102 protein-coding genes and 1 pseudogene (1 of these 103 running past the window's edge) are annotated in these 114,098 nt (G+C 64.3%); 46 read left to right on the plus strand and 57 right to left on the minus strand.

The features are described from left to right. Positions 1-253: 253 nt before the first annotated feature. The 10 genes from O7A05_RS08010 to O7A05_RS08055 form a co-directional block, all read right to left on the minus strand. Entirely contained in the window at positions 254-1,537 is a 1,284-nt protein-coding gene (locus tag O7A05_RS08010; RefSeq protein WP_337092459.1) for an O-antigen ligase family protein, read from the minus strand. A 28-nt stretch (positions 1,538-1,565) separates the two neighbouring features. Next, positions 1,566-2,657 carry an acyltransferase family protein gene (locus O7A05_RS08015; protein ID WP_337092460.1) on the minus strand — a complete coding sequence of 364 codons (1,092 nt, stop codon included), beginning with the start codon at positions 2,655-2,657 and terminating at the stop codon, positions 1,566-1,568. Between the two features lie 119 nt (positions 2,658-2,776). Continuing rightward, a complete protein-coding gene (locus O7A05_RS08020; protein WP_337092793.1) occupies positions 2,777-3,955 on the minus strand; it encodes a polysaccharide biosynthesis/export family protein in 1,179 nt (392 codons plus the stop codon). Positions 3,956-4,140: 185 nt separating this feature from the next. Continuing rightward, the gene (locus O7A05_RS08025) at positions 4,141-4,818 is read right to left on the minus strand and encodes a sugar transferase (RefSeq protein WP_224511615.1); all 678 of its coding nucleotides are present in this window, start codon (positions 4,816-4,818) and stop codon (positions 4,141-4,143) included. A gap of 741 nt (positions 4,819-5,559) precedes the next feature. Beyond that, on the minus strand, positions 5,560-7,566 hold the full coding sequence (locus tag O7A05_RS08030) for an ABC transporter ATP-binding protein (RefSeq protein ID WP_337092461.1): 2,007 nt from the start codon (positions 7,564-7,566) through the stop codon (positions 5,560-5,562). Between the two features lie 8 nt (positions 7,567-7,574). After that, positions 7,575-8,552 carry a serine kinase gene (locus O7A05_RS08035; protein ID WP_337092462.1) on the minus strand — a complete coding sequence of 326 codons (978 nt, stop codon included), beginning with the start codon at positions 8,550-8,552 and terminating at the stop codon, positions 7,575-7,577. After that, entirely contained in the window at positions 8,549-10,459 is a 1,911-nt protein-coding gene (locus O7A05_RS08040; RefSeq protein WP_337092464.1) for a lasso peptide isopeptide bond-forming cyclase, read from the minus strand. The genes O7A05_RS08035 and O7A05_RS08040 overlap by 4 nt, the downstream gene beginning before the upstream one ends. 3 nt (positions 10,460-10,462) lie before the next feature. Next, a complete protein-coding gene (locus tag O7A05_RS08045) occupies positions 10,463-10,879 on the minus strand; it encodes a lasso peptide biosynthesis B2 protein (protein ID WP_337092465.1) in 417 nt (138 codons plus the stop codon). After that, positions 10,863-11,162 carry a PqqD family protein gene (locus O7A05_RS08050; RefSeq protein ID WP_224584657.1) on the minus strand — a complete coding sequence of 100 codons (300 nt, stop codon included), beginning with the start codon at positions 11,160-11,162 and terminating at the stop codon, positions 10,863-10,865. The genes O7A05_RS08045 and O7A05_RS08050 overlap by 17 nt, the downstream gene beginning before the upstream one ends. A 157-nt stretch (positions 11,163-11,319) precedes the next feature. Further along, the gene (locus O7A05_RS08055; RefSeq protein ID WP_095769314.1) at positions 11,320-11,472 is read right to left on the minus strand and encodes a lasso RiPP family leader peptide-containing protein; all 153 of its coding nucleotides are present in this window, start codon (positions 11,470-11,472) and stop codon (positions 11,320-11,322) included. Between the two features lie 501 nt (positions 11,473-11,973). On the opposite strand from O7A05_RS08055, the gene O7A05_RS08060 reads away from it, so the two are divergent. From O7A05_RS08060 to O7A05_RS08100, 9 genes are all read left to right on the plus strand, one after another. Continuing rightward, on the plus strand, positions 11,974-13,221 hold the full coding sequence (locus O7A05_RS08060; protein ID WP_337092466.1) for a nucleotidyltransferase family protein: 1,248 nt from the start codon (positions 11,974-11,976) through the stop codon (positions 13,219-13,221). A gap of 4 nt (positions 13,222-13,225) precedes the next feature. Further along, complete coding sequence (locus tag O7A05_RS08065) at positions 13,226-14,254, plus strand: glycosyltransferase family 2 protein (protein ID WP_337092467.1); 1,029 nt, start codon at positions 13,226-13,228, stop codon at positions 14,252-14,254. 123 nt (positions 14,255-14,377) lie between these two features. After that, on the plus strand, positions 14,378-14,755 hold the full coding sequence (locus O7A05_RS08070; protein ID WP_337092468.1) for a hypothetical protein: 378 nt from the start codon (positions 14,378-14,380) through the stop codon (positions 14,753-14,755). 142 nt (positions 14,756-14,897) lie between these two features. Next, on the plus strand, positions 14,898-15,782 hold the full coding sequence (gene exoK, locus O7A05_RS08075) for an endo-1,3-1,4-beta-glycanase ExoK (RefSeq protein WP_337092469.1): 885 nt from the start codon (positions 14,898-14,900) through the stop codon (positions 15,780-15,782). A gap of 74 nt (positions 15,783-15,856) precedes the next feature. Further along, positions 15,857-17,188, plus strand: coding sequence for a UDP-glucose dehydrogenase family protein (locus O7A05_RS08080; RefSeq protein WP_224511596.1), 1,332 nt, complete (start codon positions 15,857-15,859; stop codon positions 17,186-17,188). Between the two features lie 93 nt (positions 17,189-17,281). Beyond that, complete coding sequence (locus O7A05_RS08085) at positions 17,282-18,730, plus strand: GMC family oxidoreductase (protein ID WP_337092470.1); 1,449 nt, start codon at positions 17,282-17,284, stop codon at positions 18,728-18,730. 11 nt (positions 18,731-18,741) lie between these two features. Then, on the plus strand, positions 18,742-19,185 hold the full coding sequence (locus O7A05_RS08090; protein WP_337092471.1) for a hypothetical protein: 444 nt from the start codon (positions 18,742-18,744) through the stop codon (positions 19,183-19,185). A 34-nt stretch (positions 19,186-19,219) separates the two neighbouring features. Then, positions 19,220-20,440: a glycosyltransferase family 2 protein gene (locus tag O7A05_RS08095; RefSeq protein ID WP_337092472.1), complete on the plus strand. Its 1,221-nt coding sequence runs from the start codon at positions 19,220-19,222 to the stop codon at positions 20,438-20,440. A 49-nt stretch (positions 20,441-20,489) separates the two neighbouring features. Beyond that, positions 20,490-21,569 carry a glycosyltransferase gene (locus O7A05_RS08100; protein ID WP_337092473.1) on the plus strand — a complete coding sequence of 360 codons (1,080 nt, stop codon included), beginning with the start codon at positions 20,490-20,492 and terminating at the stop codon, positions 21,567-21,569. A gap of 2 nt (positions 21,570-21,571) precedes the next feature. Here O7A05_RS08100 and O7A05_RS08105 read toward each other — a convergent pair whose 3' ends face one another. Next, positions 21,572-22,594 (minus strand): phosphoribosyltransferase, encoded by a 1,023-nt coding sequence (locus O7A05_RS08105; protein ID WP_337092474.1) that lies wholly within the window; start codon positions 22,592-22,594, stop codon positions 21,572-21,574. 39 nt (positions 22,595-22,633) lie between these two features. Continuing rightward, the gene (locus O7A05_RS08110; protein ID WP_337092475.1) at positions 22,634-24,130 is read right to left on the minus strand and encodes a lipopolysaccharide biosynthesis protein; all 1,497 of its coding nucleotides are present in this window, start codon (positions 24,128-24,130) and stop codon (positions 22,634-22,636) included. A gap of 196 nt (positions 24,131-24,326) precedes the next feature. On the opposite strand from O7A05_RS08110, the gene O7A05_RS08115 reads away from it, so the two are divergent. The 6 genes from O7A05_RS08115 to O7A05_RS08140 all read left to right on the plus strand — a co-directional run bounded on the left by O7A05_RS08115 (position 24,327) and on the right by O7A05_RS08140 (position 31,901). Further along, a complete protein-coding gene (locus O7A05_RS08115) occupies positions 24,327-25,499 on the plus strand; it encodes a glycosyltransferase (RefSeq protein WP_337092476.1) in 1,173 nt (390 codons plus the stop codon). A gap of 23 nt (positions 25,500-25,522) precedes the next feature. Further along, the gene (locus O7A05_RS08120; RefSeq protein ID WP_337092477.1) at positions 25,523-26,512 is read left to right on the plus strand and encodes a glycosyltransferase family 2 protein; all 990 of its coding nucleotides are present in this window, start codon (positions 25,523-25,525) and stop codon (positions 26,510-26,512) included. Continuing rightward, positions 26,512-27,450: a glycosyltransferase family 2 protein gene (locus tag O7A05_RS08125; RefSeq protein ID WP_337092478.1), complete on the plus strand. Its 939-nt coding sequence runs from the start codon at positions 26,512-26,514 to the stop codon at positions 27,448-27,450. The genes O7A05_RS08120 and O7A05_RS08125 overlap by 1 nt, the downstream gene beginning before the upstream one ends. Then, positions 27,440-28,423, plus strand: coding sequence for a glycosyltransferase family 2 protein (locus tag O7A05_RS08130; RefSeq protein ID WP_415926979.1), 984 nt, complete (start codon positions 27,440-27,442; stop codon positions 28,421-28,423). The genes O7A05_RS08125 and O7A05_RS08130 overlap by 11 nt, the downstream gene beginning before the upstream one ends. Before the next feature lie 32 nt (positions 28,424-28,455). Then, complete coding sequence (gene galU, locus O7A05_RS08135) at positions 28,456-29,352, plus strand: UTP--glucose-1-phosphate uridylyltransferase GalU (protein ID WP_337092479.1); 897 nt, start codon at positions 28,456-28,458, stop codon at positions 29,350-29,352. Positions 29,353-29,519: 167 nt separating this feature from the next. Beyond that, positions 29,520-31,901 (plus strand): polysaccharide biosynthesis tyrosine autokinase, encoded by a 2,382-nt coding sequence (locus tag O7A05_RS08140; RefSeq protein WP_337092480.1) that lies wholly within the window; start codon positions 29,520-29,522, stop codon positions 31,899-31,901. A gap of 11 nt (positions 31,902-31,912) precedes the next feature. Here O7A05_RS08140 and O7A05_RS08145 read toward each other — a convergent pair whose 3' ends face one another. The 3 genes from O7A05_RS08145 to O7A05_RS08155 form a co-directional block, all read right to left on the minus strand. Continuing rightward, positions 31,913-32,626: a metallophosphoesterase gene (locus tag O7A05_RS08145; RefSeq protein WP_337092481.1), complete on the minus strand. Its 714-nt coding sequence runs from the start codon at positions 32,624-32,626 to the stop codon at positions 31,913-31,915. Positions 32,627-32,776: 150 nt separating this feature from the next. Beyond that, the gene (locus tag O7A05_RS08150; RefSeq protein ID WP_337092482.1) at positions 32,777-33,856 is read right to left on the minus strand and encodes an acyltransferase family protein; all 1,080 of its coding nucleotides are present in this window, start codon (positions 33,854-33,856) and stop codon (positions 32,777-32,779) included. Between the two features lie 122 nt (positions 33,857-33,978). Continuing rightward, positions 33,979-35,886, minus strand: coding sequence for a propionyl-CoA synthetase (locus O7A05_RS08155; RefSeq protein WP_337092483.1), 1,908 nt, complete (start codon positions 35,884-35,886; stop codon positions 33,979-33,981). 588 nt (positions 35,887-36,474) lie between these two features. Between O7A05_RS08155 and O7A05_RS08160 the strand changes: the two genes are divergently transcribed. From O7A05_RS08160 to O7A05_RS08170, 3 genes are read left to right on the plus strand one after another with little or no spacing between them, the layout of a single operon-like run. Then, on the plus strand, positions 36,475-36,762 hold the full coding sequence (locus O7A05_RS08160) for a PqqD family protein (protein ID WP_337092484.1): 288 nt from the start codon (positions 36,475-36,477) through the stop codon (positions 36,760-36,762). Beyond that, on the plus strand, positions 36,762-37,193 hold the full coding sequence (locus tag O7A05_RS08165) for a lasso peptide biosynthesis B2 protein (RefSeq protein WP_337092485.1): 432 nt from the start codon (positions 36,762-36,764) through the stop codon (positions 37,191-37,193). Before O7A05_RS08160 ends, O7A05_RS08165 begins: the two co-directional genes overlap by 1 nt. Continuing rightward, on the plus strand, positions 37,190-38,170 hold the full coding sequence (locus O7A05_RS08170; protein ID WP_337092486.1) for a serine kinase: 981 nt from the start codon (positions 37,190-37,192) through the stop codon (positions 38,168-38,170). Before O7A05_RS08165 ends, O7A05_RS08170 begins: the two co-directional genes overlap by 4 nt. A gap of 14 nt (positions 38,171-38,184) precedes the next feature. On the opposite strand, the gene O7A05_RS08175 is transcribed toward O7A05_RS08170, so the two are convergent. From O7A05_RS08175 to O7A05_RS08245, 15 genes are all read right to left on the minus strand, one after another. Next, positions 38,185-39,210 carry a nucleotidyltransferase family protein gene (locus tag O7A05_RS08175; RefSeq protein ID WP_337092487.1) on the minus strand — a complete coding sequence of 342 codons (1,026 nt, stop codon included), beginning with the start codon at positions 39,208-39,210 and terminating at the stop codon, positions 38,185-38,187. A 267-nt stretch (positions 39,211-39,477) separates the two neighbouring features. Next, complete coding sequence (gene dhaK / locus O7A05_RS08180; protein ID WP_337092488.1) at positions 39,478-40,464, minus strand: dihydroxyacetone kinase subunit DhaK; 987 nt, start codon at positions 40,462-40,464, stop codon at positions 39,478-39,480. A 78-nt stretch (positions 40,465-40,542) separates the two neighbouring features. Further along, positions 40,543-40,974, minus strand: coding sequence for a hypothetical protein (locus O7A05_RS08185; RefSeq protein ID WP_224711629.1), 432 nt, complete (start codon positions 40,972-40,974; stop codon positions 40,543-40,545). Between the two features lie 7 nt (positions 40,975-40,981). After that, on the minus strand, positions 40,982-42,556 hold the full coding sequence (gene ptsP / locus O7A05_RS08190) for a phosphoenolpyruvate--protein phosphotransferase (RefSeq protein ID WP_337092489.1): 1,575 nt from the start codon (positions 42,554-42,556) through the stop codon (positions 40,982-40,984). Between the two features lie 41 nt (positions 42,557-42,597). Continuing rightward, positions 42,598-42,900, minus strand: a complete 303-nt coding sequence (locus O7A05_RS08195) for an HPr family phosphocarrier protein (RefSeq protein ID WP_337092490.1) — start codon at positions 42,898-42,900, stop codon at positions 42,598-42,600. A 19-nt stretch (positions 42,901-42,919) separates the two neighbouring features. After that, positions 42,920-43,309: a dihydroxyacetone kinase phosphoryl donor subunit DhaM gene (gene dhaM / locus O7A05_RS08200; protein ID WP_040988688.1), complete on the minus strand. Its 390-nt coding sequence runs from the start codon at positions 43,307-43,309 to the stop codon at positions 42,920-42,922. Next, positions 43,309-43,908, minus strand: coding sequence for a dihydroxyacetone kinase subunit DhaL (dhaL, locus tag O7A05_RS08205; RefSeq protein WP_337092491.1), 600 nt, complete (start codon positions 43,906-43,908; stop codon positions 43,309-43,311). Before dhaL ends, dhaM begins: the two co-directional genes overlap by 1 nt. A gap of 10 nt (positions 43,909-43,918) precedes the next feature. Then, positions 43,919-45,559, minus strand: a complete 1,641-nt coding sequence (locus tag O7A05_RS08210; protein ID WP_337092492.1) for a dihydroxyacetone kinase subunit DhaK — start codon at positions 45,557-45,559, stop codon at positions 43,919-43,921. 59 nt (positions 45,560-45,618) lie between these two features. Continuing rightward, positions 45,619-46,632, minus strand: coding sequence for an ABC transporter ATP-binding protein (locus O7A05_RS08215; protein ID WP_337092493.1), 1,014 nt, complete (start codon positions 46,630-46,632; stop codon positions 45,619-45,621). After that, entirely contained in the window at positions 46,625-47,731 is a 1,107-nt protein-coding gene (locus tag O7A05_RS08220) for an ABC transporter ATP-binding protein (protein ID WP_337092494.1), read from the minus strand. Before O7A05_RS08220 ends, O7A05_RS08215 begins: the two co-directional genes overlap by 8 nt. A 2-nt stretch (positions 47,732-47,733) precedes the next feature. Continuing rightward, a complete protein-coding gene (locus O7A05_RS08225) occupies positions 47,734-47,937 on the minus strand; it encodes a hypothetical protein (protein ID WP_337092495.1) in 204 nt (67 codons plus the stop codon). Positions 47,938-48,151: 214 nt separating this feature from the next. Continuing rightward, the gene (locus tag O7A05_RS08230) at positions 48,152-49,102 is read right to left on the minus strand and encodes a carbohydrate ABC transporter permease (protein ID WP_337092496.1); all 951 of its coding nucleotides are present in this window, start codon (positions 49,100-49,102) and stop codon (positions 48,152-48,154) included. Next, positions 49,099-50,046, minus strand: a complete 948-nt coding sequence (locus O7A05_RS08235) for a carbohydrate ABC transporter permease (RefSeq protein WP_140846721.1) — start codon at positions 50,044-50,046, stop codon at positions 49,099-49,101. The genes O7A05_RS08230 and O7A05_RS08235 overlap by 4 nt, the downstream gene beginning before the upstream one ends. A 123-nt stretch (positions 50,047-50,169) precedes the next feature. Then, positions 50,170-51,501 carry an ABC transporter substrate-binding protein gene (locus tag O7A05_RS08240; RefSeq protein ID WP_337092497.1) on the minus strand — a complete coding sequence of 444 codons (1,332 nt, stop codon included), beginning with the start codon at positions 51,499-51,501 and terminating at the stop codon, positions 50,170-50,172. A gap of 233 nt (positions 51,502-51,734) precedes the next feature. Then, entirely contained in the window at positions 51,735-52,433 is a 699-nt protein-coding gene (locus O7A05_RS08245; protein WP_337092499.1) for a PIG-L deacetylase family protein, read from the minus strand. A 23-nt stretch (positions 52,434-52,456) separates the two neighbouring features. Between O7A05_RS08245 and O7A05_RS08250 the strand changes: the two genes are divergently transcribed. The 5 genes from O7A05_RS08250 to nhaA all read left to right on the plus strand — a co-directional run bounded on the left by O7A05_RS08250 (position 52,457) and on the right by nhaA (position 59,568). Beyond that, positions 52,457-53,347 (plus strand): DMT family transporter, encoded by an 891-nt coding sequence (locus O7A05_RS08250; protein WP_337092500.1) that lies wholly within the window; start codon positions 52,457-52,459, stop codon positions 53,345-53,347. A gap of 55 nt (positions 53,348-53,402) precedes the next feature. After that, positions 53,403-55,865: an ATP-dependent helicase HrpB gene (gene hrpB / locus O7A05_RS08255; RefSeq protein ID WP_337092502.1), complete on the plus strand. Its 2,463-nt coding sequence runs from the start codon at positions 53,403-53,405 to the stop codon at positions 55,863-55,865. A gap of 43 nt (positions 55,866-55,908) precedes the next feature. Beyond that, entirely contained in the window at positions 55,909-57,234 is a 1,326-nt protein-coding gene (locus O7A05_RS08260; RefSeq protein WP_337092504.1) for an ActS/PrrB/RegB family redox-sensitive histidine kinase, read from the plus strand. 232 nt (positions 57,235-57,466) lie between these two features. Beyond that, positions 57,467-58,030, plus strand: a complete 564-nt coding sequence (locus O7A05_RS08265; protein ID WP_337092505.1) for an ActR/PrrA/RegA family redox response regulator transcription factor — start codon at positions 57,467-57,469, stop codon at positions 58,028-58,030. Positions 58,031-58,377: 347 nt separating this feature from the next. After that, complete coding sequence (gene nhaA, locus O7A05_RS08270; RefSeq protein ID WP_337092506.1) at positions 58,378-59,568, plus strand: Na+/H+ antiporter NhaA; 1,191 nt, start codon at positions 58,378-58,380, stop codon at positions 59,566-59,568. Between the two features lie 51 nt (positions 59,569-59,619). Here the strand turns inward: nhaA and O7A05_RS08275 are convergent, their stop codons facing one another. Then, the gene (locus O7A05_RS08275; RefSeq protein ID WP_337092507.1) at positions 59,620-60,120 is read right to left on the minus strand and encodes an MmcB family DNA repair protein; all 501 of its coding nucleotides are present in this window, start codon (positions 60,118-60,120) and stop codon (positions 59,620-59,622) included. A 128-nt stretch (positions 60,121-60,248) separates the two neighbouring features. Beyond that, the gene (locus O7A05_RS08280; RefSeq protein ID WP_224584736.1) at positions 60,249-60,464 is read right to left on the minus strand and encodes a hypothetical protein; all 216 of its coding nucleotides are present in this window, start codon (positions 60,462-60,464) and stop codon (positions 60,249-60,251) included. A 157-nt stretch (positions 60,465-60,621) separates the two neighbouring features. On the opposite strand from O7A05_RS08280, the gene O7A05_RS08285 reads away from it, so the two are divergent. Next, positions 60,622-61,092 (plus strand): nucleoside deaminase, encoded by a 471-nt coding sequence (locus O7A05_RS08285; RefSeq protein WP_337092508.1) that lies wholly within the window; start codon positions 60,622-60,624, stop codon positions 61,090-61,092. Positions 61,093-61,105: 13 nt separating this feature from the next. On the opposite strand, the gene cueR is transcribed toward O7A05_RS08285, so the two are convergent. Next, positions 61,106-61,495, minus strand: a complete 390-nt coding sequence (cueR, locus tag O7A05_RS08290) for a Cu(I)-responsive transcriptional regulator (RefSeq protein ID WP_337092509.1) — start codon at positions 61,493-61,495, stop codon at positions 61,106-61,108. Between the two features lie 226 nt (positions 61,496-61,721). Between cueR and O7A05_RS08295 the strand changes: the two genes are divergently transcribed. Continuing rightward, positions 61,722-62,339, plus strand: coding sequence for a L,D-transpeptidase (locus tag O7A05_RS08295; RefSeq protein ID WP_337092510.1), 618 nt, complete (start codon positions 61,722-61,724; stop codon positions 62,337-62,339). Positions 62,340-62,485: 146 nt separating this feature from the next. On the opposite strand, the gene O7A05_RS08300 is transcribed toward O7A05_RS08295, so the two are convergent. The 6 genes from O7A05_RS08300 to O7A05_RS08325 all read right to left on the minus strand — a co-directional run bounded on the left by O7A05_RS08300 (position 62,486) and on the right by O7A05_RS08325 (position 69,817). Further along, positions 62,486-63,055: a NifU family protein gene (locus tag O7A05_RS08300; protein WP_337092511.1), complete on the minus strand. Its 570-nt coding sequence runs from the start codon at positions 63,053-63,055 to the stop codon at positions 62,486-62,488. A gap of 68 nt (positions 63,056-63,123) precedes the next feature. Further along, positions 63,124-63,324 (minus strand): hypothetical protein, encoded by a 201-nt coding sequence (locus O7A05_RS08305; protein WP_337092512.1) that lies wholly within the window; start codon positions 63,322-63,324, stop codon positions 63,124-63,126. 212 nt (positions 63,325-63,536) lie between these two features. Beyond that, positions 63,537-64,028 (minus strand): universal stress protein, encoded by a 492-nt coding sequence (locus O7A05_RS08310; protein WP_040993731.1) that lies wholly within the window; start codon positions 64,026-64,028, stop codon positions 63,537-63,539. A 99-nt stretch (positions 64,029-64,127) separates the two neighbouring features. Continuing rightward, positions 64,128-65,195 carry a tryptophan--tRNA ligase gene (gene trpS, locus O7A05_RS08315; protein ID WP_278047262.1) on the minus strand — a complete coding sequence of 356 codons (1,068 nt, stop codon included), beginning with the start codon at positions 65,193-65,195 and terminating at the stop codon, positions 64,128-64,130. 172 nt (positions 65,196-65,367) lie between these two features. Continuing rightward, positions 65,368-66,975 carry a murein biosynthesis integral membrane protein MurJ gene (gene murJ, locus O7A05_RS08320; RefSeq protein ID WP_337092513.1) on the minus strand — a complete coding sequence of 536 codons (1,608 nt, stop codon included), beginning with the start codon at positions 66,973-66,975 and terminating at the stop codon, positions 65,368-65,370. 40 nt (positions 66,976-67,015) lie between these two features. Next, entirely contained in the window at positions 67,016-69,817 is a 2,802-nt protein-coding gene (locus tag O7A05_RS08325; RefSeq protein WP_337092514.1) for a [protein-PII] uridylyltransferase, read from the minus strand. Positions 69,818-70,001: 184 nt separating this feature from the next. On the opposite strand from O7A05_RS08325, the gene O7A05_RS08330 reads away from it, so the two are divergent. The 4 genes from O7A05_RS08330 (at position 70,002) to O7A05_RS08345 (ending at position 74,713) form a co-directional block, all read left to right on the plus strand. Then, complete coding sequence (locus O7A05_RS08330) at positions 70,002-72,506, plus strand: heavy metal translocating P-type ATPase (RefSeq protein WP_337092515.1); 2,505 nt, start codon at positions 70,002-70,004, stop codon at positions 72,504-72,506. 43 nt (positions 72,507-72,549) lie between these two features. Continuing rightward, positions 72,550-72,939, plus strand: a complete 390-nt coding sequence (copM, locus tag O7A05_RS08335) for a CopM family metallochaperone (RefSeq protein ID WP_337092516.1) — start codon at positions 72,550-72,552, stop codon at positions 72,937-72,939. A gap of 88 nt (positions 72,940-73,027) precedes the next feature. Further along, the gene (locus O7A05_RS08340) at positions 73,028-73,873 is read left to right on the plus strand and encodes an aldo/keto reductase (protein ID WP_337092517.1); all 846 of its coding nucleotides are present in this window, start codon (positions 73,028-73,030) and stop codon (positions 73,871-73,873) included. A gap of 30 nt (positions 73,874-73,903) precedes the next feature. Further along, positions 73,904-74,713: an MBL fold metallo-hydrolase gene (locus O7A05_RS08345; RefSeq protein ID WP_337092518.1), complete on the plus strand. Its 810-nt coding sequence runs from the start codon at positions 73,904-73,906 to the stop codon at positions 74,711-74,713. A 111-nt stretch (positions 74,714-74,824) separates the two neighbouring features. Here the strand turns inward: O7A05_RS08345 and O7A05_RS08350 are convergent. The 3 genes and pseudogenes from O7A05_RS08350 to mutS all read right to left on the minus strand — a co-directional run. Beyond that, a pseudogene (locus O7A05_RS08350) lies at positions 74,825-75,385 on the minus strand (TetR/AcrR family transcriptional regulator); the annotation flags it as partial. Positions 75,386-75,452: 67 nt separating this feature from the next. Beyond that, a complete protein-coding gene (locus O7A05_RS08355; RefSeq protein ID WP_337092519.1) occupies positions 75,453-75,917 on the minus strand; it encodes a nuclear transport factor 2 family protein in 465 nt (154 codons plus the stop codon). An 80-nt stretch (positions 75,918-75,997) separates the two neighbouring features. Beyond that, the gene (mutS, locus tag O7A05_RS08360; RefSeq protein WP_337092520.1) at positions 75,998-78,730 is read right to left on the minus strand and encodes a DNA mismatch repair protein MutS; all 2,733 of its coding nucleotides are present in this window, start codon (positions 78,728-78,730) and stop codon (positions 75,998-76,000) included. A 166-nt stretch (positions 78,731-78,896) separates the two neighbouring features. Here mutS and O7A05_RS08365 point away from each other — a divergent pair, with 166 nt between their 5' ends. Next, on the plus strand, positions 78,897-80,084 hold the full coding sequence (locus O7A05_RS08365; protein WP_337092521.1) for a glycosyltransferase: 1,188 nt from the start codon (positions 78,897-78,899) through the stop codon (positions 80,082-80,084). A gap of 136 nt (positions 80,085-80,220) precedes the next feature. Then, the gene (locus O7A05_RS08370; RefSeq protein ID WP_337092522.1) at positions 80,221-82,500 is read left to right on the plus strand and encodes an NADP-dependent malic enzyme; all 2,280 of its coding nucleotides are present in this window, start codon (positions 80,221-80,223) and stop codon (positions 82,498-82,500) included. 102 nt (positions 82,501-82,602) lie between these two features. On the opposite strand, the gene O7A05_RS08375 is transcribed toward O7A05_RS08370, so the two are convergent. The 3 genes from O7A05_RS08375 to O7A05_RS08385 all read right to left on the minus strand — a co-directional run bounded on the left by O7A05_RS08375 (position 82,603) and on the right by O7A05_RS08385 (position 86,103). Beyond that, entirely contained in the window at positions 82,603-83,766 is a 1,164-nt protein-coding gene (locus O7A05_RS08375; protein ID WP_337092523.1) for a porin, read from the minus strand. A 379-nt stretch (positions 83,767-84,145) separates the two neighbouring features. Beyond that, positions 84,146-84,856: an antitoxin Xre/MbcA/ParS-like domain-containing protein gene (locus O7A05_RS08380; protein WP_337092524.1), complete on the minus strand. Its 711-nt coding sequence runs from the start codon at positions 84,854-84,856 to the stop codon at positions 84,146-84,148. Between the two features lie 254 nt (positions 84,857-85,110). After that, on the minus strand, positions 85,111-86,103 hold the full coding sequence (locus tag O7A05_RS08385; protein ID WP_337092525.1) for an adenosine kinase: 993 nt from the start codon (positions 86,101-86,103) through the stop codon (positions 85,111-85,113). A 312-nt stretch (positions 86,104-86,415) separates the two neighbouring features. On the opposite strand from O7A05_RS08385, the gene O7A05_RS08390 reads away from it, so the two are divergent. After that, entirely contained in the window at positions 86,416-87,318 is a 903-nt protein-coding gene (locus tag O7A05_RS08390) for a DMT family transporter (protein ID WP_337092526.1), read from the plus strand. A 65-nt stretch (positions 87,319-87,383) separates the two neighbouring features. Beyond that, positions 87,384-88,079 carry a sulfate transporter family protein gene (locus tag O7A05_RS08395; RefSeq protein ID WP_337092527.1) on the plus strand — a complete coding sequence of 232 codons (696 nt, stop codon included), beginning with the start codon at positions 87,384-87,386 and terminating at the stop codon, positions 88,077-88,079. On the opposite strand, the gene O7A05_RS08400 is transcribed toward O7A05_RS08395, so the two are convergent. The 5 genes from O7A05_RS08400 to O7A05_RS08420 form a co-directional block, all read right to left on the minus strand. Continuing rightward, on the minus strand, positions 88,076-88,882 hold the full coding sequence (locus tag O7A05_RS08400; RefSeq protein WP_337092528.1) for an isocitrate lyase/PEP mutase family protein: 807 nt from the start codon (positions 88,880-88,882) through the stop codon (positions 88,076-88,078). The genes O7A05_RS08395 and O7A05_RS08400 overlap by 4 nt on opposite strands. 80 nt (positions 88,883-88,962) lie before the next feature. Further along, positions 88,963-89,793 (minus strand): hypothetical protein, encoded by an 831-nt coding sequence (locus O7A05_RS08405; protein WP_337092529.1) that lies wholly within the window; start codon positions 89,791-89,793, stop codon positions 88,963-88,965. An 88-nt stretch (positions 89,794-89,881) separates the two neighbouring features. Next, entirely contained in the window at positions 89,882-90,541 is a 660-nt protein-coding gene (locus O7A05_RS08410) for an HAD family hydrolase (RefSeq protein ID WP_337092530.1), read from the minus strand. Then, positions 90,542-91,027: a dUTP diphosphatase gene (gene dut / locus O7A05_RS08415; RefSeq protein WP_224584776.1), complete on the minus strand. Its 486-nt coding sequence runs from the start codon at positions 91,025-91,027 to the stop codon at positions 90,542-90,544. Positions 91,028-91,110: 83 nt separating this feature from the next. Next, a complete protein-coding gene (locus O7A05_RS08420) occupies positions 91,111-91,581 on the minus strand; it encodes an Lrp/AsnC family transcriptional regulator (protein ID WP_095766090.1) in 471 nt (156 codons plus the stop codon). 115 nt (positions 91,582-91,696) lie between these two features. Here O7A05_RS08420 and O7A05_RS08425 point away from each other — a divergent pair, with 115 nt between their 5' ends. The 4 genes from O7A05_RS08425 (at position 91,697) to O7A05_RS08440 (ending at position 95,218) form a co-directional block, all read left to right on the plus strand. After that, the gene (locus tag O7A05_RS08425; protein ID WP_040994452.1) at positions 91,697-91,951 is read left to right on the plus strand and encodes a DUF6356 family protein; all 255 of its coding nucleotides are present in this window, start codon (positions 91,697-91,699) and stop codon (positions 91,949-91,951) included. A gap of 16 nt (positions 91,952-91,967) precedes the next feature. After that, positions 91,968-92,768 carry a class II glutamine amidotransferase gene (locus O7A05_RS08430; protein WP_337092531.1) on the plus strand — a complete coding sequence of 267 codons (801 nt, stop codon included), beginning with the start codon at positions 91,968-91,970 and terminating at the stop codon, positions 92,766-92,768. Between the two features lie 148 nt (positions 92,769-92,916). Further along, positions 92,917-93,717, plus strand: a complete 801-nt coding sequence (locus O7A05_RS08435) for a class II glutamine amidotransferase (protein WP_337092532.1) — start codon at positions 92,917-92,919, stop codon at positions 93,715-93,717. Between the two features lie 127 nt (positions 93,718-93,844). Further along, complete coding sequence (locus O7A05_RS08440; protein ID WP_337092533.1) at positions 93,845-95,218, plus strand: amidase; 1,374 nt, start codon at positions 93,845-93,847, stop codon at positions 95,216-95,218. Here the strand turns inward: O7A05_RS08440 and O7A05_RS08445 are convergent. Continuing rightward, a complete protein-coding gene (locus O7A05_RS08445) occupies positions 95,212-96,285 on the minus strand; it encodes an NAD(P)/FAD-dependent oxidoreductase (protein ID WP_337092534.1) in 1,074 nt (357 codons plus the stop codon). The two genes, O7A05_RS08440 and O7A05_RS08445, sit on opposite strands and share 7 nt — an antisense overlap. A gap of 64 nt (positions 96,286-96,349) precedes the next feature. Further along, complete coding sequence (locus O7A05_RS08450; RefSeq protein WP_337092535.1) at positions 96,350-98,164, minus strand: winged helix-turn-helix domain-containing protein; 1,815 nt, start codon at positions 98,162-98,164, stop codon at positions 96,350-96,352. 203 nt (positions 98,165-98,367) lie between these two features. Here O7A05_RS08450 and O7A05_RS08455 point away from each other — a divergent pair, with 203 nt between their 5' ends. The 4 genes from O7A05_RS08455 (at position 98,368) to O7A05_RS08470 (ending at position 101,219) form a co-directional block, all read left to right on the plus strand. Continuing rightward, positions 98,368-98,649 (plus strand): DUF4242 domain-containing protein, encoded by a 282-nt coding sequence (locus O7A05_RS08455; RefSeq protein ID WP_337092536.1) that lies wholly within the window; start codon positions 98,368-98,370, stop codon positions 98,647-98,649. A 15-nt stretch (positions 98,650-98,664) separates the two neighbouring features. Beyond that, positions 98,665-99,180 carry a hypothetical protein gene (locus O7A05_RS08460; RefSeq protein WP_337092537.1) on the plus strand — a complete coding sequence of 172 codons (516 nt, stop codon included), beginning with the start codon at positions 98,665-98,667 and terminating at the stop codon, positions 99,178-99,180. A gap of 71 nt (positions 99,181-99,251) precedes the next feature. Beyond that, positions 99,252-99,503, plus strand: coding sequence for a DUF1127 domain-containing protein (locus tag O7A05_RS08465; RefSeq protein WP_337092538.1), 252 nt, complete (start codon positions 99,252-99,254; stop codon positions 99,501-99,503). Between the two features lie 123 nt (positions 99,504-99,626). After that, positions 99,627-101,219, plus strand: coding sequence for a peptide chain release factor 3 (locus O7A05_RS08470; protein ID WP_337092539.1), 1,593 nt, complete (start codon positions 99,627-99,629; stop codon positions 101,217-101,219). Positions 101,220-101,385: 166 nt separating this feature from the next. On the opposite strand, the gene O7A05_RS08475 is transcribed toward O7A05_RS08470, so the two are convergent. Then, entirely contained in the window at positions 101,386-101,853 is a 468-nt protein-coding gene (locus O7A05_RS08475; RefSeq protein WP_140750787.1) for a VOC family protein, read from the minus strand. A 269-nt stretch (positions 101,854-102,122) separates the two neighbouring features. Between O7A05_RS08475 and ilvD the strand changes: the two genes are divergently transcribed. After that, positions 102,123-103,967: a dihydroxy-acid dehydratase gene (ilvD, locus tag O7A05_RS08480; RefSeq protein WP_337092540.1), complete on the plus strand. Its 1,845-nt coding sequence runs from the start codon at positions 102,123-102,125 to the stop codon at positions 103,965-103,967. Positions 103,968-104,161: 194 nt separating this feature from the next. On the opposite strand, the gene O7A05_RS08485 is transcribed toward ilvD, so the two are convergent. Continuing rightward, a complete protein-coding gene (locus O7A05_RS08485) occupies positions 104,162-105,916 on the minus strand; it encodes an ABC transporter ATP-binding protein (RefSeq protein WP_337092541.1) in 1,755 nt (584 codons plus the stop codon). Between the two features lie 176 nt (positions 105,917-106,092). Here O7A05_RS08485 and O7A05_RS08490 point away from each other — a divergent pair, with 176 nt between their 5' ends. Together O7A05_RS08490 and O7A05_RS08495 are read left to right on the plus strand one after the other, a co-directional pair. Beyond that, the gene (locus O7A05_RS08490) at positions 106,093-107,373 is read left to right on the plus strand and encodes an amidohydrolase family protein (RefSeq protein WP_337092542.1); all 1,281 of its coding nucleotides are present in this window, start codon (positions 106,093-106,095) and stop codon (positions 107,371-107,373) included. An 81-nt stretch (positions 107,374-107,454) separates the two neighbouring features. Continuing rightward, on the plus strand, positions 107,455-108,375 hold the full coding sequence (locus O7A05_RS08495) for a DMT family transporter (RefSeq protein WP_337092543.1): 921 nt from the start codon (positions 107,455-107,457) through the stop codon (positions 108,373-108,375). A 15-nt stretch (positions 108,376-108,390) separates the two neighbouring features. Here O7A05_RS08495 and O7A05_RS08500 read toward each other — a convergent pair whose 3' ends face one another. Next, on the minus strand, positions 108,391-109,293 hold the full coding sequence (locus tag O7A05_RS08500; protein WP_337092544.1) for a phosphotransferase family protein: 903 nt from the start codon (positions 109,291-109,293) through the stop codon (positions 108,391-108,393). A gap of 96 nt (positions 109,294-109,389) precedes the next feature. On the opposite strand from O7A05_RS08500, the gene O7A05_RS08505 reads away from it, so the two are divergent. Then, positions 109,390-110,022, plus strand: coding sequence for a class I SAM-dependent DNA methyltransferase (locus O7A05_RS08505; RefSeq protein WP_337092545.1), 633 nt, complete (start codon positions 109,390-109,392; stop codon positions 110,020-110,022). Positions 110,023-110,037: 15 nt separating this feature from the next. On the opposite strand, the gene O7A05_RS08510 is transcribed toward O7A05_RS08505, so the two are convergent. Next, a complete protein-coding gene (locus O7A05_RS08510; protein ID WP_337092546.1) occupies positions 110,038-112,491 on the minus strand; it encodes a GcvT family protein in 2,454 nt (817 codons plus the stop codon). Further along, a complete protein-coding gene (locus O7A05_RS08515) occupies positions 112,488-113,372 on the minus strand; it encodes a phosphotransferase family protein (RefSeq protein ID WP_337092547.1) in 885 nt (294 codons plus the stop codon). Before O7A05_RS08515 ends, O7A05_RS08510 begins: the two co-directional genes overlap by 4 nt. 387 nt (positions 113,373-113,759) lie before the next feature. Here O7A05_RS08515 and O7A05_RS08520 point away from each other — a divergent pair, with 387 nt between their 5' ends. Next, positions 113,760-114,098, plus strand: the start of a protein-coding gene (locus O7A05_RS08520) for a DeoR/GlpR family DNA-binding transcription regulator (protein WP_337092548.1). The gene runs 426 nt beyond the window's last position; 339 of the gene's 765 nt are visible here — the first part of the coding sequence; it begins with the start codon at positions 113,760-113,762; the stop codon falls past the right edge of the window.

The raw sequence follows: 114,098 nt of genomic DNA on the forward strand, positions 1-114,098 counted from the left end.
AAACCGGACCTGGCCAGTACGACCGCCCTCCGCGATCGCAACCGCGTGCTTCTTCTTGGCTACATCAAACGCAACAAATGCTTCGCTATACTCTCCCATGGCTCGCCCTCCGTGCGTGAGGATCGGCCCGGCCCATCCGAGCAACCCTCGTCTTTTAATCGCACGAAAGGGCGGGCCACCAATCTCCGCCTCGGAACATGACGTCTAGAGCTTTTGTTTACGCCGCCGCCCACTTTTCCTGGAATTGCTCCAATCAGACCGGGGCCGGCATACGGCCATTGGCGGGACTCTCGTCCTCGGCTGGAAGGGCCGCCCCGCGGCGCCGGAAAGCCGGCAACGGCGTCAGCGTGAACAGGCCATAATAGACGATGAAGGACGCCATGAAATAGGGGCCGAGCATCTCGACCTCGAAGAAGGAGCGGATCAGCATCAGCCCGGTCGCGCCGGCAAGCACCACCGAGTCGGCGCTCCATTCGCCGAACACCACTTTCGACACATGACCGTAGAAAGAGCGCAGGATGACCAGCGCCAGCAGGGTCACGCCGATGAAGCCGATCTCGACCAGCGTCTCGACATAGGTGTTGTGGAAATGGAAGCCGGAGCGCGTCGAGATATAGAATTCCGCCCACAGCCGCTCCGGATCGGCAAAACCCTGCACCCAATAGGCGGCATAGCCATAACCGAGCAGCGGATGCTCCTGCGCTGCTTCCCAGCCCTGCTCCCAGAGATAGGTGCGGCCGGTAAGCGTCGAATCCTTGCCGAAGATGCCGAGCACGAAATCCAGCAGGCCGAGGTTGAGCGCTGCCGCGACGCCCGTCACCAATGCGCCGGCGCCGACGATGAACAGTACGCGGCGATAGCGCAGCGACAGCACCTTGGTCATGCTGAGCAGCATCACGATGCCGATCACCGCCGGCAGCGAAGCCACCGACGTCGCCGAATGGGCGATGGCCAGCATATAGACCGACAAGAGCATGATCGGTGCGGTCCAGACGAAGCCCAGCCAGTTGCGCCGGTAGAAGGTCAGGAACGCCAGGCAGAAGAAGATGCCCAGCGAAGAGAAGAAGCCGATCTGGTTCTTCGAGCCGAAGGCGCCGACGAAATTGACCGTGCCGTCGAGCGTGTCGAGCGCGTAACCGCCGACTCCAAGTGAATAGAGCAGAACGAAGAAGATGCCGATCAGCGAACCCACCACCAGCGTGCGCACGCTGATTGTGCGCGCCGCGACATAGGCGCAGACGATATGTGAGGAATATTGCACCGCCGCGCGCGCGCTGATGCCCGCCGCCTGGGACCAGAACACCGAGAAGCAGACATAGGCCGCAAGCAGGATGGGCAGCCAGGCGCTGGATAGCCTCCAGGTGAAGCGCCGGTAATCGACGAACAGCAGCGGCAGCCAGACCGCGTAGTAGGCGAGGATCAGGATCTGGCCGAAATTGGGCGAGTAGGCGAAAGCGACCATGGAAACCGCGACGGCGAAGGTGCCGTAGGTCTCGTTGCGATCGGGATCGATCAGAATGGATTTCGGAATCTTCATGCCGGATTTTGTCCGTTGAGCCCTTTTCCTACGCCACGGCCCGGGCGCGCTTCATCTGCCGCTGCAGGAAGCGCCGCACCGGCTCGTCATAGACGCGCGTCGCGATGTCGGCAATGACGACGACCGAGGCCGCCATCACGATGCCGAACCAGGGATGATGCGCGAAAGGATCGATCGAGAAGGCCTTGCCGGCCCCGGCGATGATCATCAGCATCGGCGTGTGGATGATGTAGATCGGATAGGAAGTCCGCCCGAGCCAGCCATAGAAGCCTGACAGAAGCGGCGCGGTCGGGGCCACCGCGCCGGTCATCACCATGATCGGGAAGGCGATGACGATTGCCGCGAGGTCGTAGACAACGCGCGCGCCGCCGGCCGGAGCGATGGCGAAGACGGCAAGCGTGAGCAGGATCGCGCCCTCGACCCACAAGCCGCGCCGCAGGAAGCCGAGGCTGCCCTGCCAGCGCGTCATCGACCGGCAGAGCAGCACGCCCAGGAAGAAGGAGAATGTCACCCGCGGCAGGCCGCTGAGGATGGTGTTGCCGGTCATGCCGAAATCCAGCGTGCCGGCCAGAATCGAAGCGACGCCGAGCAGCACGAGGCTGACGGCGACGATCCCCGTCAGCACGCGCCGCGACAAGAGCACGAAGACCGCGACATAGGCGATGTTGACGATGAGCTCGAAAAACAGCGACCACGACGCCGGATTGAGCGGGAAGATCGTGTGATAGGCATCGCTGACCAGCGGGATGAAGAACATGCCGGTCGTCAGCTGCATGCCGATCTCGGACAACGGCATGTATTCGGCCGGCATCAGCCTGTTCTTGACCAGCAGATAACAGAAGCCGAGCAGCGTGCCGGCGAGATAGAGCGGATAGAGCCGGATCAGGCGGATGGCCACGAACGTGCCGAAGCCCATGCCGTTCTCGATCTTGCGGTCATAGGCATGCGCGATAACGAAGCCGCTGAGCAGGAAGAACAGATCGACCGCGAGATAGCTCGACGGCAGCACCTTCCCGTTGGCCAGGAACGGCGAGAAGTGGTAGAGCATGACGCTGATCGCCGCCACGCCGCGGATGGCGTCGAGATTGAGATACACATGACGCGGGGCTGCGGGCTGCATGTTATGCCTTCAAGCGGGTCCAAACAGATCGCTCGCCCGCGCTGCGCGCGAACGAGCCTGGCTTGTCCCTCCCGCCTCCGGTTCCCAGCTTCGCCTTGTGCGATCCCGGGCCGGCAGCGCTACTGGCTGGCCGTCGGCGCCAGCTTGACCTTGATCACATCGCCCGGCAGGACGGGCGTGTCTTCCTTGGCCTCGACTTCGCTCGTCTTGCCGTCAGCAATCCGCACCAGCGAATAGAGCAGGGCCGGTTCCTGGTCGCCGGTGATGCTGGCTGCCGTCGCGGGGTCCGATGCCTGCGCGATCAGGCCCTTCTGCATGCCGGCCTTCAACGTCGCCTCGTTCAGGTCGGCCTCGGTCTGCTGACGGCTGGCGGTAAGGGCGGAGTTGAGCGAGTTTCTGGCGTCGATGGCATCCTGCTCAGCCTTGCTGATCGACTGCTTGGCGGTGAGGATGGCCGTCTCATAGTCGAGGATCTTGCCCTGCAGGTCGGTGACCGACTGTTGCGAGGAAAGCAGGCGCGCATTGGCTACCAGGCCCTTCTGCGCCAGCGGACCGATGCTCTCGGCCTGCTTCTCGGCCAGGTCGACCTGCTTCTGCTGGTTGGTGATCTTCTTCTGCAGCGATTCGATTTCCGCTTGCAGAACGCCTTTCAGGTCGTCGAGCGCATCGAGCTTCAGCTTCAGCGATTTCTGGTCGGAGACAAGGATCGCCATTTCGTCGGCGACGATGGTCGCCAGTCTCGGATCGCCCTCGATCTCCTTGGGCACCTCGAAACTCGTCTTACCGGCAAGATCGGCATCGATCCTGGCTCGCTTGACCAGCAGGCGGATACGCTGGTCGTCATAGATGTCGAAGCTGCCCTTGGCGGTGACCAAATCCTTGCCGAGTTGCGGACCATAGTCGGCGTTGCGCCTTATGCCGCCGGCAATGCTGATTGCCTTGAGCACGGTCAAATCGGGCACGAAGGGAAACTGGCCGGGGTTCTGGACTTCGCCCGAAATGTAGAACGGCCGGAACTGCGCCATCTCGACCGAGGCTTCCGGCTTGTCGGCTAGCGCCAGCTTACGCTGTAGCGCGAGCCCGATCGCCGAAGCGACCTCCGCCGTCGTCTTGCCGGCGGCCTGCAGGTTGCCGACGAACGGCACCGAGAGCGTTCCGCCCGGGCCGATCGAATACTCGCCATTGACGGCCGACCAGTCGCGGAACGTGCCGTCGACCGTCTGCCATTCGGCGACGCGGATGTTGAGCTTGTCCAAGGGGCCAAGCTGATAATCGCCGGCGGCGGCGAACTGCGGCATGGCCAGCGACGCCGCAAGCAAGACGCCCGCGAAGCGGGCTGGCGTCCTGGATATGAGACCGCAGGCGAAAGACAGTCCGAAGAGGTATTTTGTCAAATGAACGTTTCCGATCCGCTTTGGCCCCATCCGCCCGATGAGATCACTGCCGGATGCCTGCCCCGAGTTCGGCTGGCAGGCCCCGTCGGTCAATAGCTGCCGCGCGACATCCACACGGCAGGAACCGTCTTGAAGATGATGCGAATATCCTGAAACAACGACCAGTTCTCGACATAATGGCGATCGAAGGCGACGCGGGTGTCGTAGGATACGTCGTTGCGGCCGCTCACCTGCCACAGCCCGGTGAGACCCGGGCGCGACTTCAGGTAATAGACCGCGGCGCTGCCATAGATCTCCAATTCGTCGCGCACGACCGGGCGCGGGCCGACAAGGCTCATGTCGCCCTGCAGGATGTTGAGGATCTGCGGCAGCTCGTCGAGGCTGAGCTTGCGAAGCACCTGGCCGACGCGGGTGACGCGCGGGTCGTTCTTCAGCTTGCGCGTGGCGATCCATTCGGCGTTGGCTTCCGGATTGGCCGCCAAATACGCGGCGAGCACGCGCTCGCCGTCCGGAACCATGGTGCGAAATTTGAGGCAGGAGAAGATCCTGCCGCCGCGGCCAATCCGCTTATGGCCATAAAAGATCGGACCGTTGTCCGAAAGCTTGACCAGCAGAGCGATCATCAGGAAAAGCGGGCTGAGCAGGGCTAGCCCTGCCAAGGCACCGACGATATCGAAGCTGCGTTTGATCAGACCGCCGATGGGGGGTGGAAAATCAACGCCGACCTGCGCAAAACCCGCATTAGCCGACTTGGCGACGTCCCTCATGCAGAAGCTCCATACGTTGAACGGATGGTTTACGGCAAGATACCAAAAAAATGCTGCAGCGCAACACACAATTTCCCATCACCTTGAAATGTTCACGTCATGAATTGACTAAATAATAAACCTGCCCTGCCCAAATTTTCACCTTTGTGGCACGTTTATGACGGGTTGTGATCAAACCAGGAAAATGTAGTCCGCCATTCGGGCCATTTTTGGACAGTGCATTCTTTGCTGCAGAAGAAACGCGGTTGCAAGCCGCTGGAATCACTCGTCAGGGTAAGTTATTCAGGTAAAATACTAATCAAAATGGCGAGTTTTACTGAAGCGACAGACGGCTCATTGATTAGCTGCCGGAGCCACAGTGTGCGACGCAGCATGGCAGAGTCGATCTCGTAAAATCGTTGGAAACCATACCTGCACGGCCTTGCTACGACCGACCCGCCTTAATAGAGTCGCAAATTGTTCCTGTCATAGTCTGCATGGGTAAGGAAGGCCGGAAGCAACCGGCCGGATTGGGCAGCCATAAAGAGCTCTTTGGCGCAACGGGGAGTTACGCGGGTGGGTAAGTCGCAGCTTCTGCATGCTCGTCTCGGTTGAGGAACCGGCGAACATGTCTCTGCCAAAATTCATCATAGGAATGATGTTCGCGCTGGCGATCGTCATCGGCTGGTCCTATTTCGATGGCGCTTCGGCGGGCACCATCCTGCTTCGCGCGGTCGTCTGCGCCGCGATCATCCAGGCGGGCTATTTCCTCCTGGTCTTCGCCATGATCGGCAGAACCACGCCGACATCGGCCGACAAGGCCCGAGAGGCCGATCGCGGCATGATCCTGAACAAGGTCGCCGACGGCGAAAAGCTAGCGCCAGGCGCGGCCTCCACTGAAAGTTCGACCGGCGTCGGCACCAGTTCCGTCTCGACCGACGGCGCGCCGTCGCGCTCGGCCTGCTCGCCGGACAGCATCCTGGCAAGGCGACTTCCGGCTTTCGCCTTCAGCCGCCGATATTGTCCGACTTCGACGATGCGTCCGTTCTCCATAGCCACGACCCAGTCGGCAAAGGCGATCATCGACGGCCGGTGCGCGATTGTCAGGATCGTCATCCGGCCGCGCAGCGCCTCGATCGATTGCGCGATCAGCGACTGATTCTGCCAGTCGAGCGCGCTCGTCGCTTCGTCGAGAATGAGCAGCGACGGTTTGCGCAGCAGCGCTCGCGCCAAGGCGATGCGCTGCCGCTCGCCGCCGGAGAGCCTGACACCGCGGTCGCCGACCACCGTTTCGAGCCGCAATGCCAGCCGCTCCACGAAATCGGCCGCATGGGCGTTGCGCAGGGCCGCCCATAATTCTTCGTCGCCGGCTCCGGGCGCGGCAAGGCGCAGGTTGGCGGCGATCGTGTCGTGCAGCAGGAACACGTCCTGCGGCACATAGGCGACCTGATCGCGCCAGGCCCTGCGGTTCCGGGCGGTGATCTCCACCCCGTCGGCCAGGATTCGGCCGCTGGTTGGTTCGAGCAGCCCAAGCAGCATGTCGGCGATCGTGCTCTTGCCCGAGCCGGAAGGGCCGATCAGCGCCGTCACCTTGCCGGCCGGCAGGCCGAACGTGATATCGCTGACCACCGGTTTCCCGTCGCCTTCGCCATAGGCGAAGGAAACATCGCGGATGTTGAGGCCCGTCTCGAGCGCGAGTTTCGCGTCTTGTTCGGCCGCGCTCTCTTCCGTCTCCCGCTCGGCATCGAAACGGGCCTGAAGATTTTGCATCGAAGCATAGGCTGGCAGGTTGATCAGCACCTGCTGCGTCTGAAGCTGCATATCCATGAAGCGCGGCGCGACGCGCATGAAGACCAGGAGCAGCACGACGATCTCGGCCAGCGACAGGTGGAAGCCGACCAACGCAATATAGATGAACAGGCTGAGCCCGATCACGCTCGTAACCTGGAACAGCGCGGTGCCGAGCGAGCTGCTGCGCACAAAGGCGATGTTGTCGGCCTTCATCCTGTCCAACGTCGCGCGGAGCTCGGCAAAGTAGCTTGCCTCGACATTCAGGCTCTTGGCCACCTTGATGCCGCCGAGGAACTCGGAGACGGTGCGGTACTGGTCCTGGCGGTTGCCGGTCAGCATGCGGCCATAGGCGCTGGCGCGCGCCCTGAACGGTTGCAGGGCGACCAGCAGCACTAGCCCGACAAGGATGGCGAAGCACGTCATCACCGGCGAGATGAACAGGGAGACAACGAGATAGCCGGTGAGAAGCAGCGTCGCCTGGGTCAGCATCAGCAGCGAGAAGGCCGCCACCTGCACACGGTCGACGTCGCCGTTGAGCGCATGGTCGAGATCGGAGCTGCGGATGCGGGTGAAAACGCCCCAGCGCGCCCTGCCGACGCTCTCGAACAGGTTCATGCGCACGCGGTTGACGAAGTCATAGAGCAGCCGCGCCATGTAGACCGACTTGAAGCGATTGAAAATTGCTTGCAGCGCCACCAGCGCGACAAGCAGGCAGAGCACTGTGGCAAGCGACAGCGTTCCGCCGGGCACCAGCCGATGCAAGGCCTCCGGAACCCGCACCGCATAGTCCTGGTCGGGTTTGCCGATCAGGCGCAGCAGCGGAACGAGCAGCAGGATCGAGATGCCTTCGGTGAGACTCCCCAGGATCAGGAAGGCAAGCGCCGTCGTGGTGCGCCGCCCGCCGACATGCGTCATCATGGCGCCGAATCCGGCAACATCCCGGAAAAACGACAGGCGAAGCTTCGAGGACCAGCCCATGCCTTGGCTCACCTTGTCCCGGACGCCAGGTCGGTTTCGATCGCGGCGACCGCTTCGCCGATCCTGGCGAGTCCGGCCGGCACTTCGAGGCGGCTGACGCCGACCCGACCGGCGACCTGTGCGCATTGGCGCAGATGCGCGGCGGCAAAATCGCCGGGAAGCGCCTGCCGGCCGAACCGCGTGATGTAGGAGAATTTGATGATCGCCGGCAGCGCGGCGGCCCCGGTCAGCGGTGAGATCGCCGCCCGCCCGCCGCGCTCGAGCATGTAGATGCGCGATACCGGCACCGCGTCGGCGGCAAATCCGTCATGCAGACGGTGCTGCGCCTTGTCGATCTGCGGATGCACCTGCGGACGCACCTCCGCCTGCTCGAGGCGAATGGCGCTGGCCGCATCCGCAGCGAGCTTGAGCTGCGGAAATCCGGGCAGGATCATCGGCCGCTCCGGATGGGACAAGTCCAGCGCCACGACGTCGTCGGTGAGCAGCCGATGGCCGGCGCGGATCATCGCGCCCGCCATCGTCGACTTGCCGGCGCCCTTGTCGCCCATGAAGATCACGCTCCTGCCACCAACTGCAATGGCGCTGGCATGCAGCACGAGCAGCCCGCGTCGATGCAGGGCAAGCGCCATCACCGGCCCGAGCAGCGGAAAGGCAAGCAGCGGGTCATCTACTCCGGGCGCCGGATCGACCTCGATCCGCTTGCCGCTGATCATGAAGGTGCCGACCGCCTGCCAGGAAAGATATTGGCGCGTCGGCTCGAATCGGAACGCCGTGGCGCCCTGCGAGGCGCCGTCGGGAAAGTCGACCGGCCCGACCGCGATCTCCAGGTCCGGCGTCGCCGGTGCTGTCGGCTCCAGTTCCGGCAAGGCCACGTCCGAACTGACGATCAGCCCGTACGCCCTGTAGAAATGGCGGACGCGTCCGCCCGGCGCCGTGGTCGCGTTGGCGGGCTCGGATCGCGCGAGGGAAGCGATCGGGAGGTTCATGCGGGGCTTCCCTGGATTTGCCGCAGCCACAGCGACAGCGAAACCGAGCGCCAGACATGCTGGACGTCGGGCAGCGTCGCCTGCTCGGGCTGGCTGAGCAGGCGCTCATAGACCGCGTTCACTTCGGGCAGGTTGACATAGGGCGCGATCCGCTCGCTGTCCGATATCAGCAGCCTGTCCAGAAGCTTGCGGTGGTTGCCGAGCATGCCCTTGACCAGGTTGGCGGTGAAATCGATCTTGTCGCGCCGCCACTGCACGGCCGGCGGCAGCACGCCTTGCATGGCCCGGCGCAGCACGTGGCGGCCAAACCCGTCCTTGAGCTTTTCCTCGCCGGGCAGCGCCAGGCAGAACTCGACGAGCGGCTTGTCCCAGAACGGATAGCGCGGCTCGACGCCGAAATTGGCGGCGGCCTTGTCGAGCACTTCGAAGGCGTGCGGCACCAGTCCGGAGGACAGCAGCCAGCGATGCGTCAGCGCTTCGCTGGCGGTAACGGAGGCGGGCATGTAGCCGCTGCGATGGAAACGCTCGGCAAGGTCGGTGCGCTTGGCAAGCTCCGGGTTGACCAGGCCCGTCCAGGCGCGCGCGGCTTGCGCCGGCCTGCGCCTTACCTTGCCGACGACGCGTCTGGCCATCGACCGCATTCGCGCTATCCGCCAGGCCGGTCCGTAGATGGTCAGGAACTTGAAATAGAGGGAAAACATGCCCTCGCCATAGGTGTTGGCGGCGCTGTGCAATTCACGCCACAGCTCCAGCCACCTGCCGGCATTGGCGAGTTCGTGAAGGTGTCCATGGCCCTGCGAGACGACCTCGTCGCCGCCATGCCCGTCGAGAAGCACTTTGACGCCCTTGGCGCCTGCCGTGCGGTAAAGGTCGCGGGTCAGCGACAGGCCGGGCGCCAGGAACGTGCCTTCCTGCTCCTCCAGGATGCGCTCGAATTCGGCGAAGGGCGCGTAATTGCTCACCGCAATCAACGTGGCGTCGAGCGGATTGTCGTCGAGCACCGCATCGATGAACGGCTTCTCGTCCATGGACGAATCCTTGTCGAAGACTAGCGAGAAAGTCTTGAGCTTCGGGTTGCGCTCAGCCGCCGCGCGAAGACCGGCAACACAAGCGATCGAGGAGGAATCGAGCCCGCCGCTCAGCATGGCGCCGACGGCCGGCGTGCCGCGCATGCGGTTCTCCACTGATTGCGCGAAGAGATGCCGGAATTCCTCGGCCGCGTCCAGGCGTGGCGGCCGCTGCGACGGCTCGATCTGCCAGTAGCGCCGCAGCACCACCTGGCGGTCCGCCACCATCATGCTGTGCCGCGCCGGCAGGCGGAAGATCTCGGCATAGGACGTGGCCTGCGGATCGTCCGGCAAGCCGGCAAGGAAGCCGGAAATCTGGTGTTCGCTGAGCCGCCTGCCGACGCCGTCCAGCGCCAGGATCGGCCCGATCTCCGAGGCGAAGGCAAAGCGCCTGCCGGTCGAATGGTAGTAAAAAGGTTTGACGCCGAAATGATCGCGCGCACAAAACAGCGCCTCGCGCTCGCCATCCCATATCGCGAAGGCGAAATCGCCCTGCAGATAAGTTGGACAGGCCTCGCCCCATTTGAGGTAGGCGCGCATGATGAGCATCGCGTCGGCCATCCACCGCTCGCGCAGGCCGAGCCGCGCCAGAAGCTCGTCGCGATTGTCCAGCCGGCAGTCGGCGGTGATGGCGAGCTTGCCGCCGGCCATCGTCAGCGGGCCGGGCCCGTCCTCACCGGTCGTGTCGAGCCAGGCGTGGCCGAGCGCCACGCTGCCCTCGGTCCACCATGAGCTGCCGTCGCGGGCCCGGTGGCGCATGCGCGAAAGCATCTCTTGGATATTGCCGGCCCCGGCGGGCCGGCCATTGTCGCTGAACACGATTCCGGCGACGCCGCTCATCGCTCACGACCCATGGTCGACCAGATGGGCAAATCCATTGATCGAGCCGCCAAGCACGATGTGGTTGCCGCTCATCAGCCAGGCATGCGCCTTGAGCTCGCTGCCGGTTCCTTTCTCGACGCCGATGCTGATCTTCGAGGCGTTGCCCTGACGGGCGAGCAGATATTGCCCGGCTAGCGCCTGAGTGAGGCAAGTGGCGCCCGGCACGAGCTGCGCTGCGGCGGCAACGCCCCATGCGACACGCCGCAGGTCGGCGATCCCGGGGTCGCGCGTGGCGTCCAGCCGTGTCACGATGCTGCGGACACGATTGTAGGACGACAGCGACAGGGCCACCCGCACCGCGCTCACCACCATCAGGCAGCGCGCCAGAAACAGCATCTCCCGGCCGCTCAGCGAGCGGAGCCTAGACCAATTCCTCATGGTGGAGCCTCGCAAGTCCTGCTTCGGTCAGCCCCTTGAGCAAGCCCTCGACATCGGCCTTGCAGCGCTCGGCATCGACATTGTAGCGCGCAAGCACGGCGCTGCGGATATCGAGGATCGATCGCGGCTCCTGGATCTGCTCCCAGATGAAGGCACCGACGCTGTTCAGGCTGTAATAGACGTTGGATTTGAGGTGGAGCAGCGCCAGTCCGGCGCCGAATTCACATGCGACCGCCTCGCCGGTCGCGACCACGCGGTCATGGTCCGAGGGGTTCCAGTCCATCCTAAAACCTCGTTGCTGGCCACCGCGCCCTTGGGCCTTTCGCCGCGGATCGGTTGCCGGCGATCCTCGGCAGGAAGCCGGGGGAACAAAGGCCCCCCGGCTCACCTGTTGGAGAGCATCCGGAGCCCCAACTTAGACATCCGGATGCCTGTAAGCTTTAAGAGAAGGTCAGCTCGCCGACCGGCGTGTGCGCGGGAAAGCTCGCGTCAAGCGCCGTCGTGCCGGCACCGCCCTGCGTGATCGTTTCAATCGAACCGTGAACCGTCAGGCTGGGGGTCTCGTACTCATGCTTTTCAACATTCTGTTCCATTCTACTCTCCAATTAAGGACCTGGAAGCGGCTGCAGAATGCCGCCAGCATATGCTATGCTGCAATGCGATTGCTGCACGGCAACATCTATGAGTCAAGCCTGATTTACCAGGCATTAATCAATTCTTGGTTGCACCCGCATCCGTTGGTAATCAAGGCGTAGGCAGCGTCATCCTAAACCTCACCCATCCAGGAATTCAACCGTAGGTCCTTGCCGTGCGGGTAAGCACTTGATTTATCTACGATAATTCTCCAGGCGAAAAATACATCTCGCAATTGCGAAGAAATTGCCACCAAAAATCGTCATTTTCCGGCCTGCCGGAACGTCCCGGGGAGTTGTCTTCAAAAGTGATTGAACGTGTAGCGATTTTAAACGCTGGGGTTGCGGTCAAGAGGCGGCCTCAGCCGCTCTTGGGATGATCGCGTCAATTTTTCCGATGCTTTTCTTCGCAGTTGCGATATAAACCGTTCGGGCGGCATTTCGCGGAGAACGACATCGGGCATGGCGGTGCAGGATGGCTCCTATGAGAGGCTGCGCGCCGCCGGCTGCGCAGACGAAGTCGCCTATGTGCAGGCCTGCCTGAGGCTGTTTTTCGCGCCACGAGGCCCCATCACGGATGGTCGGACCGATGTGCCCGCGCCGACCGGCTCGGCCGCCTCGATCACGGCGGCCCCGATCTCGGCGGCCCCAATCTCGCCGGGCAAGATCGCTGACATCGCCAGGCTGAACAAAGTCGCCGTGTTCCTGCTCAAGGCGCTCAAGCGTGCGCCCGGCGGCGCTGCGCCTGCGGAATTGTCTGAATGGCTCGATGGCTACCGTCGGCGCACGATGTCGATGAACGCCGCCTGCATCGGCGACTCGATGGCCATCGATCGCGCGCTGCGCGACAGGCAGGTCGATTTCGTCTTCCTCAAAGGCCCGCTCCAGCAGCATCTGCTCTATGGCGACCATTTCATGAAGCCTTCCGGCGATGTCGACATACTGGTTTCGCCGGCGCGCTTTGGGCAAGCCCGCGAGGCGTTGCGGGCGATCGGCTACGAGGTTGCCGGCAAATCCCGTTCCGTCTGGTGGGTCCGCTTCCTCGGCGAGCAGCACATGGTTCGCGAAGATGGCGCAAGGGCCTCGACGGTCGACCTCCATCACCGGCTGCAGCAACCGGGCTCGCCGAGCCCGCGCGACATCGACGGCTTCCTGCGCCGCAAACGCGAAGTCGAGGTGGCCGGAGCCGTCATGCCGGTGATCTCGGCGGCCGACACGCTGCTTTTGTCATCGATCAGCGTCGCCAAGGCCTTTTTCAACCGCGAGCCCTGCGCCGGCTATGTCTGCGACGTCAGGGCCAGCGCCAGCCGCCTGAACGAAGCCGAGCAGCAGAGGGTGCTCGATCACGCCGCCGGACAGGGCTTGGCGGACACACTGCTCTTGGGGTTGCGCGCCGCCGACGTGTTGCTCGGCGCCACAGACACGCTGCTTTCGGATCGCGCCACCCGTATTCTGGCCCGCATCGGCAACGCCGACCTCTTCCACATGGTCATGGCACCCTGGCTCGCCTCCCTGCGCTGGCCGCAGCGCCGCCATGTGCTGTGGGAACTCTGCGGCCGCGAGCCGGTCCGCTACCTGGCGGAAGCCGGCTGGGCGGCCTCCGCCGACCTCAGCCGGCGCATTTTCGAGCGTCCGGCCGCGGTCGAGCCGGCGCGGAGCGAAATGATCAAAATCGTGGGCGGGGCGGCCAATCATGCAAGCGAAAGGTGAGCCCATGCCCGTGACGACGCCCATAACGACCTCCGGGGTCTGCGTCATCATCGCCGCGCGCAATGCGGCGCGCACCATTCCCGGCGCCATCGCTTCGGCGCTGCGCGAGGCCGAGGTGGCTGAAGTCATCGTGGTCGACGACGCCTCCACCGACGACACCAAGGATGCGGCTTTGGCCGCCGATGACGGCAGCGGCCGGCTTGCCGTTATCCGCTTCGACGTCAATCGCGGTCCTTCCGCCGCGCGCAACGCCGCTATCCAGGCCTCCAAATCGCCCTTCATCAGCATTCTCGACGCCGACGATTTCTTCCTCGAAGGCCGCTTTCGCCGGCTTTTCGCCAGCGCCGACTGGGATTTCGCCGCCGACAACATCATGCTGATCCGCGACGACGCCGCGACCGACCCCGCCAAGGTCGCAGCGCCGTCTTTCGCGGCCGAGCCGGAATTTCTCGATTTCGAGCGCTTCATCGACGGCAACATCTCGCGCCGCCGTGTGCGGCGCGGCGAACTGGGCTTCCTCAAGCCGGTGATCAGCCGGGCTTTCCTCGAGCGGCATGGGTTGAGCTATGACGAGAACCTCAGGCTTGGCGAGGATTACGAGCTCTACGCGCGCGCTGTCGCTTACGGGGCTCGGTTCAAGATCATCAAGTCCTGCGGCTATGGCGCGATCGTGCGCGCCGATTCGCTGAGCGGCCGCCACAGGACGCAGGATTTGAAGCGTCTTGCCGATGCCGATCTGGCGCTGCTCCAGATCGACAGCCTTCCGGAGCGCTCGAAGGCCGCGTTGTGGCGCCATGAGCGCCATGTCCGCGACAAATACCGGCTGCGCAACTTCCTTGACGTGAAAGCCGAGCGTGGGCTGGCATCGGCCGCGGCCTACGCCTTCGCAAGCCAGTCGAATCTGATCCCGATCGTGCGCGGCGTCGCCGCCGACAAGCTCGACGCGCTGTTCCGCCGCACCGGGATTGTTGCGCCGCAGCAAATGCCGCCGACGCGCTTCCTGATGGCGGCAACCAACGCCGCAAGCGGGTGATCCCGCATTGTCTTGGAAGCTGCCGCCCCTCAAAAAATCCGCATTCCGAAAACTATGATGTTGCCTAGTCGCTGCTGGAATGGCAGTCTTGTTGCAATGCAGCAATTTCGAAAGGCCGATAGGATGGCTTCGATTTTTGGCTTCAGATCCCGGGATCCGGCGCGCGACCGGCAGACCGATCTGCAGCGTTTCGACCGGCTGGCGAAGCTGTTCGACCAGATCGCGGCGGAGATCGAGGCGGAGAAAACCGGGCTGGAGAATCGTTACAAGTCGACGGCCGCCAACGCGGCCTTTCTTGTCGAGGCGATGGAGAACGGTTCGGCATCGGCCAGCAAGGGATCGGACGTCAGCGCGATGACCAACTCGATCCTGAACTGCGAGCGGCGCATTGCGGAGCTCGCTCGCCAGAAAGGTTTGATGAAGGAACTGCGTCATTCGCTCGACGCGATCGTCGAGAATGGTTCCGATCGGCCTGCTGCGCAGGCGACGGCAAGAGGCTGACGGCGCCTTCAGGCGCCGTCATCGGTACGAGACATCGGTAGAAGACGTTAGAGGAGTTCAAAGGGCGAAGGTTAAAAAGCGGCTCGCTCATGCGAACCGAGGATGACTTTGGGTTGGGCGGACAACACAAGGTGAGTTTGTTATGAACGCAGATCCGGACAACACCTCCAAAGAGGCGGCTTGCGCGATGGCGCATGCGCCAGGGAGCCGATTAACCAGCCTGCGGCTCGGCGTAGTCGGCGCGCTGTTTGCGGTCGTCGCAGCAACCCTTTCGAACCTGCATCCCGCGCAAGCGCAAGAGGCGCAGCAAGAGCTGCAAAGCGCGCCGTCCTTCGTCGACAATTTCTCGAATTTCAACCAGTCCCGCTGGTTCGTCTCGGACGGCTGGACCAATGGCGCCCATCAGAACTGCACCTGGTCGAAGGATCTTGTGCGGCTTTCCGACGGCGTGCTGTCGTTGGGCTTCGAAAAGCGCAAGCTGAAGGACCGCGAGTTCGCCTGCGCCGAAATCCAGACCAAGCAGCGCTACGGCTACGGCGTCTACGAGGCGCGCATGAAGACCGGCACCGGCTCCGGCCTCAACGCGGCCTTCTTCTCCTATATCGGCCCGCAGGACAAACAGCCGTGGGACGAGATCGACTTCGAGGTCCTCACTAAGGACCCCTCGAAAGTCCAGGTCAACAGCTACATCCAGGGCAAGCCGAAGAACGGCAAGCTGGTCGACGTCGAGGGCGGCGCCGACAAGGGCTTCAACGACTATGGCTTCGTCTGGGAGAAGGACCGGCTGCGTTGGTATGTCAACGGCAAGCTGGTCCATGAAGTGACCAACCCGGACGAGCTGCCGAAGCATTCGCAGAAAATCTTCTTCAGCCTCTGGGGCAGCGACAAGCTGACCAACTGGATGGGCGCCTTCACCGATCCCGGCAGCAAGGTGACCATGCAGGTCAAGCGCGTCGCTTTCACCGCTCTGGGCCAGCCATGCCAGTTTCCGGAATCGCTGGCATGCAGCATAAGTAATTCCAACTAGGCCGCTGGGCCTGGGGGACATCTGAACCGGCCGGACCGCTTTTGTGGCCCGGCCTTTGACAGGAATAGAACCAAATGAATTTGACGGTGTTTGGGATTGGCTATGTCGGTCTCGTCCAGGCCGCGGTGCTTGCCGAGGTCGGCCACGAGGTAGTGTGCGTCGATATCGACGAGAAGAAGGTGGAGCGGCTCAATCAGGGCCTGATCCCGATTTTCGAACCGGGCCTCGAGACCCTCGTCAAGGAAAATCACGCGGCTGGACGCATCCGCTTCACCACGGATGCGGCCGCGGCGGTTAGGCATGGCCAGATCCAGATGATCGCGGTCGGCACGCCGCCTGGCGAGGATGGCTCGGCCGATCTGAAATATGTGCTGGCCGTCGCCGAGACCATCGGTCGTGAGATGGACAGCGCCAAGATCGTCGTCGGCAAGTCGACCGTGCCGGTCGGCACTTGCGAAAAGGTGAAGGCCAGGATCGCCGAAACGCTGAAGAAGCGCGGCCGCGAGGATCTCGCCTTCGACGTCGCCTCCAACCCCGAATTCCTCAAGGAGGGTTCGGCGGTCGCCGATTGCATGAAGCCGGACCGCATCATCGTCGGCACCTCCAGCGAGGACACCGAGATGGTGATGCGCGAGCTCTACGCGCCGTTCAACCGCAACCACGAGAAGATGATCGTGATGGATGTGCGCAGCGCCGAGTTCACCAAATACGCGGCCAATTGCATGCTGGCGACCAAGATTAGCTTCATGAACGAGATGGCCAATCTCGCCGAGCAGCTGGGCGCCGACATCGAGGAGGTGCGCAAGGGCATCGGCTCGGATCCGCGCATCGGTTACCACTTCATCTATCCCGGCCTCGGCTATGGCGGCTCCTGCTTCCCAAAGGATGTGCGCGCGCTGATCAAGACCGCCGAGGGCGTCAAGTTCGACGCCAAATTGCTGCGCGCCGTCGAGGAGCGCAACAATGCGCAGAAGTCGGTCCTGTTCGATAAGGTCAACCACTATTTCAAGGGCGCGCTCAGGGGCAAGACCTTCGCCGTCTGGGGGCTGGCCTTCAAGCCCAACACCGACGACATGCGCGAGGCGCCGTCGCGCACGCTGATGGAAGCGCTGTGGGCGGCCGGCGCCAAGGTGCAAGCCTACGATCCCGAGGCGATGCAGGAGTGCCAGGCGATCTATGGCCTGCGTGAGGATCTGCTTTTGTGCGGCACCAAGGAGGCGGCGCTGCGCGGCGCTGACGCGCTTTTGATCTGCACCGAATGGAAGAGCTTCCGCGCGCCGTCCTTCGACGCTCTCAAGGATGCGCTGACGACGCCGGTCATCTTCGACGGCCGCAATCTCTACGATCCCAAGGTGATCGCGCGCTACGGCATCGAATATTTCTCGATCGGCAGGATGGCGGCATGATGACCATGGCCGCTTGCCTCAAGAAGAACTGCAGCCGCGAACGACAGCGGGGCCGACAATGACCATGCGCGTGAAGCAAGAGGGCTCGATCTGATGGTGCTCGACGTTCGGCCCGAACAAATCGCCAGCGAGCATTTCGACCTCGTCGTCATCGGATCCGGCTTCGGATCGTCCTTCTTCCTGCACGAGTTCCTGAAGCGGCGCAAAGCCCGTGTCCTGGTGCTGGAGTGGGGCCGCCACAACACGCATGAGTGGCAGCTCAGCCAGAACGCCAACACCGACATAGACGACGAAAGCACCTACAGGACCGACAACGCCGACAAGCCGTGGAACTACACGATCGGTCTTGGCGGCGGTACCAACTGCTGGTTCGCGCAGACGCCGCGTTTCCATCCCAACGACTTCAGGCTGAAGAGCACCTACGGCATCGGCAACGATTGGCCGATCAGCTATGACGAGCTCGAGCCGTTCTACGGCGACGCCGAGGAGATCATGTCGATCTCCGGCGATCCCGACATGGGGCGGATGCTGCCGCGCTCGCGGCCGTTTCCGCAGCCGCCGCATCGCATGTCGACGCCTGACCGCATGATGAAGGCCGCGCAGCCGGATCAGCACTTCGTCATGCCGACCGCCCGGGCGCGCGTGGCGACGTCGCAGCGCGGCTCGTGCTGCGCCAATCTCAGATGCTGGCTGTGTCCGGCGGATGCCAAGTTCACCGCCAACAACGGCCTGATGCATGTTTTCCAGCATCCGGACGTCTCCGTCTGCCTCGGAGCCGAGGTCCGCCGGTTCGACCATGCCGGCGGTGCGGTCCGCTCCGTCGCATTCGTCCGGGACGGCAAGGACTATTCGGTCAGCGGCGATCTCTTCATCCTCGGCGCCAATGCCATACAGAGCCCCGCGATCATGCTGCGCTCCGGACTTGGCGGTGAGTTCGTCGGCTTGGGTTTGCACGAATCCTATGGCTGGAACTACGAGGCCTATCTCGGCGGCGTCGACAATTTCGACGGCAGCACCATCACCACCGGCCTGAATTTCGGCCTCTATGACGGACCGCACCGGGCCGAGCACGCGGCGGCGCTCGTCTATTTCGAGAATCGCTGGCAGCACGGCATGCGCGCCGAAAAGGGCAGGCTGCGCCAGGTGCTTCCGCTGGTCGTCGTCACCGAGAACCTGCTCGATCCGGAAAACCGCGTCGTCCTCGACAAGGACGACAACGCTTTCGTGAGCTTCAAGGGCGCGTCGGACTACGCGATCAAGGGCATGGCGAAAGCCCTGGAGAGGCTGCCGGAACTGCTCAATCCGCTGCCGGTCGAGCAGATTTTCGATCGCGGCATAAGGCCGACCGAATCACATGTGCAGGGCACGTTGCGCATGGGCACCGGCTCGGCCGACTCCGTGGTCGACCGGGACATGATCCATCACCAACTCAGGAACCTTGTGGTCGTCGGCACCAGCACCTATCCGAGCTGTTCCTGCGCCAATCCAAGCCTGACGGCGGCTGCCCTGTCCTTGCGGGCCGCGGGCCGGCTGGCGGCATGAGGGAGGGATCGATGCAGATCACGCGCCGCACCGCACTGGCCATCGTCGCCGGCGGGATTGCCTCCACCGGCATCGCCGCCGCCGCCGTCTCGTCCTTCTCCGACGAGGACCTGGTTCGCGTCACGCTGGAAAAATATTTCGGCCCGCTAAACATGCGCATCGAGCACCTGCAGCAATTCGTGCTCGAATTCCAGAACCGCAACCCCTGGATATTCCCGAGCGCCAAGGTGGCGGACGTGGTGACGCTGGCGGAAACGGTGAAGCTCGGCAAGGCGCGCGAGCTGCTGCCTCAGGACAAACGGCGCGATCTGCGCCACTTCGACCCCTGGGTCATCGCCGAGTTCCATATGCTGACCGATTATGCCTGGCGCAGCTCGCCCGACGATCCGATCCGCTTCACCGGCTGGCATCCATGCACCAATCCGTTCGCCAATCTGGAATTGCAGAATGCGTAAGGCAGGCGCAACAGAAGATAGTATGAGGTCGCCAATGGCTGCACAGCGGAAACCGACGGTCACCGTCATCGTCCCTACCTTCAACCGCGAAAAATTCCTGCCCGAATCCATCGGCAGCCTGCTGCGGCAGACCGTGGCGCCGGATCAGATCCTGATCGTGGATGACGGCTCGACGGACAACACCGGCGCGGTGGCGGCCTCTTTCCCGGCCCCGGTCGAATATTACCGCAAGGAGAATGGCGGCAAATCGACGGCGCTGAACTTCGCCCTGAAGCACTGCACGGGGGATTTCGTCTGGATATTCGACGACGACGATGTCGCGCACCCGACAGCGCTGGAACGGTTTCTCGCCGCCTTCGAGCGGGAACCGGACGCCGATTTCGCTTTCGGCGAATATGCGCGTTTTCAGCGCTCGGCCCAGATCGAAGAGCAGGATTACGAGATCGTCGCCTTCGGCCATGTCAGCCAGGACAATTTTTTCCCGTCCCATCTCGAATATTGCCACGTCCACCAGCCGGGCCTGTTGGTGCGCCGCAAATGCTATGACGAAGTGGGAGGCTTCAACGAGACCCTGGTGCGGTCGCAGGACTATGAGATGATGCTGAGGCTGGCGCGCCGGTTCAAGGGCGTCAGGGTCGACGGCCTGATGTTCTTCCAGCGCCAGCACGACATGGTTCGCGGCAGCACCAAGGTCGTCATTTCCTATACCGACCGGATAAAGGCCTGGGGCTCGTACGACCGCGTGATCATGGAAGAGATCTACAAGTCGGTCGATCTGCACGAGTATCTCGATCGCTCGGAACAGGCCTTGCCGAAGACGGCCGATCTCGAGATGCAGGCGCTGCTGCAGCGTTCGAGCATCATGGCCAGGAAGGGGCTTTGGCACCACGCGGCCGCGGACATCCGCCGCTATGCCCAGCTTGCCGAGCGAGCCGGAAAGTCGTCGCTCAGCGACAAGGAACGCGCCATCGTGCGGCGCACCTTCGAAGCCTATGACACAGGCCTGGCGTCCGCGCCCGCCGACGCATTCGTCTCGGCGGTGAAGGCATGGAAGTCGGGGCCTCTCAAGGCCGACATCGTCAGGGAATACATGTATTCCTTCCCGCACTACCTGGCGCGGGACTTGAAGGCAGGAAAAGTGATCCCGGCATCGAAGCTGTTGCGGGAGTATTCGACGTTGTCGCTTTCCGCCTCGCTCGGCAGGCTGTGCCAGGCGATGACGTCGAAGCTTCCCTTGGCGCGCAGCGCAAGCTAATGGGCCGTGGCTTGCGGATACTCGCCCGGGCCGAATTAGGAGCAGAACGATGAAAGTGCTTTTTGCAAGCGGCAACGGGTACATTCCCGAGTTCACCGGCGGCGTGCAATCCAACACCCACCACCTGGTCGAACAGCTGATCGAGCACGGCCATCAGGCGTCGGTCCTCGCCTCGTTGTTCGGCGATGGCGTGTTCGGCTTCAAGGCGCGAGCCAAGATGAAGCTGTTGCGGCAGCCCGCGGTCGTCGACAATTTTCCCGGCTATCCGGTGATGCGCGCCTGGTTCCCCTGGGAGGCGGCCGGCTTCGCCGTCGAGAAGACCAGACCAGACGTCGCCGTCGTGCAGTGCCACAAGTCCGTCCTGCTCGGAAAGGCGCTTCTGGCCGAAGGTGTGCCGCTGGTCGTCTACCTCCACAATGTCGAATTCGACGAGCTCGCCGGCGATCCGCGCGAACTCAATTCGGCTTTGTACATCGCCAATTCGGAATTCACCGCGCGCACCTACAAGGAAAAGTTCGGCATCGAGTCCATCGTGCTTCCGCCGACCATCAACGACGCCCTCTACTGCACGCACACGACCGGCGAATTCGTCACCATGATCAATCCCTATGAGGAGAAGGGGTTCGATCTGGCGGTGAGGATTGCGGCCGCCTGCCCGGAGATTCCGTTCCTGTTCGTGGAGAGCTGGAAGCTGGACGACGAGCATCGCGCCCGCGTCGAAAAGACCATCGCGCCGCTCTCGAACGTCACGCTCGAGAACCGCACCGATGATATGAAGACGGTCTATGGCCGCACCAGAATCCTGCTTGCCCCGAGCAAATGGGAGGAAGCCTGGGGGCGCGTGGCGTCCGAGGCGCATTGCAGCGGCATCCCTGTCGTCGGCTCGCGGCGCGGGGGCCTGCCCGAAGCCATCGGTCCCGGCGGCGTGGTGCTCGACTATGACGCTCCGCTCACCGACTGGGCCGCGGCGGTGAGGCGCCTGTGGAACGATCGCGAGGAATACGAACGGCTTTCGGCCTCGGCCCTGGCCTTTTCCAAACGCCCGGAGCTCGATCCCGCGCGGCAGTTGGTTGTGTTTCTCGATCTTCTCGAAAGGGCGGCCCGGCAGGGCGTCCGGCGCGCCGCATAGCTCTACGCCGGGCGCTTTACCCGGTTCTTCAGCGCCTCATAGCCGCGCTCGCCGAGCAAGGCCCGCGCCGTCGCCTTGACGGCCTGCTTTCGCCCGTCGGGCGAATTGATCTGCCTGAGCCGCGCCGGCAGGTTGCGCGCCGCCTGCTGCAGCGCCGGCAGCGACATCGGGTCGGGCAGGCTCACGACATTGGTTTCGACGCACAGCACCGGCTTGCCCGAGAGTTTGGCGATCCTCTGCGCCTGCTCGTGCTCGCTCTCGATGAACAGGATGGCGTCCGATTTGCGGTAGAATTCGGCCTTGAAGCTGCCATGCGCGCCGAGCCGCTGCCGCTCGGCCTTGTTCGGCAGGTCGAGCATGATGAGATGATCGTATTTGATGTCGCGGCTGGCGAGCCATGCCTCGGTCAACTTGCGGTATTTTTCCAGGCGGCTCGTCACCAGCCAGCCGATCTTACGGGTCGGCCCGAGCAGCGGCCGCGCCTCGGCCAGGAATTTCTCGTAGGCCGGGCCGTCGTCGTTTTCCTCCTCGGTCGGATCGAGGCAGAGCACGCCGTCGATGTCGACGCAGCACTGTTCGAGGAACATATGGTGCATGAAATTCCACTGGAACATCCTGGGATGCGGCACGGCCTCGAAGACGATGTCGGTCTCCTCATGCTGCAGCGACAGCCCGAACACGGCGGCGAAGATGAAATCGCCTTCGATGCCGCTGGCCGCGACCTTTTCGCGCGCGTCGCGCATGGCGGTGCCGCCGATGATGCTGTCGTCGATCACCAGGATCTTGCGCATCTCGGACGCCTGCCGGTCGAGCCCCGCCCAGCGTTTCGTGATGCCCGACGTATAGATCCTGCCGGCAAGGAAACTGTCGAGATCGGTCATCGGGATGTTCGCCGTCAGGCTGACCAGCGTCGCGGCGAGGATGCCGCTCCTCGGCACGCCGACGACCAGGTCGATGTCGCGCGGCAACCGGTGCAGGTTGCGCACGATCGCGTCGTTCATGTCTGAAATCGATCGATAGTTCATGCGGTTATCCCTGTCCTGAGATCGGCCTGTCGCACGGGCTCATTTCACCCCGCTCGGGGCAGCGAGGAAGCCGCGCGCCGGGATTAGCCGCAAGGCTTCGCGAAGCGCTTCACGGCCGGCGCTAAATGCCAGCGCGACAACGATGGTGGCAGCATATGAGAGCGCCGCGGCGGCGGCTAGCGCGACAACGGGCGGAGCCTGCAGCATCGGCTTGACGAGCCAGACCGCGCCGAACGCCAGATGCGCGCCAAGCACGAAAGGCAATGCCGCATGAAGCACATGGCTGGCCTTGAGCGGTCCGTGTCTGCCGACATAGAGCCACAGGAAGGGCGTGCGCATATATTCGCTGATCGCGTAGGCGACGGCCACACCGAGCGCGCCGTAAGGAAGGCCGATGGCGAAGGCCAGCACCGAGGTTACGGCGGTGACGATACCCCAGCGCATGAAGTCGCCCGAACGGCCCTGGCTTACGAACAGCCATCCGGCAGGGTTGTTGAGCGGCTGCAGCAGTCCGGCAAAGCCCAGCGCCAGGAAGATCGGCGCGCTTCCCCGCCATTGCTCGCCGAGCACGAAGGGGATGAGCGTGTCGGCCATGGCGGCGGCGAAGGCGACACCCGGAAGCGCCACCAGCAGGATCAGCGGCATGACGCGCAGATAGGCGCTGCGGTAGCGGTCCGGCTCGTCCTTCAATCGCGACAACGCCGGCACCATCACCTTCGCCAGCGGGTTGGTGATCTGGCTGAGCGGAAAAAGCAGAAGCTTGTAGGCGCGGTCATAGAGGCCGAGCTGCGCCTCGCCCCAGTATTTGCCGATCAGCACATTGTCGAGGTTGCGGGCAAAGAAATTGGCGAAATTGAAGCCGGTGATGCCGGCGCCGAAATTGACCAGCGCGCCGATGCCGTCGACCTTGCGCGGCAGGCCCGGGCGCCAGCGCGAGAAATACCAGTAGCACAGCGTCGGCAGCACGGCGCTTGCCAGCGTGCCGGCGAAAAGCGCCCAGTAGGAGCGATCGATGAAGGTCCAGAGGATCGAGACGGCGACGCCGAGGACGGCGCTGGCGATATCTATGATGGCCAGCCGCGTGAACTCCATGCGGCGCGTCAACAGCGCCACATGCTGCGCTCCCAGACCATAGGCGATGATCTGCAGGCCGAAGGCGGCGACGAGGCCGGTCACGCGCGGCTCGCCATAGAAAGCGGCGACCAGCGGCGCCGAAGCCGCAAGCACACAGGCAAGCAGGGTGCTTACGGCCACGTTGATCCAGAACAGGTAATTGACCTCTTCGTGACGGATACCGGTCTTCTGGATCGTCGCCTGGGTCAGGCCGAAATCCTGGAACAGCGCGATGAAGGCAAGCACCGGCGCGCACATCGCCACGACACCGAAATCCTGCGGCGACAAAAGCCGCGACAGCACGATGACCGAGATGATCTGCGTCGCCACCCGCACGCCTTGCGCCATCGCGGTGACGGCCGCGCCGCGTCCGACCGATTTGCGCAGAGAGCCCTCAGGCGGATCGAATGCACTGGTTTCCAAATTCAGGATCCCTGATCTTGCGACCGGCCCGACATCGCCGTGACCGGCGCCCACCGCCATCTATAAGCTACCTTAAGACGTTTTTGCAGTGCAACAAAAAATGTGCGAGCGCTTGCTACGCCGCACCAAAATTGTTGCGATGCAGCAAAAGCTGTACTAGCATTCCCGATGGGTGGGCCAACAGCGGTCGAGTTACATGCTGCATGTCTTGTACCTTGTGCATGACGTATCCGACCCGGCGGTGCGCCGGAGGGTACAGATGCTCAAGGCAGGCGGCGCCAGGGTCACCCTGGCGGGCTTCCGCCGCACCACCAGCCCGGTCGCCGAGATCGAAGGCATCGAGCCTGTCGACTTAGGCGCGACGCGCGACGGCCGATTCGCGCAGCGCCTCAGTGCTGTCGCCAAGGCAGCCATGTCGATCGGCGCGAAGCTGGGCGCCGTGCCCAGGCCCGATCTGATCATCGCGCGCAACCTCGAAATGCTGGCGCTGGCCCGCCGCGCCAATGCCGCCCTCGGGACAAACGTGCCGATCGTCTACGAGTGCCTCGATATCCACCGTCTCGTGCTGCGCGACGATTTTGTCGGCAGGACGCTGCGCGGCGCCGAACGTCATCTCGCCCGCGACGTGAAGCTTCTGGTGACGAGCTCGCCGGCCTTCGTCGCCAATTATTTCGAGCCTTTCGGGCAGATCGTCGCACCCGTCGAGCTGATCGAGAACAAATATTTCGAGACGGCATCCGTCGTCGCCGCGCATTCTTCCGAGGACGACGGCCCAACGACCCCGCCCTGGCGCATCGGCTGGTTCGGCGCGCTGCGCTGCCGCCGCTCGCTGGAGCTGCTCGCCGACTTCACCCGCCGGCAGGCGGGACGTTTCGAGGTCGTGCTCAGGGGGCGTCCGGCGCTATCCGAATTTTCGGATTTTCATGGCTTCGTCGAGGCCGAGCCGTGGCTTTCGTTCGGCGGCTCTTACCGCAATCCGGAAGATATGGCGGCCATCTACGGACAGGTGCATTTCTCCTGGGCGATCGATTTCTTCGAAGCCGGCCAGAATTCCGAATGGCTGCTTCCCAACCGTCTCTATGAGGGCTGCCGCTTCGGCGCCGTGCCGATCTCGATGGCGGGCACCGAAACCGGCCGGTTCCTGAAGCAGCAAGACATCGGCGTGCTTCTGTCCGAAGCCACGCCCGAGGGCATCGAAGTGATGCTCGGCCAGATGGATCAGGATCGATATCGCGGCCTGAAGTCGCGGGTGCTGGCGCGCAATCCGCGGACCTGGAGCTACGACCGCAGCGACTGCGCGGCTTTCGTCGAAAAGCTTCGCGACCTCGCCGCCCTGCCTTCAACCTTTGTGACGGAGGCGGCGGCGTGATGGCAGAGGGCGCACAAGAACCGATGGCGCAGGCTACCCCCTCGATCCTGATCGTCATTCCCTGCCTCGACGAGGCTGCCCATATCGGCGGCCTGCTCGACCAATTGCGGCCGGCGGCGGCACGGCTGGGCGGCCGCATCGTCGTCGCCGACGGCGGCAGCACGGACGGCACGCAAGCCATCGTCGAAAACATCGTGGCGAAGGATCCCCGGGTCATCCTGCTCGCCAATCCGAAGCGCCTTCAAAGCGCTGCCATCAATCTCGCGGTGGCGAGTCTCGGCCAAGGCGTCGACTACCTCATCCGCATCGATGCGCATGGCGGCTATCCGGACGACTACTGCGACCGGCTGGTCGGGGAGGCGCTTGCCACCGGCGCCGATTCGGTCGTCGTTTCGATGCTGACTGCCGGCACCGGCGCCGTGCAAAAGGCTGTGGCGGCGGCGCAGAACTCCAAGCTCGGCACCGGCGGCTCGAAGCACCGGCACATGTCCGAGGGCGAATGGGTCGATCACGGCCACCACGCGCTGATGCGCATCGCCGCCTTCCGGCATGTCGGCGGCTATGACGAGAGCTTCAGCCACAATGAGGACGCCGAGCTCGACTACCGCCTGCGTCAGGCCGGCTACCGCATCTGGATGAGCGGCAGGACGCAGATGGTCTATTATCCGCGCTCGACGCTGAAGAGCCTCTATTTCCAGTATGTCGGCTATGGCCGCGGTCGCGCCAGGAACGTGCTGAAGCACCGCATGGTGCCGAAGGTCCGGCAGATGATCCCGTTGCTGGTCGCGCCCGTGGTGCTGCTCGCCCTGTTTTCCTTCGTCCATTGGCTGGCGACGGTGCCGTTCCTCATATGGGCGGCGGTGTGCCTCGGTTACGGCCTGGTGACGGCGATACGCCAGCGCAACGCCGGCATAGCGCTTGCCGGCGTCTCGGCGATGGTCATGCATTTCGGCTGGTCCGTCGGGTTCTGGCAGCAACTTTTGACGTCCCGCTCGCAGCGCAAGGTGGCGTGATGGCCGGGCGCTCGATCGACATCTGCATCTGCACTTTCCGTCGGCCGGAGCTGGCCGACACGCTGCGCTCCGTCGCCGCGCTAGAGAAGCCTGAGGGTTTGGAGATCGGAATCGTCATTGCCGACAATGACGACGAGCCCAGCGCGCAGAAACTGGTGAAGGCTTCGGCCGAGGAGCTGAAGCTGCCGATCCGCTATCGCCACGCGCCGGCGCGCAACATCTCGATCGCGCGCAACGCCTGCCTCGACGCCAGCGTTTCGGACTTCGTCGCCTTCATCGACGACGATGAGACGGCGTCGCCCTCCTGGCTGGTGGAATTGATGGCGGCGGCCGACGCCACAGGCGCCGCGGCGGTGCTCGGTCCGGTGCGGGCACATTACCGCCCCGACGCGCCGGACTGGATGCAAAAGGGCGACTTCCATTCCACCTTGCCGGTCTGGGTGCGCGGCGAGATTCGAACCGGCTACACCTGCAACGTCCTGCTTAGAATGACCGATGCGAGCCTGCGCGGCCGGCGCTTCAGCCTGGCACGCGGCCAGACCGGCGGCGAGGATACCGAGTTCTTCGACGCCATGGTCACGGCCGGCGGCCACATCGCGTTCGCTCCGCAAGCCTTCGTCGAAGAGGTCGTGCCGCGCGCCAGGGCCACGTTCGACTGGCTGCGCCGCCGCCGCTTCCGCTTTGGGCAGACGCATGGCCATCTGATCGGGCGCGGCGCCGGCGGGTTGCGCCGCGCCGGCCAGGTCGGGCTGGCTTCGGCCAAGGCCACTTACTGCTTCGGCATGGCGATTTTGACCGCGATCAGCCCGGTGCGGCGGAACCGCAGCGTGCTGCGCGGCATTATGCACGTTGGTGTCGTCAGCGGTTTGGTCGGCGTCCGTGAAATCCGCCAGTACGGCCTCACGTCGCCAGAACAAGGGAACAAGCGTGCAGCCTGACGTCAGCTTCGTCATCGCCGCCTATAACGCGGAAGCGACTCTCGACCGCGCCATCGCCGGCGCGATCGCGCAACTCGGCGTGACCGTCGAGGTCATCGTCGTCGACGACCAGTCGCGGGACGGCACGCTGGATGTGGCGCGCGCCTATCCGCAAGATATCGTCAAGGTGGTGGCGCTGCCCGCCAATCGTGGTCCGGGCGGCGCCCGTAATGCCGGACTCGACCTTGCCAAGGGCCGCTGGGTGGCGGTGCTCGATTCCGACGATGCGGTTCTTCCCGACCGGCTGGCCACGATGATCTCCCGCGCCGAAGCGGCAGGCGCCCAGATTGCGGTCGACAATGTGCAGGTCGTGCGCGAGGACGGTACGCCCGACGACATCATGTTCCCGACCAGCTATCTCGAAGACCTGCGCGAGATCTCGCTGGCCGACTACATCGCCGGCAATCTGGTCTTCGAATCGCGTTTCAATTTCGGCTATCTCAAGCCGATCTTCCAGCGTCGCTTCCTCGACGACAACAGGCTGCGCTACGACGAGAAGCTGCGCATCGGCGAGGACTACATTCTTCTGGCGAGCGCGCTGGCCAGCGGCGGCCGCTGCGTGGTCGAGCCGACCGTCGGCTATGTCTATCATATCCGCACCGGCTCGATCTCACGGGTGCTCGAATTGCATCACGTCGAGGCGATGACGCGCGCCGACGCTGCCTTCGCGGCGGCATTTCCCATGGACAGCAGCGCAGAGGCGGCCTTCGCCAGGCGTGGCCGCAGTCTGCGCAAGGCGTCGTCGTTCCTGTCCCTGGTTCAACACATCAAGGCGCGTGCGCCGCTCAAGGCGATCGGCGCGGCGCTCAGGGATCCGGGCGCGGTCAGGCATATGAGCATGCCTATCGCGGTCCGGCTCAGAAGGGTTGCGGCACAGCTTTGCCGTCGGGGCGGGGAGACGAAGCATGCGGGCGTTTTTATAGCCAGCGATTAGGTAGAAATCTTTTCTGTCAGAAGGAATATCAGATGCAGAAAGTCAGGAAGGCAGTCATTCCGGTGGCGGGGCTCGGAACGCGGTTCCTGCCGGCGACCAAGTCGTTGCCGAAGGAAATGCTGCCCGTCGTCGACAAGCCTGTCGTGCAATATGCCGTCGACGAAGCATTCGAGGCCGGCATCGAGCACATCGTCTTCGTCACCGGCCGCAACAAGGCGGTCATCGAGGACTATTTTGACCTGCATCCTGAACTGATCGGCACGCTGGAGCAGACCGGCAAGAAGGCGCAGCTCGAATCGCTGGAAAGCCTGTTGCCGGAGGCCGGCGCCACCTCTTTCATCCGCCAGCAGTCGCCGCAAGGCCTCGGCCACGCCGTATGGTGCGCGCGCGAGGTGATCGGCAACGAGCCCTTCGCGCTGCTGCTTCCCGACATGGTGTCCTTCGGCGCGCGCGGCTGCCTCGCCGAGACGGTCGATCTCTATCAGCGGACCGGCGGCAATGTGATCGCCGTCGAGCGCTGCGACCCGGCCGAAACCGGCAAATACGGCATTGTCGGCCGCGGCGACGAGGTTGGCTCCGGCTTCGAGATCACGGCGATGGTTGAGAAGCCCGCGCCAGCCAAGGCGCCGTCGAATTTCTACATCAACGGCCGCTACGTGCTGCAGCCGGAGATCTTCGCCCTGCTTGGCAACCAGCAGCGCGGCGCCGGCAACGAAATCCAGCTCACCGACGCCATGGTGCGCCTGGCTCAGAGCCAGCCTTTCTACGCCCAGCCGTTCGATGGCCGTATGTTCGACTGCGGCTCCAAGGAGGGCTTCATCGAGGCCACCATCGCCTTCGCCCTGGCGCGCGACGACATGAAGGGCCCTGTCTTCGAGATGCTGCAGCAATTTGTCCGGTCGCATGAGCGCCGGGAAGTAGCCGCATAATGCCCATCTTTCGGGTGCATATGAGGTTTCGCGATGGCGCGACAGCCACACCAGCGCCCGGGCCTTCCGGCCCGGCGCATCCTGGCAACAACGTTGCGCGGTCTTTTCTGGTCACGACGCCGATCTACCAAGGCCGATAGCGCCTGCAACCTGGAATTGGACCGACTATGAATTATGCCAACTTCCCTCTCGACAAGAGAACGCCGTTGCCCAGCACCGATTCGGAAAAGGGTGAAGACTTCATCGATGTCGAGCGTCTGCTTGGCATGGCCGCCCGACAGGCCAAGGTCGTGGCGGTCTGCGCCGCCATCGGCCTGTTTCTGGGCGTGATCTATCTGCAGACCACGCCCAAGCAATATATGTCCGTGGCGAGCGTCCTGATCGACGAGGGCCTGAACAAGGTCGTCGACGACATTTCGGCGGCGTCGCAAACCATGCAGACCGACGCTTCGCTGCTCAGCCAGATCGAAATCCTGACCTCCGCGCGCCTGGCGTCGGTGGTGGTCGACAAGCTGAAGCTCGACCAGAACGAAGCGTTCATGAACCCGCCCCAGTCGGCTCTGGCCAAGGGCGTCGGCTTCCTGCGCGGCGTGGTCGGATATTTCCGCAGCAGCTCGGCGAACGACATCCCGGGCATTGAGAATGTCGACGAGGCGACGCGCCAGGCCATGATCAAGACGGCACAGCACGACTATGCCGTGCTGAAGCTGCAGAGCGAGGTGCTGGCGCAGCGCAACGGCCGCAGCTACGTGATTTCGATCGGCTACCAGGCGCCGGATCCAGCTCTGGCCACGGCCATCACCAAGGCCTATGCCGATGCCTATCTGGCGGACCAGCTCAACGCCAGCTTCGACGCCACCGAGCGCGCGGCCTTGTGGCTGCAGGGCCGGCTCACCGAGTTGCGCGAAAGTTCCCAGCGAGCTGCAATGGCGGTCGAGAAGTTCAGGGCCGAACATGGGCTCTCCGCCAACAGCGACGGCCAGTTGCTGAGCGACAAGCAACTCGCCGATCTAAACGCCCAGCTCATCGTCGCCCAGGCCGATACCGCCAGAGCCAGCGCCCGCTACCAGCAATACAAGGCGATCGTCGACAGCGGCTCCGAAAGCGCCTTCAACGATTCGGCCATCGGTTCGGATCAGCCGAGCAGTTCGGTCATCATCGCGCTCAAGACCCGCTATCTGGCCGTCGCCAAGCGCCTGCAGGACGTCGAGACGAATTTCGGCAAGGATCACCCGCAGGCGGTCGCGCTGGCCAAGGAAAAGGCCGACGTCTCGGCGCAGATCTTCGGGCAGCTGAAGCAGCTCACCGAAAGCTACCGCAACGATTTCGAAGTGGCGCAGGCGCGCGAGAAGGCATTGCGCGACAAGATCTCCACCGCCGCCGGCAAGAGCTCGATCGACAACCAGTCGCAGGTGAAGCTGAAGGAGCTCGACCAGCAGGCGCAGGCGCTGACCACGCTCTACCAGACCTTCCTCAGCCGCTATGAGGAGGCCTCGCAGCAGCAGTCCTTCCCGGTCGGCAAGGTCCGTGTCATATCCGACGCGACGATGCCGCTCGCGGCTTCCAGCCCGCGCACCTTGCGCGTGCTGGCGCTGTCGCTGGTGCTCGGCCTGATGCTTGGCGCCGGCTTCGGTGGCCTCAACGAGTTCAACGAGCGTTTCTTCAGGACGGGCGAGGACATTCGTGACCGGGTCCGCCTGAAATTCCTCGGCTATCTGCCGACGATCGGAGGCGGCAAGGCCAAGGATTCCAAAGCCGACGACCTGCCGGCCGACGGCAAGGTGGCCAGCCTTTCCGCGGCTGAGAGGCGGGCGCGCATGCGCGTCAGCATCGACGCTCCGGCCTCGATGTTCGCCGAGACACTGCGCAACGCCAAGATCGCGTTCGATGTGGTGATGGAAGACCGCGGCAGCCGGGTGATCGGCGTCATTTCGGTGCTGCCCGGGGAGGGCAAGTCGACCGTGGCCGCGAATCTCGCCGGCCTGCTCGCCGCGAACGGGGCCAAGACCTTGCTCATCGACGGCGACCTGCGCAATCCGGGCTTGAGCCGCAGCCTCGGCATGGAGGCCGAGCAGGGCCTGATGGAAGCGGTGGTCAACGGCCAGACCTGGCAGTCGGTCGGCAAGGTCGACCGCCAGACCAAGCTGGCGATCATTCCCGCCGTGCTGCGCGGTCAGTTCTCGCACACCAGCGAGCTTCTGGGCTCGGCCGGCATGCGGCGCTTCATCGAGAATGCCAAGGAGACGTTCGAATACATCATCGTCGACCTGCCGCCGCTCGGCCCGGTCGTCGATGCCAAGGCCTTCGCGCCGCTGGTCGACAGTTTCGTCCTGGTCACCGAATGGGGCCGCACGCCCCGCAACATGGTGCGCTCGATGCTGGAATCCGAGCCCTATATCGCCAACAAGGTAATCGGCGCGGTGCTCAACAAGGTCAATCTGAAGAAGCTGGCCAAATACGGCTCGCTCGGCGGTTCGGAAAGGTTCTTCGACCGCTATTCGAGCTACTATCTGGAGAAGTCTGAGACGCGCGCGAAGCAAGCTGCTTGACGCGCTTGTCCCTAATCTCTTGAAGACAGCAGCCGTCCGTACTTGCCGATGATCCTGAGCGCGGTCAGCCGTCCCGTTTGAAAGGCGCCGGTGTCAATGTCGAGCCGGCGTCCATCGAGCGTCGGAGCGTCGACGATCGTGTGCCCGTGCACCACCCAGCGGTCGAGGCGATGCGCCGCCTGGAAGAACTCCTCGCGGATGTTGAGCAGGTCGCCCTCGTCCTGCACCTCGAGCGCGATGCCGGGTCGGATGCCGGCATGCACGAAGACGAATTGGTCGGAGCAGACCATCGCCGGCAGCGTGCGCAGGAAGTCGACATGGCTGGCTGGAATGGCCTCGCGTATGCGCGCATCCGCCTGCTCGCTCGAACCGTAGAGGCTTATCAGCCGGTCAGGGTCGACGCCGTAGGAGAACAGGGTTTCGCGGCCGCCATAGCCGAGCCAGGTTTCGCGCGAGAGGTGACCGTCCAGATAGAGGAGCAGCGCCACTTCATGGTTTCCCACGAGGCAGATGCGCTCGAAGCCCTTCGGCAGCGGCGCCATCAGATGGTCGATCACGCGCCGCGAATGTGGCCCGCGATCGATATAGTCGCCCAGCATGATGATGATCTTGCGGCCGCGGAACCGTTGCGCATCGATCTGGATCTTTTGCTCCAGCGCGCGCAGCTCGTCATAGCAGCCATGCACGTCGCCGATCGCGTAGACGACCGTGTCGCGCATGTCCATGACGAGGCGCTCGCGTGGCGCGGGTCGAGGGCGTCTCGATCGTTGGAAAAGATTCACGGATTGAGGCTCGGTTACTTGCACTGATCTGCGCCTCGATATCACGCCGAATACAAACAATTCCACACCGGCGCGCGATCGGCAGTCGCGTCGTCAGGCGGCCTTCAACCGATAGCGGAACAGCGTGTGGTCGAAGAGCAGGCGGATGCGCGGCTCGGCCTCCGCCGCAATCAGCCAGCTCACCGCGATCATGGCGGCACCGACGACGGGAATAGCGGCCAGATAGGGCACGCCGGCGCGCACCAAGGCGCCGAGCATCGCCGCGCCGACGACATCATGAATGAGATAGAGCGGATAGGTCATCAGCCCGATCCGTCGCCAACCGGGCCAGGAAAGGTCGAGGCGCAGCGACCACGCCATCAGCGCGACAGCCGTCAGGAAGATGATGATCGGCGCCGCGTAAGGCATGGCGGCTTCCACCTTGATGGCGTGCACGTCGACCGAGCTCGCGATCTGCAGCGCGCCCGCGAACAGGAACAAAGCCGTGAAGGCCAGACGCGGCAGGGTCGTCGCTTTGAAGCGCATCAGCCACAAAAGCACGCCGACGGCGAAGAATGCGCCGTGATGCACCAGCGCCAGCTGCAGCCAGCGCGTCTCGGCGAGATCGGTCCAGCCGAAGGCGAAATAGGCGCACCAGAACAATGTGCTGACGAGGCCGATGACGATGGCTACCCGCTCCATCAGGTCGAAACGGCCGAGCCGCAGCAGGACCCAGACGATGGCATAGAACGCGATCTCGATGCCGAGCGTCCAATAGACGCTGTCCACCCACGGCTCGAAGGGCACGAACAGCCCGGTGCGGACGAGGCGGATCAGGGCGTCCGTCGGCCAGGAGAGGCCGACCATCAGCAGGACGATCGCGGAGATCGGCGCGCAGATCCAGACCGCCGGCACCAGCCGCCTGAAGCGCGCCTCGAAGAATTTCAGCGGCGTCGCGTTCTCGGCGCTGAAGGCGATGACGAAACCGCTGATGACGAAGAACACCTGCACGCCGACCCAGCCGGAGCCGGCAAAACCCATTTCGGGATGGGGCGGGATGCCCCCGGTAGCGCGGGCCGAAATGCCGTCGGGAAAAGCCCAGACCCAGAACCCATAATGATAGAACATCACCATGACGGCAGCCAGGAATCGCAGGATGTCGACGCCGCCGAATGTCGTCTTGTGCTGAGCCATGCCGTGCCTTCGGTATGGCCCCCCATGCAAACTTTAAAGTCTGTTGCTGCGTTGCACAACAAGCGATTGCAGTGCGGGATAAATTCGTGAATTCTTCCTTAACGCGGCCGACTGCTTGGAGACTACGCTCCGATACCGCGTCCCTTCAGCGCCGCCGTAATCTCGTCGAGGATCGCGGGATCATCGATGGTCGCCGGCATTGTCCATTCCTCCTTGTCGGCGATCTTCTGCATTGTGCCGCGCAGGATCTTGCCGGAACGGGTTTTGGGCAGCCGCTTGATCGTCACCACGGTCTTGAAGGCGGCAACCGGGCCGATCCGCTCGCGCACCAGCCCCACCACCTCGCTTTCGATCGCTGCGGTATCGCGCGACACGCCGGCATTGAGCACGACGAAGCCGAGAGGCACCTGGCCCTTCATGGCATCGGCAATGCCGATAACCGCGCATTCGGCGACATCGGGATGGGCCGCCAGCACCTCTTCCATGGCGCCGGTCGAGAGCCGGTGGCCGGCGACGTTGATGATGTCGTCGGTGCGAGCCATCACATAGAGGTAGCCGTCCTCGTCCATCATGCCGGCGTCGGCCGTCTTGTAGTAGCCGGGGAACTCTTCGAGGTAGGCCTGGCGGAAACGGGCGTCGGCGTTCCACAGTGTCGGCAGGCAGCCGGCAGGCAGCGGCAGCTTGACCACGACATTGCCGAGCGTGCCGCGCGCCACCTCGTGGCCGGCATCGTCGAGGATGCGGATGTCGTAGCCCGGCATCGGCACGCCGGGCGAGCCGTACTTCACCGGCAACAGCCCGAGGCCGGCCGGATTGATCGTCATCGGCGAGCCGGTCTCGGTCTGCCACCAATGGTCGATGACGGGACGGTCGAGCTTCTGCTCCGCCCATTTAATGGTTTCGGGGTCGGCGCGCTCGCCTGCAAGGAACAGCGTGCGGAACTTCGACAGGTCGTATTTCGGCACGAACTCGCCCCTGGGATCCTGCCCCTTGATGGCGCGGAACGCGGTCGGCGCGGTGAACAGCGCCACCGCGCCGTGCTGCGAGATCACCCGCCAGTAGGTCCCGGCGTCCGGCGTGCCGACCGGCTTGCCTTCGAACAGCACGCTGGTGCAGCCATGCAAAAGCGGCCCGTAGACGATGTAGGAATGGCCGACCACCCAGCCGACATCGGAAGCCGCCCAGAACACTTCACCCGGCTTGACGCCGAACTCATTGTCCATGGTCCATTTCAGCGCGACCATGTGCCCGCCATTGTCGCGCACGATGCCCTTCGGCTGGCCGGTCGTGCCGGAGGTGTAGATGATGTAGAGCGGGTCGGTGGCCAATACCGGCACACAGTCGACATTGGCGCCGGCCGCCCGTTCGCGCGCCACCGCGTCCGCATAGTCGAAGTCGTAATTGTCCTTCATCTCGCAGCGCAGCTGCTCGCGCTGCAGGATCAGGCAGGCGTCGGGCTTGTGCTTCGACATCTCGATCGCCTTGTCGAGCAAGGGCTTGTAGGCGACCGTGCGTCCGGGCTCCAGGCCGCAGGAGGCAGTGATGATCAGCTTCGGCTTGGCGTCGTCGATGCGGGTGGCGAGCTCATGCGAGGCGAAGCCGCCGAACACCACCGAATGCACGGCGCCCAGCCTCGCTGAGGCGAGCATGGCGATGGCCGCTTCCGCCACCATCGGCATATAGATGATGACGCGGTCGCCCTTACCGATGCCGCGATGCCTCAGCACCGAGGCCAGCGCGACGACCTCGCGCTTCAATTCGGCATAGGTGAATTTTCGGATCGTGCCGGTGATCGCGCTGTCATGGATCAGCGCCAGCTGGTCGGCGCGGCCGCCCGCGACATGGCGGTCGAGGGCATTGTAGCAGGTGTTGCAGGTGGCGCCGGTGAACCAGCGGCCATAGACGCCTTCTGCCGGATCGAAGACCTTGTCGGCCGGCCTATACCAGTCGATCGCCTTGGCCGCCTCGGCCCAGAACCCTATGGGGTCGCGTTTCCAGCCCTCATAGACTTCATGGTAGCGTGAGGCCATAGACATTCCTCCCAGGACATTCTGCCGTCTGGGAATAGCCTAGAGCGAATTCCAGGAAAAAGTGTGAAACGGTTTTCCGTCCGGAATTGCGTAAAAACAAGGAGATGGAGCGGTCCGCCGTTCTGTGAAGGGCGAAACGCTCCAAGTCATTCTTGCCGGCAATGTCTTCCTACATTTTGGTCCACATCGCCGGCAAACGGCTCCGTCCGGCGCCTGGAGGCGTCGCCGTCACGGTCCGCGATATCAGCCGGCTTAAAGCGGCAGCGCCGCCAGCATCAGCCCGACGCCGCCCGCGATCAGGATGGCCGCCGCAAGCGCCTTCCGATGGCGCTCGAACGCCGTCGGAGCCCGTTCCCAATTGTAACGCATACAGATACTCCCCAAAGCCCGGCGGACTCATAGCTTACTTAGGGGAAGGAAGGCAACCCTGGCGGGCACCGGCCGGCTTGACAGTGGATGCGACTACCATGCTCATGGCGTGGTTTTTTTGCCGTAAGACGGCTGCCGCAACGGCGCAACTTCGGCGCGAGATGATGGACAGCGCGAGGTTGGCGCGCTATTTGCTCGCGGGCGAAGGGGAGCGGGCGCATGGCTGAGATTGGTTCTGAAACGGTGCTGCGGATGGCGGACGACGCCTCCCTGCAGCATGTCGGCGATGGCGCCGTCGTGCTTTTGGCGCGCAGCGGCCAGCTTTACACCTGCAACGACACGACCGAGGCTTTTCTCGACAAGGTGAACGGCGCACGCAACCTCAACCAGATCGTCGACCTGCTGTCGGACGAATTCGAGGTCGACAAGGCGACGCTCGGCCAGGACATGGCCGAATTGGCCGCCGAGCTGGTGGCCGAAGGCATCCTCGCCGACCCGGGCGCGTGATGGCCGACGGGCTGGTCCTGCGCGTCCTGTTTCGCGTCCATTTGTGGCTCAGCGCCCGCCTGATGCCGGTGCTGGTCGGCCGGCGCGATTTCGAAAGCGTGTTGAAACTGGCGCCGCTGCACTCGCCTGCGCCCTATCGCGACTTGCCCTGGACCTACATCGTCCATCGCGTCAAACGAACGGTACGGCACCCCTGGCTGATGCGTGACCGCAGATGCCTTCGGGAAGGTCTGCTCGGTTTTCGCTTTCTGCGCATGGCCGGTCTCGACCCGGAGCTGCGTTTCGGCGTCGATGCCAAGTCGATGCACGAGCCGCGCCTGTCGGCGCATTGCTGGGTGTGCCTGGATGGCAAGCCGGTGGTCAGCGACAGCCAGCCCGGCATGGTGGAGATCTACCGCCACCCGGCCAGGATGAAGGCGCCAGCCGCTTGAGCGACCAGACTTTCCGCTACAACCTCAATGGCCAGGTCATAGGCATCACCGCCGCGCGTGCCGATCTGTGGCCAACCTTCGACCTGATGCTCGGCACCCTGCGCGTGAACGAGCCTGTCCCGCCCGGTTTTCGCGTCGACATCGTCGAAACGCTTGAGTTGCAGGAGAACCCCGAAGGAAAGCTGGCTTTCGACGGCGACGTGCCGCTGGACGGCCATTGCCGCATGATCGACGCCGGAAGCGTCTTCCATCTCGTCTTTCCGGGTCAGCAGACGCTGTCGATCCGCGACGGCGCGCGCCGGGCCGAAATCCGTCTTCATCCAGACAGCAAGATCAAGTGGACGCTGCTGGTGATGGTGCTGGATGCGGCGCTCGATGCGGACGGCCAGCACATGCTGCACACCGCGGGTCTGACCTTGCCTGGAAAGGACGGCCTGGTTCTCATTCATGCGCCAAGCGGCACGGGCAAGTCGACGACGTCGCTCGCGCTTGCGTCGCGGGGCTTCGGCCTCTGCTCGGACGACGTCATGATCCTCAACGCAAGAGTGCAAGGCATAATGGCTTGGGGCATGCCGCGCAGGGTGAAGGTCCACCGCAACACGGCGGCAATGTTGCCCTTCGTCGCGCCTTGCCTGGGCGAAAACTGGGACGCCGAGGGCGAGCAATCCGTTTCGCTGGACCGCCTCGGCGAAATCATTCGTGTCGAAGATGTGCGCGCCAGGCCCGTTGCCGCGCTCCTGCACCTTGCACGCTCGGCAGACGCCGAGACCCGGCTGCTGCCGATGGCCAGGACAGACGCCATGGTGGCTTTGGCCACCGACAATGTAAGGACCGGCATGACCGGCCTGCTGTCGCTGCAGAAAAGGCGCATGGCGACGATCGCAGCCCTGGTCAAGGCGGTGCCGACCTTCACGCTGGAGGTCGGCGCAAGGCCGGTCGAGGCGGCGGCGCTGATCCGCGCCGCGGTGGATATTTAGCGAGGGTCCCGAGCTCAGGCTGGATACGGTCGCGGCCGCGCCAGCCTCTGCACCCAGCGGAAGGCATCGCGGCTGAGGCGCGAGCGCAGCTTTTCGCGGGAATTGACCCGAAGCAGCATGTTGCCGGTGATCAGCCATTTCGCCAACCGTATCGAGAGGTCCGGCTTGATGCGGTCGGCAAGCTCGATCGCGCGCGGCGCGCCGAACAGGCGTCCGGTGACGTTGAGAACCGTGGCCAGCTCGAGCTCGATGCCGGTCATACGAGCGGCATCGAGCAGCCGCGCATCCTCTCGAGGCGATTTCAGCGCCCGAACGCCTTGCAGCACGTCGACGCAGAGCTGCAAGCGGTGGAACTTGTGGCCGCCGGCGGCATGGACGATGGCGATGGTGAGCAGCGCGGCCGGCGTGTCGGTTTCGCCGCCGTCGATCGCCTGCAATTCGCGGAAGCCAAGCGACAGCCGTCTGCGCATGCCGGTGTCGTGCACCAGATTGCCATGCAATTCGATCAGCAGGCTGGAGTTCTCTTTCTCCAGCCATTTGAATTCCTGCAGTTCATGCGACTTGGCCTCGTCGCTGCCGAGCTCGAAGCCGCATTCGCGGATGGTCTTGTTGGCCTCCTCGATGCTGGCGGGGTCGACGAGAATGTCGATGTCGGTGAAGGGACGGTCCGCAACCTGGCTATAGAGCTTGCGCGCGAACACCGGCCCCTTGACGATCCGGGCCGGCACACCTTTTGCCGCCAGCGCCTTCATGATGCGGTCGCCGTGGTACTGCAACAACATCGATTGGCCGGTCGCCATCGTCGCCTCGTCGCGCAACTCCGACAATTTCCGCTGCAAGGCTGCGTCCTGCGGCAGTTGAGCGTCACCGATCTCCCGGAGTTTGCGCAGCATGATCGGCAGCACGCCGTGAAACTCGGCGTTGACGAGCAGCGCCAGCAGGGTTGCGGCCGCAACATCCCTGCCAACAGCAGGCGGCGCCTCGGGATCGGCGAAGGTCAGCAGCAGTTTTTCATCGGCAGGCGCAAGGGATGGCAGCATCAACCCGGACGGCGTTCGAACGATAGGAACAAGCCATGCTTACAGAAAAGCAAGCCGGAAACCAGTGCGCGGCGGCAGAGCCGGCTTGTGAGTTTGACTTTCTGCGCGGATCGTCCATTCTCTGGACTCGATCCGGAAGGTGGAATGACGAAAAAGAAAATATGAGGCGCCTTCGCTGCGCAAGGCTGGAAAACTGTCCAGCGTGGTGGCCGTCGCCGCGTCAAGGGCGCTTTGAGGCGTTCGGGCTTCGGTTTTGGCTGAAGCCGGCTACATCCCCCAGCGCAGCGCCGCCGTGTGCACCGGAGCATCCCATAGCGCTGTCATGTCGTCGTCGAGCAGGGTGAGCGTGATCGAGCATCCGGCCATGTCGAGCGAGGTCACATAGGACCCGACGAGCGAGCGGACCACCGTCACGCCCTTTTTCTCGAACATCCTGTGGGCACTGTTATACATCAGATAGAGTTCCATCGACGGCGTGCCGCCGAAGCCGTTGACGAACAGCAGCGCCGGCCCTTTGGCGCGGTCGCCAAGGTCGCCGGCGATCGCTGCGCAGACCTCCTCGGCGATGGCGTCGGCGCTCTTCAGCGCGTCGCGGCGCCGGCCGGACTCGCCATGGATGCCGACGCCGAATTCCATCTCGCCATCGCCGATCTCGAAAGTTGGCTTGCCGGCGGCTGGCACCGTGCCGCTGGTCAGCGCCACACCCATGGAGCGCGTCGCGGCATTGACGCGCTCGCCCAGCGCCTTGAGATCGGGCAAGGCCATACCTTGCTCGGCGGCGGCACCGACGATCTTTTCCACCACCAGCGTCCCGGCCACGCCGCGCCGCCCAGTCGTGTAGGACGAGTTCTCGACCGCGACGTCGTCATTGGTCACCACTTGCAGCACGCCGTCCGCCATCTCGGCCGCCATGTCGAAATTCATCACATCGCCTTCGTAGTTCTTGACGATGAACAGGCAGCCGGCGCCGGTGTCGACGGCCTCAACGGCCGCCAGCATCTGGTCGGGCGTCGGCGAGGTGAAGACCTGGCCGGGGCAGGCGGCGTCCAGCATGCCGTGGCCGACAAAACCGCCATGCAGCGGCTCGTGGCCGGAGCCGCCGCCCGAGATCAGCGCGACCTTGCCGGGTTTCAACGCCCTGCGGCGGATGAATTTGCGGTCGTCGCCAAGCACGAGGATGTCGGCATGAGCCGTCGCAAAGCCATCGAGGCTTTCGGCCAGGACCGTGTCCACCGAATTGATGAATTTTTTCATGGCAGTCCTCCCGACTGTCTTTAGTTTACGCAATCCCGAACGGAAAACCGCTACAGACTTTCCGGGAATTGCTTTGCTTTAGCCGCTGCCCTTGCCGGCGATGCTGGTTATCTTCTGGATGAATTCGTTGATCGCCCGGTCGAGCGCGGCGTTCTGCCTGTCGTCGCCGAAATCCGGCACGATGAGTGAGACATGGCGTGTCTTGCGCGGCCCGGAGGCCGCGGGCGCCTTGCCGGGATGCGCCTGGTGATAGGCGGCCATGAACTGGTCGCGCTCGGTCTGGCTGAAGTGGCAGACGGAAAAGATGGCCGGCAAATGCCTTGACGGGATCGGGATCGAATAGGTCGGGCTGGAGATCTGCGTGACGAAGCTGCGGTGCTTGCCGAGCGCGTCGGCAAGACGCTGGCGCATGCCCGACGGGCGCTGGTCGATCACCTGCGACAGGATCGTCTTATAGGCGCGGATCGCCTCTTCCGAGCCTGTTTCCGATATCTTCTCGGTCCTGGCCATGCCGCGTCTACACCCGAACGTCCGCGATGGCCGCCTTGGCCATGGCGAGTTGCGCAGGGGCGACCGATAGGTCGCGCAAGCCCGCCTCGAGCAGCGCCGGGATGGCTGCCGGATCGCCGCCCGCGTCGCCGCATAAGCTGACCGGAATACCTCTCTCCCGCCCGAAGGCCGCGATCGCAGCAATCAGCCGCAGCACCGCCGGGTGGCGCACGGTGTTGAGATGCGCCACGGCTGCGTTGTCCCGCGCGGCCGCCATCACATATTGCGTCAGGTCGTTGGAGCCGATCGAGAAGAAGGCGACATCGGCGAAATCTTCCGGCGCCAGCGCGACGGACGGCACCTCGACCATGATGCCGAGCGGCGGAAGCTCATGCGCCACGCCCTGCGCGGCAAGCGCGGCTTCTTCTTCGGCGAACAGCGCGGCGGCTTGGCTGTACTCCTCAGGCGTGGCGATCATCGGGAACATCACCTTCAGATTGCCGTGGATGGCGGCGCGCAGCAATGCCCGTATCTGCACGCGAAAAATATCGCGCCGCTTAAGCGAGAGCCGGATACCGCGCAGGCCGAGAAACGGGTTGGTCTCCTCGACGGTGAAACCCGGCACCGGCTTGTCGCCGCCGGCATCGACGGTGCGGATGGTCACCGGCTTGCCGCCGGCCCATTCCAGCACCTTGCGATAGGCACGGTATTGCGTCTCCTCGTCCGGCAGCGTCTTGCCGAACAGGAATTCGGTCCGCATCAGGCCGACGCCGTCGCAGCTTTCGATTTCGATGCCATCGACGTCGGAAGGATAGGCGATGTTGACCTGGACGCGCACGGCGGTGCCGGCCTTGGTCACCGCCGGCTCTGTCAGGAATGTCTTCGCCGCGCCTAGCCGGTCGGCAAAGGAGGAGGCGGATTGCCGGAAGGCCTCAATCTCCGCCGGCGATGGCGAGAAGACAATCGCGCCGCGTTCGGCATCGAGCAGCGCGACACCGGTGAGCGTTTCAGCCTCGTCGCCGAGACCGACGACCATGGGCACGCCGCGCGAGCGCGCCAGCATAGCGACATGACTGGCGGTGCTGCCGCGCATGAGCGCAATGCCGCCGCCCTCGCTCCAATCGGTTTCCAGGAAGCGCGTCGGCGCGATGTCCTCGCCGTAGAGGATCGCCCCCGGGGGTGCCGCGGCCTCGTTGTCCTCACTCAGCGCGCGCAGCACCTGGTCGCGGATGTCACGCAAATCCGCGGCGCGGGCGCGAAAATAGTCCTGGTCCGACGCTTCGTAGCCGGCGATCTCGCTGTCCAGCACCGCCCGCCATGCGGCGTCCGCCGGCTGCCCGGAGCCAATCGCCGCCAAGGCGGGACCGCTCAATGCGTCGTCCTCCAGCATGGCGATGTGGAATTCGAGGATGCCGGCGGCGTCGCCATCGGCGGTTTCGACCAGCGCCGCCAGCCGGCCGACGGCCTTGCCGATTGCGCTCACCAATGCGGTTTGTTCTTCCTCGGCGCTCGCCTTGGCCTTGTAGCTGGCCGGAGGCTGGTCGAGGTCGAACAGCGGGCCTTCGGCGTAACCGGGAGAGGCAGGGATACCCTCAACCCGCATGGCTCGCGTTCCTTGCGGGCTTGCCGTCATACAGATCGGTCTCAAGCGGACCGGGCATGATCCGCGTCCTCGTCGAAGTCACGCTGCACCAGATCGACCAGCGCTTTCACCGCCTGGGCCGCGCCCTCGCCCTTGGCGCGGATATGCAGCATGGTCCCTTTCGGCGCCTTCGCCGCCATCACCTTGACGATGCTCTTGGCGTCGAACCAGGGACCGTTGGCCGCCATCGCCACTTCCACCTCGGCCGCGAACGACTTGGCGAGCTTGGTGAACTTCACCGAAGGGCGCGCGTGCAGTCCCACCGCGTGGGTGATCAGGACCGTTGCTTCGGCGGATGCGGACATTCAGTCGGTTCCCCTTCGTTCACGACGGCGACAATTCATGCGCCGTCGCCACCACTTCCTTGAGTGAGGCGCCGCCGGAGGATTCGGTCGCCGCCATCACCGCGCCTTCGACGATCGGCGCGTTGCAGACGACTATTCTGTGGGAGCGGGGCTCGCCGATCATTTCGACCGCCATCTCCGAGTTGGTCTCGGCGCCGCCGAGATCGACCAGTATGGCGACGCCCGCGTCCGACCAGGCCTTGTCGATCGCTCCCATGATCGCCTCGACGCTGGTGCCGAGCCCGCCATGGCCGTTTCCGCCGCACCATGCAAGCGGCACTTCGTCGCCCACCATCTGGCGCACCATGTCGGCCGTGCCCTCGGCCACCAGGGGTGAATGCGACACGATGACGATACCGACATTGCTCATCAAATGTCCTCGACGGTTTCGGCGACTGCGCGCACCAGAAGCGCGGTCGAGCGCGCTCCCGCGTCCATATGCCCGATCGAGCGTTCTCCCAGGAAGGAGGCGCGCCCGCGCAAGGCCTTCATCGGCACCGTGGCTTCAGCCGCCTGATCGGCGGCGTCGGCGATTTCGCTTGCCGTCTTGCCTTGCGCCAGTGCCTCATACACCGGCTGCAGCACATCGAGCATGGTTTTTTGTCCCGGCTGCGATTTGCCGCGCGCCGCGACCGCCTCGATCGCCTTCCCCAGCGCCGCCGCCAGCCCGTTTCGATCCGGTGCCGCGGGCAGGTCCTTGCCGAGCGCCATGAACAACGTGCCGAACAACGGGCCGGAGGCACCGCCGACAGTCATCACCAGCTTGGTGCCGACCGCCTTCAACGCCTCGGGGAGCGGCTTCGCTACGAAAGTATCCGCCTCGGCACGCACGGCCTCGAAGCCGCGCTTCATGTTCAGCCCGTGGTCGCCGTCGCCGATCGCCTGGTCGAGCGCGGTCAATTCCTCGGCATGTGCCGCGATCGTATCGGCCGCCGCCGCGATCAGTCGGGAGAAATCGGCTGCGGCCATTGTCTGTCCTTCATGCCGGGGCGAACAGCGCCGCCACGGCAGCGAAAACTTCGGCGACCGCGAAGGCGCCTGGATCCGCTGTGTCAAGCTGCCTGCCGATATAGGCGGAGCGGCCGGCCTTCGCCTTCTGCATCGCCTCGGTTGCCTCGGCGCCTTGCCGCGCCGCTTCTGCCGCCGCTTCCAGCCCGCTTGCATCAAGCGCCCGCAGTGCCGGCTCCAGCGCATCGACCATGGTGCGGTCGCCGGCCTTGGCGCCGCCGTAGAAAGTCATGCGGTCTAGCCCGGCGAGCAACGCCTTGGGTAAAGTTGCGCCGAAACGCAAAGTCTGTGCGGCCGCCGTGAAGAAGATCGACAACAGCACGCCGCTGGAGCCGCCCATCGAGGTGCCCAACGTATCGCCGATTGCGGCAAATGTCGCGGCCTTGTCGGCGAGCGGCAGCGTGTCGATGCGCTCGAGAATGCTGCGCGCGCCCATCGCCACGGTCGAGCCGGTGTCGCCGTCGCCCGCCTTGGCGTCGAGCGCGTTGAGCGGCTCTTCGAGCGCGATCAGCTTCTGGCAGACGGCTTTGATCAGCCGCTCGGCGGCCGCATCGCGGCTGGCGGGCTTCATGGCTGCGCCGGTGGCGGGCTTGGCCATCGCGATAACGACCGGCTGACGAACCGGTTTTGCCGGCAGCCAGGCATGCGGGCCGACGGGCGCCAGCAGTGCCGCCTCGCGTCCCGCGTCCAGCTTGAGCAGCGACAGCGAGAAGCCGTTCATGTTGAGCGCCGTCATCAGATGCCCGGGGCCGATCGTCAGCGCCACGGCCTTCGCCAGCGGCGAGGACAAGACGGCGTTGGCGATCAAAGACATTTCGAGCGGCGGCACCGAGCCGAGATTGTTGATCAGCAAGGCATAATGGCTGCCGGGATCGAGCTGCGCGGCGAGGCGCTCGGCCATGACAGCGACGAACGCGCTGGCGCTCTGCAGCGCGATGCGCTCGACGCCCGGCTCGCCATGAATGCCGAGGCCGAGCTCGCCATCATTCGCGCCGAAGCGCTCCTCATGCGCCTGTCCGGGGATTGAGCAGGAGGAAAGCGAGATGCCGAGCGAAAAGATGTCCTTGGCCGCCGCCCGCGCCGCCGCGGCAACCGACGCCAGGTCGTGACCGGCTTCGGACAGATGACCGGCGATCTTGTGCACGAACAACGTGCCGGCGACGCCGCGCGGCTGGGCGATGTCGGGCAACGCGATGTCGTCGCCTACTATCACCATCTCGACCGCAAGGCCCTCGGCGCGCGCCTTTTCCGCGGCCAGTCCGAAATTGAGCCGGTCGCCGGTGTAGTTCTTGACGACCAGCAGGCAGCCGGCCGACCCCGTCGTGGCGCGGATCGCCGCCAGCACCGCCTCGACGCTGGGCGAAGCGAAGATCTCGCCGGAGACGGCCGCCGTCAGCATGCCGGCGCCGACGAAGCCGGCATGCGAGGGTTCATGCCCCGCGCCTCCGCCGGAAACGATCGCCACCTTCGTCTTGTCCCAGTCGGCGCGCAGCACGACCTTGATCTCGGGGTAGCCGTCAAGGCGAGCCAGCGCGCCCGATCCCGCCGTGGCGAGGAAACCGTCGAGCGCCTCGGTGACGATCGTGTCCTTGCGGTTGAAAAAGTGCTTCATGAATTTCGTCCAGTCCGTATCTGCAGTCGTCAATCGGTGTGCGATAAGCGCTTGGCCGGCTACATCAATCTCTGCCCGTCCGAGCCGAAATAGAGCGGCGCTGTATAGCGGATCGTCACTCTGTCCCCCTTTGCGAGCGGCGTGTCGGGATCGGTGAGCGTCACCAGCTTCTTCGGCCCGACCGTCACATGCAGGTGGTTCTGGTCGCCGAGATGCTCGACCCAGTCGACGACGCCGTCGGCATGACCGTTCAGCGCCTTCTCGATCGCGAGATGCTCGGTGCGCGCGCCGATCGTCATCGTTCCGGCCGGCGCGCCGCCGTCGGGCAGCAGTCCGGCAGGCAGAAGGTTGATCGCCGGCTGGCCGAGGCGGGCCGCGACATGCAGGTTCGCCGGCTCTGAATAGATCGCGCGCGGCGTGCCGATCTGCACCAGCACGCCGTCGGCGAGGATGCCGATCCGGTCGGCCATGGTCATCGCCTCGATCTGGTCATGCGTGACATAGAGCATGGTGGCGCCGAGTTCGGACTGGATGCGCTTGAGCTCGAGCCTGAGATCGGCGCGCAGCTTGGCGTCGAGCGAGGACAGCGGCTCGTCCATCAGGTAGATCGCGGGCTTGCGCACCAGGGCGCGGCCGATGGCGACGCGCTGCATCTCGCCGCCCGACAGTTTTGTCGAGCGGTTGTCGAGCTTGTGGTCGATGCGCACCATACGCGCCACCTCCTTGACGCGCAGGCGCACGGCCTCTTCCGGAAACCGCCGCGCCGGCGAGCGCAGCGGGAAGGCGAGATTGTCGAACACCGAAAGATGCGGATAGAGCGAATATTGCTGGAAGACGAAGGCGGTGTCGCGTTCTGCCGGCGACAGCGCCGTCGCGTCACGGCCGCCGATGTGGATCGTGCCGCTGTCCGGCCGTTCCAGCCCGGCGATCAGCCTCAGCGTCGTCGTCTTGCCGGCGCCGGTCGGCCCGAGCAGCACGACGAATTCGCCGTCCTTGATAACGAGGTCGAGATCGCTGATCGCAACGGTGTCGCCAAAACTCTTGGTCACGCCCTGGATACGGACATCAGCCATGGCGCGCCTCCGCTGCCTGATCATGCATGGCGGTCCGGACCGCTCGTCCGGAGCCTTTCTCGAATAGCGACAGCCGCGCGCCGTTCAGCGCCAGCCCGACCTGTTCACCGGGGCTGAGATGGATGCCCGCCGGCACCCTCGCCTTGATGATGCCGTCTGCCGTCTCGACAGCGACGATCTGCGTGGTGCCGAGATATTCGGTGCCGTAGATCGCGCCGCGCAGCTTCGAGCCGTCGTCGAAGCGGATATGCTCGGGCCGGATGCCGAGCGCCATGTCGGCAGGCGCTATATCCTCGCGCACCTCCGGCACCGCCACCCTGGCGCCCTGCACGACGATCTCCTTCGCGCCTTTGGCGAGCCCGCCGCCGAATTTCAGGAAATTCATCGGCGGCGAGCCGATGAAATCGGCGACGAACATGGTCGCCGGCCGGTCGTAAATTTCGCGCGGCGTGCCGAACTGTTCGATGACGCCGTGATTCATCACCGCAATCTTGTCGGCCATCGACATGGCTTCCATCTGGTCATGCGTGACATAGACGGTCGTTGCGTGGATGCGGTTGTGAAGCTCGCGCAGCTCATGCACCATCAGATCCCGGAATTCGGTATCCAGGGTGCCGAGCGGCTCGTCCATGAGAAAGCATTTCGGCCGCCGCACGATGGCGCGGCCGAGCGCGACGCGCTGGCGGTCGCCGCCGGCAAGGCCGGAGACGGACTTGTCGAGAAGATGATCAATGCGCAAGAGCTTCGCCGTCTCTTCGACACGGCTGCGGATTTCGGCCGACGGCATGCCCTGCGCCAAAAGCGGAAAGCCGATGTTCCGGCGCACATTCATATGCGGATAGAGCGCGAAGAGCTGGAAGACGAAGGCGATGTCGCGCTCGCGCGCCCGGCGCATGGTGACGTCCTCGCCGCCGAGCAGGATCTTGCCGCCGGTCGGCAATTCAAGGCCGGCGATCATGCGAAGCGTCGTCGTCTTGCCGCAGCCGGATGGCCCGAGCATGACGAAGAACTCGCCATCCTCGACGACGAAATTGGAATCCTGCACGGCGACGAATGCGCCGAAGGCCTTCCTCAGGTTCTGAACGCGGATCTCGGCCATATCTATTCCGGGAATTTCGAGACGACGATGAACATCACCGTGCCAGTGAGCATGGTGATGAACGAATAGGTGTAAAGCGACAGCGCGAAAGGCTGGAACAGCATCAGGAAGCCGATCGCGATGATCGCGGTCGCGATGTTTTCCATCAGGCCGCGCCTTGCCCAGCGGGGCCAAGAGGAGCGCTTGGAGGCAACAGAGCGGTTCATGCGTTCCTCCCTTCCTTCTCGTTCAAGGGGAGAGATGGTTGCCAAGGGGTTCCCCCACTCCGTCGCTGCTTCGCAGCGCCACCTCTCCCCCCTCCGGAGGGAGAGGAAGGGAGCCTGGCTGAATGAAGTTCGCGCCCCTCCTCTACCCCGTCGATCGGGGGAGAGGTGTCGAGCGAAGCTCGACGGAGTGGGGGTCGACTTATTCCCACACTAATCATTTGCGCACCGCGCCGAAGGTGATGCCGCGCAAGAGCTGCTTGCGGAGCAGGATGGTGAAGACGAGGATCGGCACCAGGAAGATGGTCGTGCCGGCGGCAACCGCCGGCCAGTCCTGGCCGCCCTCGCCGATGATGGTCGGGATGAAGGGCGGCGCGGTCTGCGCGCTGCCGGAAGTGAGCAGCGCTGCGAACGCATATTCGTTCCAGGCAAAGATCAGGCAGAAGATGGCGGTCGCGGCGATGCCGGTCGTTGCCTGCGGCAGCACCGTGCGCCAGAAGGCCTGCAGCCTGGTGTAGCCGTCGATCATCGCGGCCTCTTCATACTCGCGCGGGATCTCGTCGATGAAGCCCTTCAAGAGCCACACAGCCAGCGAGACATTGACCGCGGTGTAGAGCAGGATCATGCCGAGCGCGGTGTCGGAGAGGCCGAGCTCGCGGTACATCAGATAAATGGGAATGGCGACCGCGATCGGCGGCATGAAGCGCGTCGACAGGATAAAGAACAGAAGGTCGTCGGCCAAAGGCACCTTGAAGCGCGAGAAGCCATAGGCCGAGAGCGTGCCGAGGAACACCGCGCAGAAGGTCGAGCCGAAGGCGATGATCAGCGAGTTGACGAAGCGCGGCAGGAAGTTCGACGGGCCGGCAATGACCATGTTGCGCTTGCGCACGGTCTCGTCGCAGAAGCCGGTCGCCGGTCCGAGCGAATTGATATATTCCGGCGTCTGCCTTGTGCGTGTGGTGAAGAGGTTGCAATAGCCCTCGATGCTCGGCTGGAAGACGATCTTGGGCGGATAGGCGATCGAATCCGGCGGCGTCTTGAAGCTGGTGGCGAAGATCCAGAGCAGCGGCACGATCGAGATCAGCGCATAGGCTATGATGATCGTGCCGGCGACCAGCTTCGCCTTCGACGAGGGTGCTACGACGGAATGGGCGGTGGTCAGGCTCATCTCTGCTTCACCTTGTTGAGCGCCTTGACGTAGATGTTGGCCAGCCCGAACACGGCGACGAACAGGATGATGGCGAAGGCCGAGGAATAGCCGGTGCGCCAGCTCTCGAAAGCCTGCCGCTTCAGCGTGATCGAGGCGACCTCCGTGGTCGAGCCGGGTCCGCCGCCGGTGAGCAGGTTGACCATGTCGAACATCTTGAAATTCTCGATGCCGCGAAACAGCACCGCCAGCATGATGAAGGGCAGCGCCATCGGCAGCGTGATCGACCAGAATTGCCGCCAGTTGGAGGCGCGGTCGACCTCCGCCGCTTCATAGATGTATTCGGGAATGGAGCGCAGGCCGGCGAGGCAGATCAGCATGACGTAAGGCGTCCACATCCAGGTGTCGACGATGATGATCGCCCACGGCGCCAGCTCGACATTGGACAGCATCTGCACATTCGTCGGCGGAATGCCGGTGACGAAGGAGACGACGTAGGAAAACAGCCCGATCTGCGGCTCGTAGAGGAAGCGCCAGAAATTGCCGACCACCGCCGGCGACAGCATCATCGGCACCAGGATGATGGTGGTCCAGAAAGCGTGGCCGCGAAACTTGCGGTCGATCAGCCAGGCCAGCGTGAAGCCGATGACGGTCTGCAGGAGGATTGTCCAGAAGACAAAATGCGCCGTCGTCTGCATGGCGATCCAGATGTCCTGATCGCCGAGGATGCGCCGGTAATTGGCGAGCCCCAGATTCTTCACCACCTCGTTCGGCCGGTTGGCGCGGAAATTGGTGAAGGAGAGATAGATCGCCCAGAACAGCGGGAAGATGTTGATGGCCAACAGCAAAAGGATCGTCGGCGAGATGAACAGCCAGGCGAGGCCCTTGTCGCTGATGCCCCGGATCTTCTTGGCCAACGGTTCCGGTGTTGCCCGGGCAACGTTGTCCGCAGTCCGATCGAGCATGGTAAGTCCTGCTTCGGTCACGGGTAAGTCTCGCCTGTGGAATTTATCTGAACTGCGTCCCGTGCCAAGGGCGGCACGGGACGCTGCGGTTGGGCTCGGGAGGAGCCTTACATCTTGCCCCGACTACATCTTGCCGTCGTCCTGGAAGACCTGCGTCCAGTCCTTGACCAGGCCGTCCAGCGCGTCCTTGGCTGAGCCCTGGCCCGCCACGACATAGTCATGGAAGCGCTTCTGCGAGGCCTGCAGCAGCGGCGCGTAGCTGGGTTCCGCCCAGAAGTCCTTCACGATCGCCATGGAGTCGAGGAAGGCCTGCGCATAAGGCTGGCTGGACGGGAATTTCGGATCCTTGACCACCGAGTTCAGGCAGGAATAGCCGCCGAGTGACCACCATTTGGCCTGCACGTCCTTGTTGGCGAACCACTTGATGTATTTCAGCGCCGATTCCTGCTTGTCGGAGTAGGAAACCACCGAGATGCCCTGGCCGCCGAGCTGCGCGAACTGGTCGCCGTCAGGACCCTTCGGATTGACGAAGTAGCCGATCTTGTCGCCGCCGACATTCTCGTCCTTCTGCAGGCCGGGCCAGGTGAAGGCGAAGTTCATATGCATCGCCACCTGTCCGGATTTGAAGGCGTCCACACCCTCGCCCATGTAGCTGTTGGAGGCGCCGGGCGGCGTGCAGCAGTCGTAGAGCGCCTTGTAGAATTCCAGCCCCTTTACCGATTTCTCGGAGTTGACGAAGCCTTGCATCTCGTATGGCTTCTTCGGGTTCTCATACTGGAAGCCATAGCTGTAGAGCACGTCCATGGCGCCCATGGTGATGCCTTCCGAGCCGCGCTCGGTGTAGATCGAGGCGCCATAGACGGTCTTGCCGTCGATCTGCCGCTTCTGGAAGAATTCGGCGATCTGCTTCAGCTGGTCGAAGGTGGTCGGCGGGGCGAGGTCCCAGCCATACTTCTCCTTGAATTCCTTCTGCAATTCAGGCCGCGAGAACCAGTCCTTGCGATAGGTCCAGCCGACGACGTCGCCCATGGCCGGCAGCGCCCAGTAGTTCGGCGTGTTCTTCGGCCATTCCGAATAGCCGACCACCGTCGCCGGCACGAAGTCGTCCATGCTGATCTTCTCCTTGTCGAAGAAGTCGTTCAGCTTGACGTAATGGCCGTTCTCGGCGGCGCCGCCGATCCACTGGCTGTCGCCGATGATCAGGTCGCAGAGCTTGCCGTGCGAGTTGAGCTCGTTGAGGAAGCGGTCGGCATAATTGGTCCACGGCACGAACTCGAATTTCATGCCGATGCCAGTTTCCTTGGTGAAGTCCTTGGACAGTTCCACGAGCGCGTTGGCCGGATCCCAGGCCGCCCAGCACAGCGTCAGGTCTTCCGCATGCGCGACGTTCGAGACGGCTGTCGACGCAAAGATCGCCGAGGCCAGTCCCAACGCCAGTTTCAAGGTCGATTTCATGCCTACCTCCCATTTGCGAAACGCGTCCGGATGACGGTTTCAAAAGCCTCTCAACCCTCGCTCCTCCGAAGGCCCAAACATGGCGGGCTATGCGCGCCGCCGATGTTTAGTAATTTGTTTAGTGATGCTCTTTTTACTAAACAACGCAAGCAAATTCGTTGCTGCGCCGCAGCATTGCGAAACGCACCATTGAAATCGTTGGGAAATGATCGCCGAACTTGAGTCCGCTGACGTCAGGTGGCCCCGTTGGTGGGGCCCGGACTTGTCGTCAGCGGCCGGATCGACGGCGCCGGCGGCAGGAGCGCTCGTATGTCGGCGAAGGGGAAGGTCGGCTCGAAACGGAAGGCCTCGGCCAGCGCGCCGGAGGCGCCGTTGCACTGTCCGGCACGAAACTCGTTCTGGAGGCGCGCCCTGTGCACATAGTGCTCCGGACCTTGCGACTGGTGCGCGAGGATCGCTTTCGCCTTGATGTCCCAATGATGCGAGATCTCGACATAATGGGTCGGCGAAAAACCGGTGCCGCCCAGCGTGTCGGCATGCAGCACCGGCACCGCGAAGGACGCGGCGAGTCGCACGCCGTCGGACAAGGCTCGGTGGTCGCCATGATAATCGTAGGGCGCATGGGTGATGGCGAGGTCGGGCTTCACCTCGCCGATCAGCGCTTTCAGCGCGGCAATGAACGCGGCATCGGCGACGAGCTCCCCGTCGGGAAAGTCGAGGAAGCGCGGCTCGACGCCGAGGAGGCCTGCCGCCGTGGTCGCTTCCTTGCGCCGCAAACGGGCAAGCGCCTTGGGGTCGCCCATGCCGCCTCTGGCACCATCGGTGGCTATGGCGAAAGTCAGTTCTGCGCCTAGCGCGGCATAGGCGGCCAGCGTACCGAACATGAATATCTCGATATCGTCGGGATGTGCCCCCAGCGCCAGTATCTTCACGTCTTTCTCCCGGAATTGGAATCGTGCCGAACGGAATCCTGCTCGCCCTTCTCGCTTACGCAAACTATTCGTTCAGCGACGCCGTCATCAAGGGTCTGGGCGGGCAGTTCACCGTCTTGGAGATCGGCTTTTTCATGACCTTGTTTGCTGGCTGTTTCCTCTTCTTCACCCGGCCGAAGGAGGAGCGCTGGCGCGATTTTTGGCGCACCGGGCGGCCCTGGGCCGTACAGGCGCGCGCTTGGGCCGGCATCGCGTCGGGCGTGCTCAGCGTCTATGCCTTCACCACCATTCCGCTGGCGGAGGTTTACGCGCTGCTCTTCCTGGCCCCGTTGCTCGTCACCGTGCTGTCGACCGTCATCCTGAAGGAGGAGGTCGGCCCCTGGCGGTGGCTTGCCGTGATCGCCGGCTTCGCCGGTGTCATGCTGGTGGTGCGGCCGGGCTTCCGCGAATTGCATCTTGGCCATCTCGCCGCCTTCGCCAATGCCTTCGTCGCGGCAACCATCGTCATCCTGATGCGCTCGCTTGCCCAGCAGGAAAAGCGCACGACCATGTTGGGCTCGCTGATCGGCTACGGCCTGCTCTTCAACGGGGTCGGCGCGGCCGCGACGTCATTTACGCTTCCCAATCTGTGGCAACTGGGCTGGCTGATCCTGGGCGGCCTGTTCACCGCCGGCGGCCAATTGCTGCATCTCCTGGCAGCCAAATACGCGCCCGCAAACCGCATCGCCCCGACGCATTATTCGCAGATCGTCTGGGCGGTCATCCTCGGCGCGATGTTCTTCAGGGAATATCCCGACGCGATGACGCTGGTCGGCCTTGCAGTCGTCGGCGCCTCAGGCCTCCTTACCATGGTGCGCGAGGAAGTGCGGCTTGGCACCGTGCGCTGGAACCCGTTTACGCGTGCCCGGCTTTGACCGGCATGGGCCCGACAGTTTGCACTGCGACCGCGACCGCTGATATGCGGGCGAAATGACGACGAAACCCTTGCCGGAGCTTCCGGTCACAGCCGTGCTGCCGGCACTCGGCGAAGCGCTCTCGCGGCGCAGCAGCGCCGTGCTGGTGGCGCCGCCGGGCGCCGGCAAGACGACACTGGTGCCGCTGGCGCTGCTCGACGCGCCTTGGCTCGGTGAGGGCCGGATCGTGCTGCTCGAGCCGCGGCGGCTCGCCGCCCGCGCCGCCGCCCGCCGCATGGCCGAATTGCTGGGTGAGGAGCCCGGCGGCACGGTGGGCTACGCGATGCGCATGGAGAACCGCACCTCGGCGCGGACAAAAATCCTGGTCGTCACCGAAGGCGTGCTCTCGCGCATGATCCTCGACGATCCGGAGCTGCCCGGCGTCTCGGCGGTGATCTTCGACGAATTCCACGAGCGTTCGCTCGACGGTGATTTCGGTCTGGCGCTGGCGCTCGACGTGCAGGGCGCGCTGCGGCCGGACCTGCGTCTGCTGGTCATGTCGGCGACGCTCGACGGCGCGCGCGTGGCGAAGCTTTTATCGGAGGCGCCGGTGATCGAAAGCGAGGGCCGCGCCTATCCGGTCGAAATCCGCTACGACGAGCGGCCGGCCGGCACGGCGATCGAGGACGCCATGGCCAGGGCCGTGCGCGCGGCTTTGGCCGGCGAGCAGGGCAGCGTGCTCGCTTTCCTGCCCGGACAGCGCGAGATCGAGCGCACCGCCGAGCGGCTCGCGGGCAATGTCGCTGCCGACACCGACATCGTTCCGCTCTATGGCCAGCTCGACAACCGGGCGCAGGATCAGGCGATCAGGCCGGCGCCGGCCGGCCGCCGCAAGGTGGTGCTGGCCACCTCGATCGCCGAGACCTCGATCACCATCGACGGCGTGCGGGTCGTCATCGATTCCGGCCTGTCGCGGCTGCCGCGCTATGAGCCGGCGAGCGGCCTGACCAGGCTTGAGACGGTGCGTGTCAGCAAGGCTTCGGCCGACCAGCGCGCCGGCCGCGCCGGCCGCACTCAGGCTGGCGTGGCGGTGCGCCTGTGGCGCGCCGAGCAGACCGCGTCGCTTCCCGCCTTCACGCCGCCCGAAATCCTCGAGGCCGATCTATCCGGCCTGCTGCTCGACTGCGCCGCCTTCGGCGTCGCCGATCCGTCGAGCCTCTCGTTTCTCGATCCGCCGCCAGCCCCGGCGCTCAACGAGGCGAGGGTGCTGCTCAAGGCGCTGCATGCCATCGACGATGCCGGCAGGTTGACCGAGGCGGGCGCCGCCATGCGCAAGCTGGCACTGCCGGTGCGGCTGGCGCATATGGTGGCCGAAGCGGCGAAGAGCGGCCACGCGCTCGAAGCGGCGACGCTTGCCGTGCTCTTGACCGAGCGTGGGTTGGGCGGCGACAGCGCCGATCTGGAGCGGCGTCTAATCCGGTTTCGCGGCGAGAAATCCCCTCGCGCCAACGCCGCCAGGCAGCTCGCTGAGCGTTTGGCCAGGCAGGCCGGTGGCGGGCAGAGCGGCGAGGCGGCCTCTGCAGGCGCCCTTCTGATCCACGCCTGGCCGGATCGCGTGGCAAGGGCGCGCGGCGAGCGCGGCCGCTTCGTGCTGGCCAATGGCTCAGGCGCCATGGTCGATGCCGCGGATCCGCTCGCCAATGAAACCTGGCTGGTGGTCACCGACCTGCAGGGCAAGGCGCAGAACGCCCGCATCACCGCCGCCACTCCGGTCGGCGAAGCCGATATCCGCGCCGCCCTGGCCGATCGTATCGAGACGAAGCGCGAGACGAGCTTCGACCGCGAGCGCCGCGCCGTGCGCATGCGCGAGACCGCACGGCTCGGCGCCATCACGCTTTCCGAGCGCATGCTGCCGGCGCCGTCAGGCGCCGTTGCAGACCGCGCCATAACGGATGCCTTGCGCGAGCACGGCCTGTCGCTGCTCGACTGGGGCAGGGAAGCGGAGGCCCTGCGCCAGCGGCTCGGCTGGCTGCATCGCGGCCTCGGAGCGCCCTGGCCCGACGTTTCCGACGCCGCGCTTCTGGATCGGCTCGATAATTGGCTCCTGCCGTTTCTCTCCGGCGATGCCTCTTTCGCGGCCATCAAGCCGGCGATGCTGTCGTCGGCACTGATGGCACTGGTCCCGCACGACCTGCAGCGCAAGGTCGACACGCTCGCGCCGACCCATTTCGATGCGCCGTCCGGCAGCCACGTGCCGATCCGCTATGAAGGCGAGTGGCCGGTGCTTTCGATCCGCGTGCAGGAACTGTTCGGCCTCGACCGTCATCCGGCGATCGCAAACGGAACCGTTCCGCTGACGCTCGAATTGCTTTCGCCGGCGCACCGGCCGATCCAGACGACGCGCGATCTCCCCGGCTTCTGGCGCGGCTCCTGGGCGGACGTGCGCGCCGACATGCGCGGTCGCTATCCAAAGCACGTCTGGCCGGAAAACCCGCTGCTGGCCGCCGCCACCAGCCGCGCCAAACCGCGTGGAACCTGACGATGCTCTATCGTTTCCGCTCCTGCGGCTGTAATCCTTGGCAATGAGCAACATCCTGCGCGCGCCCGATTCCCAGCAAAGCCAGCGGCTGCGGCTCAACACGCTGATCCGCCTGCGCTGGCTGGCGATCGTCGGGCAGAGCCTGACCGTGCTGGTCGTCGCCTATGGCCTGAAATTCCCGCTGCCGGTATCGATGTGCTTCGCGCTGATCGCCTGCTCGGCCTGGATGAATCTGTGGCTCACCTTCCGCTATCCGGCGGCGCATCGGCTCACCCCGCTTTCGGCCTTCGTGATCCTCACCTTCGATGGCGTCCAGCTCACCGGCCTGCTCTACATGACGGGCGGCCTGACCAATCCATTTTGCGTGCTGCTGTCGGTGCCGGTCGTCATCTCCGCCGCTTCGCTGCCGCTGCGGTTCACGGCCATCCTTGGCGCGTTGGTCATACTGGCGGCCACGCTTCTGGTGTTCTTCCATTTGCCGCTGCCCTGGTATGAGGGCTCGCCGCTGCCGATGCCCTTCATCTATGTCGCCGGCATGTGGATGGCTGTGTTTGCCTCGATCGCCTTCACCGCCATCTATGCCTTCCGCGTCGCCGCGGAAGCGCGCCTGCTCGCCAATGCGCTGGCCGCCACCGAACTGGTGCTGCAGCGCGAGCAGCATCTTTCGGCGCTGGACGGGCTGGCGGCGGCGGCCGCGCACGAGCTGGGCACGCCTTTGGCCACCATCACCGTCGTCGCCAAGGAGATGGAAAAGGCCCTCGGCAAGGATCCGAAATATGGCGAGGACGTGAAGCTCTTGCGCTCGCAAAGCGAGCGTTGCCGCGAGATTCTGAAGCGGCTGACCAGCCTTTCCTCGGAAGGCGAAGCGCATCTGTCGCGCATGCCGCTCACCTCCCTGGTCGAGGAGGTGACGGCGCCGCACCGCGATTTCGGCATCTCGATCCGGCTGCGGCCCGGCGAGCGCGTCGGTCCCGAGCCGGTTGGCCAGCGCAGCCCCGGCGTCATCTACGGGCTCGGCAATCTGGTTGAGAATGCCGTTGATTTCGCCCGCAACGCCGTCACCGTCAGCTGGAGCTGGGACAATGAGAAGGTCATCTTCTCCATCACCGATGACGGGCCGGGATTCCCCGCCGAGATCATCGACCGCATCGGCGAGCCCTATATGTCGACGCGCCAGGGCACGGAGGCCGGCGGCGGCTTGGGGCTTGGGCTGTTTATCGCCAAGACCTTGCTGGAGCGTTCCGGCGCCACCATCGATTTCCGCAATTCGAGCGGGCTCGGCGAGGGTGCGGTGGTGCAGATCTCCTGGCCGCGCAACCTCTTCCTCAACCAGGAACAGGCCTCGGCCACCATGTTCGACAATGCGTAAACCTTGGTTGGGTGGCGCCTAAGCCTTGCAATTGCCGCATGGCAGCTCTGTTGCCGGCTCTAAAAATTGGACATTGCCCCTGCAGGACTGTATCTGCGTAAAAGTGAGGCATGTCGCCTAAAACTGTGCAGCGGCTTGGGGAAGACGACATGTCCGGAAACAGGGATCGGAAGGGCCTTCGCCAGAGCAGGTTTCGGCGCGGCGCGCTTCAGGTCAGTAGGATGCCGATAAGATGAGCGGAGACGAAACGACTGGCGCTATGGTCGAGGGCGAGGACACCTCGCTGCTCATCGTCGAGGACGACAAGCCGTTCCTCACCCGGCTTGCCCGCGCCATGGAGACACGGGGCTTCGTGGTCGAGACGGCGGAGAGCGTGGAAGAGGCGGTCGCCAAGGCGCGCGCCCATCCGCCGGCCTATGCGGTTGTCGACATGCGGCTCGGCGACGGCAACGGCCTGGATGTCGTGGCAGTCATCCGCGAGAAGCGCAACGACGCCCGCGCCATCATCCTGACCGGCTACGGCAACATCGCCACCGCGGTGACCGCCGTGAAGCTCGGCGCCGTCGATTATCTGTCGAAGCCCGCCGATGCCGACGACGTCTTCGCCGCGCTCACCCGCACCTCCGGCGAACGTGCGGCGCCCCCGGAAAACCCGATGTCGGCCGACCGCGTGCGCTGGGAGCACATTCAGCGCGTCTACGAAATGTGCGACCGCAACGTCTCCGAGACGGCGCGCCGCCTCAATATGCACCGCCGCACCCTGCAGCGGATTCTCGCAAAGCGGGCGCCTCGGTAAGGATCGCCAGCCGCACCGGAAAGTGCGCCTTAGGCCAACGTCGGTCCAGCTTGTAGCGACGACGCAAACTGCCAACGTCAGCGCTGCCCCTCATCGCCCTGTGGGGCACTTCTCCCCGTATAGTGACGGGGAGAAGGGGCTGGCCGCAACGCTGGCTCCCTTACACAACGTCGGAGATTGGCGAAATCCTGCGCGAAAGCCCCCTTCTCCCCGTTCCACGGGGAGAAGATGCCGGCAGGCAGATGAGGGGCGGCGCCGGCATTCGGAAACTGTGACGCTTGCTCAGCCGGTGAGGCTTGCGCATCATCGCGAATAACGCCGACCAGAAGACTGGCAACGGAGTGACCATGCGAGACGAACGGCCGAAATCGATCCTTCGCCAGTTCCTCGACGGCGAGGCCGCCGGCGGCATCATCCTGATGGTGGCCGCAGCCCTTGCGCTGATCGTCGCCAATTCCCCTTTGGCCGAAACCTATTTCACTGTCCTGCACGCCTATCTCGGGCCGCTCAGCGTCTCGCACTGGATCAATGACGGGCTGATGGCAGTGTTCTTCCTGCTGGTCGGGCTGGAGATCAAGCGCGAGATGCTGGACGGACAGCTCTCGACCTGGCCGCGCCGCGTGCTGCCGGGCATCGCGGCCGCCGGCGGCATGGCGGTGCCGGCGCTGGTCTATGTCTTGATCAACCGCGACAATGCGGCAGCGCTCTCTGGCTGGGCGATCCCCACCGCCACCGACATTGCCTTCGCGCTCGGCGTGCTCTCGCTGCTCGGCAGCCGCGTGCCCGCATCGCTGAAAGTTTTCCTCACCGCTCTGGCCATCATCGACGATCTCGGCGCCGTCATCATCATCGCGCTGTTCTACACCAGCGGCCTGTCGCTCGCTTATCTGGCCGCCGCCTTCGTCGTCATCGCCTTGCTCATCGTGCTCAACCGCATGCGGGCCATGAAGCTCTGGCCCTATCTCTTGCTTGGCGTCGTCTTGTGGGTGCTGGTGCTGAAGTCGGGCGTGCATGCCACGCTGGCCGGCGTCGCCCTGGCGCTCACCATCCCGCTGGAGCGGTCTCCGCGCATCGGCGACGAAACAGAACATTCGCCGCTGCACCGGCTGGAGCACGGTCTGCACAAGCTTGTGCCGTTTCTCGTCATCCCGATCTTCGGCTTCGCCAATGCCGGCGTCTCGCTCGGCGGCTTGAGCTTTGCAGCCCTTGTCGAGCCGCTGACGCTGGGCGTCGCCGCCGGCCTGGTTCTCGGCAAGCTGGTCGGCGTTTTCGGCTCCTCGGCGCTCGCGATCCGCTTCGGCCTCGCCGACCTGCCGGCCAATGCTGGCTGGCTGCATGTGCTGGGCATTTCGCTGCTTTGCGGCATCGGCTTCACCATGAGCCTGTTCATCGGCCTGCTCGCCTTCGCCGGCGACCCGGCGCTCCAGGACACAGTGAAGGTCGGCATCCTCGCGGGTTCGCTGATTGCCGCGCTCCTGGGCGCGGCCATCCTGCTCATGGCGCCGGCGGGCAGCGGAGTGGAAGAAGAAGTGGAATAGGTCAGCTGCAACGCCTGTTCCTCTCCCGCCGAGTTCGGCGAGGAACAGGCGCTACTCGCTCTCGCCGTCCAGAGCCGGCACGGCGACGCCGGCAAGCTCGGCCGCCAGGAGCCGCGCGGCGCCGGCGCGGGCAATCCGCAACATCAGCGCCTTGCGCGTCGCAGCCGCCATGCGATGCTCGGGCGCATCGCGCAGGATCTCCGCGCCATAGCCGTCGGAGAGGATGAAGCCGCATTCCTCGGGGAAGATGTCCTGGGGAACGCCGGGATGGGTGGCGAAGAAGAAGCGGTCGGAATGCAGCCGATAGTCCGGCCATTTGCGGTCGACCCTGAAATCCTCGATCGAGGATTTGATCTCGATGATCCAGATGTCGCCCTGCCTGGTCAGCGCCACGAGATCGGCGCGCCGCCCTGTGGCCAAAGACAGCTCCGGCAACACATGCGCGCCCATTTCGGCAAGCAGCCGCTGCACGCCGCGCCGCACCAGCATGGCGCGCTCGGACTGGCGGCCGTCGATCAAAGGGTTGAGCGGAATCGGGGAAACGAGTGGCATGGAAGCACCATGCCAGATTTTGTTCACGGTTTGAACCCCTGTGGGGCCGGCGATTGTCGGTTCCTTCGATGGTCGGTGACGCAAAAGTCGCCGGTTAAAGCAGATGTCTGCGGCGAGACCCGCTACTGCTAGTCCCCCGCTCGAAATTCATCTGCCAGAAGCCTGGCTAGGTGGTCGCGGCTCAGGCTCAATGCCTCTTTCAGGAACCACAGGAAGTTGCTCGGGCCGTCTGTCGGCAGGCCGTTCTCTTCCGCTTGGGTGATGACCGCGCGCTGGCGCTCGATCCGCTCTTCGATCTCGCGGATGTGCTGCTCGACACGTTCGATGTCGTCCTGGAAACCCATGGCCGGCAATCTCGTTGCGCGGTCGTCAGAATAGCACCAAAATCAGAATAGGCGGAGCGCAAAGCCAAGGGGGGACGCTCGAGCCGTAGTCGAGCGAAGATTAGTTATTGCTAATCATATCCCTTGGCAGCAATCTCGCCGTGAGAGGATTTCCGCCATGACCCGCGACCAGATGCTCGCCCACCTTCGGTCCGCCGATGCCGTCGCGCGCGAGGCGGCGGCGCATGGGCATCATCCGTTCGGCTGCGTGCTGGTCGGGCCGGACGATCGCGTTTTGATGCGGCAGGGCAATCTCGACACGGTGCGCCATGCCGAGACCGAGTTGGCCCGTCGCGCCGCAGCGTCCTATGAGCCGGAGTTCCTGTGGCAATGCTCGCTGGTCTCGACCTTCGAACCCTGCGCGATGTGCGCCGGCACGATGTACTGGGCGAATATCGGGCGCCTGGTCTACGGGGTCGAGGAAACCAGCCTTCTGGCGCTCACCGGGGATCATGCGGAGAATCCGACGATGAACCTCGCCTCGCGCACCGTCTTCGCCTCCGGCCAGAAGAAGATCGAGGTGTTTGGCCCCTTTCCCGAAATCGCGGACGAGATGCTCGCCCCGCACCGCGATTTTTGGAAGCGCTGACGGGCCTTGGGCCTCAGGCCGCTCCCGCGATGTCGTCCAGGATCGGGCAGTCCGGCCGCTCGTCGCCATGGCAGGCATGGATCAGCTTCTGCAGCGTCGAGCGCATCGACTGCAATTCGCGCACCTTCTCCTCGATCGCCCTGACATGGGCGGCGGCAATCTCGCGCACGTCGTGGCTGGCGCGGTCGCGATCCTGATAGAGCGCCATAAGCTGCCTGCAATCGTCGATTGAGAAGCCGAGATTGCGCGCGCGGCGCAGGAAGGCCAGCCGGTGGATATCCTCGCCGGAGTAATCGCGATAGCCGTTCTCGGCCCGCGCCGGGCGGATCAGGCCGATCTCCTCATAGTAGCGAATGGTCTTGGCCGGCAGGCCGGAACGCTCGGCGGCATCACCGACATTCATGGCGCTCTCCTCGAACCCAGGCGGCTCTTTCAGCCGCCTCATTGATTTTGTTTCACAATCCGGTGAGGCCTGTTGCGGAAATGCCGCAGTTCGGCACTTACCGGCGCGTAAGGTCTTGCATATAGGCAGTGCGCGCTTGGCAAGCAAAAGAAATGCCAGCATGAATGATGACAACAAAGCGGCCGACTCGTGCCGCTGGCATCCAGGCGGGGCATCGGACCAATTCATGCGCTTGAAGTCATTTGCAATCCTCGCCGCTCTTGCGCTGTCGACCGCGATCAGCGGGTGCAGCACCATCGGCGGGCAAATCTTCACCAACAACTATGGCGCGATGACCGATGCCGGCTATCAGTTGCCGCGCATCCCGATCGAGAAGGTGCCCGCCAAATATCACCGGCAGGAAGTGCGCTATGACACTTCGGAGAAGCCGGGCACCATCATCGTCGATACCCAGAACAAGTTCCTCTATTTCATCGAGGGCGACGGCATGGCGATGCGCTACGGCATCGGCGTCGGCCGCGAAGGTTTTGAATGGCACGGCACCGCCCATATCGCGCTGAAGCGCGAATGGCCGACCTGGACGCCGCCGGCCCCGATGATCAAGCGCCAGCCCGAGCTCGCCAAGTTCGCCAGCGGCATGGAGCCGGGCCTGAAGAACCCGCTCGGCGCGCGTGCCATGTATCTCTTCAACAAGGGCGGCGACATGGGCTATCGGCTGCATGGCAGCCCGGAATGGTTCTCGATCGGCAAGGCGATGTCGTCCGGCTGCATCCGGCTGATGAACCAGGATATTATCGACCTCTATGACCGCACGTCGGTCGGCGCCAAGGTCATCGTGTTGTAGGCGCAAAAAGTTTCGCAGGCGGACCGTCTAGGCAACAACAAGACGTCCTGAAAACAGAAAACCGGGCTGTTGGGGCCCGGTTTTTTGTTTTTGCGTCTTGGATCAGAATTAGCTCCGCCGCGCCGTGCGGCCGGCGGAGTGGATTCTCAGGCGACCTGCTCGACCTGCTGGACCTCGGGAACGAAATGGCGAAGCAGGTTCTGGATGCCGTGCTTCAGTGTCGCCGTCGACGACGGGCAGCCGGCGCAGGCGCCCTTCATATGCAGGAACACCGTGCCGTTCTCGAAACCGCGGAAGGTGATGTCGCCGCCGTCCTGGGCGACGGCTGGGCGCACGCGCGTGTCGAGCAGTTCCTTGATGGTCAGCACCAGCTCTTCGTCTGCTTTGTCGTAGAACTCAGCGGTCCCGCTGGCATCGCTCGCCGGAGCGGCCGAGGCCATGACCGGAGCGCCGGACATGAAATGCTCCATGATGGCGCCGAGGATCGCCGGCTTCAGATGCTGCCAGTCCGGGCCGTCCTTGGTCACGGTGATGAAGTCGTAGCCGAAGAAAACGCCGGTGACGCCCGGGATCCCGAACAGACGGCCGGCCAGCGGCGAGGCCTCCGCCGCGGCTTCGGCGTTGCGGAAATCGGCGGTGCCTTCGCGCAGCACTTCCTTGCCCGGCAGGAATTTGAGCGTCGCCGGGTTCGGCGTCGATTCGGTCTGGATGAACATGGTATCTCCAAGCCCTTCGCGGGCCGATAGTTTGGAATAGTTCTAAATAGGCTCTATCGGCTGGACATTCAAGCGAAACGCGTCGCCGGAACGGCTGGCTGGCGGAATGTTTTTGCCATGGCGGGATGTCCGAACCATCCTCCAGCTTCGACGGTCAATTGTCCACTCGTCTGCAGGACATCGACCTCGGCGCCTTCATCCGTTCGTCTGAATTCGAGATCGGCGCTGCCCTTGCCGACACGCAATCCGCGAAGCGCGATACGGTTCACGAAACCGGGCATCCGCGGCCGCACGATCCGCAGCTTTCGCCCTCGATTGTTCGCGTCGGCCTGCCCCCTGCTCTGTTTCGGTCATCGCCCCTCCATTGGAATGCGCACATGATTCCAAATGGCGCGCCGCAAACGCCGGCCAAGGGCGGCGTTATTCTTGTGTCGGCTTGGGTATGTGCGCCGCGGACGAGAGGCCCGGCACCGGCCGGAAGTCAGGCCAGGCTGTCGATCTCTTCGTCGGACAGGTTCTGCGGCACGACCGTCACCGGAATCGGAAAGGCCGCGCCGCGGCCGGCAACCGCGCTGACCAGTGGTCCTGGACCTTCCTTGCCGGCGCCGGCCGCCAGCACCAGGATGGCGATGTCCTGGTCTTCCTCGATCAGCTTGTGGATCTCTTCGGTCGGCTTGCCCTCGCGCACCACCAGCTCCGGCTCGATGCCGACGCTCTGGCGCACCTTGTTGGCGTAGCCGTCGAGTGCTCCGCGCGCCGTCGCGTTTGCTTCCTCGCGCATGATCTTTTCCACGCCCAGCCAGTGCTGGAAATCGTCCGGCTCGATGACGTAGAGCAGCACCAGCACGCCGCTGGTGTGCTGCGCCCGCTTCGAGGCGTAGGCGACGGCGCGCTCGCATTCCGGCGTGTCGTCGATGATCGCCAGGAACTTGCGGCGATGGCCGGCTTCGCGGCTGAGACGTTTGGAGACCATGTCTATCTGCTCGGTATGGTTTCTGCCGCAATCTGCCACCGCCGCGGACCGGCGGCAAGCCGCCGGCCGGCATGGCGATGGTTCAGTAAGACCGGTCGATCAGTCCTGCAGCAGGCCGATGATGTCGCGAACCGTCTTCATCGTGCCCTCGGCGATCGCGCGGGCCCGGTCGCCGCCATCCTTGAGCACGGCGTCAACATAGGCGCGGTCGCCCTCGATCCGGCGCATCTCGGAAGCGATCGGCGCCAGCTTCTCCACGGCCAGATCGGCAAGCGCCGGCTTGAACACGGAAAACTGCTGGCCGCCATATTCCTTCAGCACGTCTTCCTTCGAGATTTCGGCGAGGCCGGCATAGATGCCGACGAGGTTTTCCGCCTCGGGCCGGCTTTCCAGTCCGTCGATCTCGCTCGGCAAGGCCTCCGGATCGGTCTTGGCCTTGCGGATCTTCTTCGAGATGGTGTCGGCGTCATCGGTCAGGTTAATGCGCGACAGGTCCGACGGGTCCGATTTCGACATTTTCTTGGAGCCGTCGCGCAGGCTCATGATACGCGCCGCCGGACCGCCGATCACCGGTTCGGTGATCGGGAAATAGCCGTTCACCGTCTCTTCGCCGACCTGCATTTCGACGCCGACGCCGAGCGCCGCGATCTTCTCGGAGAAGTCGTTGTTGAATTTCTGCGCGATGTCGCGGGTGAGCTCCAGATGCTGCTTCTGGTCCTCGCCCACGGGCACATGAGTGGCGCGGTAGAGCAGGATGTCCGCGGCCATCAGGCTCGGATAGGCGAGCAGGCCGAGCGAGGCGTTCTCGCGGTCTTTGCCGGCTTTATCCTTGAACTGCGTCATGCGGTACATCCAGCCGATGCGCGCCACGCAATTGAAGATCCAGGCCAGCTCGGCATGCTGGATGACCCGCGACTGGTTGAAGACGATGTGCTTCTTCGGGTCGATGCCCGAGGCGAGGAACGCCGCCGTGATCGAGCGGGTCTGGTCGCCCAGGTCCTGATGCACGAGCTGCGCCGTCAGCGAATGCAGGTCGACGACGCAATAGATGCAGTCGGACTGTTCCTGGAGGGCGACGAATTTCTTGATGGCGCCGAGATAGTTGCCGAGATGCAGATTGCCGGTCGGCTGGACGCCTGAAAAGACGAGTGGCTTGAAGGCGGACATGATTTCCTCAGGGCTTGTGGAGGGCCGTATAAGCGTGATTCCAAAAAGTTGCAGACTTTTTGGAGCCAATCACGCGGCTGGAAACCGCGCGCGGCGAAAGTCTTGCGACGGCGCGCTTATGGACGAAGGGCGCGAGGGGATCAAGACCGGTGTTGCTGCAAGCCAGTTCGAGTTATTCGTCCAGGCCAGTATTCGATTCCCGCGGCGCAGATTTCCGTGAGCCGCGCTTGACGTTCCGGCGGATCATCCCGAAATCGGCGCCGCCGGTGCCGAAGGCGGCGATGAAATAGAGCGCAGCACCCCCGCCGACCAGCGCGAACAGCGTCGTCGCCTTCACCACCAGCGGCGAGCCGGGTCCGAGCCGTGCGGCGAAGTAGTGCTCGGCGAAGTAAAGCGCAATTGCCATGATCACGGCGGACAGCACCAGTCGCGGAATGCGTCTCAAGAGCGGCACGTCGCGGCCCCAATGGCCACGCCTGATCAGCATGGCGAGCAGCATCAGCGCGTTGACCCAGCCCGCGACTGCCGAAGCCACCGCGATGCCAGGCGCGCCCATCGACGGGAACAGACTCAGCGCCGTGGCGACATTCACGCCGACCGAGATGGCGGCAAAGATCATCGGCGTGCGCGTGTCCTCGCGCGCGAAATACCCTGGCGTGAATGCCTTGATCAGCACGAAGGCCGGCAGGCCGAGGCCGAAGATCGCCAGGATCGAGGCGACGATCGGCGTCGAGTGGTTGGCTGCGAAGGCGCCGCGCTCATAGACCAGTCGCACGATCGGCTCAGACATCACCCAGAGCGCCGCCGCCGCCGGCAAGGTCATGAACAAGGTGAATTCGACCGAGCGGTTCTGCAAATTGGCCGCCTCGACCAGGTTGCCCGACTTCAGCGCCCGCGACAGTTCCGGCAACAGCACGATGGCGACGGCCACGCCGACGACGCCGAGCGGCAGCTGATAGATTCGGTCGGCATAGGCGAGCGACGACACCGCGCTGTTCTGCGCTGAAGCGATCGCCGTGCCGATCAACTGGTTGATCTGGGTGATGCCGCCGGTGATCGCGGCCGGCAGCGCCAGGATGAGCAGCCGCTTGACGTTGGGCGTCATCTTCGGCCGGCGGAAGCCGATCGAGATGCCGGCCTGGCGCACCGCGATCCAGACGATCGCCAACTGCACGATGCCCGCCGCCAGCACGCCCCAGGACAGGCCAAAGCCGACATCATGCGCGTCGAGCCCGCGATACCAGGCATAGGCGAGTACGCTGATCAGGATGATGTTGAGGAAGGCGGGCGCGATCGCCGCCGCGAAATAGCGGCGCAGCGAGTTCAGCATGCCCGCCATCATGGCGCCGAGCGACATGCAGATCAGGTATGGGAACATGATCGTCGCGAGCGTGACGGTGGTCTCGAACTTGCCCGGAATGTCGGCAAAGCCCGGCGCCACCAGGTATCGCACGATCAGCGGCATCGCGAGTTCCATGGCGATCGTCAGCGCCAAAAGCGCCGAGAACAGCACGCCGAACACTTCCTCCGAAAAACGCTTGGCACCGTCCGTGCCATGCTGCTCGATCTCCTTGGCGAAGAGCGGCACGAAAGCGGCGTTGAAGGCACCTTCGGCGAACAGCCGGCGAAAGGTGTTGGGGAACTGGAAGGCCGCGTTGAACGCATCGGCGACCGGCCCGGTGCCGAGTGCCGCCGCCATCAGCATCTCACGGCCAAAGCCCAGCGCGCGGCTCATCAGCGTGCCGGACGCGACGGTGGCGAATTTCTTGACGAGGCTCATGCTGGGAATGACTGCCAAAAAAATTGCGTCAAATGGATGGTCACTCGGCCGCCGCCTTGGCCTTGCCGGTGCGTTCCGCCGAACCGCCTTCCAGCGTATCGATCAGCCGCTTGTGGATGGCGGCGGTGCGCGTCGGGCTGTCGATCTTCTGTCCGGTCAGGTCGGTGACGTAGAACGTATCGATGACCTTCTCGCCGAAAGTGGTGATGTGCGCCGAGGCGATGTCGAGCGAAAGGTCGGAGATCGTTCCGGTGATTTCGGAAAGCAGCCCCGGGCGGTCCAGCCCCTCGACCTCGATCACGGAGAAGCGGTTCGACAGCGTGTTGCGGATCTCGGCGCGCGGCGGAATGCGGAAAGCTTTGGCGCCGCGCTTCGGCTTGGTGCGCTTCTCGATCATCTCGGGCAGCCAGCTCTTGCCCGAAAGGACGTCCTCGATCAGCCGGCCGACGCGCTCGGCGCGGCGCCGCTCGTCCTCGTCGCGGTCGAACTCGCGGGAGATCAGGATGCTGTCCAGCGCGCGCCCGTCCGAGGTGGTGAAGATCTGCGCGTCGACGATGTTGCCGCCGGCCGCGGCGCAAGCTCCCGCGATGATCGACAGCAGGCGCGGATGGTCCGGCGCCAGCACGGTGATCTCCGTCACCGCCTCGAACTCATGCGTCTTGACCATGGTGGCGAGCTTCTTGCCCGCCGCATCCGCCTCGCGGATGAATTCGGCATGGCGCAGCTGGTCGGGCAGGTCGACGGTCAGCAGATAGTTCTCATAATGCTGGGCGACATAGCGCTTGCGCTCCTTCGCCGGCCAGGCGGACAGCGCCTCAGCCAGCCGCTCGCGCGCCGCCGCCGTACGCTCGGCGCGTGACACTTCGGAGAAACCGCCGGTCAGAAGCAGCTCGGTCTCGAAATAAAGCGTGCGCAGCAGCTGGCCTTTCCAGCCGTTCCACACCCCGGGTCCAACACCGCGTATGTCGCAGACCGTGAGGATCAAGAGCAGCTTCAGCCGCTCGACCGACTGCACGATCGAGGCGAAATCCTCGATCGTCTTGCGGTCGTTGAGGTCGCGCGTCTGCGCGGTCATCGACATCACGAGGTGGTTCTCGACCAGCCAGGCGACAGTCTCGGTGTCGGCCGCCGACAACCCCATATGCGGGCAGATGCGCCGGGCGATCCGGGCGCCGGCCTCCGAATGGTCCTCGGGCCTGCCCTTGGCGATGTCGTGCAAGAGCACCGCGACATAAAGCGCCTCGCGGCTTTTCTTCAGACCCGGCATCAGCGTATGCGACAGCGGATGCACCTTGGCGCCGTCGCCGCGCTCGATCTCGGCGAGCACGCCGATGCAGCGGATCAGATGCTCGTCCACCGTATAGTGGTGGTACATCGAGAACTGCATCATGGCGACGATCTTGCCGAAGTCGGGGATCAGCCGGCCGAGCAGTCCCGCCTCGTTCATGCGCCTGAGATTGAGTTCGGCGTTGCGGTCCGAGGTCAATATGTCGAGGAACAGCCGGTTGGCTTCCTCGTCGCGCCGGAGCGACTTGTTGACCAGGCCGAGCGAACGGGTGAGCAGCTTCAGCGCATCGGGATGGAACTCCAATCCGTGCTTGTCGGCGAACCAGAACAGCCTGAGCAGGTTGACCGGGTCGCGCTCGAACACGCTGTCGTCGGCGACGTTGATGCGATGATTGTCGACGATGAAGTCGGACGTGCCGGCAAGCTTGCGCTTGCGCCGCTGGAAGGTGAGGAAGATGCGGTTGAAGCCCGGCACATGCTTGGCCTGCTCTTCCTCGAGCGCCGCGCAGAAGATGCGGGTGAGGTCGCCGACATCCTTGGCGACAAGGAAATAGTGCTTCATGAAGCGCTCGACTGCCGACAGGCCGGGATGCGTCGTATAGCCCAGCCGCTCGGCGATCTCGCGCTGGATGTCGAAATGCAGCCGCTCTTCCGCCTTGCCGGTGAGGAAATGCATGTGGCAGCGCACCGCCCACAGGAAATCCTCGGCCTTCTGGAACTCGCGATACTCGGCCTCGGTGAAGACGCCCTTCTCGACCAGTTCCTCGCCGGTGCGCACGCGATAGAAGTATTTGCCGATCCAGAACAGCGTCTGCAGGTCGCGCAACCCGCCCTTGCCGTCCTTGACGTTGGGCTCGACCAGATAGCGGCTTTCGCCGGCCTTGGCGTGGCGCTCGTCGCGCTCGGCAAGCTTGGCCTGCACATATTCCGGCCCGGTCGTGCGCACCACCTCGTGGTCGAAGCGGGTCAGCAACTCGTCATAGAGCTTGCGTTCGCCCCACAGGAAACGCGCTTCCAGGATCGACGTGCGGATGGTGATGTCGCTGCGCGACAGCCTCAGGCACTCGTCGATGTTGCGGGTGGCGTGGCCGACCTTCAGCCCCATGTCCCACAGCATGTAGAGCATGTATTCGACGATCTGCTCGCCCCATGGGGTCTGTTTGTAGGGCAGCAGGAAAAGCAGGTCGATGTCGGAGCCCGGCGCCAGCGTGCCGCGGCCGTAGCCGCCGACGGCAACGACCGCCATGCGCTCTGCCGCGGACCGGTTCTTGACGCGGTAGACATGGGTGGCTGCGAAATCATAGAGCGCCCGGATCAGATCATCCATCAGATGCGAGAGCCGCTCGGCGCAGGCATTGCCGCCGCCATCCTGCTTGAGCATGGCCTCGGCGATCTTTCGCCCTTCCGCCATCCTAGCCTTGAGCAGCTGGAGGACGGCCGTGCGAACAGCCGCGCCCGAGCCGTCGCCGGCGCTCGCCGCCGTCAACGCGGTCAAGTCGCGGCGCAGCGCGTCGCCGTCGATGATTTCGTCGAGTTTCAAGGAGATCTTTGCCATTCCGCGGCGTCTATAGCCTTTTTTCGCGGCGCTGTGTATGGGGCCTGCGGCCGCGATTCCCATAGCAACGAGGCGTAATCCGCAATCGCCCGGCCGATTTTCGCAAAGTCGAAACCGCCCCTTGACCTTCCAGTAACTGGAAGGACTACCTCCGCCTCAATTCGAGAATTCCGAGGCATTGCTGATGACCCATTCCGACCATCACCACCACCATGCGCATGGCGGCGCCTGCTGCTCCGCGAAGAGCACCGCGCCTGCCGCCGACGCTGTGATTCGCGATCCTGTCTGCGGCATGACGGTCGATCCGGCGGCCGGCAAGCCGACGGCCGAGCATGGCGGCCGCACCTTTCATTTCTGCAGCGAACGCTGCCGCACGAAATTCCAGGCCGAACCCGAGGGCTACTTGACGGCCACCGATCCCGTCTGCGGCATGAGCGTCGACCGCGCGAGCGCGAAGCACTTCGTTCGCCATGAAGGGCAGGGCTTCTATTTCTGCTCCGCCGGTTGCAAGGGCAAGTTCGAGGCGGAGCCGGCAAAATACCTCGCTGGCCGGCCCGAGCCGCAGCCGATGCCGAGGGGCACGCAATACACATGCCCGATGCATCCCGAGATCGTCCGCGACAAGCCCGGTTCCTGCCCGATCTGCGGCATGGCGCTGGAGCCGATGGGCGTGCCGACAGGCGACCAAGGCCCTAACCCCGAGCTCGTCGATTTCACCCGCCGCTTCTGGGTCAGCGCGGTGCTCTCCCTGCCGCTCCTGATCGTTGCCATGGCGCCGATGCTGGGCGTCAGCTTCGAAATCTTCATCGACGGTCGCACCAAGACCTGGATAGAGTTGGCGCTGGCAAGCCCGGTGGTGATGTGGGCGGCGTTTCCGTTCTTCCATCGCGGCTGGGAATCGATCCTCAACCGCAGTCCGAATATGTGGACGCTGATTTCCTTGGGCGTCGGTGCTGCCTATCTCTTCAGCCTCGTCGCGACATTGTTCCCGAACGTCTTCCCGCATCAGTTCCGCGGCCATGACGGTGCGGTCCCGGTCTATTTCGAGGCCGCCGCTGTCATCGTCGCGCTGGTCTTCCTTGGACAGGTGCTGGAGCTGCGCGCCCGCGAGCGCACCGGCTCGGCCATCCGCGCCCTGCTCGACCTTGCGCCGAAGACGGCGCGGCTGATCGGCACCGACGGCTCCGAGAAGGACGTGCCGCTCGACAGCGTCAAGTCCGGCGACCGCTTGCGCATCCGTCCCGGCGATGCGGTGCCGGTCGACGGCATCGTGCTGGAGGGCCGCTCGGCGATCGACGAATCCATGATCACCGGCGAACCGCTGCCGGTCGAAAAGACGGAAGGCGACGCGCTCACCGGCGGCACGCTGAACAAGAACGGCTCGCTGGTCATGCGCGCCGAGAAGGTCGGCGCCGAAACCACGCTGTCGCGCATCGTCGAGCTGGTCGCCAAGGCGCAGCGCTCGCGCGCCCCAATCCAGGGGCTGGCCGACCGCGTGTCCTTCTATTTCGTCCCGGCCGTCGTGCTGGTGGCCGTCATTGCTTTCATCGCCTGGGCGCTCGTCGGCCCCGAGCCCAGCCTGATCTTCGCCATCGTCTCGGCGCTGTCGGTGCTGATCATCGCCTGTCCCTGCGCGCTTGGCCTCGCCACCCCGATGTCGATCATGACGGCGACCGGGCGCGGCGCGCATGCCGGCGTGCTGATCAAGGAAGCTGCGGCGCTCGAGCGCTTTGCCGCCGTCGACACGCTGATCGTCGACAAGACCGGCACGCTGACCGAAGGCAAGCCGCGGCTTACCGACATCGTTGCGGCCGGCGGCATCGATGAGAATGAGCTGCTCGGCCTCGCCGCCGTGCTTGAAAAGGGCTCGGAACATCCGCTGGCCGAGGCGATCGTCGAGGGCGCCGCCGCGCGCGGCTTGAAGCTGGCCGATGCCGTCGATTTCGAAGCCGTCACCGGCAAGGGTGTTTCGGGCATGGTATCGGGCCGGAAGGTCGCGCTCGGCAATGCGGCGATGATGACCGATCTCGGAGTCGAAACGCCGGCGGCCGATGCCGAGGCGCTGCAGGCCGACGGCAAGACGGCCATGTTCGTGGCCGTCGGCGGCAGTTTCGCCGGCATCGTCGCTGTCGCTGATCCTGTAAAGGCAACGACGGCCGAGGCGATCAAGGCGCTGCATGACAAGGGTCTGAAGATCATCATGGCCACTGGCGACAGCGAGCGCACGGCAAAAGCGATCGCCGGCAGGCTCGGCATCGATGAGGTCCGCGCCGGCCTTCTCCCCGACGGCAAAAGCGCGCTGGTGGAAGAGCTGCGCAGCAACGGCGCTGTCGTCGCCATGGCCGGCGACGGCATCAACGATGCGCCGGCGCTTGCCGCCGCCGATGTCGGCATCGCCATGGGCACCGGCGCCGATGTCGCGGTCGAAAGTGCCGGCATCACGCTGGTCAAGGGGGACTTGAACGGCATCGTCAGAGCGCGCACACTTGCCCAGGCGACGATCCGCAACATCCGCCAGAACCTGTTCTTTGCCTTTCTCTACAACGTGCTCGGCGTGCCGGTCGCGGCCGGCGTGCTCTACCCGCTCACCGGCACGCTTTTGTCGCCGATGCTGGCGGCGGCGGCGATGAGCCTGTCATCGGTGTCGGTCATCGCCAATGCCTTGCGGCTGAGGACGTTGAAACTCTGAGCAAAACCCCCAGATACGAACCCCAACCACAAGGAGAGCTTGAATGACCCTGGCCAAGAAAATCGTGCTGCTGCTGATGGCCGCCGGAATGCTGCTTGCCATGTTCCTCGAAAGCGTGCCGGCCTCGTCGGAGGAGATGAAGCACGACATGTCCAAGATGGCGATGGGCGCCCAGAGCCCGGCCACCGTCGGCTACGAGAAGGCGATGAAGAAGATGCACAAGGACATGGCGATCAAATACACCGGCAATGCCGATGTCGACTTCGTCCGCGGCATGATCCCGCATCATCAGGGCGCGATCGACATGGCCAAGGTGGTGATCGCCAATGGCAAGGATCCCGAAATTCGCAAGCTCGCCGAAGGCGTGGTCAAAGCGCAGGAAGCCGAGATCAAGGAGATGCAGGACTGGCTCGCCAAGCATGCCGCGAAGTAGCCACTCCGGGAATCCAGGCGGCCAGGCGGCTTTGGTCTGGATTTCCGATTTTGGCTGTGCTGCGATCCGGCCCCACGCGGAGAAAGCCATGCCGTCAACAGTCAGAACCCTCAAGCTGCCGTCCGGCGAAGCCGTTCCGATGCTGGGCCAAGGCACCTGGAAGATGGGTGAAGACCGGCGCCGCCGCGCCGACGAGGTCGCGGCGCTGAAGCTCGGGCTCGACCTCGGCATCACGCTGATCGACACCGCCGAAATGTATGCCAGCGGCGGCGCCGAGGAGGTGGTGGCGGAGGCCATCGCCGGGCGCCGCGACGAGACCTTCCTCGTCTCCAAGGTTTTACCCTCCAACGCCTCGCGCGCCGGCGTGAAGCGCGCCTGCGAGGCCAGCCTGAAGCGTCTCGCCACCGATCGTATCGATCTCTATCTGCTGCACTGGCCGGGCAGCGTGCCGCTGTCCGAAACCGTGGAGGCGTTCGAGGCGCTGAAGTCGCAAGGCAAGATCCGCCACTGGGGCGTCAGCAATTTCGACACGGACGAGATGGAGAATCTTGTCAGTCTGCCGGCTGGCGGCGATGTCCAGACCAACCAGGTGCTTTACAACCTGTCGCGGCGCGGGCTCGAATTCGACCTTGGGCCGTGGAGCCGGCAGCGACTCATACCGCTGATGGCCTATTCGCCGGTGGAGCAGGGCGCGCTAGCCCGCAATGCGCGGCTCGAGGCCGTCGCTGCCCGACACAACGCCACGGCCGCGCAGATCGCGCTTGCCTGGGTAATGATGCAGGACGGCGTCATCGCCATCCCGAAGGCCGGCCGCCAGGAGCATGTCCGCCAGAACGCCGCCGCGCTCGACATCGCTCTGACGGCGGAAGACCTTGCCGATCTCGACCGCGTCTTCCCGCCGCCGACGCGCAAACGCGGTCTGGAAATGATTTAGTCGAAACCTCGATCGGGCGGAGAGCAGGCATTGGAACGAATTTCAGCCGGACCTCATCACACGGCCTATAAAATCGGCGACTTGACCGTCACCTCGCTGCGCGACGGTTATGTCGACATGCCCGTCCGGCGACTGCGCCAGCCGGGAGACAAGCCTTTCGGCGACGATCTGCCGCCGCAGGTGCCGCTCTTCGACGGAGCGCTCAGATTGTCGGTCAATGCCTTTGCCGTCGGCGACGGCGAAGACATCACGCTGATTGATACGGGATCCTCAAACGCCTGGCACCCGACGATGGGCTTCCTCCCGCAGGCGCTGAGCGAAGCGCAAATAGCCGTTGGTCGGATACGCACAATTGCCTTCACCCACACCCATCTCGACCATGTCCACGGGCTCATCCGTCCGGATGGCGGCGACGGTTTCCCGCAGCTCTCCCGCTTGCTTGTCCCTCAAGCCGAGCTCGACATGTTTCGGTCGGTAGCGAGGTTGAGCCGCTTCCATGATCGAGCGCAGCCCTTGGATCCGGGACAGCACCTGAACGCGAATATCGAGCCGGTCGCCACCCCGGGTCATGAAATCGGCCATACCTGCTTTCGTGTCACGAGCGGCGGGGAAACATTGTTGGTCTGGGGCGACCTCGTGCATGTGCCGGCGCTTCAGTTCGATCGGCCGGAGGTCGCGTGGGAGTTCGACGCGGATCAGGAACAGGCGCGGGCAACCCGGTTGCGTATATTGGCCCTTGCCGCCGACAACGCCTGGTGCGTTGCTGGGGCGCATCTCGATTCACCGGGCATCGGCCGGGTTTCCCGAACCGATATCGGCTTCCGCTTCGAATCCTTCTAGATCAGGATGACGTTTCGTTGAATCGCCATCCTGATCTAACTCTTTGTTGGAGCATGATCTTCTCCGAAAACCGGTTCCCACTTTTCGGGATCGTGCTCTAAGGCGTGTCGCTGGTCGGTAGCCAAGCCGCATCCGCAGTCGCCGCAACGTCCTTGAAAACACGTCGAGGTCATTGGCGGCGCGGGCAAGCGTGAGTGCGCCCTGGATGGCGGCGACGGCTTCCTCGGCCAACTCGCTGGCCTCGTCCGGTTGCTGCCCGGATCGCGCCAGCGCGTCGGCGAGATGCGTGACCCAGCGGCCGAAATAATCCCTTATCTGGCCGGCGAAGAGGTCGCGCGAGTCATCCAGCGCGAAGGCCCCGATGAGGCAGACGCGCCGCCCGGAGCGGAAATAGCTGTCCGTCGCCGCGAGCATCTGCTCGATCCCGGCCGACGGATCGGCGCCGTCGCGCAGCGGTGCAAAGACATTGTCCTCGAACCAGCCGTCGATATGGGCAATGACGGCTCTCGCCATCTCTTCCTTGCCGCCCGGAAAGAAATGGTAGAGGCTTCCTTTGCCGAGCCCCGTCGCCTCGCCTATCAAGGCGAGGCTGGCGCCCTCATAGCCATGCTCGCGGAAGACTTCCGCCACGATCGCCAGCAACTGGCCGCGGTCCGGAGCGATGCGTCGCATGCTTAGTGTTCTTGTTTGAGCATGATCTTTTCCAAAAAAACCGCTACACACTTTTTGGGATCATGCTCTAAAGCCCGAGTTCCGAAAGGCCGGGATGATCATCCGGCCGGCGGCCGAGCGGCCAATGATATTTCCGCTCGCTTTCGGCAATCGGCAGGTCGTTGATGCTTGCCACACGACGGCGCATCAGCCCGGCCTCGTCGAATTCCCAGTTCTCGTTGCCGTAGGAGCGGAACCAATGGCCGCTGTCGTCGCGCCATTCATAGGCGAAACGCACCGCGATGCGGTTTTCATTCCAGGTCCACACTTCCTTGATCAGGCGATAGTCCAGCTCGCGCGCCCATTTGCGCTTGAGGAAGCCGACGATCTCGTCGCGGCCTGAGATGAATTCGGCCCGATTCCGCCAGATGCTGTCCTCGGTATAGGCGAGCGAAACACGTTCCGGATCGCGGCTGTTCCAGGCATCCTCCGCAAGGCGCGCCTTTTGCGCCGCGGTCTCGGCCGTGAAGGGCGGCAATGGCGGACGGCTCATGAAAATCTCCTGTCGGTTACGGTCGTCGATAACCGACATTGTACCGATCGGTACAATGAGTCAATGGCCACGGCCTGGTTCTACCGCTTCGTTGCCAGCCCCTTCAGCCGATACAGCACCTCCAGCGCCTCGCGCGGCGTCATCTCGTCGGGATTGATCGCCCCGAGCGCGTCGCCCAGCGCATCGCTCTTCACCGGCTTCGGCGCTTCGCGCTTCACCGCCACCGAAAAAAGCGGCAGATCGTCGACCAGCCGATTGGTCTTGCCTGAAACCTCGCCCTCCTCCAGCTGATGCAGAACTTCCTTGGCGCGAGCGACGACCGCCTCGGGCAGGCCGGCGAGCCGCGCCACCTGCACGCCGTAGGAGCGGTCGGCGGCACCCTTGCCGACCTCGTGCAGGAAGACGACGTCGCCTTCCCACTCCTTCACCCGCATGGTGACGTTGTGAAGCCGGGGGAGCTTGCCCGCCAGCGCCGTCATCTCGTGGAAATGCGTGGCAAAGATCGCCCGGCAGCGGTTCTTCTCATGCAGATATTCGACCGCCGCCCAGGCGATCGACAACCCGTCGAAAGTTGCCGTGCCGCGGCCGATCTCGTCGAGGATCACCAGCGCCCGCTCGCCGGCCTGGTTGAGGATCGCCGCCGTCTCGACCATCTCGACCATGAAGGTCGAGCGGCCCCGCGCTAGGTCGTCCGAGGCGCCGACGCGCGAGAACAGCCGGTCGACGACGCCGATATGGGCGCTTTGCGCCGGCACGAAGGAGCCGGTCTGGGCAAGGATGGCGATCAACGCGTTCTGCCTGAGGAATGTCGACTTACCGCCCATATTCGGGCCGGTGAGCAGCCAGATCGCGCCGGCCTTGGCGCCGCCCTGGGGCGACAGGTCGCAATCATTGGCGACGAACGGGCCTTCGCCGGAACGCCTGAGCGCCTGTTCGACCACCGGGTGACGCCCGCCGGCAATTTCAAAGGCGAGGCTGGAGTCCACCAGCGGCCGGCACCAGCCCTCGCTTTCGGAAAGCAATGCCAGGGCCGACGAAACATCCAGAGCCGCAAGCGCGTCGGCGCCGGCGCGGATCCGTTCGGCCTCGCTCACCACTTCCGCCGTCAGCCGGTCGAAGGCGGCGAGCTCGATGCTGAGCGCACGGTCGGCGGCGTTGGCGATCTTCGATTCCAGCTCCGCCAGTTCCGTCGTGGTGAAGCGCATGGCGTTGGCCATGGTCTGGCGATGGATGAAACGCGCCTTGGCGGCGTCGCTGCCGGTCATGATCGAGTGGTGGTTGGCGGTGACCTCGATGTAATAGCCGAGCACATTGTTGTGCCGGATCTTCAGCGAGCGGATGCCGGTTTCCTCGATCAGCGAGCGCTCAAGTCCGGCGATCACCTTTCGCGATTCGTCGCGCAGTGCCCGCATCTCGTCGAGCTCGGCATTGTATCCCGACCGCACGAAGCCGCCGTCGCGCTTGATCAGCGGCAACTCATCGTCCAGCGCTTCGCTGAGGTGGCGGGCAAGCGCCTCCGGCAAGGCCTTGATCGCGGCCAGTGCCGCGGCGAGTTCGGCGGGCAGATCGGCCGCCGCGAACAATTCGGCGATCGCGCCGGCCGCCTCGAAGCCGGCGCGCAGCGCGCCCAGATCGCGCGGTCCGCCGCGGTTGAGCGCCAGACGGGAGAGCGCGCGCGGCATGTCGGCGACGCTTTTGAGGCTCGCCCGCAGACCCTGGCAAAGCCGCGTCTCGGAGCGGAAGAACGACACCGAATCCAGCCTGGCCGCGATTGCCATCGGATCGGTCAGCGGCGCCATCAGCCGGTCGGCGAGCAGTCGCGCGCCGCCGCCCGTGACGGTACGGTCGATTGCCTTGAACAGCGAGCCGTCGCGGCTGCCGGAGAGTGTCCGCAGCAGTTCCAGATTGGCGCGCGTCGCCGGATCGATGAACAGCGTCGAGCCTTGCTCCTCCCGTTCGGGCCGCGATAGCGGCGGGCGTTCGGCCTTCTGCGTCTTTTCGACGTAAGCGATGGCACCCGATATCGCCGACAGCTCGGCGCGCGAGAAGGTGCCGAAACTGTCCGGCGTCGCGACCTCGAAGAAGCGCGCGATACGGCCCGTGGCCGAGGCCGAATCGAACAGCGACGGCGGCTGCGGATTGGCGACGCGGCCCAGCACGTCGAACACGGGCCTGAGCTCCGGATCATGGAAAACCGGCTCGGCGACGATCAGCTCACGCGGGTCGACGCGGAAGATGTCGGCAAGCAGCCGCTCCGCGCTCGTTTCGGCAACGCGGAAGGCGCCGGTCGAAATGTCGATCCAGGCCAGCGCAAAGCCGGCCTGGCTGGCCGCGCCTCCCTTTACGCGGCCGAGCGCCATCAGGAAGCTCGATTCCGAGGGCGCGAGCAGCTTGTCCTCGGTGATGGTGCCTGGCGTGACCAGCCGCACCACGTCACGCCGCACCACCGATTTGGAGCCGCGTTTCTTGGCTTCGGCCGGGTCCTCGATTTGCTCGCAGACGGCGACGCGAAAACCTTGCGCGATCAGCTTCTGCAGATAATCGTCCGCGGCATGCACCGGCACGCCGCACATCGGGATGTCGTTGCCCTGGTGCTTGCCGCGCTTGGTCAAAACGATGCCGAGCGCCTGGCTCGCCTTCTCCGCGTCGTCGAAGAACAGCTCGTAGAAATCGCCCATGCGGTAGAACAGCAGCGAATCCGGGTTCGCCGCCTTGATCTCGATATATTGCTCCATCATCGGCGTGACGCCGGCCGTGACAAACGGTGCCGGTGCCGCCGTGGCGTTGTCTTCTGACGGGATGCGCATATCCATCCTGGCACGCTAGCAGATGTGGGCGGGCGGTTTAATGCCGGCGGTTGCAAAAACGGGGGACGAGTGGGCCGTTGTCGCCATCAGCGGGACGGGCGCGGAGGGCATGTTGCCTCATGCCGCCGGCCGACATATGGATCGTTCGGGGTCATGAGAAGATAGCGGGGCGATGAAGAAGGACGGACACGAGACGTTCGAGGAGATGGTCGGCCCGGCCGGCTCGCCGCTCAGGCGTGTGCGGCTTCTTGCCGCCAACCGCGCCAATCGTACCAGAACCAAGATCAAGGCGTGGGTGCGGACACGGTTTCCCTTCATCCTGCCGGCGCGCGGGCCGCTCTCCAGACTCGATGGCGGCATCGACATGCCCGTCCATATCTTCAGTCGCGATCCGTTGATCCTCTATATACCCGTCGGCGGCCGGCGCCCGCTCTACGCACTCGCTGCCCTCTGCCGGCGCATGGTGCCACGGCGCGCTACCTTCCTTTTGATGCCGAACTGGACGCTGGAAAGGCCCGCCGTCGTCGAGCAGATACGCAAGGATCTCGCATGGTTCGCCGCGGTCTGCCCCAACCATGACATGATCTTCCTCTGCAACACGGAGGAAGAGCGCCGTCTGATTGCAGGCGTAGGCGGCGCGGCGATCTTTTCCAACCACAATCTGATGATTTCGGAAGACATCTTCCGGCCGCTGCCGGACGTGCCGGTCGAATACGATGCTGTCTACAATGGCCGCATCTCGCACACGAAGCGGCACCACCTCGCCTTCGGGATCGAAAGACTGGTCCATGTGACGTCCTCGATCGGCGAATTGCCGCCGGCCGGCGACCGCGCCTTTATCCGCCGGCTGCAGGCGCAATCGCCGCTTCACAGCATCGCCAATCCACTCGTTGACGGCCTGCCCGGGCGGATGCCGCCTCACGAAGTCAACGGCGTCTACAACCGGGCCGCGGTCGGGCTCTGCCTGTCGGCGGTGGAAGGGGCGATGTATTCCAGCATGGAGTATCTGCTGGCCGGTCTGCCGATCGTCTCGACGCCGAGCATCGGCGGCCGCGATGTCTATTTCGATCCGGACTACTGCCTTATCGCCGAGCCGGAGCCGGTCGCAATTCGCCGTGCGGTCGAGCGACTTCGCGACCGCGCTATCCCGCGCGAGGAGATTCGTGGCCGCACGCTGGAACGGGTGCAGGCGCAACGGCTGGAACTGATGGCCTATCTTTCGGCGCTTAAGCAGAGCATGGGAAGCAACGATCCGCCTTTCTCCGAATGGCCGTTCGCCGGCACCTCCGGGCTGACGCGGTGGGCCCCGGTACGCGAGCACCTGCGCGAGATTGCCGCGATCTCATCGGGCAAGATTTGACCGCTTGTCTGCGCCGGCGGAGGAACAAAATCACTGGATCGCTTGGCGGTTTACAGCGGCGGCGTGTAGCCTTAAGCGGGTAATTCAAAATGATGGGCCTCAAGAGCGCGAAGTGCTGGGAGAAACGTCAGGCATCATGGCCAGGAAAACCGAAAGCAGCGGCCCCTCCGTCAGTCCCGAGGAGGCGTTGGAGTTCCACGCCATGGGACGGCCCGGCAAGCTGGAGATCGTCGCCACCAAGCCGATGGCGACGCAGCGCGATCTGAGCCTCGCCTATTCGCCGGGCGTCGCCGTTCCGGTGCGCGCCATCGCCGAGGATCCGAGCCGCGCTTTCGACTATACGACGCGCGGCAACATGGTCGCCGTCATCTCCAACGGCACCGCCATTCTCGGTCTCGGCAATCTCGGCGCGCTGGCCTCCAAGCCGGTGATGGAAGGCAAGGCGGTGCTGTTCAAGCGCTTTGCCGATGTCGATTCGATCGACCTCGAAGTGGCGACCGAGGACGCTGACGAGTTCATCAATTGCGTGCGCTTCCTCGGGCCTTCCTTCGGCGGCATCAATCTCGAGGACATCAAGGCGCCGGAATGCTTCATCATCGAGCAGCGGCTGCGCGAGCTGATGGACATTCCCGTCTTCCATGACGACCAGCACGGCACGGCAATCATCTCGGCCGCCGGGCTGATCAACGCGCTGGAGATCACCGGCCGCGACATGAAGACCACAAAGATGGTCTGCAACGGCGCGGGCGCCGCGGGCATCGCCTGTATCGAACTGATGAAGGCGATGGGCTTTCCGCCCGAAAACGTCATCCTGTGCGACACCAAGGGCGTGGTCTACCAGGGCCGCACCGAAGGCATGAACCAGTGGAAGTCGGCGCATGCGGTCAAGACCGATCTGCGCAGCCTCGCCGAAGCGCTGGACGGCGCCGACGTCTTCCTTGGTCTGTCCGCCAAGGGCATGCTGACGTCCGCCATGGTGCAATCCATGGCGAAAAATCCGATCATCTTCGCCATGGCCAATCCCGATCCCGAGATCACGCCGGAGGAAGTGGCCGAGATCCGCACCGACGCCGTCATGGCCACCGGCCGCTCGGACTATCCGAACCAGGTCAACAATGTGCTGGGCTTCCCCTATATCTTCCGCGGCGCGCTGGATGTGCGCGCCACCACCATCAATGACGACATGAAGATCGCGGCCGCCAGGGCGCTGGCCGAGCTGGCTCGTCAGGACGTGCCCGACGACGTCGCCGCCGCCTATCAGGGCAACCGGCCGAAATTCGGCCCCAACTACATCATCCCGGTGCCGTTCGATCCGCGCCTGATCTCGGCGATCCCGCTGGCGGTGGCCAAGGCCGCGATGGAATCCGGCGTCGCCCGCAAGCCGATCCTCGACCTCGATCGCTACGCGCAGGAACTGTCCGCACGCCGGGACCCGATCGCCTCCACCTTGCAGCGCATCTACGACCGCGTGCGCCGCCAGCCCAAGCGCATCGTCTTCGCCGAGGGCGAGGAGGAACAGGTGATGCGCGCCGCCGTCTCCTATGTGAACCAGAGGCTCGGCACCGCGATCCTGCTCGGCCGCGACGACGTCATCAAGGACAATGCCCGAAATGCCGGCATCGACCTCAACAAGCCGGGCCTCGAGATCATCAATGCCAGGCTGTCGCGGCGCAACGGCATCTACACCGACTATCTCTACGAGCGCATGCAGCGGAAGGGTTTTCTGTTCCGCGACTGCCAGCGCCTGATCAACAACGACCGCAACCATTTCGCCGCTTGCATGGTGGCGCTGGGCGACGCCGACGGCATCGTCACCGGCGTGACCCGCAACTATTCCACCGCGCTCGACGACGTGCGCCGCATCATCGACGCCAAGCCCGGCCACCGCGTCATCGGCGTCTCGGTCGTGCTCGCGCGCGGCCGCACGGTGCTGGTCGCCGACACCGCCGTGCACGACATGCCGAACGCCGAGCAGATCGCCGACATCGCCGAGGAGGCGGCCGGTTTCGCCCGCCGCATGGGTTACGAACCGAGGATCGCGATGCTTGCCTATTCGACCTTCGGCCATCCGCAGGGCGAACGTTCCGAGCGTGTGCAGGAGGCGGTGCGCATCCTCGACAAGCGCCGCGTCGATTTCGAGTATGACGGCGAGATGGCGGCCGACGTGGCGCTGAACCCGCGCGCCATGGCGCAATATCCGTTCATCCGGCTGACCGGCCCGGCCAACGTGCTGGTGATGCCCGCCTTCCACTCGGCCTCGATCTCGACCAAGATGCTGCAGGAGCTCGGCGGCTCGACCGTCATCGGCCCGCTGCTGGTCGGCCTCAACAAGCCGGTGCAGATTGTGTCGCTGAATGCCAAAGACAGCGACATCGTCAATATGGCGGCAATTGCAGCTTATACGGCGGGCAACTGACGAAGGCGTTTGCTGACGAGGCGTTTGCCCACATCGCCAACGTTTGGAATTGGAAAAGGCCCGCGGCGATGCCGCGAGCCTTCCCTGAGATCGCCAGTCCGATCAGAAATTGCGCTGGAAGCGAACGATGCCGCCGACGCTGTTCTTCTTGTCGGCCTTGGTCCAGTCGACGACATTGGTGTCACCGATCCCATCGTCAAACCTGCCGAAATGGTCCCAATCAACTTCGCCTGTGATCGTGAAGCCCGGAACGATGCTGTAGGCGATGTTCGCAGCCACGGCGTAGTTCTTGTCGTCGTCAGCCGAAGCCTGGAGGTTGAACGAAGTCTTGGCGTCGAACTTGTAGGTGCCGCCACCCCAGACAGCCCAGTTGCCGCCCCACGGCTTGTAGAAGCCGCGGCCATGGGTGTTGATGGCGTTACCCGCGTCGCGGAAGTTATCGTCCGTACCGTAGCCGCCCATGATGAACAGCGTCAGTTCCTTGGTGACATTGACATCCAGGCGAACCTTGCCGGCCACTTCTTCGTAGTTGCTGTCATAGGCAACGACGCCGGTGATCGCACCCCAGTCGCCCTTATACTTCAGACCGCCGACGACATGCGGAACGTAGCTGTCGATCGTGCCTGCGATAACGCCCGTACCCGTGCCGGTAGCAAGACCTGTAACGTCCGATCCTTCTTCAAGGGAGATCACGCCCGAGAAGCCGCTGCCAGCATCGAAGTAGTAGCTGACGACATTGGTGTCCTTTATGCCGTACGGGATGGTCGTGTCCTGGATGACGTTGCCGGCATAGCCGATGAACGAGTCATAAGGCGTCTCGTCCTTGCCGACGCGCAGCCCGCCGAGCTGGATCCAAGCGAAGTTCAGCGTTGGCGTGCTCGTCGGGCCACCATTCTTGAAGTTGAAACGCGTCTCGGTATAGGTCTTCAACGTGCCGAGCTCGGTCTCCTTGCCGGTCCAAGTCTTCAGGTTAAAACGGGCGTTCTTGTTCCAGCTGTTCTGCGAGTCGCCGTCCTGAACGTCGGTGGTCTTGCGGCCGTCGAAAGTGCCGACGTCGCCGAAGCCGGCGTCATAGCGGATGTAGCCGCCGACGCGCAGGCAGGTCTCGGTGCCGGGGATGTAGAAATAGCCGGCGCCATAGACGTCGCAGATTTTCACGTATTCGGCCGGTTCCGGCTCGGCGACGGTGACCGCGTCGGCGGCGCGGGCGCCCGAAACTGCGATCAGAGCCGCAGCGGAGCCGAGTAGAAGGCTCTTGATGTTCATTTTCTTGAATCTCCAGTCAAAGGTTCAAGACAGGCCTGACGTGCCGTTCGGCTTTGCCACCCCCGTCCCCATCGTTGAAAAAGCACGCACACCGGCGCCGCTTCTTCGCCTTCGACATGGCCTAATCGTTGGCCTCACACAACAGGCATTGTGTCGGAAAGGCGGCCTTTTGAACTCTTGTGGAAGTCTTGTTGCGCAAATATCACGTCACATAAATGCAAAGATGGGACATTTCGAACAATAAGTACAATCAGAACATAAGGTAACCTACGCAGTATGCCAAATGTGCCAATTATTACATTTTTATGACGAATGATTTGCCGGATAAATTTCTAAAAATCCGGATAAACATAGAAAAATCGACTCCGCGAAAGAGGAGTCAGGATAGAGTGCGGGCGGCACGGATGACGTCCTCGACCATGTCTTTCCGTAACATCTCGATGGGGATGCGGCCGTCGAGCTCGGGCGAGGGTCGGGTCAGCCAAAACCAGGCAAGCCTCGGATTGGCGATCGCCGAAAGCACGTCGCTGATCCCGGGAACTGGCCTGCCGTCGACGAATTGGGCCAATGGGAAGACATGCTTGCGGCCGCCCTTGCGCAGCGCGACGACCTCGCTGCGTCTTTGCCAGCGATGCAGCGTGGAACGCGGGATGCGGAGCTTCTCTTCCAGATAGGTCGAGCCGGCGACCTCGCCGGCCCAATCCTCGATCAGCATCGATTGGAGCTCCGCGGCTCGCTCGGCGATCGGCTGCGCCGCAGGCCTCTCTGTCTCCGATTTCGGCGGTGAGCGCTCAAGAGCGCGGCCGGATGTGGCCGGGCCGTCGCTCGCGGCCTTGTTCGTCATCGCACGAAAGAAGTCGGAGGCAAGGTCGGTCCACTCACCCTTGAAGGAGCTGATGGCAAGGCGCTGTGCTTGCGGCAGGAAGGGCAGGGCGGCAGCCACATGGCCCGCGATCTTGCTTGCTGAAGCAAGCGCCTCGGCGTCCAGCATGACGCCATGCTGCATCAGCGCCTGGTGCACGGCTTCGGTCATAAGGCCTGCCAAGGCCTCTTGTGAAATCCCGCCGGACGGGTTCTGGAATCTGGTCATCACTCTTGGCCCGCGCTCCTCCCCAGGCGCCGGCGATTGCTGAAATTCTATTGCGGAAAATAAGAAACGCGACGGCATCGGGCCCCGCGGCCCGGCAGCTTGCTGGCTTGCATCTTCACACCCCTGGTTTGGCGTGCCGAAATGTCAGTCGCGGAACGCCCAGATTGCGTGTAGGAGCACTCTGTGACAGGGGCGCGACAGAGAAGCCGGTTTGACCCTGTTGGCGGTGACGCAACGGTACTTATCGAGCAGCTCTAAAGAAGCCCCACTTGCTCGGCCTCGCGGCGCAAGTTCTGGCGCGGACGCGGGCCGATCTGCTGGATCACCAACCCGGCGGCCAGCGAGCCGAGGTCGCCGCAATCCTTGAGGCTGCGGCCGGTCGTGTAGCCGTAGAGGAAGCCGGCGGCATAGAGGTCGCCGGCGCCGGTCGTGTCGACCAGTTCCTTGATCTTCGTCGCCTGGATGGTGACGGTCTCGTCGCCGCGCACGATCACCGAGCCTTTTTCAGAACGGGTGACGGCGGCTATTCTGCAATCCTTGCGGATGGCCGCGAGCGCCTCCTCGAAGGAAGCGGTCTGATAGAGCGATTTGATCTCGTGGCTGTTGGCAAAGACGATGTCGACGGTGCCCGAGCGCATCAGCTCGAGGAATTCGTCGCGGTAGCGGTCGACGCAGAAGGAATCCGACAGCGTCATCGACACTTCGCGGCCCGCCGCGTGCGCCAGATTCGCCGTCTGGCGGATGGCCTCCTTGGCGCGCGGCGGATCCCACAGATAGCCCTCGAAATAGGTCACCTTGGCGCCGGCCGCCTTATCGGCCTCGACGTCTTCCGGGCCAAGCTCTACGCAGGCGCCGAGATAGGTGTTCATCGAACGCTCGCCGTCGGGCGTGACGAATATCATCGAGCGCGCAGTCGGAGGGGCGCCCTCGAGCGGCCTGGTATCGAAGGCGACGCCCTGGGCGTGGATGTCATGGGTGTAGATGTCGCCCAGCGCGTCGTTCGACACCTTGCCGAAGAAGGCGGCTCGTCCGCCGAGACTGGCGACCCCGGCCGCCGTGTTGCCGGCGCTGCCGCCTGAAGTCTCGATCGCCGGTCCCATGCGGCTGTAAAGCAATTCGGCGCGCCTGGCATCGATGAGGTTCATCGCGCCCTTTATGATGCCGTTGGTCTCGAGAAAGGCTTCGTCGCACTGCGCGATGATGTCGACAATGGCATTGCCGATGCAAAGCACGTCATATTCCGGCATCAAAATCTCCGCCAAGGACCTACCCGGCTATCTGGCATGCCGGCCGGGCGCGGGTCTAGCGACTTGGCATTGCTTTGCCTACCCCGAAAATCTGTCTGGCCGGCCTTGGCGCCGATCGTTCGCCGGCTGCGGCAGTGTTCGCGTGCAACTGGCCCATATCAGCCGCGGGCTTCGCCGCTATGGTTCCACGGCGATCGAAACATTTCCGCGTCGCCATGGCCTAGAAGCAATTCCAGGAAAAAGTGCGTGGCGGTTTTCCGTCCGGCATTGCGTAACAACAAAGCGGATCGTCCCGCACCGGAAGGCGCAGAAATGTCCGAAAAGACCGAAATGTCCACCGACCTCGCGCTGCTCGGCGTCCTGGCGGTGCTGTGGGGCGCCTCCTACACCTTCATCAAGATCGGGGTCGAGACGATCCCGCCGGTGACCTTCATCGCCGCCCGTACCTTGATCGCCGGGGCTATCCTCTTCACCATCATCCGCTGGCGCGGCCTTGCCATGCCCGCCGATACGGCGATATGGCGCCGGTTCGCCTTCCAAGCCTGTCTCAACAGCGTCGTGCCGTTCACGCTGATCGCCGCCGCCGAGCGCTCGGTCGATGCCGGCCTCGCCACCATCCTCAATTCGACGTCGCCGATCTTCACCTTCCTGCTGACGGCATTGATCACGCGCCATGAGCCCGTCACGGCGCGCAAGCTGGTCGGCGTCGGCGCCGGCATCGTCGGCATCTGTCTCATCATTGGCACGCAGGCGCTCGGCGGGCTTGGCCATCAATTGTGGGCGCAGCTTGCGATCGTCATCGCGACGGTCTCCTATGCCGGGGCGGCGATCTTCGGCCGCGGCTTCAAGGGCCTCGATCCGATGATACCCGCTGCTGGCTCGATGCTTTGCGGCGCCGTCATCCTTGTGCCGCTGAGTCTGGTCGTCGACCGGCCATGGACGCTTGCGCCGTCGGGCGCATCGATCCTGGCCCTGCTCGGCCTATCGGTCTTCTCGACGGCGCTGGCCTTCGTCATCTATTTCCGCCTGATCCACACGCTGGGATCGGTCGGCACCACCTCGCAGGCCTATCTGCGCGTGCCGATCGGCGTCGGCATCGGCGCCGTCTTCCTCGGCGAAAGCCTCGGGGCCTCGGCCTGGATCGGCATGGCCTTCGTCGTCGCCGGCGTCGCGGCAATGACGATTCCGGCTCGACAGACCCGGCTCGCCCAATAGTTGCGCGTAGCATCAAGCCTGCTTATCTGCGAAGCGTCGTTTCTCGATGAGTGCTTGGACCTGCCGTGATCTTAGACGCTGCCCGCGCCGCCGCCAGCCGGCTGTTCTCGCCCGAATTCCGCTCCGTCTTCCTCAAGACGCTGGGGCTGACGCTGCTCGCTCTGCTGGCGCTGTGGGTCGGCCTGGAAAGCCTGCTCGAATGGCTGGCCTGGCCTTGGCTGCAAACGCTGTTCCCGGGCCTCCCGTCCTGGGCCGGGTGGCTGGGCGGCATCATCGCCGGCATCGTTATGGCCGTGGGCTTGGCATTGCTCATCGCGCCGGTGACGGCGATCATCGCCGCCCTGTTTCTCGACGATATTGCCGAAGTGGTCGAGCGCACCGATTATCCCAACGATCGGCCCGGCCATGCCGTGCCGGCTCTGCATTCGCTTGTGCTGGCGATCAAATTCTTTGGCGTCGTCGTCCTCGGCAACATCGTCGCGCTGCTCTTGCTTCTGGTGCCGGGCATCAACATTGCCGCTTTCTTCATCGTCAACGGCTATCTGCTCGGCCGCGAATTCTTCGAGTTCGCCGCCATGCGTTTTCGCCCCGAGGCGGAGGCCAAGGCGCTGCGCCGCAAATATGCCGGCACAGTGTTCCTGGCCGGACTGGTCATCGCCCTGTTCCTGACCGTGCCGCTGCTCAACCTGCTGACGCCGCTCTTCGCGGCTGCCATGATGGTGCACCTGCACAAGGCGGTTTCGGCGCGGGAACTGGTTTAGTCGGTGTCGCCGCCGTGGAACAGCGCCTGCAGCTTGCCGAACGGCATCGCCGCGCGGGTGAAGCCGAAGGTGCCGTCCTGCTGGATTTCGCGCGCCGCTGTCTCCAGCATGCCATAGGCGAAATTGGTCAGCCACGGTCCGAGCGAAATGCGTTTGACGCCGGCCATGGCAAGGTCGGCGATGGTGAAGCCGGGCCGGGCCATCACATTGACCGGTCGGCCCACCGACGAGCAGATCGTGCGCACCATCTCGACGTCGCCGATGCCCGGCGCGTAAAGCACGTCGGCGCCGGCTTTCTCGAAGGCCTGCAGGCGCTTGATGGTGTCGTCGAGATCGGTCTTGCCCCACAGGAAATTCTCGGCCCGCGCGGTGAAGACGAAATCATGCTTGAGCGCCCGGGCCGCCTCGACGGCGGCAGCGACGCGTTCGGCGGCCAGCGAGAAATCGTAGATCGGATTGGCGGGGTCGCCGGTGTGGTCCTCGATCGAGCAGCCGGCAAGGCCGGCGGCTTCGGCCGCGAAGATGGTCTCGGCGGCCTGTTCGGGGCTGTCGCCCTTGCCGCGCTCCAGATCGGCCGAAACCGGCAGGTCTGTCGCCGCCGTTACCTCGCGGCAATGATGGATCATGGCCTCGAAGGTCACGGCGCCGTCCGGCAGGCCGCGCGAGAAGGCGAAGCCGGCGCTGGTCGTCGCCAGCGCCTTGAAGCCGAACGAAGCGAGAAGCTTGGTCGTGCCTATGTCCCAAGGGTTGGGCATGACGAAGGTGGAGGCATGCAGATCGCGAAAAATCTTGCCTTTGTCCATGATGGATCCTCAATCATGATCGGGGTTGTGGGGAGAAATCTATCGCGCGTGCCGGGGCCGGGCAAATGATTGCGTTTCGTTCAGAAGCGTTTCTCGTTCTCTGCTGACAATTTCTCGAAGGCGTCGGAATTCCTGACATAGCGAGACTTGGCATCGTCCCAGCGATAGGTGATGGAAATGTCGTGCGAGGCGGCCTTGGACGCTGGTTCCCCGCAGCTTTCGCCGCTCGGCTTGGTGGCGTCGGTCACCGTCACTTTGATCGCTGCGTAAGGTTTGTCGTCACCGTGCGTCTGGAAGGACAGGTCCTGCGTGCGCCTATAGGCGCAGACATTCTCGTCGAACGTATTGATCTGGTCGATCGCCTCGAACCGGTCATTCCGGACGAGGATAAGGATCGTGCCGACATAGCCCTGGTTCGAATTGAAATGCGTGCTCATGGTGAGCAGCGCGTCGTCATCCGCGCTGATCGGGAGTTTTCCTGGATCGCGAAAATAGGTGCTCCGGTCGGTTCCGACATTGACCGCGTCGAGCAGCTTCGGCTTGTCGGTGAGATCGTAGACGGCCAGCACGGCAAATCCTTCGGCGCTGTCCTGCGACTGGCCGAGATCGAGAAGCATCGCCAGCCGGTCCTTGCCGCCGGCCTTCATGGCCAGCACCGCCGCATTCGGCAGATTGACGGTCTCGGGCGGCGATCCGCCGTCGTTGCCGCCGAGGATGTCGCGCATCTCGATGGGCGCGCCGCCTGTGTAGAAGCCGTCGTCGCCGGGCTTGAGATCAGGCACGATCATTTTGGCGAGGTCGAAATAGGTGACGTCCTGGTGCCCGGGAATGGCGCTGTTCAGTTCCGGAAAGCTGACGGCCTGGGCCAGCGCGGCCGCCCACAGGCATGGCAGCAGCAGGCATGCAAACATGAAACGGCATAAGGTGGAAATCACCGACCGCGCCCCCTCGGATGCGCTCACGCTAGCACGGCGCGTTGCGGTGCGCAGCCGGGTGCGATCAGCGGATCGGCACGAGCCCGGCAAGTTCGCGCATATCGTCGAACAATATGCCGCCGGCCGCCGCCAGGCCATCGCGATCGGAGAGCGGATCGGCATAATAGGAGAACACCCGCATGCCGGCGGCGATGCCGGCCTCTGTCCCCGCGACGCTGTCTTCGATGACGATGCAGTCGGCCGGCGCGCAGCCCATCGTCTTCGCCGCATGAAGAAAGAGATCCGGGAACGGTTTGCCTCGGCTGACCATGGTGGATGAGAACATCGCATGCTCGAACAGCGGCAACAGCCCGGTCTGGCCGAGCGTGATGTACATCTTCGAAACCCGCGCCGAGGAAGCGACGCAATAGGCGATGCCCGAGGCCCGCACCTTATCGATGAAGTCGCGCACATAGGGGATTGCTTCGACCCCGTGCGAAAAGAGGTCCGGCAGGCCGGCATTCCAGCGCTCCACGAAGTCGGCGCCGAGCCTGGCCTTGGTCGTCCCTTCGATCTCCTGCTGCACCGAGACCATGCTGCGGCCGGAGAAATGCTTGCGGCAATATTCGAATGTGGTCGCAAAACCGGCGGCGGTCAGCCATTCGGCGAGGCGCCGGTTGGCAAGATTCTCGGTGTCGACCAGAACCCCGTCGCAGTCGAAGATAACTAGCTTAGGAATTGCCATTCAAGCGGTGCCGGTCGATCCGAACCCACCGGCTCCGCGCGTCGTGCCGCCGGCGAGAGCGCGCTCCTCGACCGTAACCTGGGTGACGGGGGCGAAGACGATCTGGGCGATGCGCATGCCGCGCGTCACCGGGAAATCCTCGTCGCCGAGGTTGACGAGCAGCACTTTCACCTCGCCGCGATAGTCGCTGTCGACGGTGCCGGGCGAGTTGAGGACGGTAAGGCCATGCTTGAAGGCGAGGCCCGAGCGCGGCCGCACCTGGCCTTCCATGCCTTCCGGGATTTCCAGGACGAGCCCCGTCGGCACCAGCGCGCGTTTTCCTGGCAGGATGAGCAGTGGCCGGTCCTCCGGCACTGCGGCGCGCAAATCCATGCCGGCGGCGCCCGCGCTCTCATAGGCCGGCAGAGGCAGGCCTTCGCCATGCGGAAGCCTGACGAAACCGACGGTGGGGCCGATGACGGAGGAAGAATGGACAGCCGTGCGCATGAGCCCACTCCTATCGGCGCGGGTACCGATTCGGTCAACCCGGCCGTGACGCTATCAACGCCTTTCTTTCAAGGCGGTTCCGGTTAGCGCAGTTCCACCGGCACGACGGTGGTCTCCTTGATTTCCTCCATGACGAAGGAGGCCGAGACGTCCGACAGCGCCACCTTGGCGATCAGCCGCTGGTAGAGGCGGTCATAGGCTTTGACGTCGGCGACGCGGGCCCTCAGCACATAGTCGAGGTCACCCGACATCCGGTAGACGCCGGTGATCTCGGCAAAGCCGGTCACTGCCGCGCGGAATTTCTGCAGCCAGTCCGGATCGTGGTTGGAGGTGCGGACCAGGATGAAAACGGATAGGCCCAGCCCGAGCTTGTCGGCATCGACCAGCGCGACGCGGCCGGTGATGACGCCATCCTCCTCCAGCCGCTTGACGCGCCGCCAGCAGGCGTTGCGCGACAGCGCCACCCGCTCCGACAGCTGGTCGACCGACAGCGTGCCGTCGCGTTGCAGCTCGGCCAGCAATCTTCGATCAATTTCATCGATTTCCGTCGCCATATTGGGATGAATGTCCCACAAAATATGAAAAAGCAAGGACCATCTGGGACCAATGAACCAAAGCCGTATGGCACGATACTCACCATCGGGGCTCGTCCCGGCAGGAGGGATCACCATGACGACACGGTTTACGGCACTGTTCACGGCTCACCCGGAGAAGGTCGGCGAGACCTATTTCGGCCATATGGCTTTCGCCGCCTGGTTCTGCTCGCGGCTGTCGATGGCGGCGGGCGCCGCGCTCGTTCACGCTTTCTTGCCATTTCTGTTCGAGACTACGGCCAGCCGAATCGTTCGCGAGCTTTATGAACGCACGCACAACAGGGGCTCGCACGCGGTGAAGGAGCCAAAGGCTCTCCTGGACCGCGCCTGATAGATGGTGGAATGCGATGTGCCGGTGGGCGGCCTATTTGGGTGAAGCGGTCTTCCTCGAAGACATCATCACCGCGCCCTGCCACTCGCTGATCGCCCAAAGCCACTGCGCCCAGGAAGCCAAGTCGCCGACCAACGGCGACGGCTTCGGCCTGGCCTGGTATGGCGACCGGCCCGAGCCCGGCCTTTATCGCGATATCCTGCCGGCCTGGTCCGACCCCAACCTGAAGAGCCTGTGCCGGCAGATCAAGTCGGGCCTGTTTCTGGCCCATGTGCGCGCCTCGACCGGCGGCGCCACCAGCCGCATGAACTGCCATCCTTTCGTCTCCGGCCGCTGGTCGTTCATGCACAACGGTCAGATCGGCGGCTTCGAAAAGATCCGCCGCGCGCTGGAGAACTCGCTCTCCGACGAGGTCTTCGACCAGCGCGAGGGCACCACCGATTCCGAGCTCTTTTTCCTCTTGATGATCGACCAGGGACTGGCGAGCGACCCGCAGGGCGCGGTGTCGCGGGCAACCGGTCGCGTCATCGAGGCCTCGCGCCGGGCCGGCATCGAACCTGCGTTGAAACTGACCGCGGCCTTTTCCGATGGCGAGGCGCTCTATGCTGTGCGCTACGCCACCGACGACCATGCGCCGACGCTCTATACCGGCGCTTTCGCGAAACGCGCCGGCCATTGCATCGTCTCCGAGCCCTTCGACCGCGACGGTCGCGACTGGCAGGCGATCCCGCCATCGAGCTTCGTCACCATGACGAGGGTCGGCACTGGCATCCGGCCGTTTGCGCCGGCGGCGGCCCCGCCGGCGCTGGTCGGCTGAAGCAAGATCCAGGCTGCCGGATTCAGGCAGAGATCAGCAAAACGTAAGCGCGGCGTAAGGACGCCCGGGCTCGCTCCTGTCATCTGTGGCGCTCGACGGGCCGCGAATCCATTCGCGCGCCCAGAGCGCATCGACAGAGGATCAAACAATGTGCAGGTGGGCAGCCTATCTCGGCGACGCGATCTTCCTGGAGGACGTCATCGCCGCACCCTCCCATTCGCTGATCGTTCAGAGCCATGGCGCGAAGGAGGCGAAATCGCCGATCAGTGCCGACGGCTTCGGCGTAGCCTGGTATGGCGACCGGCCGGAACCCGGCCTTTACCGCGATGTCCTGCCGGCCTGGTCCGATACCAATCTCAGGAGCCTTGGACGCCAGATAAAATCCGGCATGTTCCTGGCGCATGTGCGCGCCTCGACAGGCGGCGCCACCAGCCGCGCGAACTGCCATCCCTTCGTTTCGGGCCGCTGGTCGTTCATGCATAATGGCCAGATCGGCGGCTTCGAGAAGATCCGTCGCGCGCTCGAGAATTCGCTCTCCGATACGTTGTTCGACCAGGTCGAAGGCAGCACGGATTCCGAACTGTTCTTTCAGCTTATGATCGGCGAAGGCCTGGCGCAGGATCCACTAGGCGCGGTGTCGCGCGCCACCAGCCGGGTGCTCGATGCTGCGCGCCGTGCCGGCATCGAACCGTCGCTGAAGTTGACGGCTGCCTTCAGCGACGGTCGGGCGCTTCACGCCGTTCGCTACGCCACCGACGAGCATGCTCCGACGCTCTATACCGGCGCCTTCGCCAAGGGAGTAGGTCGCTGCATCGTCTCCGAGCCGTTCGATCGCGACGGCCGGACCTGGCATGAGATTCCGCAGTCGAGTTTCGTCACCATGACCCGCGACAGCACCAGCATCAAGCCTTTCGCGCCGGCGGCCGTTCAGTTGGCTCTGGCAGGGTGAGGGAAATCGGCACCTGGCGCAATTTCGATCAAGCGCTCGCGAGGCTCGGATGCTGAATTCGGCTTGAAGCCGCACCCTCTGTCCGCCATGTTCAAGGCGGAGCGCGGTAAGCAGCCGGAGTGTGCACATGGATATCGGGTTTTCCTCGACTGCCGAGCTCGCGGCAGCCATTGCCCAGCGAAAAATTTCGGCGATCGAGGCGCTCGATGCGCAGCTTGCCCAGATCGACCGGCACAACGGGGCGGTCAACGCTGTCGTCGTCCTCGATCGGGAACAGGCGCAGGCACGTGCCCTCCTGGCCGATGCGGCAATGGCGCGCGGCGACACGCTCGGTCCGCTGCACGGGGTGCCATTCACGCTGAAGGATGCGCACGAGACGGCGGGTATCAGGACCACCGTCGGTTTTCCGCCGTTCGCCGACTACATGGCTAGGCAGGACAGCCCTGTGGTTGAAAGGCTGAAAGCAGCCGGCGCCATACTGGTCGGCAAGACCAACGTCGCCACCATGCTGGGCGACTGGCAGTCCGACAACCCGCTGTTCGGGCGCACTTGCAATCCGTGGGATCCGTCGCGCACGGCCGGCGGCTCAGGCGGTGGCGCGGCCGCGGCAGTAGCGACAGGCATGACTCCGTTCGAAGTCGGCACCGACATGCAGGATTCCATACGCTTGCCCGCTGCTTTCTGTGGCGTCTATGGCCTGAAGCCAACTGAACATCGCGTGTCGCTGGCCGGCGCCTTTCCCGCTCCGGGCGGTGTGCCGCGCAGCGTGCGGCTGATGTCATGTGTTGGCCCGATTGCTCGCAACATCGAGGATCTGGCGCTGATCTACCGGATCATTGCCGGACCGGACCGCGCGGACACCGACCTGGTGCCCGTGCCGGTTGAGCCGATGCCGAAACTCGAACTCAAGTCGTTGCGCATCGCCGTGGCCGAATCTTTCCCGGGCTTCCCGGTTGCCACCGAAATCCGTGCCGCCGTCGAAAGCCTGGCCGCGCAGCTCGCCTCGACAGGCGCGGTTGTGGAGGAAGCGAAATTGCCGAAGCTCGACCTGCACGACGACCTCGCCGAGGGCGGCAAGCTGATCGGCATGATGCTGGAAGCCGCGCAGCCGGAACCGCCGGAGCAGCCGACGCCGGTATCGCGCTGGTTCGCGGCGCTTGCCCGCCGCGACCGGTCGATCCTTGCCTGGGAGCGGTTCTTTGAGAGCTGCGATGCCTTGCTCTGCCCGGTCGCCATGACCACCGCCTTCCCGCACGGCAAGCCGGGCAGCCCGCTCAAGGTCGACGGCAAGGAAGAGAGCTACTGGATGCTGCCGGCCTATGGCGCGGTGTTCAATTATTCCAGCCATCCGGCGCTTGCGTTCCCTTGCGGGCAGGACCGCGATGGCTTGCCGATCGGCCTTCAATTGGTCGGCAGGAAATGGTCGGAAGCGCGGCTGCTCGGCATTGCAGCCGCGCTTGCGCCGCTCACCGGAGGATTTCGCCGGCCTCCCGGCTACTGAGCGAAACGCGACAGCGCGTAGGGTTCAAGCAACGCATCGCGCTTGTCGTTGAGGATTTCGCCGGCCGCAAACAGGCCGACCGCCGGCGCCAGCGTGATGCCGGAATGGGTGACGGCGACGTAGAGGCCGCCGACACCTTTCGCGCGGCTGACGATCGGGAACCCGTCGACCGGCGTCGGACGGTAGCCGATCGTGTGGAAGTCGAATTCCAGCTCCTTCGCGTCGCGCAGCATCGCTTTCGTCGCGGCGAACAGCGCGTGCGCGGCGGCCTCTGGATTCTCCCCCGGATCGCCGCCGCCGAAATCCGAGCCCGCGATGATACGGCCATCGGCGGTCTGGCGCATATGCAGTCTGTCAGCCAGCACCAGCCCGTTGAGCAGCTTTGAGTGCGGTCGCGAATGCACGATCAGGCCGGGCGGGGTCTCGATCGGCAGCTTGATGCCTGCCGTCGCGGCGATCGCCGGAGCGCCGGCGCCTGCCGCAATCACCACCTCGTCGGCGGCGATGATCTCGCCCGAAGCGACGACGCCCGTAACCTTGCCGTTGACCAGCGCCAGCCTGTCGACGCTTCCCTTGACGATCCGCGCGCCGCGCCGTTCGGCATCCGCCAGCAGCGCCTTCGTGGTCTCCACAGGCTCGGCCACGCCTTCCTGCGCGACATAAAGTGCAAACTCGGGAAGCTCCGCCAAATTGGGCTCGATGCGCGCCGCCTGTTCGCGCCCGACCCGCTCGATGCCGTAGCCCCAGGACGAATGCTCGACCGCATAGGCTTCGAGCCTGTCCGCGGGCAGGTCGAAGCACAGGCCGCCGCACCAGGCGAGCGGCAGGCCCGGCACGTCCTTCGCCAGCCGCTTCCATTCGGCCATGGCGCGGATGCGCAGCCGGAAATAGGTTTCCGGATTGCCCCAGCTGGCATTGATCCAGGCAAAGGAATTCGGCGTGGCGACACCGCCGGCGCGGCTTTCCGAAACCACCGTCACCCGTGCGCCGGCCCGCGTCAGATGCCAGGCGATCGAGGCGCCGATAATGCCGGCGCCGATGACGATGACTTGCTTTGCGCTGCTCATGCCGGACCTTTGAGAGAGAGATTTCCCTCTCATGCCACCGCGCAGGCCAGACCTCAAGTGAGAGCTAGTCGCTGCCCACCGCTACCCCCTGCGCCCCGGCAATCAGGCCCTTCAGCTCGTCGCAGCGCCGCATGAGCCGTGAAGAGTCGACTTTCTTCGCAATCGCCAGCGCGGTGCCGAGCTCCAGCTCAGCGCCGGAACGATCGCCGATCCTGATGAGCAGCGCCGCGAGCGACAGCCTGGCGTCGGCGACATTAATCGGCGAGCCGATCTCGTTCCAGCGCGAGCATGCGATCTGCAACTCCCGCGCAGCCTCGGCGAGGCGCTCTTCCTGCATGAAAAGTTCCGCCTTGGCTTCCGCGGTCAGCGCTTGGATGGAGGCCATCGGCCAACGCTGCGGCTGGGTCTCCAATTCGGCGATCACCTCTTTCGCCCGCTCGCGCCGATTGGTCCGCGCCGCGACCTTGGCGAGCGTGGCGAGGACCAAGCCTCGCCGCTGCAGCGTCGGCCAGCCATTGCCCACCAGGGAACGTTCGAGAGCGCTGAAAGCGGCCTCCGCCTGTCCCTGCTCGAGTTGCAGCAGCGCAAGTCCGGGCTGCGGATCCCACCCCGCCGCATGCGATGCGCGGTAGGCCGCTTCGGCTTCCGTGAATTCTCCGGCTGCCAGGTGAATGTCGCCCAGCACGCGCAAGGCGTCGCCGGTCGCCCAGGGCGCGTCGAGTGCGAGCTGGTCGAGTGCCGCGCGCACAAGCGCTTCCGCCTCCTTCAGCGTACCATGAACGCCGAGCACTTCGGCGCGATGCAGCCGGCACGAGCCCGAAAGGTCTTCCAGCCCGTGTCCCCTGCACCAATCTTCGTAGCTAAGCGTCCATTGGTTGGCGCGCGACCAGTCGCCGAAATTCCGACAGGCCCACAGGATGTTGCAATAGAGGATTCCGCCGACGACCGGGTCGACGTCGCTGGACAGGCCGAGCGCGGCGGCAAGGTCCTGATCCTCCTGCCCGGCTTTGGTTTCACCGAGACACAGTTTGAAGAAGCCGCGATAGATAAGGCCGAGCGACTCCACCACCGGATCGTCGAGATGCCTGCCGACCGCGAAGGCCTGTTCAGCCAGCGCAAGCGCCTGTTCCGGCTCGGCTTCCGCGCCCATGATGCGCGCCCCCATCCAGCACCAGAGACCGTGCTCCCTGCTGTCGGAAGCAGTATCGATCAACTGCGCGGCGCGCTTGTGCCAGCCCTTGGCGACGGCAAGCTCGCCTCTCTCGAGATGGATCCTGGCGAGGGTGATTGCGGGGGAAGCCGCGCGCAGCCGCTCGCCGGCCACGCCGTAAGCCGTCACCGCGCGCGCCAGAAGCGGGATGGCTTCGGCCGGCCGGCCCATGCATTCTAGCGCCAGCGCCCATTCCTCGAGATCGGCCGTCAGCAGCTCGTCGGCGGCATCCGCTTGCGTGAAAGCGGCCGCGGCGTCATGCCATTTCCTCGCTGCAGCGGCAGCCCGCGCCGACAGAATTGGCAGGCTGGGGATCGAGGGCCTGCCGCCCCCATCGGCCAGCGCCGGCCTGGTTTCCGAGGCGGCCGGTTGATCGAGGCAAATCCGGTAGCCGAAGCGGGGCAGGTTGCGCAGCGCCGTCTCCATGCCACCCTGGCGAAGAATGCCGCGGGCAAGGCTCGCGACGCGCTGCAGCGAAGCCTCGGTCACCGTCACGCCGGGCCACAGCGTCTCAAGCAATTCGTCCTTGCTCAAGGCGCGCTCCTGATGGCGCAGCAGGACGGCGAGGAAATCGAAGACCAGGGGCTGCACCTCGATCTCGCTTCCGGCGAGGCGAAGGGCGCGCGAGTCCTCATTGAGTTCGAAGTCGCCGAAGCAATAAATTCCCATCGGCAGCAATCCCTGTAACGGCAATAGGCAAAGGATCAGAATAAGATAAGGGCGGCATAAGGACTGTTGGCCGCCTCTTTCGTAATTCTCCGTCTGCCTGGCGGGCCAAGCTGCAGTTTAGCTCAGCGGCCCCCGGGATGTCACGGGCTCCGACCTGGTCGGACGCTCGGTGGCATTTGAACCCAGATCAAGGAGATTGTGACATGCACAAATACATCATCGAACGCGAGATCCCCAAGGTCGGCACCTTCGAGCGCGAGCAGCTTCGCGACGCGTCCAAGGCCTCGAACGCCGTTCTGGCCGAGCTCGGCCCCGACATCCAGTGGGTCGAATCCTTCGTGACGGACGACAAGACCTTTTGCGTCTATCTCGCCAAGGACGAGGCGATCATCCAGCGTCATGCCAAGATGAGCGGCTTTCCGGCGACGAAGATCACGCAGGTCAAGCGCCTGTTCGATCCGACGACGGCTTACGCCGCCGCCTGACGGGGAGGATCGATCGTGAAGCGCTTTGCGGAAATTGTCCTTGCCGTCGGCGCCTCCGCGCTGTTTTGCGGCACCGCGCTCGCCCATGACATGCCCGATCCAGTGCTCAACCGGTCCCGGGAAATGTCGGCCAAGTATCTCGACATCGAGGTCGCCAAGGCGGACGGCTACCGGCAACTGTTCGAATGCACGACGCATGACGAGCACGGCACGATGGGCGTCCACTTCATCCATCCCGGGCGGGCCGGCGACGGCAGGCTCGCGCTCGGCGAGCCGGACGTGCTGACCTACGAGCCGGAGGCCGATGGCTCCATGCAGCTCGTCGGCATGGAATACATCGTCTTCGAAAAGGACTGGAAGGGCAAAGGCGTACCCGAATTCCTCGGCCGCACCCTGCAGCGCAAGACGACGGTGGGCGCCCACCCGGTGGACCCTTACTACGAGCTCCATGTCTGGCACTGGCGGCACAACCCGGCCGGCATGTTCGCCGACTGGAACCCTTATGTGAGCTGCGCGCACGACCGGTCCTGACACGCGCAGCGTCTTCGGGAGGGCCTGCACGGCCCTCCCGATCCCTTCGTTCAAACAAAAGGAAGATGATCATGCCAGCCCTTCGTCTGGGAATGAAGCCCGTCGCCCGCCCGTACGTTAACGGGCGTTTCTTCGCGACAGCCGTCGAAATATGCCGTTCCGGCCTCCGCGTCCTCGCGCGGATCGTCCGCATCCGCAGGGATCGCGCCTGGCTGGACGAGCTGCCGAACTATTTGCTGCGCGACATCGGCATCAAACGCTCGGAAATCGCGTCGGTCACCTGGTTCGGCGGCAAGACCGATCGCGACGGTATGTGGAAGTGAGGACCAAGGTCTTTTGCCGACGGCACGTCTCTCTGCTGCGCCGGTCGAACCGGTTTGTCCAAAACCGTCGACAGGCTGGCAATGCGCTGCTAGAAGCCCGCGCCACAGACAGGATTCCAAAAATTGGCAGAAGACATCGAACAGGCGGTATCGCGCCGCCGCACCTTCGCGATCATCGCCCACCCCGACGCCGGCAAGACCACGCTCACCGAAAAGCTGCTTTTGTTCGGCGGCGCCATTCAGCTTGCCGGCGAGGTCAAGGCCAAGAAGGACCGCATCCAGACGCGATCCGACTGGATGAAGATCGAGCGCGAGCGCGGCATCTCGGTCGTCACCTCGGTGATGACCTTCGAATATGACGACAACGTCTTCAACCTGCTCGACACGCCGGGTCACGAGGATTTCGCCGACGACACCTACCGCACGCTGTCGGCGGTAGATTCTGCCGTCATGGTCATCGACGCCGCCAAGGGCATCGAGCCGCGCACGCTGAAACTGTTCGAGGTCTGCCGGCTGCGCGACATTCCGATCATCACCTTCGTCAACAAGATGGACCGCGAGAGCCGCGATCCGTTCGAAATCCTCGACGAGATCGAGCAGAAGCTGGCGCTCGACACTGCGCCCGTCACCTGGCCAATCGGCCGCGGCAGGACCTTTTCGGGCACCTACCACCTGGCGCAGAACGCGGTGCGCCGCAACGACGACGAGAAGGAGCGCACGCCGGTCCACGGTCCCGATTCCAACCGCGTCGCGGGATTGTTGCCGGACAATGAGCGTGAAGCCTTCATAGAGGAACTGGAACTCGCGCGCGAGGCCTGCCGTCCGCTTGACGTGGAGGCCTTCCGCGAAGGCCATCTGACGCCCGTCTATTTCGGCTCGGCGCTGCGCAATTACGGCGTGCGCGACCTGATCGAAGCGCTGGGCGCCTATGGCCCGCCGCCGCGCGCCCAGGAGGCCGACGAACGTCTGGTCGAGGCGACGGAGGACAAAATGACCTCCTTCGTCTTCAAGATCCAGGCCAATATGGATCCCAACCACCGCGACCGCATCGCTTTCGTGCGCGTCTGCTCGGGCAAGCTGGAGCGTGGCATGAAGGCCAAGCTTGTGCGCACCGGCAAGCCGATGAGCCTGTCGGCGCCGCAGTTCTTCTTCGCCCGCACCCGCGTCACCGCCGACGAGGCCTTCGCCGGCGACGTCGTCGGCATCCCCAACCACGGCACGCTGCGCATCGGCGACACGCTGACCGAAGGCGAGGAGATCCTGTTCCGCGGCGTACCGAACTTCGCTCCGGAAATCCTGCGCCGCGTGCGCCTCGGTGACGCCATGAAAGCGAAGAAGCTGAAGGAAGCGCTGCACCAGATGGCCGAGGAAGGCGTCGTGCAGCTGTTCTCGCCCGAGGACGGCTCGCCGGCCATTGTCGGCGTCGTCGGCGCGCTGCAGCTTGACGTGCTCAAGGAACGGCTGAACATCGAATACACGCTGCCGGTGGATTTCGAGATGTCGCGTTTCTCGATCTGCCGCTGGATCTCGGCCGACGACAGGGCGGAGGTACAACGTTTCATCGAATCGCATCGGGGCGACATCGCCCGCGACCTCGACAACGATCCGGTCTTCCTCGCCCAGCACGCCTTCTCGCTGAACTACGAAGCCGAGCGCTGGAAAGCGATCCGCTTCGCCGCGGTCAAGGATTACCAGGTGCGCGACAAAGCGGCGTGAATGTTTTTCCCTTCCCCCCTTGTGGGGGAAGGTGGCCTCGCGAAGCGAGGTCGGATGAGGGGTGTTCCAGGGAAAGCCAACGTCTCACTCCGCTGGAACACCCCTCATCCGTCTCGGCGCTGCGCGCCGATCCACCTTCTCCCACAAGGGGAGAAGGTAAAGGCGCTCACCCCCTCGCCGCCGCTTCGAGCTTGTCGATTTCGATCTTGCCCATCTGCATCATCGCCGACATGACACGACCGGCCTTGGCCCGGTCCGGATCCTGAAGCAGGCGCGGCAGTTGCTCCGGCACGACCTGCCAGGAAACGCCGAACTTGTCCTTCAGCCAGCTGCAGCGTCCCGGTTCGCCGCCTTCGGTGAGCCTGGTCCAGAAGTGATCCACCTCTTCCTGCGTCTTGCAGTCGATCGACAGCGAGATCGCTTCGGTGAACTTGTATTGCGGCCCGCCGTTGAGGGCTTGGAACTGCACGCCGTCGAGCTCGAACGAGGCGACCAGCACCTGGCCTTCCTGGGGATGGCCCTTGGGCCAGCGCGTCACGCTCAGCACCTTCGAATTCTTGAAGATGGAGATGTAGTGGTTCATGGCTTCCTCGGCCTGGTTGTCGAACCACAGGAAGGTGGTGATCTTCTGCATGCCTTGCTCCTCGGGCTTCATGTTGGCTTTTGTTGTCAAACGGGTCGCCGGCGATTTCGTGCCACTTCGATGCCGTCTGCCTCAAGGACGCTTCAGCGAGGCATCATCCGACAGCGGCAACAAAAATTCCTGAAGAGGTCAAATTCCCGAAGCGTGCTGGTGCAGCGCAAAATTGTGGCAAGGCCGGATCATGGCCGCTATAACGCTGCCGACCAAATTTAAGCGCCGCCCGCCGCGCATCGGCGCGGCCAGCCAGCAAGGACAATACAATGCCCGCCTATCGTTCCCGCACCACTACCCATGGCCGCAACATGGCCGGCGCTCGCGGCCTGTGGCGCGCCACGGGCATGAAGGACAGCGATTTCGGCAAGCCGATCATCGCGGTGGTCAATTCCTTCACCCAGTTCGTGCCGGGCCATGTGCATCTGAAGGACCTCGGCCAGCTCGTCGCACGCGAGATCGAGAAGGCCGGCGGCGTCGCCAAGGAATTCAACACCATCGCCGTCGACGACGGCATCGCCATGGGACATGACGGCATGCTCTATTCGCTGCCGTCGCGCGAGCTGATCGCCGATTCCGTCGAATACATGGTCAACGCGCATTGCGCCGACGCCATGGTCTGCATCTCCAACTGCGACAAGATCACGCCCGGCATGCTGATGGCGTCGCTTCGCCTCAACATCCCGACTGTCTTCGTCTCGGGCGGACCGATGGAGGCCGGCAAGGTGGTGCTGGCCGGCAAGGCGCAGGCGCTCGATCTGGTCGATGCCATGGTCGCTGCCGCCGACGACAAGATCTCCGACGAGGACGTCAAGGTCATCGAGCGCTCGGCCTGCCCGACCTGCGGTTCGTGCTCCGGCATGTTCACCGCCAATTCGATGAACTGCCTGACGGAAGCGCTCGGCCTGTCGCTGCCCGGCAACGGCTCGACCTTGGCCACCCATGCCGACCGCAAGCGCCTGTTCGTCGAGGCAGGCCACCTCGTCGTCGATCTCGCCCAGCGCTATTACGAGCAGGACGACGAAACAGCCCTGCCGCGCAGCATCGCCTCCAAGGGCGCCTTCGAGAACGCAATGGCGCTCGATATCGCCATGGGCGGCTCGACCAACACGGTGCTGCACATCCTTGCCGCCGCCCATGAGGGCGAGGTCGACTTCACCATGGAGGACATCGACCGGCTGTCGCGCAAGGTGCCCGTGCTCTGCAAGGTGGCGCCGGCCAAGTCCGACGTGCACATGGAGGACGTCCATCGCGCCGGCGGCATCATGGCCATCCTCGGCCAACTCGACCAGGCAGGCCTGATCAACCGCGACCTGCCCACCGTGCATACGGCGACCCTCGGCGAGGCCCTCGACCACTGGGATATTTCGCGCACCTCTGCCGAAAACGTCCGCGACTTCTTCCTCGCCGCTCCCGGCGGCGTGCCGACCCAGGTCGCTTTCAGCCAGGACCGCCGCTGGGGCGAGCTCGACCTCGATCGTGAAAAGGGCGTCATCCGCTCAGCCAAGACGCCCTTCTCCAAGGATGGCGGCCTTGCCGTGCTGAAGGGCAATCTGGCGCTCGACGGCTGCATCGTGAAGACCGCCGGCGTCGACGAGTCGATCCTGAAGTTCACCGGCCCGGCTCGCGTCTTCGAGAGCCAGGACGCATCCGTCAAGGCGATCCTCGGCAACGAGATCAAGGCCGGCGACATCGTCGTCATCCGCTATGAAGGGCCGCGCGGCGGCCCCGGCATGCAGGAAATGCTCTACCCGACGAGCTACCTGAAGTCGAAGGGCCTCGGCAAAGCCTGCGCGCTGATCACCGACGGCCGCTTCTCCGGCGGCACGTCCGGCCTGTCGATCGGCCATGTCTCGCCCGAGGCCGCCGAAGGCGGCGCGATCGGCCTGGTCCAGGAAGGCGATACGATCGAGATCGACATTCCCAACCGCACCATCCGCCTCGCCATCAGCGATGCCGAGCTCGAAGCGCGCCGGACGGCGATGAACGCAAAGGGCGCCGACGCCTGGAAGCCGGCCGAAAAGCGCAAGCGCAAGGTGACGACGGCGCTCCGAGCCTACGCCGCCTTCGCCACCAGCGCCGACAAGGGCGCGGTGCGGAACGTGCCGGAGTAAGGGCGCATTTCCCCTTCTCCCCTTGTGGGAGAAGGTGTCGCCGAAGGCGACGGATGAGGGGTGCTCCACCTTGGCGGCACCGCTTATCCAGTCAGAATTCGCCAACGTCTCACTCCGCTGGAACACCCCTCATCCGTCTCGGCGCTGCGCGCCGATCCACCTTCTCCCGCAAGGGGAGAAGGAGAGGCGCCGCATCACGGCATCAGCTGATATTCATAAAGCTTCTGGTAGAGCCCGCCCTGCTTGAGCAGCGTCTTGTGCGGGCCGCTTTCCACCACCTTGCCCTTTTCCAGCACCACGATCGTGTCGGCCTGGTGCACGGTCGACAGCCGGTGCGCGATCACGATCGTCGTGCGCCCGACGGTAAGCTGCTGCAGCGCGTCGCGGAACAGCGCTTCCGATTCGGCATCGAGCGCGCTGGTCGCCTCGTCGAGCAGCAGGATCTCGGCATTGCGCAGCATGGCGCGCGCGATCGAAATGCGCTGACGCTGGCCCCCGGACAACAGCGAGCCGTTCTCGCCGACCTCGGTGTCGTAGCCCTTGGGCATGGCGCTGATGAAGTCATGTGCGTTGGCGGCCTTGGCGGCGGCGATCACCTCATCGTCGGTCGCGTCCTCGCGGCCGAGGCGGATGTTGTGCATGACCGTGCCGGCAAACAGGAACGTGTCCTGGCTGACATAGGCGATCTTGCGCCTGAGCGAATCGAGCGTCGCGAACGAGATGTCCTGGCCGTCGAACATCACCTTGCCGGTCTGCGGATCATACATGCGCATGATCAGGTTCAGGATCGTCGACTTGCCGCTGCCCGACGGTCCGACCAGCGCCGTCATCTTGCCGGCGTCAAGCGTCAGGTTGAATCCTTCGAACACCGGCGGGCTTTCCGGATAGGCGAAGCTGACATCATCGAAGCGGATATCGCCCGGACCGGGTCGCAGCGGCGCGGCGCCGGGTTTCTCGGCCAGCGTCAGCGGCCGGTCGGCGAGCTGGAACATCATGCGCACGCCCACGATGCCCGTCTCCAGCGAGATGCGGACGCGGGCCAGGCGCTTTGCCGGCTCATAGGCCAGCAGCAGCGCGGCGATGAAGGCCATAATGTTGCCCGGCATCTGGCCGCCCTGCAGCACCAGCAGGCCGCTGACCAGCACGGCGCCGGCAATTGCCAGACCGGCCAGCGTTTCCATCACCGGGCTGGTGGCGGCTTCCAGCGTGGCGATGTTGTTGGCACGGGTTTCGACGTCAGACACCGCCTTGTGCATACGCTTGCGCATCGCGGCTTCGAGATTGAAGGATTTGACGACCCGCACGCCGATCGCCGTTTCCTGCATCACATGCACGATCTGGCCGAGCGAGATGAATTCCATCGCCGCGATCTTGCGGACGCGTCTCAGGATGCGGTTGACGCCGTAGATCGCCACCGGTCCGACGACGAAGCAGATCAGCGACAGCGCCGGCTGTTGCCAGACCATGACCATCACCAGCACAACCAACGTCACCAGGTCGCGCACATAAGACGTGACGACGAGGTCGAGCACGCTGCGCGCCGCCTGGGCGTTGTTGGTCATGCGGGTGATCAGGTCGGAAGACGAGGTCGAATGGTAGAATTCGATGCCTTGCGCCAGGATACGGTCGTAGATCTTGCGCTGCCGGTCGGCAATGATGGCATTGCCGACGCGGCTCATGAAATAGGTCTGGACGAAAGTCGCGATGCCCTTGAGAACAAAGATCGCCGCCACACCCCCGGCAATCAGGTTGACGCGGTCTATCCGCTTATAGACCACGAACTCGTTGGTGATTTCGCGCAGGATCCAGGCGCTTGCCCCCGTCATGAGGGCGACCACCAGCATCGACAATATGGCCGCGCCATAGCCGAACTTATGGTCGTGGAAGGATTCTCTTACCAGCCTCGCGATGAGGCGTTGGTTTTCCGTCGAGCGGAAGAAGCGAAACAACGGCCGATCCTATGGCTGGCTGTGAGAAATTCAGATTCGCCACAAGGGCGCGTGGCGGCTTATAGAGCGAGTTGAGGCCGGATGGAACCTTTCGCCGTCGAGGGAAAGAAAAGGCTGCGGCAGGCTGTCTTTTCGGTCACGATAGCAGCCGATTCTGGTATTGGGGACGACGGCAGATGGATTTCGACTTGATCGTGCGCGGCGGCACGCTGCCGGATGGCAGGATTGCCGACATAGGGATTGCGGGCGAGACCATCGTCGCGATCGAACCAAAGCTCCCGGGTTCGGCGCCGGCCGAAATCGACGCGAGCGGCAATCTCGTCTCGCCGCCTTTCGTTGATCCGCATTTCCATATGGACGCCACGCTCTCCTACGGCATTCCGCGCATCAATGCGTCGGGCACGCTGCTCGAGGGCATCGCGCTCTGGGGCGAGCTGAAGCCGCTTTTGACGCATGAGGCCGTGCGCGAGCGCGCGCTCGCCTATTGCGATTGGGCCGTCTCGATGGGCCTGCTCGCCATCCGCAGCCATGTCGATGTCTGCGACGACCGGCTGCTCGCGGTGGAAGCCCTGCTCGACGTGAAGAAAACCGTCGCGCCCTATATCGACCTGCAGCTGGTCGCCTTTCCGCAGGACGGCCTCTATCGCTCGCCGACGGCGTTGGAGAACACCATCCGTGCGCTCGACATGGGCGTCGACATCGTCGGCGGCATCCCGCATTTCGAGCGCACCATGGCCGACGGCGACCGCTCGGTGACGGAGCTTTGCGAGATCGCCGCCAAACGCGGGCTGATGGTCGACATGCATTGCGACGAGACCGACGATCCGCTGTCGCGCCATATCGAGCAGCTGGCCTACGAAACGCAGCGCCTCGGGCTGCAGGGCAAGGTGGCCGGCTCGCACCTCACCTCGATGCATTCGATGGACAATTACTACGTCTCGAAGCTTTTGCCGCTCATCGCCGAAGCCGACGTTTCGGCAATCCCCAACCCGCTGATCAACATCATGCTGCAGGGGCGCCACGACACCTTCCCGAAGCGGCGCGGCCTAACCCGGGTGAAGGAGATGCAGGCGCTCGGCATCCGCGTCGGCTGGGGCCAGGATTGCGTGCTCGACCCCTGGTATTCGCTGGGCACCGCCGACATGCTCGACGTCGCCTTCATGGGCCTGCATGTCGCGCAGATGTCGAGCCCGGCCGATATGGCGCGCTGCTTCGACATAGTGACCAATGTCAACGCCGCTATCATGCGGCTCGACCATCTGGGCCTTGCCGTCGGCAAGCGGGCGAGCCTCGTCGTGCTCGATGCCGGCAATGCGATCGAGGCCGTGCGCCTGCGTCCCGAACGTCTCTGCGTCATCGCCAGAGGCAAGGTGGTGGCCGAACGCACCAAGCAGGAAACGCGGCTGTCGATCGTCGGCCGGCCGTCGCAGGTGAACCGGCGGCATAGGGCGGGCTAGAACCAGCCGATTTCCGTCGCTGGTCTTACCAGCTGGCCGATTTTCCCTCGTCAAACCGGCCGCTTGCGGCTAGGGAGCGGCATGGCTTCCCTTGCCCGAAATTTCACGATCAGAAACATGTTGCTCGCCGGCATCCTGTTGATGCTGGCCGGCGACTTCATGTTCGCGCTGAACGACGCGATGGGCAAATGGCTGGTCGCTTCCTTCTCGGTCGGGCAGGTCGTGTTGATCCGCTCGATCGGCGCTTTCATCGTGCTCGGCCCGATGATCGCCAACCAAGGCACGGCCAGGCTGTTTCACATGGACCGGCCGCTTTTGCAGTTCCTGCGTGTCGTGGCCACCACCACCGATACCGGACTCTTCTATGCAGCGGTCGTCTACCTGCCGCTCGCCGACGTGATGAGTTTTTACATGGCCGGGCCGATCTATGTCGCGGCGCTGTCGCACCTCCTGCTCGGCGAAAAGGTCGGCTGGCGCCGTTGGCTGGCGATCCTGGTCGGCTTCTGCGGCGTGCTGATCATTTTGAAGCCATCCTCGGCGGCCTTCTCGCTGTCTTCGGCCTTCGCGCTGGTGGGCAGCATCGCCTTCGGCTTCGCCATCATCCTCGGCCGTCTCCTGCGCGGCACCAGCGACACGACTTTGGTCACCTGGCAGACCATCGGCACGCTGATTGTCGGCGGCCTGCTCACCATCGGCGCCTGGCGCACGCCGTCGGCGCTCGATTTCGGCGCGATGCTCCTGCTCGGCGTCGTCTCCTGCGCCGCGCATCTGATGATCACGAGGGCGCTGAAGCTGGCGCCGGCCTCGACGCTGGCGCCGCTGCATTACAGCCTGCTTCTGTGGGCGGTGGTCTTCGGCCTGGTCTTCTTCGGCGATGTGCCCAGTCCTCGCATCCTCGTCGGCGCGGCCATCGTCGTGCTTGCCGGCCTGTTCATCTTCCACCGCCAGAAGGTGGTCGAGACCGAGGTGCCGCCGGAGAACGTGCCGAAAGGCGTGAATTAGGATCTAGGCCTCCGTTCAGCCCTCTCGCACGGCAGCGAGGTGCCGCGAAAATTCCGCCGTCTCCATCAGGGTCCTGCAGCGGGCGAAACGGCCGTCGGCATAGGCGCGGAAATCGTCGGCCGGATTGTCGTTGGCGAGCTGGATCAGGCCCCACAGCGTCCATAAGAGGTCGCACATCGCCTTGTAGATGACGACGCGGCCGCGCTCTGCCGGCCTCGCCTCGCCGCCGAAATAAGCGCGCATCAGTTCTTCGTCCTGGTCCGCATCGAACTTGCCCTCGACCGAGAGATCGCCGAGGTCCCACAGCGGATCGTTCATCCCGGAATATTCCCAGTCGACGATCCACATCCGCTCCCCGGTATCGAGGAAGTTTTCGCAGAGCGGGTCGCAATGGCAGGCGGCGAGCGGGATAGGGTGCGCGGCAAGCGCCCCGCGCACCGCGCCTGCCTCGCGCACGACGTCGTGATATCCGACGGGCAGCACCACGTCCTTGGTCGACAGGACCTTGAGATAGTCGTCGATCATCGCGAAGAGCTCGAAGCGGAAGGGAAACACGGCGCCCGATGAATGCAGCTTCCGGAAGGCTTGGCCCGCACGCGTCGGGCTCCCCGGCCGCGCCTTGAATTTCTCCGGAGACATTGTCTCGGCGCCGGCGATAAAGCGCGTCGCCATCAGGCCGGACGCCGGATCGGCATAAAGCACCTCGGGGCTGACTCCGGCCCTGGCCGCTTCGCGCGCCGCCACCGCCTCGTTGGCGCGGTTGATATATTCTTCCGTACCCTTGCCGGGAATGCGCAGACACACTTCGCCGGCCCTGTAAACCTTGTTGGTCAGGCCGGCCAAACGCTCCAGCGGCCCGTCATAGCCTGCCAGCGCCGGAATAGTGGCCAACGCGGCGCGCGCCTCGTCCATCGTCATCCCCTTTACCATCACACGATGTTTTATAGCGGAACGGTTCCACAGTTTTTGCCGCTTGGCTACCATTGCGGGTACGAATCGGCGGCGGGAGCAGAAATGGCGGACGGCAAGCACAACAACGCGCTAAGCGCGGCCTACGCCGCGAAGCGGCCGGAGGAAGTGGCCGCAGTCTATGACAGTTGGGCCGAGACCTATGACGCCGATATGTCGTCCGCCGGCTATCGCCACCCGACGATCTGCCTGGCGCTGCTTACCCGCCATTTGCCGCGCGGCGCCGAGCCCTTGCTCGATGCCGGCGCCGGCACCGGCCTGATCGGCGAATGGCTGGCCATCACCGGCTATCCGACGATCGAGGCGCTCGACATCTCGCAAGGCATGCTGGACAAGGCCGGCGCCAAGGGCGTCTACACGGCGCTGCATCGCCTGGCGATGGGCGATGCTCTCCCCTTCGCCGACGGCGCCTACGCCGGCATCATCTCGGCCGGTGTCTTCACCTCGGGCCATGTCGGGATCGAGGGCCTAGACGAGTTGATCCGCATCTGCCGCCGAGGCGGCGTCATCGTGCTGACGGTGAAGAACACGCTGTGGGACGCCGGTTTCGCCGGGCGGATCGCCGATCTGGAAGCGCGTGGCACGATAAGTCGCCTCGAAGAGACACGGCCTTATGCCTCGATGCCCGGCGAGGGTGACCCCGTGCCGAGCCGTTGTCTGGCGCTGCGCGTCAGCTGACCCGCGCTGCGCGGATCAGGCCTTTATCTTCGTCCCGGCCGGATCGTACAGCGGCTCGAGATGGATTTTTGCCGGTGTGCGCTCCATCGCCACGACAAGCTCATAATCGCCCGAGGTGAGGAACTCGTCGCTGATGCCGTCGGCATGGCGCACATAGCCGTAGCCGATGTTCTTCTCCACCGTGTAGCCGTAGCCGCCGCTGCTCAGGTAGCCGACGGACACGCCATTGCGCAGGATCGTCTCGCGCCCGACCAGCACGATCTCCGGGTCGTCAACCGTGAAGCCGGCAAAGCGTTTCGCCGGCGCCTTCCCGGCCGCTTTCTCCAGCGCGCTTCGCCCGACGAAGTCGGTGTTCTTGCGAAGCTTCACCGCCCAGCCGAGGCCCGCTTCCAGAGGCGAGTCGTTCGGCGTGATGTCGGAACCCCAGGCCCGGTAGCCTTTCTCCAGCCTGAGCGACTCCAGTGCCCGGTAGCCGACCGGGCGAATGCCATGCGCCTTGCCCGCCGCCATCAGCGCATCGAAAACCTCGCCGGTAGCCGCAATCGGCACATGCAGCTCCCAGCCGAGCTCGCCGACATAGGTGACGCGCAGCGCCTTCACGCTATGGCCGGCAATCTGGATTTCGCGGGCATGGCCGAACGGGAAGGCGGCGTTCGAGACGTCGGCGTCCGTCACCGCCTGCAACACGTCGCGAGCGCGCGGTCCCATCAGCGACAGCGTGCCGAAATCCTCGGTGACGTCGGTCAGCCTGGCGTCGAGGCCGGAGCCGATATGATCACCGATCCAGGACAGGTCGTGCGTGCGGAAGCCGGTGCCGGTGACGATGTAGAAGCGGTCCTCGCCGAGCCGCGACACGGTGAGGTCCGCCTCGATGCCGCCGCGCGTGTTGAGAAGCTGCGTGTAGGTCAGCCGGCCGACCGGCTTGTTGACGTCGTTGGCGCAGACCCAGTCGAGCGCCTTCAGCGCATCGCTGCCGGTCAGCTCGTATTTGGCGAAGGAGGACTGGTCGAAAATGCCGACCTTCTCGCGCACATGACGGTGCTCGTCGCCGACCGGGCCGAACCAGTTCTGGCGGCCCATCGAATAGACGTCCTCGGCGGCTGCGCCATCCGGCGCGAACCAGTTCGGCCGTTCCCAGCCGAGCTTGGAACCGAACACGGCGCGATGCGTCTTCAGCCGCTCATAGAGCGGCGAGACGATGCGCGGCCGCCCGGACAGATATTCCTCATGCGGGAAGCCGATCGTGTAATGCTTGCCATAGGCTTCGAGTGTGCGGTCGCGGACCCAGTCGCGGTCGCGATGCAGGCTTGAAAAACGCCTTATGTCGACAACCCAGAGGTCGAGCGGGGCCTCACCGTCGACCACCCATTGCGCGAGCACCCAGCCGGCGCCGCCGCCTGACGCGATGCCGAAGGCATTGAAACCGGCGCCGACGAACATGTTGGAACATTCCGGCGCCACGCCGAGGATGAAATTGCCGTCCGGCGTGAAACTTTCCGGTCCGTTGATCATCTGCTTGACGCCGGCGGTTTGCAGAGCCGGAACTCGCGTGATCGCCTGGGTCATATGCTGCTCGAAATGATCGTAGTCATCGTCGAACAGGCGGAATTCCCAGTCGTTGGGAACGTCGCCGCCGGGAAGTCCCGTTGCCCAGGCCTGCGGGTTCGGCTCATAGCCGCCCATCACCAGCCCGCCGACCTCTTCCTTGAAATAGGTGCGGCGGTCAGGGTCGCGGATCGTCGGCGCGTCGTTGGCAAGCCCTTCAATCTTCTCGGTGATGATGTACTGGTGCTTCACCGGCTGCAGCGGCACGTTGATGCCGGCCATCGCGCCGACCTGCCGCGCCCATTGCCCGGCGCAGTTCACCACCTTCTCGCAGGCGATGTCGCCTTTCGAAGTCTTCACCGCCGTGATGCGGCCCTCCTTCACCGTGAAGCCGGTGACGCGCACGTCCTCGAACAGTTTTGCGCCATGCAGGCGCGCGCCCTTGGCCAGCGACTGGGCGATGTCTGAGGGGCTTGCCTGTCCATCGGTCGGCAGCCACGAGGCGCCGACCAGGTCGCCGGTCTCCATCAGCGGCCACATGCGCTTCACTTCCGCCGGCGACAGAAGCTGCATGTCCATGCCGAAGCTTTTGGCCGTGGTCGCCAGCCGCTTGAACTCGGTCCAGCGGTCGGCGTTCGTCGCCAGCCGCAGGCACCCGGTCATCTTCCAGCCGGTCGCCAGGCCGGTCTCGGCCTCAAGCCCCTTGTAGAGCTCGACCGAATATTTGAGCACGCGCGTGATCGAGGCCGACGAGCGCAACTGCCCGACCAGGCCGGCGGCGTGCCAAGTGGAGCCGGATGTCAGCTTGCCCTGCTCGAGCAGCACAACATCGGCCTTGTGGTCGCGCGCCAGGTGATAGGCGGTGGAACAGCCGATGATGCCGCCGCCGATGACGACGACTTCGGCATGGCTGGGCAAGGTCATGACTTGGTCCCGTATTTCGTCCGGTAGTTCTCCAGCGCCGCGTCGAGCCGGACCAGGTTTTCCTCGGTGTAAGCGACATAGTCGATGCCGGGCGCGTCGAGATAGAGTTCGGAGACCATGCTCCACATTGCTTCGCGCAACAGCGAGGCGCATTGCATGGCGGCATGCGAGCGGCGGATTTCGCCGTCCGGCTCCTTCATGAAATAGGCTGTCATGAAGGCGAAAGATTCGTCATCGCTCAGGCCGGCATTGGAGGCGGCACCGGCAAGATCGAACATCGCCGTGTTGAAGCCGGCATATTCGAAGTCGATCAGCCACAGCCGCTTGCCGTCGTCGAGGATATTGGCCGGCAAAAGATCGTTGTGGCCGAAGACGATCGGCAGCAGCTTCTGCGCCCGCTCGAGTTCGTCCGCCAAGGACAGATAGTGTGGCAGCTCGCTCCTCTTGCGGCTGCCGCCCTCCTCCAGCGTGCGTGCATAGTCGCGAATGACGTGGAACACCCAGAACATGAAGCCGGCACCGGAGACATGCTTCGGCATCTCGCGATGAAAGCCGCGCAGCAGCGCGGCCACGCGGCCGAGATTGGTGCGCACGTCTTCGGCTAGAAAGGTCCTGGCGCCGAGGAATTCCGTCACCAGGATGCCGGGCTCGGCATAATGCACGGCCGGCGCGAAGCCCGCCGCGTGCGCCGCCCGCGCCGTCATCACCTCGCGCTCGCGAAAGACATGATGGAACGGGAAGTCCTGGCCGAAGCGCACGACATGCCGCCCGGCCGCATCGGTGACGACATAATTGGCGTTGCTGAGGCCGCCGGGCAGCGGCTCGATCTCGATGCCGCCGTTCCAGCACGGCAAGGCGCGGATGCGGTCTTCGGCACTCACGGCTTCGCTCCGGCCTCAGCCGGCCCCGCGGAAAACAAGGATGGGACAAAATAAAAAAGCCTCGTCGGTGCGAGACGCCAGGATCGGTATCCCGCACCGCACCGACGAGCCCCTTGGCCAGGTATGATATCCCGGCATCCGCCCCCGCGGATTCGATAAAAGCTCGCGCCCGGCTGGTTCCAGGCGATCTGGTCACTAGGTTGCGGCTCTGCCATCACCCTCCCGCGGCAGTTCCGAGCCTGTCACAAGGTCAATGTCATGCCAGCGTGGCAGCGCTGTCAATCCAAAAGCTGTGACCTTTTTTGGGTGTTTTGCCCGAAAATATAAGCGACTCCTTTCAAAGCGTTGCCAAAGCCTTAAATTCGGTCAAAATTCCCGGACGCCCCGATGATCCATTCGAAACGGCACGGCGAAATCCTGCGGCTCCTCAGCGAGGAGGGCACGATCACCATAGCCAGCCTTGCCGAGCGGCTCGGCGTCTCGCTGGAAACCGTGCGGCGCGACGTCAAGCCGCTCGCCGATGACGGCTCGGTGCTGAAGATGCATGGCGCCGTTGGCCTTTCCTCGATCGTGGGCGAGGCGCCGTTCGAGCGGCGCATGCGCGAGAATGCCGAAGCCAAGCGCCTGATCGCCAGGATGGTCGCGGCCACGATCCGCGATGGCGAGGCGATCATGCTCGATACCGGCACGACCACATCCTTCCTTGCGCGAGAGCTGCTCGGCCAT

Source organism: Mesorhizobium argentiipisi (SeqCode) (genome assembly GCF_037179585.1).
In the GTDB taxonomy this organism is placed as follows: Bacteria; Pseudomonadota; Alphaproteobacteria; order Rhizobiales; family Rhizobiaceae; genus Mesorhizobium; species Mesorhizobium argentiipisi.

Coding starts and splice junctions, on each gene's coding strand:
- O7A05_RS08010 (WP_337092459.1), bottom strand. CDS start 1,537: ATGAAGATTCCGAAATCCATTCTGATCGATCCCGATCGCAACGAGACC.
- O7A05_RS08015 (WP_337092460.1), bottom strand. CDS start 2,657: ATGCAGCCCGCAGCCCCGCGTCATGTGTATCTCAATCTCGACGCCATC.
- O7A05_RS08020 (WP_337092793.1), bottom strand. CDS start 3,955: ATGCCGCAGTTCGCCGCCGCCGGCGATTATCAGCTTGGCCCCTTGGAC.
- O7A05_RS08025 (WP_224511615.1), bottom strand. CDS start 4,818: ATGAGGGACGTCGCCAAGTCGGCTAATGCGGGTTTTGCGCAGGTCGGC.
- O7A05_RS08030 (WP_337092461.1), bottom strand. CDS start 7,566: ATGGGCTGGTCCTCGAAGCTTCGCCTGTCGTTTTTCCGGGATGTTGCC.
- O7A05_RS08035 (WP_337092462.1), bottom strand. CDS start 8,552: ATGAACCTCCCGATCGCTTCCCTCGCGCGATCCGAGCCCGCCAACGCG.
- O7A05_RS08040 (WP_337092464.1), bottom strand. CDS start 10,459: ATGAGCGGCGTCGCCGGAATCGTGTTCAGCGACAATGGCCGGCCCGCC.
- O7A05_RS08045 (WP_337092465.1), bottom strand. CDS start 10,879: ATGAGGAATTGGTCTAGGCTCCGCTCGCTGAGCGGCCGGGAGATGCTG.
- O7A05_RS08050 (WP_224584657.1), bottom strand. CDS start 11,162: ATGGACTGGAACCCCTCGGACCATGACCGCGTGGTCGCGACCGGCGAG.
- O7A05_RS08055 (WP_095769314.1), bottom strand. CDS start 11,472: ATGGAACAGAATGTTGAAAAGCATGAGTACGAGACCCCCAGCCTGACG.
- O7A05_RS08060 (WP_337092466.1), top strand. CDS start 11,974: ATGGCGGTGCAGGATGGCTCCTATGAGAGGCTGCGCGCCGCCGGCTGC.
- O7A05_RS08065 (WP_337092467.1), top strand. CDS start 13,226: ATGCCCGTGACGACGCCCATAACGACCTCCGGGGTCTGCGTCATCATC.
- O7A05_RS08070 (WP_337092468.1), top strand. CDS start 14,378: ATGGCTTCGATTTTTGGCTTCAGATCCCGGGATCCGGCGCGCGACCGG.
- exoK (WP_337092469.1), top strand. CDS start 14,898: ATGAACGCAGATCCGGACAACACCTCCAAAGAGGCGGCTTGCGCGATG.
- O7A05_RS08080 (WP_224511596.1), top strand. CDS start 15,857: ATGAATTTGACGGTGTTTGGGATTGGCTATGTCGGTCTCGTCCAGGCC.
- O7A05_RS08085 (WP_337092470.1), top strand. CDS start 17,282: ATGGTGCTCGACGTTCGGCCCGAACAAATCGCCAGCGAGCATTTCGAC.
- O7A05_RS08090 (WP_337092471.1), top strand. CDS start 18,742: ATGCAGATCACGCGCCGCACCGCACTGGCCATCGTCGCCGGCGGGATT.
- O7A05_RS08095 (WP_337092472.1), top strand. CDS start 19,220: ATGGCTGCACAGCGGAAACCGACGGTCACCGTCATCGTCCCTACCTTC.
- O7A05_RS08100 (WP_337092473.1), top strand. CDS start 20,490: ATGAAAGTGCTTTTTGCAAGCGGCAACGGGTACATTCCCGAGTTCACC.
- O7A05_RS08105 (WP_337092474.1), bottom strand. CDS start 22,594: ATGAACTATCGATCGATTTCAGACATGAACGACGCGATCGTGCGCAAC.
- O7A05_RS08115 (WP_337092476.1), top strand. CDS start 24,327: ATGCTGCATGTCTTGTACCTTGTGCATGACGTATCCGACCCGGCGGTG.
- O7A05_RS08120 (WP_337092477.1), top strand. CDS start 25,523: ATGGCGCAGGCTACCCCCTCGATCCTGATCGTCATTCCCTGCCTCGAC.
- O7A05_RS08125 (WP_337092478.1), top strand. CDS start 26,512: ATGGCCGGGCGCTCGATCGACATCTGCATCTGCACTTTCCGTCGGCCG.
- galU (WP_337092479.1), top strand. CDS start 28,456: ATGCAGAAAGTCAGGAAGGCAGTCATTCCGGTGGCGGGGCTCGGAACG.
- O7A05_RS08140 (WP_337092480.1), top strand. CDS start 29,520: ATGAATTATGCCAACTTCCCTCTCGACAAGAGAACGCCGTTGCCCAGC.
- O7A05_RS08145 (WP_337092481.1), bottom strand. CDS start 32,626: ATGGACATGCGCGACACGGTCGTCTACGCGATCGGCGACGTGCATGGC.
- O7A05_RS08150 (WP_337092482.1), bottom strand. CDS start 33,856: ATGGCTCAGCACAAGACGACATTCGGCGGCGTCGACATCCTGCGATTC.
- O7A05_RS08155 (WP_337092483.1), bottom strand. CDS start 35,886: ATGGCCTCACGCTACCATGAAGTCTATGAGGGCTGGAAACGCGACCCC.
- O7A05_RS08160 (WP_337092484.1), top strand. CDS start 36,475: ATGGCTGAGATTGGTTCTGAAACGGTGCTGCGGATGGCGGACGACGCC.
- O7A05_RS08165 (WP_337092485.1), top strand. CDS start 36,762: ATGGCCGACGGGCTGGTCCTGCGCGTCCTGTTTCGCGTCCATTTGTGG.
- O7A05_RS08175 (WP_337092487.1), bottom strand. CDS start 39,210: ATGCTGCCATCCCTTGCGCCTGCCGATGAAAAACTGCTGCTGACCTTC.
- dhaK (WP_337092488.1), bottom strand. CDS start 40,464: ATGAAAAAATTCATCAATTCGGTGGACACGGTCCTGGCCGAAAGCCTC.
- O7A05_RS08185 (WP_224711629.1), bottom strand. CDS start 40,974: ATGGCCAGGACCGAGAAGATATCGGAAACAGGCTCGGAAGAGGCGATC.
- ptsP (WP_337092489.1), bottom strand. CDS start 42,556: ATGCGGGTTGAGGGTATCCCTGCCTCTCCCGGTTACGCCGAAGGCCCG.
- O7A05_RS08195 (WP_337092490.1), bottom strand. CDS start 42,900: ATGTCCGCATCCGCCGAAGCAACGGTCCTGATCACCCACGCGGTGGGA.
- dhaM (WP_040988688.1), bottom strand. CDS start 43,309: ATGAGCAATGTCGGTATCGTCATCGTGTCGCATTCACCCCTGGTGGCC.
- dhaL (WP_337092491.1), bottom strand. CDS start 43,908: ATGGCCGCAGCCGATTTCTCCCGACTGATCGCGGCGGCGGCCGATACG.
- O7A05_RS08210 (WP_337092492.1), bottom strand. CDS start 45,559: ATGAAGCACTTTTTCAACCGCAAGGACACGATCGTCACCGAGGCGCTC.
- O7A05_RS08215 (WP_337092493.1), bottom strand. CDS start 46,632: ATGGCTGATGTCCGTATCCAGGGCGTGACCAAGAGTTTTGGCGACACC.
- O7A05_RS08220 (WP_337092494.1), bottom strand. CDS start 47,731: ATGGCCGAGATCCGCGTTCAGAACCTGAGGAAGGCCTTCGGCGCATTC.
- O7A05_RS08225 (WP_337092495.1), bottom strand. CDS start 47,937: ATGAACCGCTCTGTTGCCTCCAAGCGCTCCTCTTGGCCCCGCTGGGCA.
- O7A05_RS08230 (WP_337092496.1), bottom strand. CDS start 49,102: ATGAGCCTGACCACCGCCCATTCCGTCGTAGCACCCTCGTCGAAGGCG.
- O7A05_RS08235 (WP_140846721.1), bottom strand. CDS start 50,046: ATGCTCGATCGGACTGCGGACAACGTTGCCCGGGCAACACCGGAACCG.
- O7A05_RS08240 (WP_337092497.1), bottom strand. CDS start 51,501: ATGAAATCGACCTTGAAACTGGCGTTGGGACTGGCCTCGGCGATCTTT.
- hrpB (WP_337092502.1), top strand. CDS start 53,403: ATGACGACGAAACCCTTGCCGGAGCTTCCGGTCACAGCCGTGCTGCCG.
- O7A05_RS08260 (WP_337092504.1), top strand. CDS start 55,909: ATGAGCAACATCCTGCGCGCGCCCGATTCCCAGCAAAGCCAGCGGCTG.
- O7A05_RS08265 (WP_337092505.1), top strand. CDS start 57,467: ATGAGCGGAGACGAAACGACTGGCGCTATGGTCGAGGGCGAGGACACC.
- nhaA (WP_337092506.1), top strand. CDS start 58,378: ATGCGAGACGAACGGCCGAAATCGATCCTTCGCCAGTTCCTCGACGGC.
- O7A05_RS08275 (WP_337092507.1), bottom strand. CDS start 60,120: ATGCCACTCGTTTCCCCGATTCCGCTCAACCCTTTGATCGACGGCCGC.
- O7A05_RS08280 (WP_224584736.1), bottom strand. CDS start 60,464: ATGGGTTTCCAGGACGACATCGAACGTGTCGAGCAGCACATCCGCGAG.
- O7A05_RS08285 (WP_337092508.1), top strand. CDS start 60,622: ATGACCCGCGACCAGATGCTCGCCCACCTTCGGTCCGCCGATGCCGTC.
- cueR (WP_337092509.1), bottom strand. CDS start 61,495: ATGAATGTCGGTGATGCCGCCGAGCGTTCCGGCCTGCCGGCCAAGACC.
- O7A05_RS08295 (WP_337092510.1), top strand. CDS start 61,722: ATGCGCTTGAAGTCATTTGCAATCCTCGCCGCTCTTGCGCTGTCGACC.
- O7A05_RS08300 (WP_337092511.1), bottom strand. CDS start 63,055: ATGTTCATCCAGACCGAATCGACGCCGAACCCGGCGACGCTCAAATTC.
- O7A05_RS08310 (WP_040993731.1), bottom strand. CDS start 64,028: ATGGTCTCCAAACGTCTCAGCCGCGAAGCCGGCCATCGCCGCAAGTTC.
- trpS (WP_278047262.1), bottom strand. CDS start 65,195: ATGTCCGCCTTCAAGCCACTCGTCTTTTCAGGCGTCCAGCCGACCGGC.
- murJ (WP_337092513.1), bottom strand. CDS start 66,975: ATGAGCCTCGTCAAGAAATTCGCCACCGTCGCGTCCGGCACGCTGATG.
- O7A05_RS08325 (WP_337092514.1), bottom strand. CDS start 69,817: ATGGCAAAGATCTCCTTGAAACTCGACGAAATCATCGACGGCGACGCG.
- O7A05_RS08330 (WP_337092515.1), top strand. CDS start 70,002: ATGACCCATTCCGACCATCACCACCACCATGCGCATGGCGGCGCCTGC.
- copM (WP_337092516.1), top strand. CDS start 72,550: ATGACCCTGGCCAAGAAAATCGTGCTGCTGCTGATGGCCGCCGGAATG.
- O7A05_RS08340 (WP_337092517.1), top strand. CDS start 73,028: ATGCCGTCAACAGTCAGAACCCTCAAGCTGCCGTCCGGCGAAGCCGTT.
- O7A05_RS08355 (WP_337092519.1), bottom strand. CDS start 75,917: ATGAGCCGTCCGCCATTGCCGCCCTTCACGGCCGAGACCGCGGCGCAA.
- mutS (WP_337092520.1), bottom strand. CDS start 78,730: ATGGATATGCGCATCCCGTCAGAAGACAACGCCACGGCGGCACCGGCA.
- O7A05_RS08365 (WP_337092521.1), top strand. CDS start 78,897: ATGAAGAAGGACGGACACGAGACGTTCGAGGAGATGGTCGGCCCGGCC.
- O7A05_RS08370 (WP_337092522.1), top strand. CDS start 80,221: ATGGCCAGGAAAACCGAAAGCAGCGGCCCCTCCGTCAGTCCCGAGGAG.
- O7A05_RS08375 (WP_337092523.1), bottom strand. CDS start 83,766: ATGAACATCAAGAGCCTTCTACTCGGCTCCGCTGCGGCTCTGATCGCA.
- O7A05_RS08380 (WP_337092524.1), bottom strand. CDS start 84,856: ATGACCAGATTCCAGAACCCGTCCGGCGGGATTTCACAAGAGGCCTTG.
- O7A05_RS08385 (WP_337092525.1), bottom strand. CDS start 86,103: ATGCCGGAATATGACGTGCTTTGCATCGGCAATGCCATTGTCGACATC.
- O7A05_RS08390 (WP_337092526.1), top strand. CDS start 86,416: ATGTCCGAAAAGACCGAAATGTCCACCGACCTCGCGCTGCTCGGCGTC.
- O7A05_RS08400 (WP_337092528.1), bottom strand. CDS start 88,882: ATGGACAAAGGCAAGATTTTTCGCGATCTGCATGCCTCCACCTTCGTC.
- O7A05_RS08405 (WP_337092529.1), bottom strand. CDS start 89,793: ATGTTTGCATGCCTGCTGCTGCCATGCCTGTGGGCGGCCGCGCTGGCC.
- O7A05_RS08410 (WP_337092530.1), bottom strand. CDS start 90,541: ATGGCAATTCCTAAGCTAGTTATCTTCGACTGCGACGGGGTTCTGGTC.
- dut (WP_224584776.1), bottom strand. CDS start 91,027: ATGCGCACGGCTGTCCATTCTTCCTCCGTCATCGGCCCCACCGTCGGT.
- O7A05_RS08420 (WP_095766090.1), bottom strand. CDS start 91,581: ATGGCGACGGAAATCGATGAAATTGATCGAAGATTGCTGGCCGAGCTG.
- O7A05_RS08425 (WP_040994452.1), top strand. CDS start 91,697: ATGACGACACGGTTTACGGCACTGTTCACGGCTCACCCGGAGAAGGTC.
- O7A05_RS08430 (WP_337092531.1), top strand. CDS start 91,968: ATGTGCCGGTGGGCGGCCTATTTGGGTGAAGCGGTCTTCCTCGAAGAC.
- O7A05_RS08435 (WP_337092532.1), top strand. CDS start 92,917: ATGTGCAGGTGGGCAGCCTATCTCGGCGACGCGATCTTCCTGGAGGAC.
- O7A05_RS08440 (WP_337092533.1), top strand. CDS start 93,845: ATGGATATCGGGTTTTCCTCGACTGCCGAGCTCGCGGCAGCCATTGCC.
- O7A05_RS08445 (WP_337092534.1), bottom strand. CDS start 96,285: ATGAGCAGCGCAAAGCAAGTCATCGTCATCGGCGCCGGCATTATCGGC.
- O7A05_RS08450 (WP_337092535.1), bottom strand. CDS start 98,164: ATGGGAATTTATTGCTTCGGCGACTTCGAACTCAATGAGGACTCGCGC.
- O7A05_RS08455 (WP_337092536.1), top strand. CDS start 98,368: ATGCACAAATACATCATCGAACGCGAGATCCCCAAGGTCGGCACCTTC.
- O7A05_RS08465 (WP_337092538.1), top strand. CDS start 99,252: ATGCCAGCCCTTCGTCTGGGAATGAAGCCCGTCGCCCGCCCGTACGTT.
- O7A05_RS08475 (WP_140750787.1), bottom strand. CDS start 101,853: ATGCAGAAGATCACCACCTTCCTGTGGTTCGACAACCAGGCCGAGGAA.
- ilvD (WP_337092540.1), top strand. CDS start 102,123: ATGCCCGCCTATCGTTCCCGCACCACTACCCATGGCCGCAACATGGCC.
- O7A05_RS08490 (WP_337092542.1), top strand. CDS start 106,093: ATGGATTTCGACTTGATCGTGCGCGGCGGCACGCTGCCGGATGGCAGG.
- O7A05_RS08495 (WP_337092543.1), top strand. CDS start 107,455: ATGGCTTCCCTTGCCCGAAATTTCACGATCAGAAACATGTTGCTCGCC.
- O7A05_RS08500 (WP_337092544.1), bottom strand. CDS start 109,293: ATGACGATGGACGAGGCGCGCGCCGCGTTGGCCACTATTCCGGCGCTG.
- O7A05_RS08505 (WP_337092545.1), top strand. CDS start 109,390: ATGGCGGACGGCAAGCACAACAACGCGCTAAGCGCGGCCTACGCCGCG.
- O7A05_RS08510 (WP_337092546.1), bottom strand. CDS start 112,491: ATGACCTTGCCCAGCCATGCCGAAGTCGTCGTCATCGGCGGCGGCATC.